Raw genomic sequence first — 115,343 nt, 5'->3', positions numbered from 1 at the left:
GTGTGGCGGATGCGTGCGGACCTGAAGAAACTGCCGCTGCGTGCCTCCTGGCTGGGCGCGCCGCTGCTGGTGCTGGGCATGTTTGTTTACTGGGCCGGATACAAAGTGGATACGGGTTATCCCGGATTCATGGCCGTGCAGCTCGTCAGCCTCGGCCTCATCCTCATGCTGGGCGGCGTGCACTGGCTGAAGTGGCTCATTTTTCCCTGGATGTTCCTGGTCTTCATGTGGCCTATGATCCCGCTGGAGACGCGGCTGGCCTTTCCTCTGCGCATCCTGACGGCGAAGGCCTCCTCCGGTTTTTTGAACCTGGTGGGCATGGATGTGATCCGCGACGGCACCGGTCTGCACTCCGCTGCGGATGCCGCCCGTGGACTGGAGCAGGGCGCTCTCTTCAAGCTGGATGTGGAGGAGCCGTGCAGCGGCATCCGCTCGCTGTTCTCTCTGATGATGATCAGCGCGCTGTATGGCTGGCTGTCGCTGAAGGCCTGGCTGCCACGTGCCATCCTGTTTGCCAGTGCCATTCCGCTGGCGGTCTTGGGGAATTTTGTCCGCATGATCCTGCTCACGCTCGGCAGCCGGTGGTTCGGTGTGGACTTCGCCGTGGGGCGGAACATTGACGGGCAGCAGGAAATGAGCGCCTTTCACACCCTGGCCGGTTTTGCCGTCTTCGGCGTGGCCCTGGCAGGCATGTTTGTCATCGCCACCCTGCTGGAGAAATGGCAGGCCCGGCGCGCCCGCGCCTCCGGTCCTGTGGAGGCGGGCCCGACTGTGCAGCCGAAGAGCCCGTGGCTGCCCCTGACGGTGGCCATGCTCATCTGCGGCGGCGGCCTGGCCTTCTGCGCCCTGACGGACACCACCTACCGCGTGGGAGAGCCACCCGTGGTCCTGGACCTGCCGGAGCGGCTGGGCGACTATGACAGCCAGGACATGCCCATGATGGCCAAGGAGCGCCAGGTGCTGAACGAGGGCGTGGAGATCGGTCGCCGTTTTTATTTCACCAAGGACCGCGCCGTGCTCGCCTCCCTGGTGCTCAGCGGTGCGGAAAAACGCTCCCTGCATGAGCCGCAGGTCTGTCTCCCCGGCCAGGGCTGGGTCATCACCAGCAAGACTCTCGTGGAGGTGGAATGCGGCCTCCCCACTCCGGTGGAGGCCACTCTGCTGCGCATGCACCGGGATGTGCAGAACGCCAGCGGCCAGGTCACCCGCACCCGCGCCCTGAACATCTACTGGTATCTTGGCTCTGCCGGTGTGACCGCCGCCTCCTTTGACGGGCATGTGGCCAAGTCCTACCGCGATGCCCTCCTGAACGACCGCGACCACCGCTGGGCACTCGTCTCCTTCTTTGGCCCCATGAAAGAACAGCCTTTGGGCATGGAAGATCCCTATGCTGAGCTTAGTGTCCTGGAAGACATGAAGACCTTCATCCGCGTATTCCTCCCGCCCCAGCTCACCACGCGGGCAGGGGAGTGAAGCGGGCTGGATGACCTGCCGGATCCTGGCGCTGCCGACAGGCGAGCCTGCCTCCTGACCAGCGTCAGGTCTAATTCCGGTCTGGACGCCAGCGCGCTCCGGGCGACAATCCTGTGAACATGAAAATGGTCTTCTTCTCTTTTGCCCTGCTGTTCTTTTCACTTTCAGCGCAGGCCGTGGCTGAGACTAGGCTTCATATCTTCAACAAGGGGTCAGACTCCATAGAGATATTCTGGATTGCCCCCGACGGGCACCGCGCTTCAAATGGCAAGGTCGCGCCGGGCAAGGATCACATGATCTTGACCACCATCGGACACCGCTTTGTCATTGTGGATGGAGCCAAGGAAACTGAGGTCGTCAGCAGCGTCGCACTCCAGACTTTTCACTATCATCCGGCCTCTAAAAATTCAGCGGGACCAGACACGCATGAGGAGCGCCTCCTCGCAGGCTGGAGAGTGCAGGTGAATACGAAACTGATCGAACAGGACGCGCCCGCGCTCGAAAAGGCGCTCCAGCTGTTGCGAGACCAGCTGGACAAGATCGTGCGCGTGGTTCCACCCAAAGCAGTGACTGAACTGCAGAAGGTCGTTCTGTGGATGAACCCCGAGTATCCGGGTGTGGCACCCAAGGCTGAATTTCATCCTGACGCCCGCTGGCTGGCCGACAACGGCCGCGATGCCGCAATGGCCCAGGGAGTGGAGTTGACCAATGTGCGGATCTTCGAGGCGGAGACACGCCGGATGCCCAACTTTGCCCTGCATGAGCTGGCTCATGCCTACCACTTCCGCGTACTGCCGATGGGCTTTGGCAATCGGGAGGTCAAAAGCGCCTATCAACAAGCTAAAGCCAGCGGCAAGTATGAGCGGGTGGAGGTCAGGGATAGCGAAGGGCGCAGCAACATGAAGCGCGCGTATGCGTTGGTGAATCCGCAGGAATACTTCGCTGAAACCACGGAAGCGTACTTTTCGCGCAACGACATGTTTCCTTTTAACCGGGCGGAGCTGGAGAAGCACGACCCCGAGGTGTTTTCCCTTCTTGCCAGGTTGTGGGGAACGTAGGCTGAATCATCAGCCAGCCCGCAACCAAGCGGGCCAGAGGATCACCCACATGCAGTCGGCACTCTGGAGCAGGTCCATCAAGGCGGCGGTCTCCGCCAGACAGTGGAGATGCCTTTGCCGGGCTGAGCAGCCTGGAGGAAATGAAAACCTTTATCCGCGAATTCCTCCCTCCCCAGCTCACCGCGCGGACAGGGGAGTGAAGCGGGCTTTGCAGGCGGCCTACCCTCGGTAATGACAGCGTTATTGTCTGTCGGCCACCTTCTTTGGCCATGACTCCAGGGCCATTTCCAACGTCTGGTAAGCCGCCACCTCCTTTCCCTGGCTGAGCTGAGTCATGGCCTGCTTGATCAAAACACGAGGATCCTTTCTTCCCGGACTGCGTTTGCCCGGTGTGTCTTTTGCCTGTGTCTATGCTTTTGGCTTCGGCTTCGCCTTGGCCTTGGGCGTTGCTTTCACCTTATCGGCTTGCTTCGGTTCCTGGGCTTTCTCACCGGGTTTAGGCACCGGCTTTTTGACGAGCCTTAATTTCTGCCTTGCCGGGCGTGGGGGCGCAGGTGCTTCGGGCTCGGCGGCCTCTTCCTGGTGCAAAAGGTCATAGTTGATGCCCACCACCCTTTTGCCTGCAAAACCGCGCAGGGTTTTGGGAAAAATAAGCAGTGCCCGTTGACCTTCCTCTGACAGCCCCACTAAACTGCTTTCCGAAAGGTTATCTGAATCTCTTGTGACTGGTGCCACGTCACACAAACCAGGGCTACGACTTTGTTGGAATGCCCTGGTTATCCACGTAATGTCATCGCCCTGTCAAATCGCCAATGACCTCCCTGCCTTCGCTGTTCCTCATCGCCAGCCTTGTTGCCAGCCCGCTCTTGGGCGGCCCTGCAGACTGGGCGGCGGTCGAACCCGTCCTGGCGGAGCGCTGCTATTCCTGCCATGGCGGCGAGAAAACCAAGGGCGGCGTGGATCTCCAAAAATTCGCCGCAGATCCTGATCTGGAAGTGGAGTTTGACCTGTGGGGCAAGGTCCTGGACACCATCGAGGCAGGAGACATGCCGCCGAAAAAAGCCACCCCGCTAAATGACACGGAGAGGAAGTACATCACCGGCTGGGTGCGGCATTCCCTGGATGCGCTGGCCGAGGCCCGCTCCGGCGACCCAGGGCCGGTCACCATGCGCAGGCTCACCAATGCCGAATACGACAACAGCCTGCGTGATCTCACCGGCCAGGACCTGCGCCTGGCCGGGGAGTTCCAGCCCGATGGCGGCGGTGGCGAAGGGTTCGCCAACACGGGTGATACACTTTTGTTAATCCGTCCCAGCTTGACAAATACCTCACTGCCGCACGCAAGGTCGCGGATCACGCCACCATCCTTCCCGGCACCGGCATCGCCTTTCATCCCACGCGCATCGGCCTGCGCGGCTCGGACCAGATCCAGGCCCATGCCCAGCAGGCGCTATACATCTGGTATCAGCAGAAGGCCGCGCCGCATCTGCCCAAGGACTTTGAGCCCATGCGCCAGGCGGATTACATGCTCGCCTGCTGGAAGCACCGCCATCACCAGATCCCGCGCGAGCAGCTCGCCAAGGACATGGGCCTCAGCGTCCACTTCCTCTTTAACTGGTGGCGTCACCTGAACAACACCGAGCCCAAATCACGCTTCCTGGATCTCACCCGCGTCGCCTGGCGCGAGCTGCCTGCGGATGAAAAAACCGCCATCGAGCGCATCAAGGTCATCGAGGCTGGCCTGCTCTCCTGGAATGATCCCAAGCGCCCTGGCGAAGGCGTCCAGCGCTGGCAGCAGGACAGCGACGGCGTCATTCCCTATCCCATGCGGGCGGATGTGCACGGCAAGTCCCACGTGCATCTCTGCTTCGGCGATGTCGCGGATGGGAACAAAGGCGACATCGCCCTCATCAACCACATCGAAGTCACCGTCGGCGGCCAGAAGCACAGCTACTTCGATTGGACTAACCAAAAGCTTGGAGAGCTGAAAGCGCAGGCCGCCACCACTCCGCCACCGCCAGATTTGAGCACCCTCCATGCCCGCATCCAGGAGCTGGAAAGCGTCCGCGCCGGGTATGGACAACACCCTCAGCCGGGACGGGAAATAGAGCCGCACGTGCTCGCCTTTGCCGCTCCCACCGTCTGCACCCTGCCACTGCCTGAAGGCGCGGAATCCATCGTCGTGGACACCCGCCTGGATATGGAAAACCCTGAGGTGGAGGAAGCCACCATCCAGTGGACCCTCACCACGGATGTGCCGCGCGATGTCACCCGCGTGATGCCCGGTGTGCTGACCATCTGGAAACGCGGCTCCCAGGCCGCCCAGCGCACCATGGGCGAATTCAATTCCCTGGGGCAGGCCTTTGCCGATGTCTCTGAGCGCAGGCTGCAAATCGTCGCTGAAAACATGCACCGCCAGACACCCGGCATCGGCGTCTATTACTTTGACGATGACCAGCTCGGCCAGCTCTTGGGGGAGCAGGACCGGCAGCATCTCGCCGCGCTGAGGACGGACTGGCACCTCGTCGCCACAACAGATCTCAATCCCGGCCAGCAGGCCCAATACGACGCTGCACTGCTGCAGCATGTGCAGGACTTTGCCGCCCGCGCCTGGCGCCGCCCTCTGGAAGACAGCGAGAAGGAAAAGCTCGCCCAGCTTTACTCCGGCTGCCGCGCCCAGGAGATGGACCGCGAGTCCGCCGCCCGTGAGATCCTCGTGCGCGTGCTCGTCTCCCCGTACTTCCTTTTCAAAGCCGAAACCCTGCCCGCCCAGACGGACAGCCAGGCCGCCGAGATCGCCCTTTCCGCACACGAAGTCGCCTCCCGTCTCAGCTACTTTCTCTGGTCCTCCATTCCTGATGCAGAGCTGCTCGCCACCGCCGCCGATGGCAGTCTTTTGCAGCCGGAAGTCCTGGAAGCCCAGGCCACACGTCTGCTCAAAAGCCCCAAGTCAGCCGCCCTGGCGCGCGAGTTTGCCGGCCAGTGGCTGAAGTTCAGCGGCTTCGAAAAACACGATGCTGTGGATGCCGAAAAGTTTCCCCAGTTCACGCCCGAACTCCGCGCGGACATGCAGGCGGAGGTGGTGGAATTTTTCACCCGCATCGTGCGTGAGGACCGGCCCGTTACCGACATCATCGCCGCAGACTACAGCTTCCTAAATGAGCGCCTGGCCGGCCACTATGGCATCCCGGACATTCGGGGAAACGAACTGCGTGAGGTGAAGGTCGCCTCCCATCATCGCGGCGGCCTCCTGGGCATGGGCGCCATCCTCACCCGCACCTCCCGCTCCCACCGCACCAGCCCCGTTTTGCGGGGCGATTACCTTTATCAGATCGTGCTGGGTTTCTCCTCGCCCCCGCCTCCGCCGGACATTCCGGAGCTGAAGGAGACCACCCACCCGGCCTCCCTGCGCGAGGCCCTCATGCAGCATCGCGCCGATGCCGCCTGCGCCGTCTGCCATGACCGCATTGACCCTCTCGGCTTCGCTTTGGAAACCTTTGACCCCATCGGCCGTCATCGCAGCAGCGACGATACCGGCGCACGCATTGATGACAGCGGCGAGCTCAAGGACGGCACCCGCATCCAGGGCCTTGCCGGACTGCGCGATTACCTGCGGCAAAACCAGGCCCAGCTTGACCACCAGTTCAGCCGCAAGCTCCTGGGTTACGCCCTTGGCCGCCAGGTCCTGCCGAGTGACAAACGCCTGCTCGCCGACATCCAGTCAGCGCTTCAGCAAAAGGGCAGCCGCTTCTCCGCCGCCGTGCTGAAAATCATCTCCAGCCGCCAGTTCCTCCATCGCCGCAATGAACCCGTCGTGGCGGACCGCTGATTTCGAGCCTGTGAAAAAGGCTGGTCATGTCCCGAGGCCGCCGCTGCTCATGGATCACGCCGTGCAGGCTGGGGCGTCACAGCGGTTTTGAGCAGCGCCCAGGATTTTCCCAGCTCCGTGGTGATGTGCTGCCAGTCTTCGGCGGTCATGAGTCCATTCCGGCGCTGGTCGCGGTAGTCCATCATCTCAGCGCGCAGCAGGCAGGCGGGGCGGACGCGCTCCAGGGGCGCATCGTACGCCCTGGCGGTGAGGCGGGCGATGGTCTCGCCATACTGCTGCCAGGTGGCGTTTTCCCGGCGCTGCACCCACCACTCCAGCTCCATGGGGGCCAGATCCTCCGGTTGCCAGGCGGCACCGGTGGCTTTTTGGATGATCCGGTAATATTCCGTTAATGGCGGAATGCCCACGGCGAAGGCCTGCGCACGCGGCTGGGTGGGCTGCGTCCGGCGGGCGGCCTGGGCGGCGTGCCACGCCATGCGCAGACTGTCCCAGGGTGAGAACCCATACTGGCCGTGGGAGGCGAGGAAAAGCGCACCCGCCATGCGCGCATAACTTTTGTCATAATAATGCCGCCACATGTCGGACTCCAGCCTGCCCATGCGAGCCGGATCGAAGTCCTCCATGTTCGCCTGGCGCGGAATGAAAAACCAGAGGCCAAAAAGCAGGCAGCAAGCCAGGAGAAAGCGGCGGAGTTTGGACAGTCGTTTAAACATCAGCGGGTATATACCAGGAGCCAGTCCAGATTGGCCAGACTGCCGTGCAGAAAACGCTGCGGCAAACCGGCCTCAGCTTGATCCCCCGTTCAGCCGCAAGCTCTCAATGCAGCCAGGATCAGCCTGCTGGGGAAAGACTGTGTTTGGAAGCCCGTTGCCAGAGCATGAGACGCAGCTTGCTGCTGGAAAACAGACCCCCCTTCGCCTCGCGAAGCGAGGCGAAAGGTCTTTCATGTCTTTCTCTTTCATGTCTTTTTCCTTCTAGCCTTTCTCCTTATGTTGGTGGTGGACTTGGTGGTGGGCTTGGTGCCGGACTTGGGGGTTGGGTTGGCTGCGTGGGATGCGACCAGGCCCTCAGAGCGCCTTTTGAGTGACGGTTCCACCCGCGAAATGACCGTTTTCCCAGCCAAATTCCTAAAAAAGGCCTCACGCAACGCCCAAACCGGTCGTTTCAGTGGCTTCCTGGGCAGCATTTTCCTCCGCTGAGCCTCTTGTAGAGTGGAATGAGCGCTCCTTCAAGACCCTCTACATGGCCTTCTACAAGACACCCTTCAGGTCCTCCTCAAAGGGTTGGCGCACAGGCTTTTTGGAGGCATGCAAGAGGGCTGGCTCCAGAGTTTCACGGCTTCGATATGCTGTGCTTCTGCACTCGCTATGCATTGCTTATGCATTGCTTGAAGAGTGCCTGGCCTGTGAAACGCCACGACCTATCTGTCAAAAACCTTGCCCTCGTTTTCAGATCGTCGTGAATCAACGATTCTTGAGGGTGGTGCCGGTGGTCGGACTCGAACCGACACTCCTTTCGGAACAAGATTTTGAGTCTAGCGCGTCTACCATTTCACCACACCGGCGTGTGCTGTCTTGCAAAGGAACGCTTAGAATGGCGAATCTCCGGCGGATTGCAAGGCTTTTGGCGGGCCAAGAATTTCGCGGAACAAAACCGCCTGCTTGAGGGAGGCCGGATTGTGCAGTTTTTCGCGCAGGCCGCGAAAGTCGGGTCCGGCTTCATGGAGGCTGGGCCGCAGGGTGCGGGGCGGAGGAGGCGTGGCAAAGAAGACGGGCGGCGTGACGCTGGCCGGGCTGCTCCTGACGGAGCCGGAGGGGAAGGCATCCGCAGGTACTGGCGGCGGCACGGGCACCGGGTGCACCTCGGCCCGCACGGTGGCGGGATGCGGGCGGCGGGCCGGGGCCGGGCGCTCCTGTTCCCGCTGCTGCTGGGGCAGGGGAGGCGGGCCGTCGGGCTGCTGGGCTTTTCGGGCTTCTTCTTTGAACTGCTCAAACACGTCCCGGACAGTGGACCAGGGGTCATGCGCGGGTGTGGGGGCCTGCGGGGCGGGCCGCTGCGGCCGCCCACGGCCTTGGCCCTGGCCCTGCTGGGACTGCTCCACCTGCCTGCGCCAGGCTTCCTCCCGGGCCGCGCGTTCCTCCGGGCTGAGCGGCGCTTCGTTCCGGCGGTTTTTGTCTTCCAGGTTCTGTTTGATGAGCCCCCACAGCCACTGCACAAACCCTGCGCCCATGGCAATGACGATGATGGCGATCTGGATGGGATCTAGCTCGGCGAGGATCATAAGAAGAGTGTGGCATCATTCCAGCGGCCGCGCCACCACGATTCCCGCATGGCTTTTGAAGTCGGCCAGGTAGGCGGACACGGACTTGTCCACCAGCACGCGCTTATGCGTCTGAGAGGCGTGCATGAAACGGCACACGCCGTCCGCCGTGCGCACCGCCAGGCCCACATGGCTGCAATACACATGCGGCTTGCGGGTGACGATGCCGATGATGTCGCCGTTTTGGAGGCGCGGCTCGGCGGCCTGCACGGCCTCCTTGGGCAGAAAATAGAACGGGTGTTTTTGCAGTTCCGCCTCGATCTCCGCCATGCCCTGGCGCAGGCCAGGGTTGTTTTTCAGGTAGCGGTAGCTCTTCCACAGCACCGTCATTTCATCAATGCGCCGCCCTTCCAGCGGCATCGTCCGCCCCAGGCTGGCGGTGATGTTTTTTAAATGACCACGCTTTTGGTTATCCCGGAACCACTCGTCCAGGTAGTGGATGCGGTCCAGGTAACCGCCGTTGCAGACGCCGCCGCGATAGCGCGTCGTCTCGATCTGCCGCAGCAGATCCGCCGGCATGTAGCGCGCCTGCTTCCGGGCCAGCATGCGCGCCAGGCCCAGGGCGATCTCGAAAAACGTCCAGCAGTCCTGCCCGTCAAAATTCACACTGGGAGATTCGATGCGGTCATGGATCTCCAGGGTGAACCCGACATAAGGCGTGCCCTCCATGGCCAGCGCCGCGCGGGTCATCCGCTCACCGATGGGCAGCCGCTGCCAGTCCTCCCGCAGCGCCCGGTCCACGATGCGGTCAAATTTGCCCGGGTTGATGAAAGTCAGGTTCTGCGGCAGGTGCTCACCCGCCGCCAGAAGGCCCGGCAGGGAGCTGGCAGCCAGGGCCTGGAGGAGGGTGCGGCGGTTCATGACGTTAGATTAAGCTGGATGGGCCGGTCTGTCGAACCTCTGGAATTTTTGATCGTGAATGCCGGGATAGAAAAGGTCACAGTTCCATTCAGATCATCTGCCCTCTCTGCCCCTCCGCCCCTCTGCGGCCCAACCCGCACCACCCAGCCCGTCCTAGGCCACCCAGCTTTACCGCAGAGAGGCAGTGGAAGCAGAGAATGAAAGGGGGCGGGAGTGAGGCGCCTCTTATTCAAAGAGGGCAGGAAGATTCCTTGAACCATGCAGGATCCTCAGCACTTCGATTTCATCCTCCAGCTCGCGATAAAAAAGAAGATAGTTTGGATACTGGTTCGACGGAAGGAATCGAATGCCGGCGAAGCGCACCGCACTGAACCGGGGGCGAATGCCCAAGCCTGGCTGATGGGCAAGGCTCTCGGCCGTATCCAGAATATCCCACCTCACAGCTTCCGCTGCGACCGAGTTGTCTTGAGCAATGTAGTGGGTGATTTCGTCCAGATCTTCAATCGCCACAGGATTGAATACAACCGTCTTCATGCGGGCCTGTTCCGCAGTTCAGCGACGGGTACCCGTCTGCCCTGGTGACTCAGCGCTTCATCCAGGAGAGCTTCCAGGGCGTGGGTTGCACGCCTCCCAAACACGGTCTGCACAGCAGCCTCCAAGGCCGAGTCAACAGAGGCGAAATGGCCGCTGGCGACTTGCTCACGGAGAAGCTCCTCTGCTGGGGCTGTTAGGGTGGCATTCATTTAGAGCAAGGTATCTACGCAAGTGGTGAAGGCAAAGGAAACATGCGTGAGGGTCTTGGGCCACCCAGCTTTACCGCAGAGGGGCAGGGAGGCAGTGAAGGCAGCGAAAGAATTGGTGGGCAGTCAGGAGGAGGCCAGTTTGGGGTGCAGGCGGGCTGGGGTGTCTCGCCCTTGCAGGGCTCTATGTGGGGAGGATCGGATGCGCTTGGACTCAGGGCGATGCCCCTGGGCTTTGTTGTTTCGCCCCGTTGGGGCTGGGGGAAAGCGGGGTTACTGCCGGATGAATGGTTCAATCTCTCAAGAGTCGCTGACTGACTCCGTTTCCTTCAGTAATGATAGATACCTTTATCGAAAAAAATCTTTCCATTAACTAAATCTAAATTAGCTTTTTTTAATATAGTAACGATCAGCAGGTGTCTGCGTTTATAATTACACGGACAATCTCTAGGATCAGGGACCTTAATCAGCCGATTATTTACCTGGCGATAATACCAACCATTGTCTATCTGCATACTTGTTATTTGAGTGCCGCTTTGTTGGACAGACATTCCACTGATGCAAATATCCCCGTTTTCAAACAATTGAAGATGCGCACCCTTTATGTACAGTGGACTGTCGTGGAACGGGGGGAGTCTCAATAAGTCGCTGCACTCTACAATCAGCTTTCCTCCACCACCCAGCAGCGATAATAATCCGCTAATATCATCGTCTATGTCAATAGTTGTATGGTAAAGTAAAAATCCAGACGCATGTACTATTATATCTGCAATTTCATCAGGCTCCTTAAAAATCATTTCACCGCTGTAGTAAGCCACATTTGAACTATTTATCTTTGTGAATCTGAAGTCATACTCTGGGATTTGCAGAGCTCTTCTATATACTGCTATTCGGCTCGAATCTGTGGATGGTAGCGGCGTAAATGGAACCGACAAAAGAATTTTATAAATGACATCTTTATCCCGACCTGGAAACAAGTTGTCTAAGGCATGTTGTTTTGAAATGCTTTTCAAAACCTCCAAATCAACTTTTAAAACATCTAAAATAGTCTCCGGAGGAAGCTCATCACATGGCCCGATTAATAGACCTTTTTGACAAGAATAGCGGGGTTTAAAGTCGTTGGGCTCGATAAGGCACAAATCTATAACGCCCACCCCGCATTTGTTGAGTGCATTTTTCGAGATAACATAAATATAGCCATCTTTTACGCTTGGCACATAATGAGCTTTATTAACAATGGACAGCACACCGACCTCATTACAGTCCTCTTCTAAATTAACAAAATTTTTACTTTCATATACATTGCATGCAAACCATGCAGCCACGCTGATATCCTTTGTAACATCAATATAAAATGACCGCCACCCGTAGTGTTGCAATAGTGCTTGAATCCATTCCATTGCAATATCTTCAGTATCTTCTACACAATTTAGACTGTGCAAAGCTTCCCCACAGTAGTGAAGCCATCTCTGCATAGAGGGAGGATGACACCCGTTACGTTTGAAGGATGTTGTAATTGATGTTGTATTATCCTTGGTGTAATGTTTCACCTGACCTCGATAAATTACATCATCTCCCCACAAATTTAATGCTTGCGAAAATTCTCTTTCACTTTGAATCGATTTCATTAGAAAAAAGGATGTCAAGCATGAACTGCGGTGCAGGGGGCTATGACTGGTTTAAGAAAGATGTAGTCACTTTGGATTAGACATTCACCGCTTTGTCCCAGCCGAAATCGGTGAGGCGGTGCCAGGCTTTTAGCAGATGCTCTTCTTTCAGTGTCCGGTTCTTGCGGGTGTTCCAGGACTGGACGGCCCTGACGGCCACATCGGCATCGGTCCTTGCGGCGGGCTGGTGGGTCATGACCCAGTGGACTGAACTTAGCAGTTCCAGGCCGTAGCCATCTTCATAACCTTCGATCAGGGTGGTGACGCAGTTCATCCGTTGCACCGTATCGGAGTCGGCGGCCAGGAAGGCTTCGGCCTGCTCCACCGCTCCTGGCAGCAGCTCGATGGGTTTGGTGGGCGTGTCCCTGCCGTCGCCATAGCCCTGGGTGTAGTGTTTCTCCATGCGGATCAGCACCTGCCGCAGGTTGGTGGCATAGGGGCCGTAGGTCTGGGCGGTGTATTTGAGCCGGAGCGGCTGCCCGGCGGCCTGGAGGAAGTAGAGCAGTTTGTGAATCTCCAGCAGGCTGACAAAGGGATCCAGCAGGCCCTTTAAATAGCGGTCCATCAGTGCGATCAGCGCGGCCTGTCCGATGGTCATCTTGGGCCGCTCCGTGCGGTTTGGCATGGCCTCGGCGGCAGGTGCAGCGCCTGGCGCAAAGACCAAGGCCTTGACTTCAGGCACCTGGGAAAGAGCTGCCTCAATGCGCGGGCGCACGTCATTCCAGTCCAGTCCGCCCAGGCCGCAGCCCAGAGGCGGCAGGGCGATGGACCGGATGCCGTTTGCACGGATCACGCGCACCAGATCCTGAAGGCCTTTGTCCACATCCGTGATCTTGCTTCTGGCGCGCCAGTGGCCTTTGGTCGGAAAGTTGATGATCCAGCGGGGGCCGCCCACCAGTCCGCCGAGATCCACCACATGCATCTTGCCAAGCTCCACCTCGCCTGCGGCACAGGCGCGTTCATACTCGCGGTACATGGTGGGAAACGCCTGTTTGAACTGGAGGGCGATGCCTTTGCCCATCACGCCCTGGGTATTCACTGTGTTCACCAGTGCTTCAGCGCGGGCTTCTAGCAAATTGCCTTGGGTGAACTCGATCATGATGGTTTTTTTAATAGTACCAGCCGGGCTGGACACTGACCAGCGGCTTGTGGGCCTGATTGTGAAGCAAATCGCGGACCTGTCCAGCCACGACTGCATTGTGGCAGCCAATCGCCTGAATGCCCGTCCAGGGAAAGCTGTCCGCCACCAGAAACTCCGCCGTTTTTTGATGAGTTCGGCCCCGCCAGTCATTCGTGCGGATGGCGGACCAGTCCAGATCCGCAAGTGCCTCAAGTGAGGCATGGAATGAGGTGTAAAATGCGCCTGCGTTGCCGTCACTCACCGCCCAGGGACGGCCTAAACGAATTCCTGCTGCCACATGGCTGACGAGATGAACCACCGTGCGTTGGCACCCTTCCGGGCGGCCGGTGTTGCCACGGTTCAGGGTGTAAAGCATTGGCGAGCGCGGGCAGAAATAAAATGGTACAAACTCTCCGACAAAACGGTTATGGCAGCATGGCACCCGGATCTCCTTCATCCGCCTTTCCTTGATGTGTGTATAACCAATTACCGTGCCTGGCTGCTTTTGCGCCAGGCGTGCATCCGAAAACAAACCTCCCGCTGCCAGAATGCTGGCCAGATTCTCCACATCGGTAATGTGGTAGATGGCCGTTTGCTCTGGACGCAGACTCATAAGGGCAGTGAGTGAAGAGCCTACTTTAAACATTGAGGGCGGGAGTCGCCAGTTCGATCTGATTGAAAGGGGAGTTTTGGTGATTCAGGGCAGGGTTCCAGCATCAAGGGTTCAATTTTGCCATGGTAAAAGCTGGGAGACGCGCTAAAGACATCGCCCCATTCTTTGACTGACCATGCAACCTGCTCCTGAACACACTGAATCCGAACTGCTCCAATTTCGCCGCCACAAGCTGGAGGAGCTGCAGAAACGGGGGATTGCGGCGTTTGGGGGGAAGTTTGAGGTGTCGCATGATCCGGGGACGCTGAAGGCGAATTTCACGGAGGGGTTGGAGGTCCGCATCGCGGGGCGCATTCTGTCGCGCCGGCAGATGGGGAAGGCGACGTTCTTCGATGTGGGGGACATTTCGGGCCGCATTCAGTGCTACCTGAGCAAGAATGATGTGGGCGAGGAGGTCTATGATCTTTTTGTCCACCAGATTGATATTGGCGATTTTGTGGCCATTGCGGGCCTGAGCTTTGTGACGAAGAAGGGGGAGAATTCCGTCCATGTGAAGACGCTGGCGCCGATGGGCAAGGCGCTGCGGCCGCTGCCGGACAAGTGGCACGGGATCGCGGACCGGGAGATCAAGTACCGCCAGCGGTATCTGGACCTGATTTCGAATGACCGGAGCCGGGAGATCTTTGTGACGCGCAGCAAGATGGTGGCGGAGATCCGCAACTTTCTGCATGGGCGCGATTTCATGGAAGTGGAGACGCCGATGATGCAGGACGTTCCCGGCGGGGCGGCGGCGCGGCCGTTTGAGACGTATTTCAATGCGCTGGACCAGAAGATGTATTTGCGCATCGCGCCGGAGCTTTATTTGAAAAGGCTGCTGGTAGGCGGCTTCACGCGGGTGTTCGAGCTGAACCGGAATTTCCGCAATGAGGGGGTGAGCCGGCGGCACAATCCGGAGTTCACGATGCTGGAGGCGTATTGGGCTTTCTCGGACTTTGAGCAGATGGCGGATCTGGTGGAAAGCCTGATCTGCCATCTGGCGGAGAAGTTCTGCGGCGGGCTGCGCATCAAGCGGAACCGGTCCACGGAGATCCGGGCCATTTTGTTCATGATTCCGCGTCTGGTCCAGGAGCATCATCTGACGCTGACGCCGGAAGCGGCGACGGAATTCCAGGCGGTGGTAGCAGCGGCGCACAAGGCGCTGAATGAGCTGGATCACCACAATGCGACGGCGGTGGCGCAGGGCACGCGGGAGGAGCTGCGGCGCTTCCTGGGGCTGTGCGAGGGCGGCTTTAATGAGGGGCAGCGGGGCTTCTTTGCGGGCATGATGGCGAAGCTGGAGACGCTGTGCGAGGACGCGTTCATTGACCTGAGCCGGCCGTGGAAAAGGACGCCCTATCGGGACCTCGTCAAAGGGGCCGCCGGGGAGGACTGGTTCACGCTGGACAAGGACGCCAAGGTGGCGCGTGCGCAGGGTCTGGGCGTGCATGAGATCCATGCGGGCGATGAACACTATGAGCTGGACCAGAAGGTCTTTGAAAAGCTGGTGGAAGAGAAGAGTTTCAACCCTCTCTTCGTCACCCATGTGCCGAAGGAACTGGTGCCGCTGGCCAAGCAGAACACGGCGGATGAGTCCGTGGTGGATGTGTATGAACTGGTCATCAATGGCCAGGAGATCAGTCCTGGGTATTCCGAGCTGAACGATCCCATCGTGCAGCGCGAGCGCCTGGAGCATCAGGCGGGCGAGGAGATCCAGAAGATTGACGAGGAATTTATCACCGCGCTGGAGCACGGCATGCCGCCTGCGGGTGGCATTGGCATCGGCATTGACCGGCTGATCATGATGCTGACGGGCGCGGAGAGCATCCGCGATGTCGTCCTTTTCCCACAGCTGAAGCGGAAAGCGGACTAATATTATACTTCTTTGCTGGCGTAGCGTTGCATTTTGCTCCACTGACAGAGTGTGTTTCACGATCTGTCAGTAGGCGGGAAGGCGAGCTTTCCTGAGACGCGATGGAGCCTCGTCCTGGCTGCCAGCGGCGATGATGTGACGCGGCGTCGGGAGGCGATGGCGGAGCTGTGCCGGCAGTATTGGTATCCGCTGTATGCCTATGTGCGGCGGCGGGGCTCCTCGCCGGAGGATGCGCAGGACATCACCCAGGGGTTCTTTGAGCATTTGCTGGAGCGGCAGGTGATCGAGCGGCTGGGCGGGGCGGACAAGGGCAAGCTACGGTCCTATCTGCTGACGGCGATCCAGAACTGGATGACGAAGCAGTATCGCAAAAATTCCGCGCAGAAGAGAGGTGGGGGGACGGTCTTTTCCATGGACTCGCTGACGGCGGAGGAGCGGTACAAACTGGAGCCGACGCATGTGGACACGCCGGAGCGGCTGTATGAGCGGCGGTGGGCGCTGATGGTGCTGGACCAGGCCATCGCCCGGCTGCGGGCGGACTATGAATCGGCGGGGAAGGGGGAGCTGGCGGCGGTGCTCATCCCGATGCTGAGCCGTGGGGAGGCGAAGGTGCCGATGGCGCAGCTTGCCGCCCAGGCGGAGGTGACGGAGGGCCATGCGCGCGTGCTGCTGTATCGCATCCGCAAACACTTCCGCTCCGCCCTGTGCGAGGTGATCTCCCAGACGGTAAACGGGGAGGCGGAGGTGGCGGAGGAGCTGCGGCACCTGCAGGCCATTTTGATGAAATGACGGCCCGCTGTAACGAATGAACCCGGATGGGATGATGCCATGGATGCGATGATGGACGATATTCCCACCAAACCGATGCCCCGGCCCGTTTCCTGCCCGGACTGCGGGCGGCCCATGCCGCTGGAGGGGCCGGTGTGGCTGTGCCCGGCGTGCCTGGCGGCGAATTTTTTTGGCAGTGAAGGGGCAGAGCCCCTGAGCATGGATGAGCCCATGCGGGAGGAGGGGGAGATGGTGGGGCGATACCGGCTGATCGAGCCGATTGGCGAGGGCGGTTTTGGCATTGTCTATCGGGCGGAGCAGACACTGCCGTTTCAGCGGCAGGTGGCGCTGAAGCTGATCAAACCGGGGCTGGACAGCCGGATGGTGGTGGCGCGGTTTGAGGCGGAGCGGCAGGCGCTGTCCATGCTGGACCACCCGAACATCGCCCGGGCGCTGGATGCGGGGACGACGGAGGACGGGCGGCCTTTTTTTGTGATGGAGCTGGTGGACGGCCTGCCGGTGAACCTGTTCTGCACGAAGCACCGGCTGAAGCTGGATGAACGGCTGCATTTGTTTTTGGACATCTGCGCGGGCATGGAGCATGCGCATGCCAAAGGGGTGATCCACCGGGATCTGAAACCGTCCAATGTGATGGTGGCGGCAGGGCAGGACGGGGGGCCGCCAAAGGTCACCATCATTGACTTTGGCATCGCCAAGGCACTGTGGCAGGAACTGACGCCGCACACGCTCTATACGCATCCCCGGCAGATGCTGGGCACGCCGGAATACATGAGCCCGGAGCAGGCGCTGCATGGCGGGCTGAACATTGATACGCGGGCGGATGTGTATTCCCTGGGAGCGCTGCTGTATGAGATGATCACCGGGCATGCGCCGCTGAGCGGGGCGCAGCTGGCGCAGGTAGGGCTGGATGAATGGGTGAAGGCCATCCGGGATCACAATCCCATGCGGCCTTCCCGCCGCCTGGCGACGCTGGGGGCGGATGCGCAGGAACTGCAACTGCTCACGGCGCGCACGGAAAATGAGCTGGACTGGGTGGTGCTGAAGGCGCTGGCCAAGGAGCGCGAAAGGCGGTATCAGACCGTGCGGGAGTTTGGTGAGGATGTGCGGCGCTTTTTGTTAGACGAGGCCGTCAGTGCCCGCCCGCCGAGCCTGGGCTACCTTACACGCAAGTTTGTGCGGCGGCATCGCGGGCAGGTGCTGGCGGCGGCGGTGGCGCTGGCAGTGCTGATTGTGGGTTCCCTGGTCAGTTTTGGCATGGCGATGCGGGCCGAGAAGGCGGAAAAAAGGACCCGCCAGGTATTCAGCGAGTCGGACACGGCGGCCTCACAGGAAAAGGCGAATAACAAAAAGTATGGTGAGGCGGTGGCGCTCCTGTGCCGGGCGCTGCGCACCGATCCGCAAAACCAGGAGGCGATGTTCCGGCTGATGGTGCTCCTTTCCGAGGCCCCTGCGGGGGTGATGGAGAACCCTGCGCTGAGGCACAATGAATCGGTCTGGCAGGGGGGCTTTGTGCCACCGGAGGGACGGCAGATCCTGACGGCCTCTGTCCGAAACGGAACCTTAAAACTGTGGGATTGGAAGCGGGGGAGCGCGGAGACGGTGCGAAATTTTGTCCAGCCGGATGCGCTGTCCGCCTTTGCCCTCTCTGCGGATGGGCAGTGGGTGGCCTCTGCCAGCTCCTCGGATGGCGGCAGCCAGGTGAGTGTTTGGGGGGTCAAGAACGGGAAGCTGCGGGGCAGACCGCTGCTGATGCCGACGGTGTCTGGAAGCAGGCCACCGCTAAATTTTCAGGTGACGGCGATGGGTTTTTCACCTGACGGGGACCTGCTTTATACGGCTAGCACGGACAGGATGATCCGGGCCTGGCAGGTGTCCAAATCCGCCTTGCTGTGGGAGGTGCGATGTCCTGCCGTTCCTGCCAGCGTAGCCGTTTCTTCGGATGAGACGCGTATCGCGGTGGGGTTTGAGGATACGCGCATGGGGCTGTACGATGCGCGGACCGGGGAGATGGTTTTTGAAGCGCCGGTACAGCGCCATGCTCCTACTGGCGGAGTGGTTTTTACTCCAGATGGCAAAAAGGTGATGGTGACGGGTGGAGATACTTTTTCCCCGGTGTTTGATTCCCAGACCGGGCAGCGGCATGGCAATCTGGAGCACCATGACAGGCTGTATGCGCTGGCGCTCAGTCCTGATGGAGAACGCGTAGCGACGGGCGGCCGGGACGGGTACGTGCGGCTGCGGACCCTGAAGGGTGGCTTCATCCACGCGGAGCGCATGCCGGATATCGTGCGGGCTCTGGCTTTCTCCGCAGATGGGGAAATGCTGGCGGTGGGGACGCAGGAGCCCAATGCCACCGTGTCACTGCTGGATGGCCGCACGGGGGCCACATTGGGCGCGCCTTTGCAAATGCACCGGGTGGTCACCGGACTGTCCTTCCATCCGGATGGAGAGCATCTGTTGGTGACGTGCCATTCGGAAAATGTGGCGGTCATTGACATCCGTTCGCGTAAGCTGCTGCCGAAGGTGGTGCGGTGTGGGGAGCCGTTGCTGCATGGCGGGCTGCGGGCAGATGGGAAGGGCGTTTACGCCTTGACGGAGTCGGGCCGGCTGCTGCGCCTGGACTGGCAGGGGCGGGCGGAAGCACCCTTGGTGCAAGCTGGGGGGGCGCCTGCGACGTACGAGATTGCAGAAACCGCCGGCGCCTATGCGGTAATGACGCGGGGAACCAGGATCTGGGTGGCAGACCTGGATGCCTGGAAGCTGAATTATGAGCGGACACTGCCCAGCTCCGTGACCCGGCTGGCGGTCCGTCCTGAATGCGGGGAGGTACTGATCCTGGATGGCGCACGCCGGAACCTGAGCGTGCTTTCCCTGAAAACGGGGGAGGTGAAGCATGAGCTCAAACCCGATGCGGGGATCGTGACGGCCATCGCCTTCAGCCAGGATGGCCGGATCGTGGTGACGGGGCATGAAGGCGGGATGCTGATGTTTTATGATTTGGAGAAAGGGACGGAGCGGAAAGTGCAGTCACGCAGCCGGTCAGACGTTCTGAATCTCAGCCTGGATGCTGCGGGGACACGGGCGGTGTCCGGCTCACAGGATGCGTTGATGTATGTCTGGGATGTGGCGACCGGGGAGGAGCAGCCCAAGGCCCGCATGCGCACCCCCCGGCATAGTGACAGCGCCATGGCCGGCGGGATAAAAACGGTGTATGCCCGGGACGGGGAGAGCTTTTTTAGCTACAATTCACGGGATCTGCGGGTGCGCAGTTTTAGCGCGGATACGGGACAGCTCGACGGGCCGTATTTGACACATGTCAGCCCGGTCAGCCACATTGCGGAATCGCCGGAAGGAAAGCTGCTGCTGACTGCAGAGGTGGAGGGCCGGATCTCCCTCTGGCATCTGGATAAATCTCTGCCTGCTACTTGTGGTTATACTCTGGATTCCGCCATCGTCAATGTGGGGTTCGGAAAGGATGGACGGCACGCGCTGGCGGTACAAAAGAAGGGGGAGATCCACGTCTGGAATCTGCCGCCGACGGATGGCCACCCGTTGCCAGACTGCTTTCTGCGTTTTGCAGAAGGTTTTGGCGGATGGCGGCTGACTTCGGAAAACGTTTTGCAGATGATGAGCTATGAGGTGTTTGACGATGCCCGCAGCGAGGTGCTGGCACTGCCTGATGATGACCAGGACTTACAACGGGCCTGGATGAAGTGGCTGGCCAGCGATCCGGATGAACGGGCGCAGTGGCCGGAATAATTTTATCCGACAAGTTGTAACGAATGGGAGGCAATGCGGTGAACTGAGACAGCAAGTCCTTTTCCCCCATGACTGTCTCCTCTTCTCTATCTCCCCGCTGGGTTCTGCTGTGGCTGCTGGTCCTGGGCCTGGCACCGGCATTAAAGGCGCAGACGATCAACAGCCGGGCGGTTGTGGACCGGGGGGCGGAGGCAAGCTCTACCCACCTCATCGCGGCGGATGCGGTGGATGGGGTGGCGGAGACGAACCGCCATTATGTGCGCTGCTCCAGCAATGTGACTTTTCCTTCCGCTGGCACTTATCGGCTGCGCTATCAGTTGCTGAACCAGACAGGGGAGACGGTGGCGGATGCTTATAAGGCATTGGGTACATTGGTGGCGGGGGCGACGGTGGCGGATACGACGGACATCACCGCGTTTGCTGAGCGGATCAGTCCGTATGAGCGCACGCGGATGAAGATGGAGGTGTCGCGACGCGAGGCGACAGGTTCTCCGCCGCCGTTTGACTTCATCTGGCTGCCGCAGACGAGCAGTACGGAGGCGACGGGGCGGACGTATTACCATTATCCCAGCACCAGCCCGGGGGATGTGGCGCGGAATGTCATCGCCGAGATGACCGGCTCCACGCTGGCGGTGCGGCGGTATCTGGTGGATACGGTGACCGGGGCTGAATACGTGCATGCGGCGGGCTCCTTCCGCCTGCGGCGGTATGATGCCTGGGACAGCGTGGTCAATCCGGCCACGAACATTGCGGTGAAGCTGAAGATGGAGCTGCGGCGCGCTTCGGATGATGCGATTGTGCAGGTGCGGGATGTGGAAGGGAATGCGGTGAACTTTGTGGAAAAGAGTTCCTCGGTTTCCATCAGCCCCTGGGTGGTGCAAGACGGCATCAAGGTGCCCACTTCTGTCGCCAGCTCGGATTTGAATTTGTTAGACCTGCGGTTAGACCCGGCGGGGTGGCTGGACTTTGAGGAGGAGTATTATGTGCGGCTGGAGGTCAGTCATGAGGAGACATCAGGCCAGGCCTTTGTGACGGGGAATGCATCGCAGACGCTGGCTGGAAGGTTTTACCACTTCAATGGCAACCTGGCTTTTGGTGCCATCACCACGCAGTTCAGCGCGCTGAACGGGGGCATCACGACGGTGAATACGACGGACCCGCGTTTCAATGTACCTGTGGCGGTGGATGGCGGGAATCTGCAAGGGAATGCGGCCTATAGCTTTGGCACCGGCGGCAATCTGACGGTGATTTTGAAGCCGGGGGGACTGGCGGATTATCTGGGTGGGGCTATCGCGGTAAACGGTCCTGGGGTGGACATCGCGGTGATGAATGCGGTGCAGTTTCAGCGTAGCGGGCTGATGCTGAGCCAGGCCGGACTAAGCGGTAGCGTCAGCACCTGGATGCCCACCGGCAGCGGGTATGGCACAACGCTGAACGGGAACCGGTTGAGCAATCGCCTGGGCCCGCAGGCCAATGTGAACCTGGACCAGAGCTTGCAACCAACCGGGACGGTTACCTTTTCGGGTGAACCGAAGTTCTTTGTCAGCGAGGAGTCCAAGCCGGTGAAGATCGAGGCGGCGAGCATCACCTGGAATCCGTCGCTGGCGCGGTTCACCCTGGCGGCGACGGGGGTGCATGCGGTGCGTAAACCGCTGATGGATGCGCTGGCGGCGGTGTCCGGCCTAACCAATGAGATGAAAGTCAAGCCCAGTAACGACGGCTACTGGAATGAGGTGGCGACGGTGAATGCAACGCCTTACCTGGGCGTGACGCCGCTGGGCGCGGCGGAGCTGTATGCCACGTTCACGCTGGTGGCTGGGCGCTCTTTTACATCGCATTTTCCCCAGGGGACGAATGTGTCCTGGACGACCAGTAACCTGGAGGTGAATGCGGATCTTTTGAACCCGGCCACCAGTGTGCTGGAAGGGGTGAATGCGGTGTCCGTGCGGTATGGCCGGCACTGTGATGACGTGGTGGGTACGTGTCCGGGGGGAGGGGAGAGCTTTCGAGATTATGAACTCACTCTGGATAACAGCCGGTTGTTTTTCACTTTGGACGGCGGGCTGCATGGCGTGGGGAATACGGTGGACTCGCACAAGATAAGCTGGGGGGTGCTCAATGATGCGGCACCGCCTGCGCATGAGGCGCTGTTTCAATTCTCGCGCGGGCATTTCCTGATGAGCGGGCATTTTTTAAAGAGCAACCTGCTGGCCTTCTCCTCGGGCGAGGCACCGGGGCTCATCCTCCTGCGCGGGGTGAATCCGGCCGATCTGACGCAGACGGAGCCGCCCAAAACGCCTGCCTACGAGACGGGTGCGGGCGACTATGCGGGCATCAACTTACGGGCCACCGTGCCGGATGCGGGCCGTTTGTTCCGCAGCCGTCTTGGCGGCAACCTGAGCGATGCGTATGTGCTGTCGGAGAATTCGAAATTCTATCTGCGCTACAGTGGTGTCAGCGGTGTGCAGCAGGCTCTGGACGGACTGGACTCTGCCACCGGTATGCTGCTGGGCTATCCGGTGATGTTTGATACCTTTGGCCTGAGCTGGCGGAGCAATGAGGGCGGACCATCGCGTACGGACGGCTCCCTGCTGGTGCCGCAGCCTGCGGACTTTACGCTGGCTTTTGACAATCTTGAATTTAACTGCCTGGGCGCGCCGACCATCGGCGGGATCTCCGAGGGCGCGGAAAGCCAGGAGCTGCTGTATTGGAATGCTCCGTTCCAGGCGCTGGGTTTTGAGTTTAAAAGGGCCGGCATCTGCGATCTGACCGGGGGCAAGCTGCTGGTGGCCATGCGCCTGTCGGCGAAGAATGTGGCCCAGCCTTTGATCGGCAATGTGGGATTCGACACGGACGGGCAGATCATCCGCCCGGCGGATAATCTGATGGGCATCACGTCAGAGCTGCCGCTGCCCGCACGCATGCAGGTGGAAGGCCCGAAACTGAATGAGAATGCACCAGCGGAGATGTACACCTTTACGCCCACGAAGATGGCGTACCTGAACCATGAGGCGGCGGATACGCGCCCGCCGGGTGATGAGCGCACGGGTTTCTGGAATCTGGTGGGGAAGATGGATGTGCCTTTCTTTGAAGACCTGCGGGTGCATGCGCATACGAGTGCGAATCCGGCTGAGCCGCTGGCGACGCTGCACATGATGGGCGGCTGGGGGCAGATGTTTGATGAGCCGGGCTTTGAGGCGGCGCATGATGGCTTCACAGGCGGCAGTCCGACGGCCTACCGCAGCAGCGCAGCGCATCGGGTGCGTGCACGGCAGTTGTGGCTGGGGCTGGTTGATTTTGACTACCCGCTGCAGTGGAGCAGTGCGCGGCGGACCTTCAGGTCTCCGCAGGCGGAAAGTTTGGATCTGATGGTGCTGGAGGCCAGGCACCGGGTGGACTACCTGAGCGCGAAGCAGGCGGAGATCTCCTTTGGTGTGGAATACAACGGGCTGCCGCGCATCAGCATCAGCAATGCGCTGACGAATCTGGTGGATGAGAATGTGGGCGTGGCCAACAGCATTGTGGAGGCTGCCGGGGATGAGGTGCTGGCGGGTATTGAAGGTGGCGTGGACGGTTTTGCGGACCTGCTGGCCGACCGGATTGACGGGCTGGTGGGGGAGGCGGTGGATGGCGTCATTGAGCCGGGACTGAATACATTTTTTGCGAATGTCAAAACGGCTGCGGGCGATGCGATCAATACCCAGGGTGATGTGCGCCTGGCGGTGAAAGCGGTGGTGGATGCGTATCTGCGGCCCAGTGGCGGCGGTGGTGGTGGCATGGGGGCGGCGGCTGCCGGTGGGGCGGGCGGCGGTGGTGGCATGGGGGCGGCGGCTGCCGGTGGGGCGGGCGGCGGTGGTGTGCAGCAGGCGGCCTTGGTGCCGATGGTGCCGCTGGACATCCAGCTCCAGTCGCTGGTGGGGCATGCCGAAGCGCCGGAGGGGCTGGTGCCGGTCATGGATCTGCGGCTGGGCGGTATCGAGAACTCCTTTTACGCCTTTGCCGGGGATGCCGGGGATATGGATAATCCGCTGCCGGATGCCGGTATTCTGGGTCGCAATGCATTCGGAAACCGCGTCGTGCTGGACAATCTGGTGCAGAACCTGGTGGGGGATCTGGCGCCGCAGTATGCCGGGCTGATTGCCAGTGCGCCGAGGTTCAGTTTCATCAGTGATGCGGAAGGGGCGCTGTCGCAGATTCAGGGCTCGTTTGGCCAGATCCAGGAGGCGATTGCCAAGCTCCGTGCGCAGCTCGACATCAATGCACAGGATCGTTCTTTTCTCAATCACCTGACGGATCTGCAAGCGCAGCTCGACATTGATTTGCAGGGTATCCTGCTGAATGCCGTGGCGGATGCGGTGCAGGCGTATCTGGATGAGGTGCTGGACGAGGCGGCGAGCACGATCCCGACGGAGGCGGCGATGAATGCCTACCTGGACCGGCTGCAGGATGACATCCGCGACCGGGTGCGGCGGGAACTGATGACGCGGCTGATGGAGACGCCGGCCATCCGGGGCGTGCAGGAGGCGGTAAAGGTGCGGCTGCAGGTGGTGAACCTGGCCTACCGCGAGGCGGTGGATGCGGCCTTTGAGGAGGTGAACCAGATCATCCGGCGGGCGCTGGCGGGGGCGCTTTCCGGCCTGGATGATACGATCAATGAACATACCAGCGCGATGGGCAAGATCCTGAAAACGGGCCGGGTGACGGGCCATGTCCACATCCAGGAAGATGCCATCCGTGAACTGCGGCTGGATGCCCTGCTACAGATGGGCATCCCGGATGACAACCCGATGCGTTTCGACGGCTTTGTGCGCATCCAGCAGCAGGACAGCGTGGGGCCGGCCAGCAGCATTGAGGGTGCGCCGGAACCTGTTTCCGCCTGTGAACTGACGGTGGGCGCGCGGGATGTGGCGCTGGAATGGCTGAGCCCTGGGGTGCGCGCGAATGTGGAGGTGGATGTGGGCTTTTACATCCCGGATGCCATTCCTGTGCCGATCAGCATCGGCGGCAGTTTTGAAACGGTGGGCACCATGGGCTTCGGCGGCGCGGAGATCACCAATGTGAAAGGCACGATGAAGGTGGGCCTGGCGGTGGCCGCAGGGAATACCCTGGTGGCGGGGGAAAACTATGTGGGCCTGGCCGGGGGCGTGCGGCTTTCCAGCACCTCGCTCGAAGGGGCGTTTTTCATCGGGCGTGCCTTCAATACGGACCCGATTCTGTTTCTCAATCCCCAGTTAGGCGACCTGCTGGGCACGGGCGGTTTCACGGGTGGTTATGTGTTTGGTGCGGGGCGCATTCCCATTGTGGACTTTGGCTGTCTGCTGAATCTTTCCGCCGGGGTGGGCGCGGGTGTCTTTTATGCAGCAGAGGGGCCGACCTGGGGCGGGCAGATGAAGATGAGCGCCAGTGGCGAGGCGCTGTGCGTGATCAGTGTGCGCGGGGATGTGGACCTCATCGGCCTGAAGCGCGGGGAGGATTTCCGGTTCTCCGGCCAGGGCCGCATCAAGGGCAAGGTGGGGGCCTGCCCCTTCTGCAAACGGTTCAGCAAAACGGTGCGCTTCACCTACCAGGGTGGCTCCTGGGATGCGGACTACTGATTGAGGCGGCCCTTTTAACTTTTTTCCTAACATGAAGTCTGTTCTTTTTACTTTCGCTCTGGGGCTGCTGCTGACGCTGCCCCACAGGCTGTCGGCGCAGTCAGAGGTGCCGGATGAGGTGGGGTTTATCTCCACCGTGGGCACGACGGTGCAGGTGGAGGGGGAGCACTGGGCCTACCTGCTGTGGCAGTCGTCTGAGGACAGCCTGGCAGAGGGGCGCAGCTTTGCGCTGTATCGGCGGGACTCGGCCTTTGGCAATTTTCAGCGGCTTTCCGTGACGCGGGATCATGGGGATGAGCGGACTATCCAGGGCATGGTTCCCCGGGCGGTCAAGCTGGGCCAGGATGTGGAGGCGCTGAGCAACAGCCTGCGGCTCATTTTCCAGGACCTGGTGCCGGACCCCTCCCTGTCTGTAGCGGCGCGGCTTTCCGCCGTGGTGCGGGGGACGCGGGGAAATGCGGAGCAGCGCAGCTCGCTGGCCTTTGTGGCGCGCAGCCATCCGCTGGTGGCCATGGCGCTGGGGCAGGCGCTGCCGGACCGGCTGCCGGGGCCGGGGGAATACAAGTATGAGCTGCGGGAATACGATGTGGCGGCGGCGCAGGACATGCGCGTGCTGGGCCGGGTGACAGTGAATACGGCGGCCGGCGTGAGCCTGCCCGCCCCCGGCCAGCCGTATGTGATGGTGCTGCCGGATGAGCGGGTGAAGGAGGGCCACCTGTCCGTGCACCTGCGCTGGGGTACGCCGAATCCGCTGCGTGAGCTGGCGCTGAAGCATTCCGGCTTCCGCATCTACCGGGTGGACCGGGAGTATGCGGAGAATGCCGCCCGCAAGTGGCAGAATACACCGCCTGCTGCTCAGGTGCTGCTGACGGCGGCCTTCACGGCCCCGGACAGGGTGCGGCAGGTGAATTCAGCGCCCATCTATCCTGAGCAGCAACTGGACACCGGAGCCGGGGCGAATGGGGCGGATAATCCAGACGACAGCACGACTTATTTCTTCACGGATGACAATGACCGCTTCGATACCGGCGGTGAGCCGCTGGCCAATGGTGCGCAGTTTTATTACTTCGTGACGGCGCTGGACATCCTGGGCCGGGATGGCCAGGTCTCCCCAGGACGGCTGACGACGATCTGTGACCGGATGTCTCCGGTGGCTCCAAACCGGGCACAGGTGACACCTGAGGTCACATATGTGGGAGGGCAGGACATCCAGCAGTTTAAGGTGAGCTGGCCGGCGACGACGGATGCGGACAGCAGCATTAAGGAATACCATTTATACCGCTGGACCAGCCTGGAGGAGATGCAGAACAAAGCGCATACACCGCTGACAAACCGCATTGCCGTTTTGGCTTTTGATCCGGTGAAGAGTACCTACGACTTCGTGGATACCACGCCGGGTGCGCCGCGTTTTCCGCCGCTGCAAGGCCAGCCGGATGTCTCCGGGATGCCATTTATCTACACAGTGCGGGCGCTGGATACGGGAGCCTGCGGCAGCAACTTCTCACCGCACAGTGCGCCCTCCCGCGGCACGCTGCGGGATCCGCAGGGCCCGGCGGCACCGCTGACCCAGCTTAACATCCAGTGCCATGATCCGGTGGTGCAATACACCTCCGGCTCGCTCCAGACGGAGGCAGGGCTGCAAGATAATGCCTTTCACTTTGCCCTGATGTGCGATACGCCCCATGCGGAGACGTTTGACTGGGCGGAGTTCCGCTTTGATTCCAGCCCGGTGATCATCGCCGCTCCGGTGGGCCGGGTGTATTTTGGTGAGCGGGGGGCGGAGTCCCAACTGGCCTCCCTGCTGTTGAGCCGGGAGAGCTGGCCGGGAACATTGTACTGCCGCGCGGCGCTGAAAGGCGGCCGGGTGAGCGCGTGGGCTCAGGCGAACATCAACCCGCCTGCGAAGGCCCTGAACCAGCGCTATCAAATCATCTTCACGGCGGATCTGGTCACGCAGACGGTGCCGGTGGGCGGTGCTTGCGGCAGCACGCACCTGCGGGAGGTGCCGGGCACGGATGAGGTGGCGGCACTGTGCATGGGCATCGTTTCTGCGCCTGGCTCTGCCGAACTGAAAATCTACCGCCAGGTGGATGGCGGGCCGATGACGCTGGTCTCCGTGCAGGAGCTGGAGCAGTCCGGCACGCTGGTGGAGTGGTGCGACATGGACCTGCCTATCGGCAATGCGGATACGAATTACTATGCGCAGACCTTTGATGAAGATGGCAATCCCAGCCCACTGACGCGGGTGGGGCCGACGGTGCGGACCAGCTCGGCGAGGTCCATGCCGGTGCCGATGATGCTGCCGCCGGAATACCTGAATGGCAACAAGGTGCGGCTGAAGTGGACCTGCTCTCCCTACGGGATCGAGCGGTTTGAGCTGTGGATCGCCCGGCAGCAGGGGGCACCGATGGCGGCCTGGACGGGCAGCCTGCTCAGCGAAAATCTGAGCCAGACACGTCCCACTCGAAATGGGGCGTCACCGGGGCAGGACTTCGGCATTTATCAAACGGGTCTCGTGGGCGGTCTGCCGACCCAGCAGGACGGGGCCGTCTATTATGTAGACATCCCGGTGGGGCTGAATACGCAGTATTACGCCTTTGTGCGGGCGGTGGACCGGGGGACGTATTCGGGCGGACGTGTGACGGGGAACTTTTCCAACATGGAGATTTTTCAATGGTCCGCTTCGGAGGTGACTCCTGGGGAGAATGTGCCCTGGCCGGCACGTGCGCTGCCACCGGCGGCGCAAGCGATGGCTTTTCACCCTCGCGTGGAGGCGGTGTATCTGGAAAACCTGGTAGGTAATGACGACTGGGAGGGCGTGGGCGTGCGCATCGGGGAGTTTGACTACTTTGGGGCCAACAGTGCGCTGATCAAAGTGGGTGCCATGGGGGCGAACGACCTGCCTCAGTATTCGCTGAAGTCTCACCTGGACCCGAAGACCCTGCTTTACCATCGGAGGGCACCGGTGGTGGATGGGGAGCTGGGCAATGAGCTGCTGCCCTGTGTGCTCTACCGCATCCAGGTCACGTCCGCCGTGGCCAATGCCATCATCTCCGGGGATACCAGCCAGGTTTCCCCGATGCTGGACCTCATTGCCCATATTAAAACCACGGCTGGCGGGGAAAACATCACGGTGGTCCATGATCCGTTCATCTGCGTGAAGAGCAGCGGCATCGTGGGCGGCATCCATGGCGAGATTTTTCTGCTCGACCGCCAGCCAGTGATCGCGGGTGCCTCCTATGCCTACCTGCTGGTCCGCTTCGCCAAAAATGGTGAAATCGAAGAGGTACTGTCCACCAACACTGTTCAAATCCCATGAAGAAGCGTCTCTTCCCAGTTCTGTTGTTTGCCTGTGTGACCGGCCTGGCCGCCGGGGCGGAGTTTGTTCATGAAACCGACAGCCTGCTGACAGCCTCCGCTGATGTGGACGGAGATGGCGATGCGGATGCGGTGATCGTGGACCGGGTGACCGGCGTGGTGACGATCGGCATCCGCCAGGCGGATGGCAGCCTGGCGTTTCGCGCACCGCTGGCATCGGGCATTCCGGGCGTGACCGGGATGGCGGTGGGGCGGCTGCAGAAGAATACGCGGGATACCCTGGCGCTGACCTCGCCCTTGGCCAACCGAGTGCAGGTGATGTCGGCGGTGGCGGAGGATATGCTGCCCTATCAAACGGAGTATCCGGTGGCTGGCACGCGCTTCATTGCCCCGAATGGAGGCGGCGGAGCGGAAGAAAATCTGCTGCTGGCGGCCCAGTTCGACGGGGAGCAGACGGTGCGGCTGCGGGTGATGACGAATGGCGGAGGCGGTGAATTTACCACAGCAGGGAACAGCACGATGCAGGGCGGTCAGCTTCAAGGCTGGAATCCGGTGCGGCTGGCCCGGGCAGGGGAGACCCGGCTGGCCTATGTGGAGAATGGTTTCACGGCGTCCCTGCGTGTGGCGGTCCTGAATGGGAACGAATTCGCGGAGCCGGTGACGGCCACAGGCCTGCCTGCTGGCTGCCGGATGCTGTATGGGCACTTCGATTCGGAGCAGAGCGATTTCCTTTTTTATCAGCCGGGAAAAGCGGGCATCGAGGTGCTGCGGGTGCTGCCGACGGAGAAGGACTTTACCGCTTCCGGCTTTGATGCTGGCCGGGAGATCGCCCAGATGCTGCGGCTGCCAGGGGAAGAGACGGACCAGGTGATGATGATTTTCGCCGATGGCACGGCGGCGGTGTATGACTACACGCAGGCCGGGGGCTTCACCCTGGCGGACAGCCTGGATCTGAGTGGCGAGCCCGGTGCGGCACAGTCGGCGGTGGCGCTGGCGGATGGTTCCTTTGCCCTGCTGACGGGCCTGGATGCAGATGGACGGCCCACGGCGCACCGGCTGTTTTCTAAAAATGGGGATGGCAGATACGTCCCGCATTCCGGCGGCAGCCTGCCGAAGCTGGGCGGCGGCCAGGCGGCGTTTGGGAATGTGTTCTTTTTCAGCGCCACGCCGTTCCTGAATGAGAATGCCCGTCTGGTGGGGCAATGGAGTGTGGGGGACTGGTCTTCGGCAATGATCTTTGGCGCGACTCCGCGTGCGGACGGGGAGTCCTTTGTCAGCAGCATTTTGGGCCTCGGCAGCCGGTTCACCCGGGAATTTACCCCGGTGCCCAGTGGCGCGGTGGCAGGGCTGGCCAACCAGTATCGGGATGACATCTCGCTGGCGCGGCTGAATGCCTCCCCCCGCGTGCTGGGGGATCTCTCCGCCGGGGTGACGGTGCAGCCGGCGGGCGGGCTTTTCAAAGAAGCCGTTCAGGTCAGCCTGGTGGCGGCGGGGCAGGTTCAGGGAATTTATTACCGGAGGTCCGCATCCGGCACGTTTACGCTCTACAGCAATCCTTTTTACCTCTATCAAAACAGCGTCGTGGAAGCCTATGCCCTGATGGCTGACGGAAAACGCACCCCGGTGACGCAGGCGACGTTCAGCTTTTCCCAAGCGCCGGAAAAACAGGATACGGACGGGGATGGAGTGCCGGATTTTGTGGAGCTGGAGCTCGAGCTGGACCCTGATGGCGGTGCGGATACGGACGGGGATGGTTTCAGTGATCTGGACGAGCTGCTGGCAGGGACCTCCCCCAGTCTTAAGGGCCAGTTTCCTGAAGGGGACGAAAGCCGTCCGGAGACGACGGACAAGGTGAATCTGGCCATCCAGCCGAGGCCCTGGGATGGCCCTGCCAACAGTGAAGTTTTCGCCCGGATCGGGCTGCCTGTGGAATGCCACGAGGTGGACGGCGCACTGCTGGGGGAGGGCCGCGTGTCCAAACCGGCCGATGAGCCCTTCGCCGCCTTTCCGTGCCAGCCGGTAGAGGCGCAACAGCGGCTGCTGGTGGTGAGCACGCCGCTGCATTATCAACTCCGCAGCGATGAAGGGGAGCAGCGGCGCGGCCGGGAGCTGGTGGGCCTGGTGGCCGTGCCGGATGCCGTGCCTGTGGAGATACCCTTTGAATACGGGGTTGGCAGCCAGGCGGACCGGACGGCGTCCTGGATCCAGGCAGCCCAGGCGGCTTATGCAGCGGTGGGACCTGCGGTGCTGATCAAATCCATCGGCGTGGATGAAACACTGGCCTTCCTGCTGCTGGAGGCACGGGTGGGGGAGCTGCTGCAATTTCGCGGAATCGGCGGCTCTACGGATTTCAGCCTGACGCCCTTCCGTGAGCATGAGGGGCGGGACCCTTTTCAACCGGGCACGGTCAGCAGCGCGCAGCTTTTGAGCCTGGAACAGGGGGTGGGCGATCCGCAATTCTCCGATGCGGTGAAATTGCGCGAGCTGCTGGCGCATTATGAATCCGTGGTGAGGAATACGAAAAATGATCCCACCATTGAGCTTTTGAAGCAGCTCGCGCGGGAAATTTACCAGATCAGCAGCATGCAGCATGACGAAGTGCCCGGAGGGCTGAAACCGCCGCTCGATGCGCTGCGCCAGTTCATCCGCTTCATTTCCCTGGATGCCGAGTATGTATCCCGCATCAGCTTGAAGCAGGAGGAGCTATTTGAGCTTTATCAGCTCATCTACCCTCTGCGTCACGAAGCCCCAGTGCGGCCGTATGTGAGGCTGACCCTGAAAATCCCGGAGAATGCCCCTGCCGACGGGCAGACCTATGCGGAATCCCTTTCCGGCGCATTGACCTATGTACTGCGGGATAAGCGCGGGCAGCCTTTTGAAATGCCCGGGCACTTCCGGCAGATCCCTGGCAGCCAGTTTAGCATCATCGCTTACGATGATCTGCCACCGGAGACCGGAGGACATCCGCTGGAGGTGTTTTCCCTGACCCTGACCACCATTCCGCTGGCGAGCGTGACGGATACCGACGGCAACCTGCTCTCCGATGAATGGGAGCTGCTCTATTTTGGCAGCACCGGGCAGGACGCGTTTTCATCGCCGGATGGCAGTGGCTACAGCCTTTTGCAACAGTTTTTGGCAGGCACAGACCCCACCGATGCCAGCAGCGTGCCCACAGGCGCTCCCGGCACCTTTAGCTTTGGCGGCGTGGCGCAGCGGAGGGAAGGGGATGGCAGTTTTGTCATTGATTTCCAATGGTCCAGCAGCTTTGGCGATGCCTTTGAATTCGTTGTTCAGGAGACCACCGACATGGTGGGATTCAGCCCCCGTGCCGCCACTTTTCACCACCTCGGCGGGGATCAATACCAGGCTGTTGTGCCCGCCACGGGGGCCGGGCGCGTCTTCTACCGCGTCGGCGTGAGACTGCCGTGAGCCACAGTTGAAAGGTGAGGAATTTGCAAACAACGTGCTGAAACCCGCTTTGCATTGGGCTGGAATTCGGCAGAGTTAACCTCTGTGAGCAAACATCATCATCACCATCATGAAGGCTGCGTGCGGCCCGAGCCGGAAAAGCTGCTCAAAGAGGCCGTGGAGCGCGCCCGCGCCTCCGGCCTGCGCCGCACCAAGGCGCTGGAGGACGTGCTTTCCATCCTCATCGCCGCCTGCCAGCCGCTCACCCTGGCAGACATCGCCGAATCCAAGGATCTGGACAGCGGCGCCGACAAAGCCACCGTCTATCGTCTGCTCATGAAGCTGGAGGAGCGTGCGCTGATCCGCCGCCTCGGCCTCCATGACCGCTCCGCCTATTACACGATGATCCTGCCGGACGAGCACAGCGACTACCTGATCTGCAATGACTGCGGCCGCATCGAAAAGCTGGACATCGCCTGCCCGGTGGAGGCGCTGGAAAAGCAGATCGCCAAAAAGTCCGGTTTCAAGAAGCTCTATCATGAGCTCGAGTTCTTTGGCCAGTGCCCGGATTGTGCGGCGAAGTGAGCGGTGGTACACAACACCTTCATCCATAAGGCATAACCAAAGGTTCATTGGCAGGAATAACCAATGATCCGACAAGCGGAAAGGGCCGGGAATGAAAGTGGAAAGCTTCGGATAAGTTAGGTAAAAACTTGTGAAAAACTTCACAAAGAAGCAAAAAACATCTTGCACGGAGAGGGAACTCCGCCAAGGTGCCCGCTCCCCGGCCCAAGCGCTCCTAGTGAGTGCTGGCTAATGATTCACGAGAGTGAGTCTTTGCTATCGGAGCAGTGAACCGGAAAAACACTGTGCTAAACCCTCTCGAGGGTGGTGGCACTGTCTTCTTCTGATTCCATGCCCTTTTAGGTCATCAAGGAACGGAACCCAATTTCAGACCATGCCCACCATCAATCAACTCGTCAGACACGGCCGCAAAGATAAAGCGGTGAAGTCGAAGTCGCCTGCGCTTGAAAGCTGCCCGCAGCGTCGCGGCGTTTGCCTTCAGGTCATGACCCGCACGCCCAAGAAGCCAAACTCGGCTTTGCGTAAGGTCGCCAAAGTTCGTCTGACGAACGGTTTTGAAGTCATTGCCTACATCGGCGGTGAAGGCCACAACCTCCAGGAGCACAGCATCGTGCTGGTCCGTGGCGGTCGTGTGAAGGATTTGCCGGGTGTGCGTTATCACATCGTTCGCGGAACTCTTGACTGCCTTGGGGTGGACAAGCGCCGCCGTGGCCGTTCCAAGTATGGTGCCAAGCGTCCGAAGAAGGGTGCTGCTGCTGCCGCTCCTGCCAAGGGTAAGAAGTAAGCCTTTGCTGAATCAATCATCCCGTTAAGCCCACCACGATCCCTTTACCGTTATGGCCCGCAGAAAAAGAGTTTACGACAAGCCAGTTCACAAAGACTCCCGCTATGATAGCGAGCTTGTGGCTCACCTCATTGCCCGCGTGATGCAGAGCGGCAAGAAGTCCCTTGCTGAGCGCATTGTTTATGCTGCCATCGAGCAGTTGAACGAAAAGACTGACTCGATCGATCCTCTGGATCTCTTCAATCGCGCCATCGAAAACTCGAAGCCGAAGGTTGAAGTCAAGGCTCGCCGTGTCGGTGGTGCGACTTATCAGGTGCCTCTGGAAGTGAGTTCGGGCCGCTCCGAGTCCCTCGCCATGCGCTGGATCGTTGGTTATGCCCGTGGCCGCAAAGGCGTCCCGATGCACCGCGCGCTCGCTAATGAATTGAAAGAGGCCTCCACAGGCCAGGGTTCCGCCGTCCGCAAGCGTGACGACGTGCACAAGCAGGCTCAGGCCAACCGTGCGTTCGCCCACTTCCGCTTCTAATTCCGGCGGTTTCCTCTCCATCCACGCTGTACCGTCCCCCTCTTCATTTTTTTGTTCCATGTCGAATCCTAATTCACCTGACCGCGAATACCCTCTGGAGCGCACCCGCAATATCGGGATCTGTGCTCACATTGACGCGGGCAAGACCACGCTGACTGAGCGTATTCTCTTCTATACGGGCATGATTCACCGCATTGGTGAAGTGCATGACGGCGCTGCGACGACCGACTGGATGGAGCAGGAAAAAGAGCGCGGCATTACGATCACCTCCGCCGCTGTGACGGCCCGCTGGAAGCAGCTCAAGGAAGAGGGCATCTTCAAGCTCCGTGAGCTGGAAGACATGCGGGTGAACATCATTGACACTCCTGGGCACGTGGACTTCACGGCTGAAGTGGAACGTTCCCTCCGCGTTCTTGACGGTGCAATCTTCGTTCTTTGCGGTGTGGCCGGCGTTCAGCCTCAGTCTGAAACCGTCTATCGCCAAGCTGAAAAGTATTCCGTCCCGCGTATCGCCTTCGTTAACAAAATGGACCGCACGGGTGCCAACTTTGAAAACGTGGTCAAAGACGTTCGTGAAAAGCTGGGTGCCAATGCCTGGCCGATCCTGATTCCAATCGGTGCTGAAGACAATCTGTCCGGACAGATTGACGTGGTGAACCAGAAGGCCATCATTTACAATGACGATGACCGCTTCGGTTCCACCTACACTGTCCGCGAGCTTCAGGGCGACGAGATCCAGAAAGCTAAGGATGCTTACGAGGGTTTGCTTGACCAGGTTTGCAGCCACGATGAAGAAATTGGCATGCTGTTCCTCGAAGAGCAGCCGATCTCCATCAAGCAGCTCAAGGAAGGTCTTCGCCGCTGCGTGATCGCCAACAAGATCATCCCGATGGCTGGCGGTTCTGCCTTCAAGAACAAAGGTGTCCAGTATCTGATTGACGCCGTCATTGATTACCTCCCAGGACCTCTGGACATTGAGCCTCAGAAAGGCCACGTCATTGACGAACCTGAAAACGAAATCGAAGCCATCCCGGATGACAACGGCAAGTTCATTGCCTTGGGCTTCAAGCTCTGGTCTGACAAATTCGGCCGTCTGGTTTTCTTCCGCGTGTATTCCGGTTGTGTCCGTAAGGGTGACACCATCTACAATCCCCGCACCCGCAAGTCTGAGCGTGTGGGCCGCCTCATCCAGATCCAGGCCAGCGTCCATAAGGACATTGACTGCTGTTACTCTGGCGATATCGCAGCCCTGGTGGGTGTGAAAGATGTCCGCACCGGTGACACCTTCTGCGATCAGAGCCTGGAAGTGCTCCTTGAGCCTCCGACCTTCCCTGAGCCCGTGATCTCCATGGCTGTTGAGCCGAAGACCAAGGGTGACCAGGAAAAAATGGGCAATGCCCTCCAGCGTCTCTCTGAAGAAGATCCGACCTTCTTCGTCAAGACGGATGAAGAGACCGGCCAGACCATCATTGCCGGCATGGGTGAGCTTCACCTTGAAATTCTCTGCGACCGCCTCAAGCGCGAGCACAAAGTGGAAACCAACACCGGCAAGCCACAGATCGCCTACCGTGAGACCCTCACGCAGGAAGCTGATGGCGACGGTAAGCTGGTCAAGCAGTCCGGTGGCCGCGGTCAGTATGGTCACGTGGTGATCAAGGTCCGCCCCGGTGAAAAAGGCTCTGGTATCGTGGTCGAAAACAAGACCGTCGGCGGAAGCATCCCGAAAGAATTCATCAACCCGTCCAAGGCTGGTTGTATCGAAGCCGCCCTGAATGGCATCATCGCCGGCTACCCGGTGATTGATATGCACATTGATCTGGTGGACGGTTCGAGCCACGACGTTGACTCCAACGAAAACGCTTTCAAGATGGCCGCCATCTTCGCTGTGAAGGACGCCCTGAAGAAAGCCAAGTGCATCCTTCTTGAGCCGATCATGGCTGTCGAAGCCTCCACGCCTGAAGATTATCAGGGCGACATTATGGGTGACCTTAACCGTCGCCGTGGCAAGATCCAGGGCATGGATACACGTGGCACCACCGCCATCATCCGCTGCGAAGTGCCTCTGGCTGAGATGTTCGGTTATTCCACCACCATCCGCACTCTTTCCTCCGGTCGCGCCAGCTACTCCATGCAGCCTTCCCACTTCGAGCAGGTTCCCCAGCAGATCGTTGAGCAGATCGTCGAGCAGCGCGGCGGCAAGTAACAAGCCCTTTTTAAGACAACACTTCACGGACACACGCCATGAGCAATCAGAGAATCAGAATCCGCCTCCGCGCTTACGACTACCGCGTGCTTGACAAAAGCACTGCTGACATCGTCGAAACAGCGAAGCGCACGGGTGCCAAAGTGGCTGGCCCGATCCCCCTTCCGACCCGCATCGAGAAGTTCACCGTGAACCGTTCCCCGCACGTGGACAAGAAGTCCATGGACCAGTTCGAAATCCGCACTCACAAGCGCCTGCTTGATATTGTGGACCCCACCTCCCGCACCGTGGACGAGCTGAAGAAGCTCAATCTCCCCTCCGGCGTGGACATCACGATTAAAATCTAATCTCCACCCTCGAACGACTCCCCAGGAGGTAAATCACTATGTCTTTAGGATTGATTGGCAAAAAACTCGGCATGACGAAAGTCTATACCGACAAGGGCGAAGCCATCGCCGTCACAGTTGTGGACGTCAGCGGCAACGCGATGATCCAGGTGAAACAGAAAGCCGGCAAAGACGGCTATAGCGCAGTCCAGATCGGTTATGACGACCAGAAGGAAAGCCGCATGACCAAACCGGTGCTCGGCCACTTCAAGAAGCATGGCGTGTCCGCCAAGCGCATCATCAAGGAATTCCGCGTGGCTTCCGATGACCTTCTCCCTGCTGCAGATGCCAAGATTGACGCCAGCCTTTTCAGCGCCGGCCAGTGGGTGGACGTGATCGGCACGACCAAGGGCAAAGGCTTCCAGGGCGTTGTGAAACGCTGGAACTTCGCCGGCCAGCCGCAGACCCACGGTTCCATGATGCACCGCCGTCCAGGTTCCATCGGTTGCCGCCTCACTCCAGGCCTGGTTTGGAAAAACCAGAAGATGCCCGGCCATGACGGTGTTGACCGCGTGACCACGCAGAATTTGAAAGTTATCCAGAGCCGCCCTGAAGACGGTGTGCTCCTCATCAGCGGTGCCATCCCTGGCAATAAAGGCAGCATCGTCGTGGTGCGCCCTGCCAAGAAAAAGCCTGCTCCAGCAGCCCAGTAATCCCGGAGGAATTGAATCATGTCAGCAACCGTCCTTTCCAAAGAAAGCGCCACGCAGGCCAGCCTGAACCTCGTTGAGGGTCATCAGGGCAAGCAGGCACTTAACGACGTCCTCGTCGCCTACCGCGCCAACCGCCGCCAGGGTAACGCCCACACCAAGTCCCGTGCAGAAGTTTCCGGCTCCGGCTCGAAGCTCTGGAATCAGAAGGGCACCGGTAACGCCCGTATGGGAAGCAAGCGCTCCCCGATCTGGTCCGGTGGTGGTGTCGTCTTCGGCCCGAAGACACGCGACTGGTCCAAAAAGACCACCAAAAACGTTCGCAAGCTCGCCTTCCGCACCGCTTTGACCGCCCGCATCGTTGATGGAGGCATCTCCACCATCCCAAGCTTCGCCATCAGCGATGGCAAGACCAAAAGTTTCGTGAGCGCTGTTGAAGCTCTCTCCACCGCTAAGAAGACTCTGATCGTCGGCTCCTTCGACGAACTGACCTTCCGTTCCGCACGCAACGTGCAGACCGTCCAGCTCATTTCCGCCGAAGAGGTCAACGCTGAACACCTGCTGCTTTACCCGCAGGTCCTCGTGATCGCTGACGCCCTGCCAATCCTTGCCCGGAGGACTGCTGTCTAATATGAAAGATCCGCAATCGATCATCCAAACGATCCGTCTCACTGAGAAAGCCACGATGCTTGGCGAAACGAACAACGAATACGTGTTCGTCGTCCATCCAAAGGCCAACAAGCTTGAGATCAAGCAGGCCGTGGAAAAGCATTTCGGCAAGAAAGTGACCGGTGTCCGCACCGCCAACTATGCAGGCAAAGCCCGTCGCGAACGTCGTGCTGACTCTGGCCGCACCAACCACTGGAAAAAAGCCATCGTGCGTCTGAAAGACGGCGAGACGCTGGATCTCGTGTAATTTTCAAATTTCGGTAACCCTTTTCAACAGAAAGACGCAGAGCCATGGCGCTGAAAACTTTCAAGCCCAATACCCCCTCAAACCGCTACAAGGAGTGGAACTCCTTTGAGGAGATCACCAAGGACAGCCCGCAGCGCAGCCTCACGGTCGCCCTTCGCAAGTCCGGTGGCCGCAACAACACCGGCCGTATCACAACCCGCCACATTGGTGGTGGTCATGAGCGCCGCTACCGCCTGATTGATTTCAAGCGCGTCCGCCGTGATGAAGCCGCCAAGGTGATCGCCATCGAGTACGATCCCAACCGCTCCGCCCGTATCGCCCTTGTGGAATACAAAGACGGTCAGCGCGCTTACATCCTGGCCCCGAACAACCTGGGCGTCGGCGCCAGCGTGATGGCCGGTGAAAAAGCCGCTCCTGACGTGGGCAATGCACTTCCTCTCCGGAAGATCCCCCTGGGAACGCAGATCCACAACATCGAGCTGACCGCAGGCCGTGGGGGTGTCGCCGCCCGTGCCGCCGGCCAGGCCGCCATCCTCTCCAACCGTGAAGGTGAATACGCCCTGGTGCGCATGCCCTCCGGTGAGGTCCGCAAGATTCACTCCGAGTGCTACGCAACCATTGGCCAGGTGGGCAACACCGAGCACATGAACGTGGTTTCCGGCAAGGCTGGCCGCACACGCTGGCAGGGCACCCGCCCGACTGTCCGCGGCATGTGTATGAACCCGATCGACCACCCGAACGGTGGTGGTGAAGGCCGCTCGAAGTCCGGTGGTGGTCGTCAGCACCTGCTCAGCCCCTGGGGCCATGCGAAGGGCGAGAAGACCCGCAACAAGAAGAAGGCGACGAACAAGCTCATTGTTCAGACCCGTCACGCCAAGAAGTAACCTGTTTTCCGAATCCTGATTCAATAGCCCTATGGCACGCTCACTCAAAAAAGGCCCGTTCGTCCAGCAAGCCCTGCTCGACAAAGTGGACAAGCTCAACGACGCTGGACAGAAGCGCCCGATTAAAACCTGGGCCCGCAGTTCAATGATCACCCCTGACCTTGTCGGTCACACCTTCCTGGTGCACAACGGCAAGGACTTCGTGAGCGTTTACGTCACGGAAAACATGGTCGGTCACCGTCTCGGCGAATTCGCCCTGACCCGTCTGTTCAAGGGCCACGGCGCTCACACCGTCAAGGCCGCCAAGTAATTTGGCCCAGCGCACTGTTTATCACCTCACCTTAATGATCTCCCGCCTCCACCACCGTTTTAACCCGTGCGCTACGCTGCTTCTGGCAGTGGTGGTGATGCTGGGCGGTGCACAGGCGCAGTCCTTTGAGGTGCAGGAGCTGAACATGACGCTGCAGGTGGCCGCCCAGAAGATCCAGGCTCTGGAATCTCAGCTTGCGGCTGCCAAGGACAAAAATGATGCGCTGACGCAGAGTGCTGCGGCAGCCAACCAGGAAGCGACTGAGCTGAAGGACCGTTACGAAAGACTTCGCGGTCTTTTGGAAGGCCTGGGCATCGCCGCCCTGGAAAACTCAACTGGGGAGACGCAGGAGCGCCTCCTCGCTTCCCTCAGCGATCTCCGCATCGCTGAAACATCCCGCCAGAAGCTGGCGGAAGGGCTGATGGAGCTGGCAGAAGCCTCCCTCCAGTTTGCCAACACGGTGCAGACACCTGATGCCGCCGCCAGCGATCGCCTGTCCAAGGCCATCGCCGCTGCCGAGCAGGTTCTCACCGCCGCCGCAGCCCCAGAGGCTGAACTGGCAGGAGCTGAAACCGCCAGCCTTATGGATGCGCGGGTTGTCAGTCTCAAACAGGATCTCGGCATCGCCGTCCTGTCCGTGGGGTCCCGTGACGGCGTCAAGCCGGGGATGCCCTTTGAAATTTACCGCGAGGACAAACCCATCGCGAAAATCCTCGTCACTGAAGTGCGCAGCTCTGTCAGCGGTGCAGTGGTTCAGGAGTTAGCAAACGCAACTGATCCGGTGAAGGTCGGAGACAGAGGCAAAGTGGATATCAACAGATCATTCTAAGGTTATGGAAGTGCGTTCAATCTATAAATACGCCCGAATCTCGTCGCAGAAGGCGCGTCAAGTTACACGGGCAATCACCGGTATGCCGGTGTCACAGGCTCTCAGCGTCCTCGACTTCACTCCGAAGAAGGCCGCTTTCCTGGTGGGAAAAGTGCTGCGTTCGGCTGTGGCCAATGCAGAAAACAATCACGAACTGGATGCCGAGGAACTCGTCGTCCGCAGTGCCGTCGCCACTCCAGGGCCTGCCCTGAAGCGCATCACGCCACGTGCTCGCGGTTCTGCATCACCCATCAAAAAGCGCATGACGCACATCACCGTCATCCTGGGTGCCAAGCCGGAAGAGGCTGAAAAGCCCGTCCGCAAAAACCGGTCTCCAAAGGCCAAGGCCGCCACCGCTGCCGCCGAATAATTTCACTCAGCCACCACACACTGATTTATGGGACAGAAAGTTAATCCAATCGGCTTCCGCCTCGCAGTCACCAAAGACTGGCGCTCCAAGTGGTATGCTCCGGAGAAAGAATACGCCGATGCTCTGCATAGCGACCTTGCCATCCGCAAGTACCTCAAGGACAAGCTCATGCAGGCCGCCTTGTCGAAGATCATCATCGAGCGCGCCTGGAACCAGGTCCGCGTGACCCTCCACACCGCCCGTCCGGGTCTGGTGATCGGCCGTAAAGGCCAGGAGATCGAAGTGATGAGCCAGAAAGTCTCCGAAATGTGCGGTGGCAAGCAGGTCAAGATTGACATCTTTGAGATCAAGCAGCCTGAGCTTGATGCCCAGCTCATTGCTGAAAGCGTCGCCGTCCAGCTGGAGCGCCGTATTTCCTTCCGCCGCGCCATGAAGCGGGCTGTCCAGACCGCCATGGAAATGGGCGGCGAAGGCATCCGTATCCGCGTCGCCGGCCGTCTCGGCGGTGCCGACATCGCCCGTGCTGAGCAGTATCGTCAGGGCAAAGTGCCTCTCCAGACCCTGCGTATCCCGATTGATTACGGCTTCACCGAAGCCCGCACCGTTTACGGCATCATCGGCGTGAAAGTCTGGATGAACCGTGGCAATGCCCCTGAAAACACCACTCCGCGTAACGACCGCCGTCGTGAGCGTGGCGACCGCAACAGCGGCCCTGGTGGTGGTGGCGGTGGTGCCGGCGGCATCGGACGTCGCGGTGGTGAGCGCTCCGGCCCGCCACGTTATCAGCAGGGTGGACAGTCCTCCTACCAGCAGTCCTCCGCTCCGGCTCCTGCCGCAGCCCCTGCCGAGGCAGCCCCTGCAGCCCAGTAATCTATACCCAAGCAACCTTTCCTTCAGGAATCCTACCCGGACTTGACTTATGGCCCTTCTTCCCAGTCGTGTAAAACATCGCAAGACCCAGCGCGGCAGCCGCTCTGGCACCGCCTCCCGTGGCAACAAACTCGACTTCGGTGAGTTTGGCCTTCAGACCCTGGACCGTGGGTGGATCAAAAACAACCAGATCGAGGCCTGCCGTGTCGCGATCAACCGTTACCTCAAGCGTAAGGGTAAGGTTTTCATCCGCATCTTCCCTCACAAGCCTGTGACCGCCCGCCCGCCAGAAACCCGAATGGGTAAAGGCAAAGGCTCCCCGGAATTCTGGGTGGCGGTGGTTCTCCCTGGTCACATGCTTTTCGAAGTCTCCGGCGTCAATGAAGCGACCGCCCGTGAAGCCTGCCGCCTGGCAGCCAACAAACTCGGCCTCCGCACACGTTTTGTGACGCGCGGTGCCTCCATCTAATTCCCCGCCCCAGACCATCATGAAGATCAAAGAACTCCGTGAACTCTCCGTAGATGAGCTCAACGCACGCCGCCGTGAGTTGCGCCAGGAGATGCTGAACCTGCGCATGCAGCAGCAGAGCGGCCAGCTCGAAAACCCGTCCCGCATCAAGGTGCTGCGTCGTGAAGTGGCCCGGATTGAGACCATCATCACCGACCGCACCCATGCCGCCGCCGCCAAGGCTGCCTGAGGCAACCCAATCCATATTGACCCCTTTTCAAAATCATGAGTGAGGCTACAACAGCAGAAGCGCCATCCGCAGAAGCGCAACCCGTCAAGGCTCCCGTCCGCAAGGAACGCGTGGGCGTGGTGGTTTCCGACAAGATGAACAAGACCATCGTGGTCGAAGTGGAGCGCCGCGTGCCGCACCCACGGTTCAAAAAGATCATCCGCAAGACTTCCAAGTTCTATGCCCATGATGAAAACGAGCAGGCCAAGGTGGGAGACAAGGTCCTCATCTCGGAGTGCCGCCCCCTCAGCAAGCTGAAGCGCTGGAACCTGGTCGAAGTGCAGAAGCACTAAACCGCCCGGTCACGTTAGATTCTCAACCCATTCATCTGAGGAAGAAAAGTTATGTTGCAAATGGAGTCATCAATCCCGGTAGCCGACAATACCGGTGCCCGCGTCGCCAAAATGATCGGCGTGCTCGGCAAGAAGAACACCCGTTTCGCCTACGTCGGTGATATTATCACCGCCCACGTTCGTGAATCCACCCCGACCGCCAGCGTCAAGAAGGGCGAAGTCGTCCGCGCCGTCGTCGTCCGCACAGCGCACCCAATCCGCCGCAATGACGGCTCGATCCTGCGCTTTGACCGGAATGCCATCGTCATCATTGACAAAGACAACAATCCTAAAGGAACCCGCATCTTCGGTCCTGTAGCCCGTGAGCTGCGCGACAAGAATTTCATGAAGATCGTCTCCCTTGCCCCTGAAGTGCTATGAGCCAGATCAAGACCCACGTCAAAAAAGGCGACACTGTCGTCGTCACCTCCGGCGCCCATAAAGGTGCGCAGGGCACCATCATCGAAGTGCAGACCGCCAAAAACCGCGTCCTTATCGAAGGCGTGCGCATGATCAAGAAGGCGGTCAAGCCAACCCAGGAACGTCCGGGTGGCGGCATCATCGAGCAGGAAGGCCCGATTCATATCTCCAACGTCAAACTTGCTGAAGAGAAAACAAAAGCAAAAACGACGAAGAAGAAAGTTGCGAAGAAGAAGTAGTCAACGAATATGCTCACCCCCTTTGTTTCGCGCCCCGTCTTCGCGGGGCCTGCAAAGGAAAGGAAGCTCAGCCAAATCTGATCCATGGAACCCCTGCTGCAAAAGCTCTATAAAGATACTGTCCGCGACGCGCTGAAGACTCAGCTCGAACTCGGTAACGTCCATCAAGTCCCGAAGCTTGAGAAGATCGTCCTCAACTGCTCGGTCGGCTCTCAAGGTGAGCGCAAGCAGGCCATTGAAGACGCCGTCAACGAAGTGACCCTGATCACCGGCCAAAAGCCCGTCGTCACTCTTTCCAAGAAGGCCATCGCCAACTTCAAACTCCGCCAGGGTGAGCCTGTCGGTGTGAAGGTCACCCTTCGTGGCACCCGCATGTATGACTTCCTCATGCGCCTGGTGAAGACCGCCATTCCCCGCATTCGTGACTTCCGCGGTGTCGCCCCGAAAGCCTTTGACGGCCGTGGCAACTACACCCTCGGCATCAACGACCAGTCCATTTTCCCTGAGATCGAGCTCGACAAGGTCAAGCGCACTCTCGGCTTCGACATCACATTCGTGACCTCGACCAACAACGATGACCATGCGCGTGAATTGTTGCGCGCCCTCGGTATGCCCTTCCGTGGCAAGACCGCCGTGAACAAGGCTGGTGAGTCCGTTGAAGCCGCCGCTTAATTCTAACAGCCGATATTCCGCGTCCCATGACTGACCCGATTTCCGATTTTCTTACCCGCATCCGTAATGCCTCCGCCGCAGGCCTGCAGGAAGTGTTCATCCCCTTCTCCAAAATGAAGGCTGAGCTCTCCCGCATCCTTCAGGAAGAAGGCTACATCTGGAGCTACGAGGTGGACACCACAGATGCCCACCCACGCCTGAAACTGAAGCTCAAGTACCAGGGCCGTTCCCCGGTCCTTCGCAGCCTGACCCGCATCAGCAAGCCCGGCCTGCGCAAATACGTTGGTGCCACCGAGATCCCTCGCGTGCTCGGCGGCCTTGGCATTTCCATCCTGTCCACCTCACGCGGCATCATGACTGGTGCCCGTGCGAAGAAAGCCAAAGTGGGCGGCGAACTCCTGGCACAAATCTGGTAACACGAGGAATACATTATGTCACGAGTCGGTAAACAACCCATTTCTCTCCCAGACAAGGTCACCGTCAAGATTGGCGAAGACCGCAGTGTCCTGGTCGAAGGCCCCAAGGGCAAACTCACCTGGACTCTTCCGGTGGGCGTCTCCGTCGCCAATGAAGGCAAGGAACTCTCCGTCACCCGTTCCAGTGAGGACCGCCGGGTCCGTGCCATGCACGGCACCTCCCAGCGCCTGATCAGCAACATGATCGAAGGCGTCAGCAAAGGCTACATCCGCAACCTTGAGATCCACGGCGTCGGTTTCCGCGCAGCGGTGAAGGGCAACGTGATTGACCTGAACCTGGGCCAGTCCCACCCACGTCTCCATCCGATCCCCGAAGGTGTGAAAGTCACCGTCGCGGACAACACCAAGATCGCGATTGAAGGCATTGACAAGCAGGTCGTCGGGCAGCTCGCCGCTGATATCCGCGCCTATTACCCGCCGGAGCCTTACAAGGCCAAGGGGGTCCGTTATGCAGGCGAGCAAATCCGCCGCAAGGCCGGCAAGAGTGTGAAGTAATTGGAGGAAAGTCATCATGGCAGCGAAGAACCGCAAACTCACCCGCTCGCGTATCCACGCGCGCATCCGCAAGACTCTCAGTGGCACCTCTCAGCGTCCACGTCTGGCAGTTTATTTTTCAAACTCCAACGTGTATGCCCAGCTCATTGACGATGTGGCAGGCAAGACCATCGTGTCCGCCTCCACCAAGGAAAAAGGCTTTGGCGAAAGCCGTGCCAACAGTGCTACCGCCGCGAAGGTGGGCCAGGCTGTTGCCGAGCGCGCCCTGGCCGCCAATGTCACAGCCGTGGTTTTCGACCGTGGCGGCTTCACCTATCACGGCAAAGTGAAAGCACTGGCCGACGCCGCCCGCGAAAAGGGTCTGAAATTCTAATCCCGACGAATCCCACTTATGGCAGCAGCTACACTCAGTCCCGCAGGCGAATCCTCTGATTCCCGCCCTGATACCATCGAAAAAGTGGTGCACATCAACCGATGCGCCAAGGTCGTGAAAGGCGGTCGTCGTTTCAGCTTTTCCGCTCTCGTCGTCGCCGGCGACCAGCAGGGCAAAGTCGGTTGCGGTTTCGGCAAGGCCAACGAGGTCGCTGACGCGATCAAGAAAGCCACGGAAGCCTCCCGCAAAAACATGAACCGCGTGCACCTTAACAACAACACCATCCCTCATGAGGTGATCGGTGAGCACGGTGGCGGTTGCATCATGCTCAAGCCCGCCACGCCGGGTACGGGCATCATCGCCGGTGGTGGCGCACGTGCCGTGCTGGAAGCAGCCGGTGTCCGTGACGTCATCGGCAAGTCCCTGGGTTCCAGCAATCACGCCAACGTCGTGAAGGCCACCCTGGCTGCCCTCGGCGCCCTGCGCCCACGTGACGAAATCTTCCGCGCCCGCGGCAAAGAGATCAAAGAGAAGAAGGCTCTGTAATTGAGCACTTCGATTGGTTTTAAGTTCCAGTTTCAATTTTCAGTTTTTCATTTTTATGCAACTTCATGATGTCCAACCTCGCCCAGGGGCGAAAAAGCGCCGCAAGCGTATCGGCTGCGGTGAAAGCTCCGGTCACGGCAAGACCTCCTGTAAAGGACACAAAGGTCAGAAGGCCCGCGCAGGTGCCGGTATCCGCCCTGGTTTCGAAGGCGGCCAGATGCCCCTTCACCGCCGCCTTCCGAAGAAGGGCTTCAGCAACGTGCAGTTCCGCGACGTCTATGAAGTGGTCAACGTGGGCGCCCTGAACGCTTTTGAAGACGGCACCGTCGTCAACGAAGCTTTCCTGCGTGAGCACAATATCGTGAACCGCAACTGCGATGCCATCAAGATCCTCGGCAATGGCGAACTGACCCGCAAGCTGACTGTTGAAGTCAAGAACGTCAGTGCCTCTGCCCGCGAGAAGATTGAGAAGGCCGGTGGCACCATCGCCGCCTGAGATTAAGATCGAACTCAACCCGTCAGCGGGCCGGTCACCGACCAACCGAAAAGGTTGTCAGTTGGCCAGGCCCGCTTTCTCATACTCCCCTGACACATGATTTCTGCCTTCGCCAACAGCTTCAAAATTCCTGACCTACGCTCGCGCATCCTTTTCACTCTGGCGATGATCGTCATTGTGCGCATCGGTGCTTCCATCACCCTGCCTGGTGTGGACGTGACCGTGCTGGATGAATGGATCAAGAACCGCACGGCTGATGCCGGCTCCGGAGCTGCCCAGGTTGCTGCTTTGCTGAACGTCTTCAGTGGTGGAGGATTGCAGAACTGTGCGATTTTCGCCCTGGGCATCATGCCTTACATTTCGGCATCCATCATGATGCAGCTGCTCACGGCAGTGGTGCCGAAGCTGAGCAAGCTGGCCCGTGAAGACGGCGGACGGCAGAAGATCACCCAATACACCCGCTTGGCCACCATCGCGCTTTGCGTGTTTCAGGGTTACCTTCTGGCACAGTCGCTGGAGAATCCCGGCCAGAACATCTTCCTCGGTGGTTTGCAGGACACGATTGATCGCCTGGGGCGGCCATTGGTACCTGACTTTAACATGGGGTTTGTTTTTACCACGGTCATCACCATCACGGCTGGTACGATGCTGATGATGTGGCTGGGTGAAATGATCACTGAGCGCGGCATCGGCAACGGTGTCTCCCTGCTGATCTGTGTGAACATCGTCTCTGATCTCCCTGGTGCCATGGTGCAGGTCTGGCAGACCTACGTCGGCAATGTGGACGGTGACATGAGCAAGCCGGCCACGCTGGTGTTGCTGTTAGCCTTCATGATTTTGGTCATCGCAGGGGTCATCGCCCTTACCCAGGCCACCCGGCGGATTGTCATCCAGTATGCCAAGCGCGTGGTCGGCCGGAAGGTTTATGGCGGCCAGACGCAGTATCTGCCCCTGAAGATCAATTATTCCGGTGTGATGCCGATCATCTTTGCCCAGGCCATCCTGCTGTTCCCTTCCTCCATTATCTCCTCCATGTTCCCGGATGTGGGCTGGGTACAGCGCTTCTCCCAGGCCATCGCCTCCGGCTGGGTTTATTATGCCATCTCCGGTGCCTTGATTTTCTTCTTCAGCTATTTCTGGGTGGCCACTATGTTCCAGCCCACGCAGATCTCGGAAGACCTCAAGAAGAGCGGTGGTTACATCCCTGGCATCCGCCCTGGCAAGCCGACGGCTGATTTCCTGGACTTCACGATGAGCCGCCTCACTTTCGCTGGTGCCATTTTCCTGACCTTCCTTTTCATCATGCCAGGTCTGGTCAGTGCCGGCCTGGGTATTGCGCCACAGACTGCCCAGTTCTTCGGCGGCACCAGCCTGCTGATTCTTGTCGGTGTCGTCCTTGACGTCATGCGCCAGATTGAAACGCACCTCCTGCAGAGCCATTATGACGGCTTCCTGAAGAAGGGCCGCATCCGTGGCCGTTTCGACCGCATGCAGCAGAGCGGCAATGTGGCCAATCCGGCCACCGTGGTCATGCTCTGGTCCGGGATCGCCGTCATCACCCTGGTGGGTGTGGCCTGGCTGATCTACAACAAGGGCATGTAATCCGGAGCACATGGGTTTACTCAGCAGCAACAAGATCTTCACCCGCCACGGTGCCCAACAGCAGGGCATCCGCGAGGCCTGCCAGATGGCCCGCGACATCCTGCTGAAAACGGCCGCCCTGGCCCAGGTGGGCATCACTACCGGCGAGGTGGACCGCGCCGCTGCGGCAGAAATGAAAGCCCGGGGCTGCAAAAGCGCCTTCTTGGGCTATCGCAAATTTCCCGGCCACATCTGCATCTCCATCAATGAAGAAGTCGTCCACGGCATCGGCGGCCCCCGCGTGATCCAGGACGGCGACATTGTGAAAATTGATGTCGGGATTGAATACAATGGCTGGATCGGTGACAACGCCCTGACGGTGCCCGTCGGCAATGTGGCCAAAGAAACCCTGCACCTGCTGGCGGCCACGGAGGAATCCCTCCACGTCGCCATCCGCCACGCCCGCGATGGCTGGATGCTGGGTGATCTGTGCGCCTCCGTGGAGGAGCATGTCATCCAGTACGGTTACACTGTGGTGCGTGAATTCGTCGGCCACGGGGTGGGGCGCAAGCTTCATGAAGAGCCGCAGATCCCGAACTATGGCCGCAAAGGTGACCGCCCCCGGCTGAAGTCTGGCATGACGCTGGCCATTGAGCCCATGATCAATCTGGGCACCGCCAAAACGCGTGTGCTCTCTGACAACTGGACTGCCATCACCCAGGACCGTAAGCCCAGTGCTCACTTTGAGCATGTGGTGCTGGTGACCGAGAAAGAGCCCGAAGTACTGACGCTGCGCAAGCGCATGTTCCCCAAAGGTGTCGAGGACCTGACCCCGCTACCGGTGAGTGCTTTGTTTTAGGTCGAGCAATCCGCGATTGCCGGTCACATGGGCGCTTGCCCTGTGTCAATCGTCGCGCCGGGCCGTAGGCCGGATGTGTTCGGCGTCATACGGATCGCTGCCCTGGATTCCTTCGCCGAACTATCCGGCCGTCTTTGAGTGTGCGGATGACCCACCGCATTCGTTTTCGGCAAAGACGGACGTTGGGAAAAGGGCACCGCCAAAGAAGCCGGATAGTTCTGCGGGCGACCGCCTTTGGGACCGCGAACTCACCTTCGCAGAACACATCCAGCCCACAGAGTGGCACATCAAACGTTTTGCCTTCCTTTAACAAGGGGTGGAACATACTGCGCTTGCCCATGCTAACGCCTGCCATGAACCCCTCTGCTGAAGCGGCTGCCGCTGTTGACACCGCTGTCGCTGACTTAGCTGCAGTGCCCAAGCCCTGGTGCCTGTATGTGCTGCGCTGCCGGGATGGCAGCCTCTACTGCGGCATCACCAATGACCTGCCCCGGCGGCTGGACATGCACCGGGAGGGGAAGGGGGCCAAATACACACGCGGGCGCGGCCCGCTATGGCTCATCGGCTCCTGGTGCCATGCGGACATGTCCGCCGCGCTGAAGGCAGAGCGGGTCTTCAAGGCGCTGGGCCGTGCCCAAAAAGAAAAATGGCTGGAGGCGAACCTCCAGCCATCTTAAATCACTGGGTGACGTGCAGCTTACTTCACGTGACCGGAGATGAGCTTGGTCATCTCAAACATGGTCACCTGTTCTTTGCCACCGAAAACCTTCTTCAAGGCTTCGTCCGCATTGATCAGGGTCTTCTTGTTCTGGTCCTGCAGGCCTTTGGCCTTGATGTAGTCCCAGACTTTTTTGGTCAGTTCGCCGCGGGAAAGGGGGGTGGAGCCAACGACAGCAGCCAGGACTTCATCCGGCTGGACGGGTTTCATCAGGGCTGGGTTGGGTTTGCGTGGTGTGGTAGATGCTGTTTTAGCCATTTCCCCTTTTCGCAGAGTACGCCGAATAAGTCAACACCCCTGATGCAGGGGATTTCACCTGGGGCGGGCAGGGGACAGAAGTGCAAAAATCCGGGTGATTCCGTGAGGAATCCGCGCCACATGCGTTAGGAATGTGTTGAGAGCCGTGATTGCCGCTCTGTGATGATTTCCATTATGACCTCCCTTTTCACCCCTCCTGCCGGTTTGATGCTGATGCTGGCAGCCTGGTTTGCATCCACCGGATTGCAGGCTCAGGCACCGCGTCCGGAGATCATCTCCCCTCAGGTGAAAAGCGCCGTGGACAAGGGACTGGCCTGGCTCTTGAAACAGCAGCAGCCCGCCGGGTACTTCTCTGAGCAGAAAACGGACAAGGTGCCCCGGCGTGGCGACATCCCCAGCCACACGGCGGCCATGACGGCGCTCACCCTCATGGGCCTGGCCTCTGTGGGCCACCTGCCCGGCGATCCCACACCGGAGGGCATGGCTGCCCAGCGGGCGCTGAAGTTCATCGTGGACAATGTGGAGCCGGATGAGAACGGCTACCTGGGCCGCAGTGACCGCAGCCGCATGTATGGCCACGGCATCATGACCCTCATGCTAACGGAGATGCTCGGCATGTCCCCGGATGAGGAGACGGATAAGAAGGTGCGCTCCATGACGGAGAACGCCATCAAGCTCATCGTCCGCGCGCAGAGCGTGCCCAAGAGCGATGCCAACAAAGGCGGCTGGCGCTATGAGCCGCAAAGCAGCGACAGCGACATCAGCGTCAGCGTCTGGCAGCTCATGTCCCTGCGAGCGGCAAAGAACAGCGGCATTGAGGTACCCAAGGAAGCCATTGATAACGCCATCGCCTATATCAAGCGCAGTTACCGGGCCGAGCGCGACAGCAATGGCAAATTGAAGCAGCTGGAGGCCGCCTTCAGTTATGAACCCTACGGCGGCCGTCAGACCTTCTCCACCACCGCTGCCGGTCTTCTGTCCCTGCAGGTGGCGGGCATCTACGATGCCCCGGAGGTGCTTGGCTCCTCCAACTGGCTGCTGAAATTTCCGCCTGAGCTCAATGAACCCTGGTTTTACTACGGCTGCTATTATTATGCTCAGGGCATGTATCAGCGCGGCGGCGACCACGCCGCCACCGCCCGCCAAAAGACCGAGCAGATGCTGGTCAGCGCCCAGGACCCATCCGGGGCATGGTATCCGCGGAATGGCAATGAAAAGAGCGCCGGCCCTGTCTATGCCACCGCGCTGTCCCTGCTGAGCCTCAGCGTGTATCACCACTTTCTGCCGATTTATCAGAAGTAAAGAAAGTGGTCCGCACCTAGCGTAGCGCCGCGAAGTGAATCCTCATGCGGAAAGCCGCCTCGAAGCTCCAAGACTTCCGGGCCGTGCAAATCGGTGTCGAAGCTCTTTCCCAGCAGAAGGTGAGGTTGTGACGGCTATTTTGATGACTCATGCCTTCGGCAAATGCTTCACCTACTTGGCCGCTGCGTCTTCCGCGATTTGGCGATCTGCGGCGGAGAGTTTGTTCAATGGGTAATCGAAGGTGCTGCCATCGGGGCGTTTGAAGTGTCCGATGCCGTTGCTCACGGAGACGAGGGCGGCCAGGATTTTGCGTGCGTTGGGATCTGCTGAACTCCAGTCGCGATTGGCGACGAGGATACTTCCGCTCTTTGCTGGAATGGCGCCGCTGGCGGTGAGGTCAATACGAACGAGCGCCACTGAAGTCGCTGGCAGGTTTTTGAGGATGACTGTTGCTCCGTCGGTGACGGAGACATCGAGCGTCCCTATTGTCTGTGCATCGGCGGTGCCGCTGCCGGACCAGGTTTCGCCAGTGGCCTTTGTTGCGCTGCCGCTTTTCAAAAGAATCGGCAGTTCGGCCTTGGCTTGGCCGGGATTGCAATACCAGAGCCAAACGGTGTCGCCCACGCGGGTGGCCTGGGCGAGTTCGGCTGCGGGTTTGTTGTCCTTGGCTTCATATTGGCCGGAGGTCTTGATGCAGGCTCCTCCGAGCAGGCTGACGATGGCTTTGCGGCGGATGAGGTTGGCAAACTTGTCGTCCTCATGTGCCCGTGCCCACCAGCCGTAGCCTTGCACGCCCATTTGGTTTGTCTTGAACAGAATGGCGAGTCCATCCCTGACCTTGGTGATGTTTTCCGCCGGGTCATCACTCTCGCGCATGTGCAGTTCCGTGTGCCACAGCGGACGGTCTGGCGCGACCTTTGCCAGCTTGACCCAGTCATCAATGCTGCCGCTGTTCAAATCGGGATAGTAGTGGCTGCCCCATATGTGCGCGTAGTCGAGGCCGCGACTGCTCTTCGTGGCCTCTGCATAGCGAATGGATGTCGGCACGCCGAAGCCCTCGGCTCCTACGAACTGGAACGAAAGGAACTTCGCATCGAGTCCGCGCTTCCCGAGTTCCTCCATCAGCACCTTGGCGGTCTCGACGTAACGTTTCGCGGTCAGCGCCTCATTGACCTCGTTGTTCAGGCCCAGGAAATCGAGCGCAATGTCCTTTTTGCTCAACCAAACAATGTAGTCCGCCACCAGGCGTCCAAACTTCTTTGGGTCCGGGCATTTGACTTTGGCATTGAAGATCGTGCCGTCCTCGTCGGATGCGACCCACGCTGGAAAGGTCTCTTCCTTTTTCAGCTTGAGACTGGCAAAGATTTTCACGCCTGGATTCACCTTGCGGATGTTCTCGATGCTGATCAACATCGGGCCATAGAGGCTCTCGTCCACGCTGCCATCCTCACGATGAGCATACGCCTCCATAGAGATGCGGACCATGTTAGCCGGGGTGTCGCCATAGAGCTTCTGAGCGCGTTCAGGAGTGTTCGCCACATCCTTCCACCCCTTCAAATCCCAAGCGAAGTAGCGCACCGTGGCACCAGTGGGCTGAGCAGGATCAATTTCGATCTGAGAGAAGGCGGTCGAAGCTGTGAGGGCGAATGTCGTGGCGAGGAGGACAGGGAATGAGTTGGTGTGCATGTTCATGAATAGTGTCCCGGCTGGCGGTGGGTCTGTGACGGGTTCCCATGACTTCGGTCATGGTTCGATGATGAAAAGGTCGTTGCTGCCGTCCGGCTTCTTCATCAAGGCGGCGGGCGTGTCGTGCAGCAGAGCGAGGAGCTCATCGTCACTCATGGTTTGAATCGCGATGAGCTTTGATTCTACCTCCACGATAGAACGTTTCCGACGAGAGCAATCATGGGCACGGGTCCGATGTGACGGCTGTCTTTTGAGTCGGCGCGGTTGTCTCCTAGCACATAGCAGTGGTGGTCAGGGATGGTGATCGGGGGGAGGTTGGTTTTGTCGAGATGGACGCCGACGGCTTCTTTGATGGCCATCCCGTTGAGGTGGACGATGCCTTCTTTGATCTCCAGGACATCCCCTGGCAGGGCGATGACTCGCTTAACCCAAGTTTGCCGACGATTCGCGGGGTTGAGGAAGGCGACGAGGTCGTTGTGTTCGGGCTGGCGGTCACGGTAGCTGTCTTTGCGGACAAAGATTCTGTCACCTTCGTCAAATGTAGGGCTCATCGAGCTGCCGGTCATGGTGAAGATGTGGAGAAAGTTTTCGCGAACGGAGAAGCCGAGGCCGGTGATGATGGGCATTGTGAGGAAGATGAGGGCGACATAGACGGAAATACGGTTGTAATCTTTGAGGCGATAGTCTTCGCGGCTGGCGAGCGCCATTCGGCGGGCATCCCATGTGGAGTAGGCGGTGGGGATCACTGAGAGAATGGCGACGGTGATGAGAATATTCTTCGGGGGGACGGACTGCGCCGCGAGAAAGACGAGGGCAACGACGAGGAGAGCCGTAAGTGCGCAGAGGTGAAGAAGTCCGCGACCAAGGGCACCGCAGTAAACCTGTCCGAGACCGGGGAGAAAGAGTGACAGGTTGATGGCTGTGGATGGCTTCCGTTTGCTGACGGGGCCAAGGGCCAGTTCGTTTGAAGGAAGGGTGTGCATTGTCCTGGATATTTGTTTTCGTTGTTAGAATGCGAGGCGAAGAATGAGGCTGATTTTCCCGATGCCTGCGATGAAACAGGCGGAAGCAAGGAGCCAGGGGGGGGGGGCAGTTCTGGCTGAAGCATGGGGAGCGGGTTGGGATGCTCTATGGATCTCCCTCATGACAGAGGGGGCTAGGTGCGCGGATGGATCTCGCTTTCGCGCTGCAATCCAGAGGTCGAGTTCGTGATCGGGATCAGATGACATGGTCATGGTTCAGGGGTGGGTGAGGCTGGCTTTGAGGAACTCACGGGCGCGGCTAACGCGGGACTTGATGGTGCCGACGGTGGTGGATTCGAGTTGGGCGGCTTCGGCGTAGGAAAGGTCTTCGAGGGCGACGAGAGTGAAGGCACGTTTTTGTTTTCCGGGGAGCTGATGGAGGGCTTGATCGAGGGTTCTCATGCGGTCTCGGTCTTCGGTTTCGGGTGTGTCGGCGTATTGTTCGGGAAGTTCAGCCAAGAGAGCCGGGCTCTTTTTCTGGAGGGCGTTGAGCGAGCGGCTGCGGGCGATCATAAACAGCCAGGTGGAGAACCGGCTTCGTGCGGGATCGAAATCCTTGAGGCGCCGAAACGCTTCCACGAAGACGATCTGCGCGAGGTCTTCGGCGTGGCGTCTTTCGTCATTTAAAAGTGTGGCAATCATACGGAGCAGGCGATCCTGGTAATGAAGAACGAGATGCTCAAACGCCTCGATTTCCCCGTCCACAATGCGTCGGATGATTTGGAGTTCGTCGGCTTCGTTCATTCGTTGTCCTATGATGAATACCGGCGGGGGATGAAAAGGTTCCATTTTTGCCATAAATGAAGCCTGCGCGTAGTTGACAACGATGTTTGCAGCAGATTTTGGCCAAAAGGTCCTGCGATCTATCGATTCGGAGGGCGATTTCTTCCCACGGCATTGATCCTCTAATTTTCCCATAGGCCAGGGGTTAAGTAATGATTATTTCACCTTGCGCATCCCCGCTTGACCGAGCGCCGCTGCCGCGTTCCAATGGGAGGTGCCGGACTTCCGGCGTATTTGAATTCAACCCACTCTTACCACCATGGCACTCTCCGTCGGTTCTACCGCCCCTGATTTTACCCTGACCACCCTCGGCGCCAATGGCCCGGAGCTGTTCAAGCTTTCCGAGCACATCGGCACCTCCAGCATCCTGCTGCTGTTTGTCCCCATGGCCTTCACGGGCGTCTGCTCCACGGAGCTTTGCGACCTGTCCAAGAACATCAATGCCTACAATTCCCTGAACGCGAAAGTCGTCGGCATCAGCGGTGACAATCCGTTTGCGCAGAAGGCCTGGGCGGAAAAAGAAAGCATCACCCTGCAGCTCCTGAGCGATTACGACCACAAGGTGACGGAGGCCTACGGCATCGCCTACGAGAGCTTCCTGCCAGCCAAGAACCTCATCATGGGTGGCGTGCCCAAGCGCTCCGCCTTCATCATTGACAAGGCCGGAATCATCCAGTACGCCGAAGTCCTGGAAAGCCCCGGGGACCTGCCGGACTTCACCGCCATCCAGGCGAAGCTGAAGGAACTGGCGTAATCATCAGCAGTCAGATTTCACGAAGAGGGAGCCTTCCGGGGTTCCCTCTTTTTTTGTTGTGTGAGCCTGTCAGTGTGCACTCAAAGTGCGGTTCAAATCACTCACCCCCGGCAAGGAGAAGTGCCAGATGAAAGTACACGCGTTTTTCTTTCCTCATACGATCCAGATACGTTCTTTGCCGATGCGGGCGGCCTGTCCAGGGCTCGCTAGAGCCGCTGCTTTGTGAATAATCCGAGGTCCGGTTCCGTCTCATCTCAACCCTTTCCCCCGGAAACTTATGAAAACGAAAAACACTCTGAAGTCCTTCATCTGCAGCCTTTGCCTTCTGCCCCTGGCCGGACTTGCCGCCAGCATTACACCCATGCCGGGTGGCGGCAGCTTCAGTGCGGGTGCGGCTGCTGCCAGCCTAGCCTTTGCCGGCGCAGGCTCCGGCATTGATCAAAACGTGCACACCGTCGGCTGGCCTCCCTTCCGCCGCCCGATGAATCCCGTCTCCATCCGGCCTCTGCCCAACGGCGGCGTCCAGGCCACCCTGCGCGGTGGCTGCTACGTCATCTGTGACGCTTATGGCCGCGTCCTCAAAGAAAATTCCTGCAGCAAGGCCGAGCTCATCATCGCCACCCGCGCCGCCCGGGATTACCTCTCCCGCCGCCGGTGGTAAGAGGCAGTTTTCAGTCAGCCATGAAAGGCTGACTGAATCGAAGACTGAAAACTGAAGACTGTTTACTGGATCTTTCCCGCCAGATACTCCACGCAGATCTTCGACCAGCTCTCCAGGCTGTCCTTTTCTGCCACCAGTTCATCCAGGGTCACGAAGCGCAGGTCCTGGATCGCTTCTTCGTTGGACTTCACATCCGCCGTGCCGAGCTCAAACACATGCACCACGCCCAGGTGTACGCTGCCCACCTCGCTGGAGTCATCGTTGATCAGGCCGATCACCGTCTGCGTATGCGCCCCGCCCAGTTGCAGTTCCTCCGCGATTTCACGCTCGATGCTGTTGTAGTACATCGCCTCGCCCATTTCATCCTGGTTCTGGTCAATGGGGTTGATGTGCCCGCCGATGCCGATGCTCCGCTTGGCCACGAGCCGCTTCTCCCCCGAGCTGCCGCCGCGTGTGTAGCTCAGGTACCGGTCCTCATGTTTGAAGATGGAATAGGGGATGAGCTGCTTGTGCGTCGGGTCCGCCTCCGCCTGGGGCCGCTCCATGAAAAAGTTGGCTCCGTGCGCCAGCATCGCCTCGAGATAGCGGTCCACCTCCGGTTGAAAGCCCTGAAAGCTGCCGAGAGAATCAAAAAGTGCGCGGGGGATGACAAGAACGTGTTCCATGATGAAAAGTGACCCCGAGTGTGGCCCGCCCAGCTTCCCGGTCAATTCCGCAATCCAAAAACCCGTCCATGGAGCGGGACCTGCCAGGCCCGGCAGCCGTTCTGTTTGCCAGGCCTCGGTTTAGGCTTGTCCCTGCCCGCTGTCTTTGAAATAACATGTCCATGAACCGCCCTCCTCGCTGGCTCTTTTTGGTGCCCGGCCTCATCGCCATTGTCTGGCTGGGCTGGTGGCTCTTCGGCCAGTCGGCTGAAAAGCAGGTTCGTTCCGCCCAGGGGAAATTCCTCGTCGCCGTGGAAAAACGCAATTGGAAAAAGGTACAGTCCTTCCTCGCCGACGACTACTCGGATTCCTACGGCCTGAATCGTGAAACGGCCCCCGGCACGGCGGCTGAAGTGCTGAAAGGCTTCCTCTTTCTCACGCTCGAGACCAGCGTCCTCCCTTTCCAGCCCAGTCCTTCACCTCCGGCAGCACAGGTGCAGGTCCGCATCCGGATGGATGGTCGTGGCCTCGGCCTCAGCCCCATTGTCATGGACCGGGTCAATGCGTTGCAGCAGCCCTGGCTCTTTCACTGGCGCAAGGACGGCCCCTGGCATTGGGACTGGAAGCTCACCCGCATCCACCATCCTGAACTGCAGGTGCAATCGTTTCAGTAACCGGGAACCTGCTTATTTGGAATTCAGTTTAAACTTGGCGGCATGAGCCTCCGCCGCGCCGGATAAATTCATCGGATGCTCGCCAAAGGTGGAGGGGCCCGTGGTGGCTCCGCCCAGGATCAAATATCCGGGCCTCCAGACCAGGGAATAGGCATTGTCGCCTTTGATGCCGCCATTCGGATACACCCATTCCAGCTTGCCTGCGGAGTCGAAAGCTGCCGTGTAGATGTCCGTGGCTCCCTGGGAGACCAGCTTTTGTCCGGCCATCAGGGCGGTGGCAGAAAACTCCCCGGTCACAAAGGCCCGCCCGGTGCCGTCCGTGGCCACGCCCAGGCAATAATCCACGCCCGGACCCTGGACCACCCGGCACCATTGCGGCTTCCCTTCTGGGGAAAAATGAGCCAGAAAACCGTCGCTGTCTTTCGCACCCGTCGTTGCGAAAACCTCGATGCCAAAGGCGAGCTTCTCTTTGAACATGCCCGCTCCCCAGACGCGCCCCTGGGCATCCACGGTGATTTCATGAAAGCCCGCGCTTGGGGCTCCGGGAATGACAGAAGCCCAGACGGCCTCACCGTCCGGAGCGGTCTTCATCACCCAGGCGGCCTGCCCGGTGGGGGAGCCGAGTGCCACTTGGCCCGCCTGGCCCGCACCGCTGCCACTGCCGCCCACATAGATGTTGTCCTGCCCGTCCACGGCGATGCCATGACCGCTGCCGGAGAATTTACCAGAAGTGGTTTTGACCCACATCAAGGAACCCTGCGCATCATACTTGGCCCACCAGACGGCCCTGGATTTGCTGCCTGCATTGACCACCACGTCGCCAAACTTGCTCTCACCCACCAGGGCACCGGAGACCACGATATGGCCCTTGCTGTCCAGGGCGATGCCGTGCCCGTAGTCATAACCCGCACCACCGGCCGTGCGGATCCAGAGCAGGTCACCGTCCGGTCCGTACTTGGCCACAAAAATGTCATAATCACCGGCATTGGGCAGCACCTGGCCCAGGGCTTTGGCGTCTGTGCTTTGGTAATGGCCGGTTACGTAGGCATTGCCGGTGGGATCGGTCACCACGCCGTAACCGCGATCCACCAGGCTGCCTCCCAGGCTGCGCACCCACAGGAATTTGCCTTCGGGGGAAACCTTGGCCAGGAAGAAATCGGAAGTACCCAGAGCTTCCCGCTTCAGCTCGCCGAAGCTGCCCTCGCCGGTGGTCTCGCCAGCCAGGAAAACATTGCCCTCAGCATCCACATTGACGGCGCGGGTCTTGTCGTTTTTGACGCCTCCTCCGGCAGCCACCCATTCAAAGGCGGGTTCTGCTGCCTGCAAGGAGACAGCCAGGAACAAGGGAAGGGTGCAGCGGAGAAATGTCATGGGCGGATCATACGCAGACACCTGGCCGCCTTGTTACGACCAAGATGCGTATGAATGTGATGCCGCTCAAAACGGCCTCATTTCCCAACACGCCACAGGTGGCTTTCCGTGCGGATCAGGAAATCATTCTCCACCACGGCATAGGAGGCCAGGGAGCGCTCTTTCATGTCGTTCTTGGCCAGGATGCGAAAGCTCTTCCCCGGCTGCACCACCACGCCCAGGCCTTTTTCATCCTGGAGGTACAGCCTGCCGTCGGCATGCAGGATGGAGGCGCTGATGGGGCCGGTGCAGCGCTCCTGATAATGCACCGTGCCGGTCTTCACATCGGCACAGGTCAGCACGCCATTGTCCGCCACAAAGTACAGTTCATCTCCCACCACGACCATGCTGGGATTGTGCGGGACAAATTTCTCAATCTTCCAGGCGATGTGGGTATCCGTGACATCGCCCTTCCCGTCGGCGCGGATGGCCAGGGCGACAGGTTTGCCATAACCGGTGGTGACGTAGATCATGCCATGCGCATAAAGTGGGCGCGGTACGACGGAGTAGCCCTGGTCATAACGCGCCTTCCAGATTTCCTTGCCGGTCTGCGGGTCCAGCGCATTCACCACACCGCTGCCGGCGCTGATGAGCTGGCGCTGGCCGTTGACCTCGATCATCAGCGGCGTGCTGAAGGAGAACTTGTTCTTCGCCTCGCTGACGCGGGCAAATTTCCACACCTGCTTGCCGGTGGTCTTGTCCAGAGCGATGACGGACGGGTTCACATCGGCATCGGCATTGAAGATAAACAGCCCGCCTTCGATGACAGGGCTGCCGCCGTTGCCATGCACCGGATTGTACGCAAAGGCCTGCGTCTTCCACACCACGCTGCCGTCGGCGGCATTCAGGCAGGCGCTGCCCTGGTGGCCAAAGTGGACATACAGCTTGCCGTCCTCGTGCACGGGCGTGGGGCTGGCGTGGCTGTTCTTTTTGTGCACCTGGGGCGCATCTTTCGGCTGCACAAACACCTCCACATCCCACACCACTTTTCCATCGGCGGCCTGGAGGCAAAGGGTGCGCAGACTGCGATCCACTTCCGGTTTGTCCGTGCCGCCCGCAGCCACGGCGGAGGTCAGATAAATGCGGTCGCCCACCACCACCGGCGATGACCAGCCGATGCCCGGCACCGGAGCTTTCCACAGGATGTTCTTTTTGAAGTCCGGGTTCCACTCCGTGGGCAGGCCGGTGACGGCGGTCTGGCCCTGGCTGGAAGGTCCGCGAAATTCCGGCCAGTCTTCAGCCGATGCAAAGGTGGTAATGGCGAGGAGGGGAAACAAAAGGCGCATGGTGAAAAAAGGGATCAGCAGAAGGACGAACCGTGGCGCATAAACTTATCCAGAATTCACAAGGCGTCTGTTTTTCCAGCAAAAGCCAGACTCATTTTACTTCCCGGCTTGCCAAAATTCCGCAAATCCATTTGGATCATCGCAATGCTGAAGGCGGATCAAATTTTAGCTCGCTCCGATTGAAAAGACACTCAGCTCCGATGATTCTCGTCGGCATCGAAATTGATTAACACCATGACTGCTGCCGTTTGCCTGGAATGTGGACACATGAAAACCGGGGCGTGGACGACCTGCCCTGGTTGCCGCTATCTGCCGCAGAGCCTGGAGGACCGGGCGCGCCACCTTATCATCACGGATCATTACCTGAAGCCTGAAAAGCTGGAAGCTGTCTCGCGTGAGATTCAGGCGGGCAGGAAACCGCAGTTCTTGCCGGAGCAGGTCCAGGCGGTCATGGCCGAAATGGAACGCATCGAAAGCCATCCTGGAGTGCAGCAGCGACGGTTGATTCTCAAGCTCACCCCGTTTGTGTTTTTCGGCGGTCTTGTGATGTTGTTTGCGGTGGTCATCTGGCTGCTCATGCGCTCCTAGCGGCGGGCATTAGACGAAGAGTGTTTGCAGCCTGCCCGCACTGCACCGTAGTCTATGGGCCATGAACCGTGATGCCTCTCCAGCCCCCACCGAGACCCTGCATGGGCTGGTGGAGCGGGTGGTGTATCACACGGAGGAGACGGGTTATTGCATCCTGAAGGTCCTCCCCCAGGGGCGGCGCGAGGCGGTGAGCCTGATCGGCAAATCTCCGCGTGTGGTAGCGGGGGAGCAGTTTGAAGCCGTGGGCCGCTGGGAGGCCACGCGTGACTATGGGCAGCAGTTTAAAGCGGAGAAGCTGAAGCTGACGCGGCCGGACTCCCGCGAGGGCATCGAGAAGTATCTGGGCAGCGGGTTGATTGAAGGCATCGGCCCGGCGTATGCGAAGCGGCTGGTGAAGAAATTCGGCAAGGACATCTTCGAGATCATCGAGAACGAGTCGGCCAAGCTGGAGGGTGTGGAGGGCATCGGCAAAAAGCGGCGGCAGGAGATCCGCGAGTCGTGGATGAAGCAGAAGTCCGTGCACAACATCATGCTGTTTCTGCACCAGAACGGCATCAGCTCCTCGCGGGCGCTGCGCATCCACAAGACCTATGGGGATGAAGCGCTTTCGGTGCTGACGACGAACCCTTACCGGCTGGCGCAGGACATCCACGGCATCGGGTTTAAAACGGCGGACGGTATCGCGCATCAGATGGGTGTGGCGAAGGATGCGCCGGAGCGATTGCGGGCGGGGATCTTGCATGTGCTGGAGACGGCGGCCAGCAGCGGCCATTGCTGCGCGCCGGAGCGTTATGTGCTGGAGCAGACGGTGCAGCTTTTAGGCTGTGCGGAGGAACTGGTGCCAACGGAGGTGGAGGCGCTCATCGCGAGCACTTTGCTGGAGCGGCATGCGCTGCATGGAGCGGACTTTTTATACCTGCCGCATCTGCGCGCGGCGGAGCAGAGCATCGCCAGATCCATCCGCGAGCTCACCCGCCAGCCCGCGTCTTATCCGCCGATGGATGTGGACAAGCTGATGGCGCAGGCGGCGCTGGATACGGGCAAGGTGCTTGCGGATAGCCAGCAGCGGGCGGTCAAAGAGGCATTGAAAAATCGCTGTCTCATCATCACCGGCGGGCCCGGCGTGGGCAAAACGACCATTCTGCGGACGATCCTGGCCATCCTGGGTAAGCAGCAGGTGAAGCGGGTGCTGGCCGCGCCCACAGGCCGGGCGGCGAAGCGGCTGAACGAAAGCACGGGGCTGGAGGCGAAGACGTTGCATCGTTTGTTAGAATACCAGGGCACCGGCACCTGGGGAAGGCATCGGGGCAAGCCGCTGACGGGAGATCTTTTCGTGGTGGATGAATGCTCCATGCTGGATGCACCGCTGATGGCGCAGTTCCTCTCTGCGCTGCCGGAGGGCGCACATCTGCTGCTGGTGGGGGATGCGGACCAGCTTCCCTCCGTGGGGCCGGGCATGGTGCTGAATGACCTCATCGCCAGCGGCCAGGTGCCGTGCGTGCAGCTCACCGAGATCTTCCGCCAGGCTGCGACCAGCCGCATCATCACCAGTGCCCATGAGATGAACCGGGGCCGCGTTCCGGACCTGAAACCGCAGCGCGATGGCGATTTCTTTTTCCTGGAAACACAGTCACCGGAGGAAACCCGCGACCTTATCGTGCAACTGGCGCATCAACGGCTGCCGGCGAAGTACAAGTTTGATCCCATCCAGGACATCCAGGTGCTGACACCGATGAACCGTCACATCCTGGGCACCCGCAGCCTGAATGAGGCGCTGCAAGCTGCGCTGAATCCGCCCAGTGAGCTGAAGTATGAACTGGAGCGTTTTCAGACCACCTACCGCGTGGGCGACAAGGTCATCCAGACGCAAAACAACTATGACAAGGAAGTCTTCAATGGCGACATTGGCCACATTGTCAGCATCGAGACGGAGCCGCTGAAACTCTACGTGCGCTTTGAAAGCGAGCGCCTGATTGAATACGAACCGGGGGAGCTGGATGAGCTACAACTGGCCTACGCGCTGACCATTCATAAAAGCCAGGGCAGCGAATTTCCCTGTGTGATCATTCCGGTGAGCACCCAGCATTACGTTTTGCTGGAGCGCAGCCTCATTTACACGGCCATCACCCGGGCGCGAAAGCTGGTGGTGCTAGTCGGAGATCCGCGTGCGCTCAGCCTGGCGGTGGGCAGGCAGGAAAGCCGGAAAAGGTGGACGGGACTGACGGTCGCAATGGAATCATTCAGCGGCAGTCATCGGGCTGGCTTAAAAATCGCCGCCATTTAATATGTAGGACAAAAAGAGAAGTTACTTTTTGAATGCAACAAAAAGTACTTGGCACTTCACAATGCAGGCATGTTAAATCGCAACCATGACTCGTGAAAGGTATGCGTCATGTCAGAACAGATGCCCGGGCTGGCCCACTATCGTGCTTTGCACGATGCTGGCTGGCGGGTCCTGTTCTATGACGATGGGGCAGGTAACGGAAGACTATGCGCCCGCGACGCTCAAGCGGCTGCCGCTGGAGCAGCTCATGGATCTGGAAATCACCTCCGTCTCCCGGCGGCCGGAATCCATGCTCAAGGCGGCCAGTGCCATTGATGTCATTACGGATGAGGACATTCGCCGGTACGGGGCCACGAATCTGCCGGACACTCTGCGGCTGGCCACCGGGCTGCATGTGGCGCAGGTGACGGGGTCCAACTGGGCCATTACCTCCCGAGGTTTCAATTCGACGACGGCCAACAAGATGCAGGTGCTGATGGATGGCCGCAGCCTTTACACGCCGCTGTATGCCGGGGTGTTTTGGGACGTGCAACATACCTTCCTGCCGGACATCGAGCAGATCGAAGTCATCCGGGGCCCTGGGGCCACCCTGTGGGGGGCCAATGCGGTCAATGGCGTCATCAACATCCGCTCCAAACACGCCCGCGACACCCAGGGCTGGATGATGCAGGGCGGAACTGGCAATGAGGACCGGGGATTCGGCGGGGTGCGCTATGGCGGGAAGATCGGCGACAGCACCTATTACCGCGCCTATGTGACCACGCTAAACCGGGACAGCCTGAGCCAGGAGTTCAGCGGAACGGATTTGGAAGACGAATACAGTCTGACCAAGGGCGGTTTCAGGCTGGATTCGGCAATCTCCGATACAGATGAACTGACCTTCCAGGGGGATCTTTACACCGGGCGCTTCGGAGCCGGACTGGCGGATGACGTTGAGGTCGGCGGCGGCAATCTGATGCTCCGCTGGACGCGACATATTTCTTCTGAGGAAAGCCTTTCTATCCAGGCTTATTATGACCACACGCATCGGGAGCTTCCTGGCGTGTTGGGGGAGACCCGCAAAACTTATGACCTGGAGTTCCAGCACAATTTTAAGCTCAGTCCGCGTCAGGATTTCGTCTGGGGACTCAATCTGCGGTCCTCGCATGATGACATCACCGACCAAGGTCCCGGATCGGCTTTTATACCGGCCAGTGAGGTGCTTTATCTATACAGCGGCTTTTTACAGGATGAAATCCACCTGATGCCGGATGTGCTGACGCTGACTTTGGGGTCCAAGTTTGAATACAACACCTTCAGCGGTTTTGAATACCAGCCCAGCATCCGCTTTGCCTTTACCCCCACGAACACGCAGACTTTTTGGGGGGCGGTTTCACGGGCGGTGCGTACGCCGTCACGTATTGACCAGGATTATCTCATCCCCAATCCGGATTTCGCCACGCCTTTATTGCTCAGCAATCGTGATTTTGAATCTGAAGTGACGATTGCCTACGAACTCGGTTACCGCGCTAAATGGCGTTCTAATCTCACCACTGACCTGGCACTCTTCTATAATGATCACGATAATGTACGAAGCCTGGAGCCAGTAGGCGCGGCCGCGTTTCCTATTATTTTAGCCAACGGTGTCGAGGGGGAGTCTTATGGAGCCGAACTGGATGTGAAGTGGCAGCCTGCTGCTTGGTGGCGGATCAACGTGGGCTATACGCTGATGCAAACGTATCTGCGTCGCAGTCCCGGCAGCAGGGACGCCAATGGGGGTGCCGGGGAGCGCAATGATCCTAACCACATCCTCGTGGCCCGCTCCTCCATGGACCTGCCGGGGAACCTGGAACTGGATGTCACCTTCCGGCATGTGGACGAGCTGGCCCAGGCGACACTGTCCGATACACCGTCCTATTCCACCTTTGACCTGCGGCTGGGCTGGCAGGCGACGAAGGACCTGGAGCTGGCCATCGTGGGGCGGAATCTGCTGGACGAAGCGCATCCGGAATTTCGGCGGGTCCCGACCCGTGAAGTGGGTCGCAGTGTTTATCTCATGGCCACATGGACCTTTTAACCCGTAAAACCGCCCAACGAGGATGGACTGCAGCAGTGCTGGCGCTGCTGCTCCTGCTGCTGCCGGGCGTGCCCAAGGTCACGGCCGAGGCCCAGATCAACAACCGGGAATACTCGCTGAAAGCGGTGTTCTTGTACAATTTCTGCCAGTTCATTGACTGGCCGCCCCAGTCTTTCACGACTGACAAGACCCCCTTTGTCATCGGCGTGCTGGGCAGCAACCCTTTCGGCTCGCTCCTGAGCGAGACCGTTGAGGGAGAGATGGTGCGCGGACGCGGCATCCGTCTGGAATACTACAAGAGCCCTGCGGAAGCACGAAACTGCCACCTCCTGTTCATCAGCGACGCGGAGCTGGCGCGCCATCCCGGCGTCTTCACCACTCTTAACGGCCACAGCGTCGTGACCGTCGGCGAAAGTGACACTTTTTTAGACAAAGGCGGCATGATCGCCCTGACCTCGGAGCAAAATAAGATCCGGGTGCGCATATTTCTACAGCCAGTCAGCGCGGCCAAAGTGGAAATTAGCTCCAAATTGCTTCGCATAGCCGATATAAGACGCTGACACATGATTGCCCTCCGCAATGCACCCATCAAACGCAAGTTGATGGTGGTCCTTCTTTTGACCACCAGTCTCGCGCTTGTCCTGATGGGTGGGGCGGTGATGGCCTACGAGGCGCTGACTTTCAGCTCGGCCCTGACAAACAATACCAGTGTGCTGGCCAGGGTGATCGGCTCCATCAGCACCAGCTCCCTGGCTTTTGCAGACCAGGAGGATGCCACGGAGGTGCTCAGCGTGCTTTCTGCCGAGCCGCAGATCACCGCTGCGGCCATCTATGACAGCCAGGGAAAACTGTTTGCCCAGTATCCCAGCATGGCGGGCCTGCGGGCCATACCCGCCGAGCCCGGGGCGGATGGCAGCGCCTTTGGTGCGGCCCACCTCATCATGTTCCAGCCCATTATGGAAAAGAACAAGCGCCTGGGCACCATCTACCTGCGGGCCGACCTCAGCGAGATGTATTCCCGGCTGTTCGCCTATGGCGGCCTGGTGCTCATTGCCTGCGTGGGGGCCATCATCGGCTCCCTGGCGGTCTCCACCACCCTGCAGCGGCTCATCACCCGGCCCATCGGCCTGCTGGCCAAAACGGCCCGTGCGGTCTCCGAGCGGCAGGATTATTCCGTCCGCGCCACGCAGTACGGCAGTGATGAAATCGGCGAGCTGACAGATGCCTTCAATCAGATGCTCACGCGCATTGATGAGGCCAGCTCCGCCCTGGCGGACAGTGAGGAGCGCCTGCGGCTGGCCCTGGAAGGATCTGAAACGGGTACCTGGGACTGGAATCTGGCCACCAACCAGATGACCTGGGATGACTACATGTTTCCGCTTTATGGCATTCAAAAAACGGACTGGGACGGCTCGCCCCAGGGTTTTTTCTCGTTGATCCATGGAGATGACCGTTTTGAAGTGGAGCGGCAGTTTAAACAGGCCATCGTCAGCCAGAAAGACATCCACGTGGCCTTCCGCATTTGCGGTCCCAATGAAGAAATCCGGCACATGGCCAGCCGCGGCCGCGTCTTCCAGGATCTGCACGGGAAGCCGGTCCGCATGAGCGGCGTCAGCATGGACGTCACCCAGGCCAAGCAGACGGAGGTGGCCCTGCAAAATGCCAAAAACAACGCCGAGGCGGCCAACCGTGCCAAAGATGAGTTTCTGGCCATCCTCAGTCATGAACTGCGCACGCCGCTCTCCCCCGTGCTGGCCACGCTGGCCCTGCTGGAGGAGGACAAAACCACGCCTGCAGCCCTGCAGCCGGACTTGGAAATGATCCGCCGCAATGTGGAGGTGGAGGCGCGGATCATTGATGATCTGCTGGATGTCACCCGCATCGCCCGGGGCAAGCTGGAACTGCATTCGCAGACGGTGGACCTGCGACCGCTGCTGATCCATGCGGTGAACAATTACCTGCGTGACCCTGCCGCAGCGAAAGGCGTGAGGGTGAACCTGGAGAATGAACCTGACTTTCCGTGGATCCATGCGGATGCCGCCCGAATCACCCAGGTGCTGTGGAACCTGCTGCAAAACGCCTGCAAATTCACCCCGGAAAATGGCAGCATCACCATCCGCGCTTACAATGAGAAACCGGCCGCTGACCCGGCCGCCCAGCCGCACCTGGTCATCCAGGTGACCGATACGGGCATCGGCATTGATCCGGAAATCCTGCCACGCATTTTTGATGCCTTTGAGCAGGGGGAGCGCTCCCGCACACGCCGCTTCGGCGGTCTGGGGCTGGGCCTGGCCATCAGCCGGGCCATCATTGGCATGCACGGCGGCACCCTCACCGCCAGCAGTGGCGGAAAGGATCTCGGCGCCACCTTTACCATCCGCCTGCCCACCCAGGCAGAGCCCTCCACCCGCAGTTTGCTCCCACCGGTCAAGCCTGACCAACAGCCCGCGCCCCAGGCGTCCACGCGCATCCTTCTGGTGGAAGACCATGAGGACAGCGCCCAGCAGATGGCGCGTCTGCTCAGGCGTGCCGGTCATCAGGTCACCTGCGCCACCACCCTTGCAGAAGGGCTGGAAAAAGGCCTGGCGGGCGGCTTCGATCTCCTGATCAGCGATCTCGGCCTGCCGGATGGCAGCGGGCATGAACTCATGGAGCAGCTCGCCGCCCGGCGTCCGCTGCCAGCCATCGCCCTCAGCGGCTACGGCATGGAGGAAGACATTAAAAAAAGCCTGGTGGCAGGCTTCGCACGCCATCTGACCAAACCCGTCAACTGGCCGGAACTGAAAGCGGCGATCCAGACGCTCACCCAGACGGACGAAGTCTGAGAGAGTTTTTCCTCCCCGCCACCCCAAGGAATTTTCTCATTTTTGCGGAAACGCACTTCAATCCCAAGATTAAGCGTGCAGCCGCGTTTTATTCCACGAAGGGAGCAGAAGGCTGTCCTTGAGTTTCCCGCAATTTCCCCCATTGTTCCACTGCTATGAAAGGCATCCTCGTTCTCATTCTCGCCGCTGCTGTTGGTTATGCGGCCTATCAATATGTGTATCCGCAGATTGCAGATGCAATGAAGTTTGAGAAGCACAAGCCCCAGGAGGAAGTCGTGGAAGCACCCAAGCCGGAGCCTAAAAAGGAAGTGGCAGTCGTGGCCCCGCCGAAGCCGGTGATGGAAGAGCCTAAACCGGTCATGGAGGCACCCAAGCCCGCACCGATGGTGGAGGCTCCGGCCCCGGCGCCTGTCATGCCCAAGGAAGGGGAGTTCGTGCCGCCTGTCTTTGATCCGATTGATGTGGCCACTCAAAACTGGACCAACATTCCCAAGAGCGCCTTTCCACGCCAGGTCATCCTGAAAAAGGACCTCAACCTGCAAATGAAGATCGGCAATTCCACCGCTTCCACCCAGGTGAAGGCAGGCGGCTCCATCTTCGCCGTCGGCCAGGAGGGAAATGAAATCCTCGTCTCCCCCACCGACACCTCCCCCATGCGCGGCAAAGTGGGTATGGACGACACCAACCTGAAGGAAGTCCTCACGGAAATCTATGACAAATGGAAGGTCGCCCGCGTGGAGACTCTCCGCCGTGCGCATGAATTTAAACTCGCCGCCGCTGAGCGCGCCAAGAACGCACCGCCACCGACGAAAGGCGCCACCGCCAGCGTCAGCGCCAGCAATGACAAGCCTGCCCGCGACAAAGACGGCACCTATCCTCTGCTGCTGGCCAGCATGAACTCCGGTCAGGTCACCGAGATCAAACCCGAAGCCATCAAGGAATGGGGCGAGCCCCAAAATACGGACGGCGTGTGGACCGTCATCGTGAAATACGAAACGCAGACCATGTTCGGCAAATTTGACACCGAAGCCCAAGCCCAGATCAAGAACGGCCGTGTCGAAAAATGGATCTACACCGGCTCCGGCGAAGAAGTGCCCTGATGCGGGGATTGGGAGAGCTTCGTGCGATCAAAGATTCTGCCCTGCGTGCAGCGACGGTGCTCCGGACGGCGGATAAGCACATGACAGAAACATCCATTTTTAGTTTTTAACATTAGTGTCTTAGTGAGCATTAATGGTTTTAAAAAGATCTTTCCAATTAACACCAATACCCGGCAATAAACACGAACAGTCCTGGGTCTCCGGCCATCACCGCCACTCATGCCTCGGATAGCGTCCTCTTAGCTGCGTGCGCACGGCTGGGTAACCTTCCTTCCAAAAGCGGCCAATGTCACCGGTGGTCTGGATGGGGCGCTGGGCGGGGGAGAGGAGGTGAACAGTCACCGTCACGCGGCCGCCGGCCACCTTCGGATTCTCGTTCACATCATACATCTGCTGCAGCACCACGCTGACGCTGGGCGGCTGCTTTTCATCATAGACGATGCGGGCGGTCTTGCCGTTTTTCAGGTTCAGCCGCTCAGGGGCATAGCGGTCCAGCAGATCCCGCTGCGCATGACTCAGCCACTGGTGCAGGGCCGGGAAGACATCCTTGTCCTTGAGCTGGCGGTAGGCGGTGGCGCCGTGGCACACCTGCTCGATGATGATGCGGCGGTCCTCCTCTGTGATGGGCGGGATCTCGAGGTCAGGCATCCATTTGGCCAGGCAGTTCACCCGGGTGATCCACTGCTCCACACGCTCGTTCCACAGCGTCAGCGTCAGCCGTCCGGCGATGACCTCATCTGCCAGCAGAGTGGCGGCGGTATTGTGATCCGGCTCGCCCTTTTCACGACTGCTCAGCACCAGGCTGCGAAAGCGCACCTCCTCCAGGTTCATCACCCGGCGGTTCACCGCATCATACTGCGCCCGCTTGCCCACGGTGAAGTCATCCGGGAACATCTCACGCAGCCAGTCCTCCTCCACTTTGGTCACGAGGTTGAGCTGCACCGTCAGCGCCTTTCCCTGCACCTCCGTGATCTCCGCCGCCACAAGCAGGCGCGGCGGTTTGATGTGGGCATCCTTGGCCAGGTTTCCACTGTAGCCACCGGCTACGCGGTAGATGCGGCTGCCGCCGCTGGTCTCCACACCCAGGTGGTCGCTGAAGGCGGCTAACAAAGTTTTCGCCAAAGATTCTGCCTCGGCCACCTCGTCATTGATGACCAGGCCGGCCCGCTGGGCCAGGCGTAAAAACTGGTCATAGCTGCGTGCGGCCTCGCGCGAGGCCATCGCGTGGACATTCAGGGGAATGCAGGCCTGCGGATCGAAGTTCATGGCCTCCGCGCGGATGAAGGCACGCAGCAGCGCCTGAAACTCCGTCAGGTCGCCCGGCTCCCAAAAGTCCTCGTTTTTATGCGAGGCATTGTTCTTGCCCACCATCAGGATGTCCCGCCCCTGGGCGATGGCCGCGCAGAGGGCAGCCTCCCTTACACAGCCGTTTTCAGAGGCGGCTAACAACATGCGTGAAAAACGCGGGTGTGTGGGAAAGGCGGACATTTTCAGTCCTGTGGGGGTCAGCCGCCCCTGCGAAATGGCTCCCAGGTCATGCAGCAGACCCTCCGCCCGTGCCAGGGCTGCCTCCGCCGGTTTCTCAAACCATTCAATCTCCAGCCTGGCCTTGGCCGAGGCCACATGCAGGGCCAGGAGCGCCTCGCCTAACTCCAAGCGTTGAATTTCCGGGGCTTCGCTTTCCGCGCGATGAATGTGCTCCCGCTCAGGCCATAGCCGCAGCGCGATGCCAGGGCCCAGACGACCTGCACGCCCCGCCCGCTGCTCGGCACTCGCGCGGCTGATCTTCTGAATGGTCAGCGTATTGATGCCACGGCGCGGATCATAACTGGCGATGCGTGCCAGCCCTGCATCCACCACGGCGCGCACGCCTTCGATGGTGAGGGAGGTTTCCGCCACGTTGGTGCTGACGATGATCTTCGGCTGCTCCCCGGGCGTTACCGCCGCATCCTGGTCCTGCGGGGAAAGTTCACCATGGAGCGCCACAATGCGGCGGCCTTTGGCAAAACTGCGACCCTGCATCGTCATCATCGTCTTGCGGATCTCAAACGCACCGGGCATGAAAACCAGGATGTCGCCGCTGCTTCCCAGCTCGGCAGCGAGAGCTTCGCAGGCGCGTGCGGCCTGCTCCCAAACGGGCTCCAGCTCATTCGTCCGTACGTTTTTGTTAGGTGACTGATAACGCACCGTCACCGGGAAGGTGCGGCCTTTGGATTCCAGCAGCTCCACCGGCTGCATGAATTCCGTCAGCGGCCCCGGGGTCAGTGTGGCGGACATGACAATGATCTTCAGGTCCGGCCGGCGCGCCCGTTGCAGGGCGATGGCCCAAGCCAGCACCAGATCACCATCCAGATGCCGTTCGTGAAATTCATCAATGACGATGCAGCCCACCTTGGACAGTTCCGGGTCCTCCATCAGCAGCCGCAGCATCACGCCTTCGGTCACATAGATGAGCCGCGTGTCACGGGAGGTCACATTATCAAACCGCACCTGATAGCCCACCTCGCCGCCCAGCCGGGCATTGCGCTCCCGCGCCACCCGCTGTGCCAGCATGCGCGCGGCGATGCGGCGCGGCTGGAGCACGATGCAGCGCTGGCCTTCCTTGAGAATGCCCGCATCCAGGACAAACTGCGGCACCTGCGTGGACTTGCCTGAACCCGTCGGGGCCTTGATCAGCAGGTTCGGAACCTTCGGGTCATGCAGGCACGAAACGACGGCATCACGGATTTCAAAAATAGGCAGGGCAGGGGCGGACATGGGGCACGTACGGAGCGAAACAAAAAGCGATGAGAAGACATTAAACGATCTGCAGGTCTGCCGCCGCCGTCTTTAAAACACCCTCAGCCGAGGACTGCTTTACATACGCCAGCCCCACAAAAACCTCTTTGACGGGATGCCAGGCGGCACTGGTGATGCGACCCACTTCCTTGCCTTCTTCATTCACGATGACCTCACCCACAGCCAGGCTAGTTTCACTGCTCCAGGCGATGAGCTGGCGCGGCATCTTGCCCGTGGTTTTGATGCGTGAAAGGATCTCCTGGCCGATGTAGCAACCCTTGGTATAGCTCATCGCCGTGTCTTCCAAACCGGCCTCCTGGGGGAAGGTGTCCGCATTCAGCTCATGGGGAAAGGCAGGCACCTTTTGCAGGATGCGCAGTGTCTCTGCCTCTTCAGCGGAAAGAGTGCTCAGCGAGGAAACATCCGTGCCCGCTGGCAGCCACACATCCGTGCCCGGCAGACCAAAGCGCAGGTCATTCGCCAGCGCATGTCCGCCCTCCGGCGGCTGCTGGCTGCCCAGCAGGTGCCAGAGCTGCCAGTCATCCGTCACATCCTCCAGCACTGCATCATCCGCGATGATGTACTTCTCCAGCCTCAGGCCCAGGCTTTCGCGCAGGCTGGCATCGGCATCCAGCAGCAGGCTTTCCCCATCCGGCGCGGCATGAATAAAAATGTCCGCTTCAATCTTGCCCTTCAAATTGGTCACACAGGCATACAGCGCCGCATTGTCTTTGGCCATGCGTACATCATTGGTCACCTGGCCGTTCAGGTAGCGGATGCGGTCACCACCGGACAGCCGCCATTTGGCCCGGCTGGAAAGGTTCACGCAGGCCCCGATGGTGGTCACAGTATTGTAAAGATTAGCAATCATGGTTAGGCAGAAATTTTGCCGATGATGGAGAAATCCTGGTCGCCTTGCCCAGCTTCCACACCGCTGCGCATCGCCTCCGTCGTGCAGTCCAGCGCGGGTGTAGGCAGGCTGGCCTGGGCCGCCAGATCCCGCGCGAAGTCCGCATCCTTCAGCATGTTGCGCAGGGAAAAATGCGCCTCAAAATCCTCCTTGATGATGGTCGGCAGCTTCATGCCGATGAGGGGGGAATAGTTCGCATTGTTTTCCAGCGCCGTCAGCAGATGGGGCAGGGGAATGCCCTGGCTGTGGGTGATGGCCGCCGCTTCCGCCACCGCCTTCACCGTGACAGCCGTGACCAGGTTGGTGACGATCTTCAGCACCATCGCATCGCCCACCTCACCCAGCGGCAGGATCTTGGTGGAGGAGACTTCCAGGATGGGGCGCACCCGCTCCAGCACCTCCGCAGAGCCGCCAACGTAATACACCAGCTTCGCATTCTGCGCCGCCATCTTGCTGCCGGTAAAAGGCGCATCCAGAAAGGCGGCTCCGCTCTGCTGGCAGAGGGCGGCCGCCTCCAGCGTCGCCTCCTTGCTCACGGTCGCGTGGTTGATGACCACATGCTCCGCAGTCAGTGCTGGCTGCATGTCGCGCACCGCCTGAATCAGCGCTTCCCCATCACGCACAAAGATCTGGATCACCTTCGCCACGCTAGCCACGGCCTGCGGGCTGGGCTGCGCCCCAGCCACCTCGCGGGCCGTGTGGCTCCAGACATGCACGTCGTGCCCTGCCTGGCGCAGGTTTTCAGCCACGCGGCTGCCGATGATGCCCAGTCCGAGAATGCCGATGGAAGTAGGTTGGCTCATAATGTGACCCCGATGCTGCGCCCGGATTCGGCGGACTGCAAGTAGGAGTGACTGAATCACTCTCGCCTGGCTTAACGGTCAGCCATTGAAACGTCCAGTATCTTTACGTGGCGGTCAGCGAAGTCCTCCCAATAACGGATTGCATAGCGGCCACAGATGTGGACATCAAGTGCCCGGCCCGTACCATCGGGTTCTTTGAAATCAGAATACTGAGAGGGCCAGGAATTGATTTGCACAAAACTGTCTCTCAACTTTTTTCGATCTTTGGAGGGCAGTCTCTCGAGAAATATTAACACCTCGTAAGCGATGAGAAGACAGTATTCGTTCATGAATCCAGCATCGCAAGTTTTGCATCAAGCTGGTCAAGCGTCAGCCATTTTTCGGGCGTCTGGTCATCAATCCTCCGGGCCATTTCCTGGCGGTGTCCGGGCATCTGCTCATCACGAAGACTCACCAGGTATCCGATCAGCTTGCGCTGGCTTTCGGTATCCAGTTGGGCGGCTTCATGCATCAAGGTGGTGAGGCTCATGATGCATGCAAGTTAGCCCAATTTGGAGTGCTGGCAAGTCTCCAAAAACCTGCTCACCCCAGCGCCACAGCCAGTGTCTCGCTGTTGCCGGGTTTGGCGGGCAGCGCTTCCAGAATCTTGTGGGCACCGGTTTCCGGATGGCTGATGCGGACGCTGTATTTCCCCTCGCTGAAGACATGCGGCTGGAACTCGGAGGTGGCGAGGCGCAAGGCATAGACGAGGCTGCCCTCGGCATCCAAAACTTCGACCAGGGGTTTTTCAGCCCCGGTGATGGTGAGCTTGGGCAGGTGGGCGGCGGGCTTGCGGCCGTACTGCTCAAGCTGGCGGCTGAGGACGGGCCAGGTGTCAAACTGGGCGGCACCGGGCTGGCCGAAGTCGATGCCAAAGGGCCAGCACTCGCAGAGGATGGTGCGATCCTTTTTGTTAAACCGAACCATGCCAAAGCCGGAGGCCTTGTCTGTGCAGTTGCCCATGGCATCCTTGCGCGGCTCCAGTACGCCGTTTTTCACAGCGAGCACGGTCATGGGATGGCCGAAGTGGTCGGTGAAGTCTCCGGTGAGGCCCTGTCCGGGCTTGCTGGCATGCACCTGTTCATTGGGCTCCCACCAGCGCTGGTAGCCCACATTGACGGCAGGCCCGGCAAAGCCGACCCCGGCATCGCGGTGCTCATCAATGCCGTAATGAACCAAGCCGGGCAGATGCTGGTCCCCGGCGATGTGGTAGGCGAAGGATTTGCGGATGGCCTTCAGGGCGGCATTGCGGGCGGTCTGCGGCCAGCCGTTCTGGTCATAGTCAATGCGCAGCACTTCGCGCTCGCCGCCGTGGGTGGTGGCCATGCCGGTGAAGATGGTCTGGGAAAGCACGGCCTTCATTTCCGCGTCCTTCCAGTCGTGTGCCCACTCTTCCAGAAACTGGAGCTGTCTGGCCCCGAGCAGCTCCAGGCCGGGGAGGTCGGCGGATTTGGGATCGAACGCCGGATTGATGACGTGGTCGGCGCGGCTGTCGGTGGGAGGCACATTGCCCTCCGGTGCGGATTTGAACTGGCGGTCGGCCAGGATGGCAAAGCTGATGCCGCCATAAGTCATGGCTCCGTAATAGTTGGTTATACCCTGCTGGCTGGGATCCGGGTCATAGGCGGCAGGATGGTGCGCGGTCTGGGTGCGGTGGACGACATTGACCCATTCCGGATTCATCTGGTAGCCGCCGGCCTCCTGGCTCTGGGTCTGGGGGGCACCATTTCTTCCCCACAGATTTCCCTGATACACATCATGGTCATCCGGCAGGGAGACGCTGGGGCGGTCGCGGGTCAGATCGCGCCAGGTCCAGCCATGGAAGTACCACTTGCGCAGGTAGTCCAGAATGGCGGGTTGCAGGGGCTCACGCTGCACGCCGTAACCGGCGGTGCTTTCATAAAACTGGTCGCCGACAAAGGCCATGAAGTCCGGGTTTAGCTTCGCCACGCTGTCCACATACGGCGCATTCGGGAAAGCCGTGTGGATGTTGCAGGAGATGTCGGCGATGCTGAAGACCTCCTGCGAAACAGGATTGGCGCGGATGGTGCCTGGGTAATGATGCACGGTCTGGCCGCTTTTGGACTTCAAGGTATAAGCCAGGCGGTAAGGGACGTCCTGGTCATCCTGCCAGCCGGGAATTTCAAAGGTGGCCGTGCGGGCCTGGGGATGGATGGGGGCAGTGGCCACCGCTTTCCAGTCTGCACCGGAAGCCTTGGTCTCAATCACCACCTCCTGCACATCATCAGCGCCCAGCGGCGGCATCTGCGCGCTCATTTTCATCACCCGATGGCTGAGCGTGTAATGATTGAAGAGGATGGGGCCAAAACGGTGGTCTTCATTCGCGACGACCTTGCTGCCCTTCACCGTCCAGTGGCTGAACCAAAACTGGCCGAGGCCCGGTCCTGGGCCACCGCCCTTTTTCTTCGCAGCAGCACGCGGCCCGGTCTCCGGGCCGAAGTTGCAGCCGATGGCCAGGTTGCCAATGAGCTGGAGCGGGCGGACGTCGTTGCGCTTCAGTTCGCCCAGCATCTTGCCTCCTGCGGCATCGCGCACGGTGAGGGTGAGGGCGTAGTTTGCCCCCGCAGGCTGCACTTGCAGCTCCAGCTCCACGGCCTCGGCTTCACCCAAAGCCACGGCCTCTTTTTCAGCCTGGCGGGAGTCGCCAAAGAACAGGCCGCCTGCGGCGGTGAAGCCGACGTCCCAGCCGCTGCTGAAGGCGAGGTTGTTGCGGTAATCGCGCAGCTCCGGGTGGTCCCGCAAAGTGCCAAGGATGCCGATTTTAAAACCCGCGCTGCCCTTGCCATCACCAGCCAGTGACCCACCGCCCACGCGGCCGATGCGGACCTTCATGTGCAGATCACCGCTGTGGTCGCCAAGCTGGCGGGTCAGCACATGAACATTGCGGTTGGCCTTGGCCTCGATGCATTCGGCGCGGCCATCCTTCACCTGCCAGTCCTGCATGGGATTGGCCCAATAGTCCGCGCCCAGCCACACACGGTCCAGATCATTCTCCCAGCGGCTGGCGAACTCCGGTGCAGGCGCGGGTGAGGCTTGCTGGCCTTTCAGGTGAGGTGCGATCAAGGCCCCGGCGGTGAGTGTGGCGGAATCGGCGAGCAGTTTTCTGCGGGTCAGGGTCGTGGAGGGCATGGCGCTTGAAAACGTGGCTGAAGGGCTGCTCTTTCACTTTCAAAACCACCTCCAGGCAACTCAACGGAAGAGCTGTCGGGTATACTGCGTTTGTCCTTTTTGCCTTATTCGATTCATGAAGTTGCTTCCCCTGTGCCTCCTCCTCGCCCTCACTTTTTCTTCTGCATCCGCCCGCTCTTTAAAGGTGGATCCTGTGACGGGGGATGACACCCAGGATGGCGTGGCTGCGGCGGTGAAGACCATCGCCCGCGCGGTCAGTCTGGCGCAGCCTGGGGATACGGTGGACCTGGCCCCGGCCACGTATTATGAATCGGTGAACCTGGGCAGCAAACACGGCCTGCCCGGCCAGCCCATCACGGTGGATGGGCATGGGGCCGTCATTGATGGCAGCGACCCGATCATTGCGGCCGAATGGGAAGCTCTGGGCGGCGGCCTGTTCCGCAAAACAGGAGTGATGCCGGGCACCAACCGTAGCTACCTGGGCCGCTGGTACTTCCTGTGGAACGGCCGCATGAACCGCATGGGCCGCACCTCCAAAGGCCCCAGCGCCACGTTCAAAAAGGTGGATGAACTGCTGGCGGATGAATGGACCTATGTGGAGGCGGAGGATGCTTTTTACCTGAAGCTGCCCGAGGGCCAGAAGCTTGATGAGGCTAGCATCCGCTGTCCCATTCGCGCCAATGGTGTGAGCCTGAGCCGCACGGGGGCGCATCTGGTCATTCGCAACCTGACGTGCACGCATGTGTATAATGACGGCTTCAACGTCCATGGCGACCAGGTGGATACGGTGTTTGAAAACATCGCCGCCATTGATTGTGGCGACGATGGCTTCAGCGCCCATGAGACGGGGGAATGCCGCATAGACGGCTTCACCAGCATGGGCAATTCCACTGGGCTTTGTGACATCGGCTCCAGCGTGACCCATTACAAGAATGTCTTCATCAGCGGCTGCCATGGGCATGACATCTTCTTCATCGGGGATACGGCGCACAGCATGGAGAATGTACTTGTGGAAAGCAGCGCGGCCTCCGCTGTCACCATCGGCCAGGGGACCCTCAGGCCGGAGCTGGCCCCCTGTGTGGTGACCTTTAAAAACGTGCTCTGCCGCCGCGCGCCAGGCCTGCCGGGGGCGCTGAAGGTGAATGCCAACAGCCAGCTGGATGTGCAGCAATGCACCTTCATCGGCCTGCAGACGCAGGTGCTGGGAACGGGCAGGCTTGGCCTAACGGAAAGTGTGATTTGTGATGTGGATTCGCCCCTGCCCGGAGCGGATGCTGCGGGGCTGGAGAAGCTGAGGCGGTAGCCTGGCTACACCCGGCGCAGCTTGTACGGGTAGGCTTTGTCAGCATTCCATTGGCAGCCGTAGAGGTCGCCGACGTCATCCACGCAGACGTCGTGTACATTGCGGAAGACAGGCTGGTCCTGAAGGAGCAGCTTCACCTGGTCGCCCTCGTATTCGGGCGCATGGCCACCAGGGGCGGAGATGACGCGGTTGTCCTTGTCCAGGATGATGATGAACCCCCGGTCACGCCACATGCGGTAGTCGCCCGGTTTCATGCCAAAGCAGACGCCGGAGAGGAGCAGATCACCCGCGATGACGGGCCGGCTCATGAAAGCGCCGGGAAGATAAACGGAGCGTACGTATTCTCCCTGGAGGGTGAACCAGTGGAACTCATTGCGCACGCGCTCCGTGCAGAGCACCAGCGGCTCCGGGCCACGGTGGTCAATGGTGACGCCATGGGCCTGCATGAACTTGCCGGGGTTCATGGCCTGGGTGCTGACACCGCCAAACTTGCGGATGAACTTCCCCTGCGCATCGAACTGGAGGATGAACTGGGAGCCGTAGCCGTCCGCCACAAAGACATCGCCATTCGGACCGGCGGCGGCCTCGGTGGGGGCATACTTCATGGCTTCATCATAGGCCCCGCAGTCGCGGGCATGGGGCAGGGTCAGCAGCACTTCGCCTTGCAGGGTGGTCTTCACCACACGGGCACCGCCGGAGTCGCATAACCAAAGGGATTCCTTGCCGTCGCGTGCGTCCAGGGTCAGCCCGTGACCGGCTTTCATCTTGAGGGTCCAGGCATCCAGCACCTGGCCGTCTTTGCTGAAGATGAGGATGTTGTTGCGGGCCTCATTGGTGATCATGATGAGGCGCTGCTGGGAGTCCATTGCCATCTCATGGCAGTCCTTCACCGGGTGGGTCTCCCGCCTGGCCTTGCACCATTCCAGGTCCACCTGATAACGGTGGGTGCCATGGCCGATGATGCTGCCTTGGAGGGAGGTCTTGCTCTGTGACCTAACAAAAGGTGCGGTAAAAGTGGTGGCGGCTGCAGCCAGGAGGGTTCGGCGGTTCATGGTCGGTCAGGTAAAACTGTGCGGGCGGTGAGGAACTATCGGCAAAGCTGCGGTAATCACTTCCTCACGATGACCTGGCCGTTTTCATAGTGCAGCAAATGACCGGAGAGTCCGCGCAGTGTCTGCTTGGAAAGCGCCAGCTCAATGCTGCCGATGGTGTGGCGTGTGTGGGCGGGCACGGTATGCAGGGAGATCCAGTCCAGCTGCCACCAAGCGCTGCCCGCCTGGCTGCCCTCCCGGCAGCGGAGGTAGTCCAGAGCCAGCAGCTCCCCTGGATGCGCCGGTCCTTCCTCCTCCTGCCTGGACTGAAGGAAGTCGGCAAAGCTTTGGGAATAGTAGAAGCCGCAGGGATGGCGATGAAGCTGCATGGCTCGTCCAATGAAGCGGGTCAGTCTTTGTCCGGCAGCACATCCACGGCCACTTTCAACCGCTGCTCACCGGCCCCGGTGGTGACGCCGCGCAGGGGGCTGACATCAGCGAAGTCGCGCCCCCAGGCGACGGTGATGTGCCGCTCGGAGGGCAGCACATCGTTGGTGGGATCGGCATCCATCCAGCCGCAGACCTCACCGCAATAGACGGAAACCCAGGCGTGGGAGGCATCCGCCCCGACCAGTTTTACCACACCGGGGGGAGGCACGGTCTCCAGATAACCGCTGACGTAACGGGCGGGCAGGCCCAGGGAGCGCAGGCAGGCGATCATGACCTGGGCGAAGTCCTGGCAGACGCCCCGGCGCTGCTTGAGCACCTTTTCCACCGGAGTGGCGGCATCAGTGGCCTTGGGGTCGAAAACGAAATCCCGGTGGATGCGGCGGTTCAGGTCGCAGACGCCTTGGAGGATGGGGCGGCCGGGGAGAAAGGACGGGCGGGCATAGTCCGCATAGGGTACGCCGACCGGAATCAGTGTGGAGGCAAACGTCAGCTCACCGGCAGGCGTGGCGGGATTATAAACATCGCTGCGGCAGGAGTCGCGGATGGTTTCCCAAGGCGGAGTGGAGGCGGGGTCAAAGGGCTGCGCACGGATGACTTCCACGAGGCTGCGGGCGATGACTTCCAGCTTTTGATGGGAGCCTTCGATCTCGAAATAGACGTTGGTGTTGCCAAAGTAATCTGACCTTTCGGCGCGTTCTATGGGCGATGGAAAGATGGTCAGCTCATGCCACGGACACTCCTGAAAGGGCAGGGTGCGAGGCTCCAGCCGGGCCATGTAGTGGCCCACCGTGACCGGGCTCTCGTATTTGTACGTGGTGCGATGGATGATGTTGTAACGCACAGGAAAAAGGGGCGGTTGTCGGCAGTGGGTTGCGCCAGCCTGGGCTATTCAGTACGGCGGATGGCGTGGCTGAAGTAGTGCTCGGTGATCAGGTCGGACAGCCTTTCAAGACCGTCCGTGAGGGTGTCGCAAAGGGTGGTGACGGTGGCGGGAAGCTGGGTGCTGCTGCGGGCGAGTGAGACGAGGTTCAGCGAGCCGAGGGTGGAAAGGAGCACATCCGTCTGCTGCTTTTCCCGCATGCCGCCATCGGGGCTGCGGTCAATGGGGAGCTGGGTGGCCTGACGGCCCAGAACCATGAGCTGGTGGGCCACGGAGCGCGGGTTGCTGTCATTGAGCAGCAGCAGGTCCAGCACCGGGGCCAGGACGGGGCGGGCGAAGTGGAGCCGCCGGTAGGTCATGGCGCTGTCGCAGATTTCCAGCAACGGAGTGAGGATGCTGTCATCGTGCTCTGTCTGGGCCAGGGTGCCTTTCAGCAGTGTCAGGATGATGGTTGCACGCTCCAGCCGGCGGCCGATCTCCAGGAAGCGCCAGCCGTGGCCGCGGGTCATGTTTTCATGCTGCATGCCGCTGATCGCGGCCAGGTCCAGCACCAGGGTGTCCAGGCAGCTTTGAGCGGCGGAAAAACTGAAGGGGCCGGCCGGGGCGCGGGCATCCCGGTCAATGCGATTAAACAGACGCCACATGTCATCCGAGAGACGGTCGCGGGCTGCGGAGGCATTGAATCGCAGACGGCTGAGCAGGCCGGGCACGCTGCCTTCGCGCTTGGGGTCCTGCATGATGGCCTGCAGATGCTCGCGCAGGCTGGTGGCCTCTTTGGGTACCAGACCAATGTCCACCATCAGGGACAGGCAGCTCTGAGCCTCGTGGCTTTCCACCTGGCCGCGCTCGCTGGTGAGCCGCTGCATGAGCACACGGGTGGTGCGCACGGTGAGCTCCAGCCGCTCGGCATAACGGCCTAACCAAAAGAGATGATCAGCCGCACGGCTGGGCACGCCGCTGGGCGGGCGGGCGGGGCGGATGACCAGAGGCTGCTGGTTCATGTGGCCGTAGCGGGTGTCCTCCGTGCCGTCTCCCAGCACCCACGTGTCCTTGCTGATGCCGCCGCTGCGCATGGTGACCAGCCAGCGCTGTGCCTCCGGGCTGACGCGGGACAGGCCGCCGGGCATGGTGGCAAAATGGTCTCCCTGGGCGATGGCGAAGGCGCGCCAGACGAGGGAGCGCGGCTCCATGCGGGTGCCCGTCCAGGTGGGGGTGGTGGAAAGGCTCAGCACCTCCTGCGCGACGAAGGCATGCGGCGTGGCGCGGATGTTGTCCAGCAGGCGGGCCTTGGCCTCCTTGTCCAGGTCCCGGATGAAGACGGGATCTCGCGCACCTCTCACAAAGGCGGGCTTGATGACCCAGCGGTCAGGATCCGCCAGCACCATGCCCAGCTCCCGCTTCTGACCGCACCACCAGGTGGGCACGCAGGGGAGCTTTAATTCTTCCCCCAGGAGATGGCGGCACAGGCCGGGCATGAAGGGATGCAGCGCAGGCGTTTCAATGAGTCCGGTGCCCAGGCCATTGGCCAGGGCGAGGTTGCCGCTGCGCCAGGCCTCCATGAGACCCGGGGTGCCGAGCAGCGAGCCGGAGTTCAGCTCCAGCGGATCGCAGAAAACATCATCCACATGCCGCACCATCACTTCCAGGCGGCGCAGGCCTTCCAACGTTTTGAGCTGGGCATGGCGGTCGCGCACGGTCAGGTCCGCGCCTTCCACCAGGGGAAAGCCGAGGTAACGGGCCTGGAAGGCATGCTCAAAGTAGGTCTCATTGTACGGGCCGGGTGTCAGCATCAGGATGCCGGCATCGCCATGGCGGTGCTTGGGGGCCAGGGAGCGCAGCATCTCCCGCTTCATCTCGAAGTAGTTGGCCAGGCGGCGGACGCGGGAGGCATTGAACTCCTCCGCATATACATTGGACATGACGATGCGGTTTTCCAGCGTGTAACCCTGGCCGCTGGGCGCCTGGGCGCGGTCCGCCAGCACCCGCCAAAAGCCGCCCGCATCCCGCACCAGGTCACAACCGAGCGAAAAGATGAATTTCCCCCCCGGAGGATTCACGCCCATGACGGGCCGCAAAAAACCGGGATTGGCATGGACGATGCCCGGCGGCAGAAGGCCGTCGCGGACGAGGTGCTGCGGGCCATAAAGGTCCATCAGGATGGCATTGAGGAGGCGGCCTCGCTGGTCCAGTCCCTCCTGCACCTGCCGCCAGTCCTGCTCCGCCACGATGAAGGGCAGCAGGTCCAGCATCCAGGGGCGGCTGGCCCCCTGGGCATCGTCATAAATGTTATAAGTAGCTCCATGATCCACCAGCAGGCGCTGGATGGTCTCGGCGCGTTGTTTGAAGTCGGCCTCGGAGCACTGGGCCAGAAAACTGCCAAAGGTCTTCCAATGCGCCCGCAGCCCGCCGTTGGGCAGGACCATTTCATCAAACACACCCGGCACCGGCCGGTAGTTCAGCAGGCAGGCCTCCAGGGCAGGGGCCGGCCCCGCCGACGATGGGGACGGAAGGGGCTCACTGGGGACGGACGATGGGTGGGGCATTAGGCGGGTTATTCCTTCATCGCCACGCTGGCGGGATCAAGCAAGGAAACAGATTCAGTGCCAAAGGGGTGGGATTTATGATTTATGATTGATGACTGATGATTTGGGGCGGGGGAGGGGGAATGGGGGCACACTGGCGAAAAGATTAAAAATGTGATAGGATTTGGGATCTAAATTGCTGGCTTGAACTGCTGGGGCGGTTTTGACAGCATGCGGCCATGAAAAGGTTGATTCTGAGTTTCGTTCTGCTGGGGGCCAGTGCCTGGGCTGAGGCGGTGAAGGATCGTGAGGGGGCTGTGCGCGCGGACCGGGCGGCGATGGAAAATGACAAACGGTGGGCGTACAATGATATTGAGAGCGGCTTCAAGCAGGCGCAGTTGACGGGGAAACCGCTGTTGGTGGTGCTGAGGTGTGTGCCCTGCCTGGCCTGCATGGGCCTGGACAGTGCGGTGCTGATGCAGGGAGGGGAGCTGGAGCCGCTGCTGGACCAGTTCATTTGTGTGCGGGTGATCAATGCGAACGCGCTGGATTTGACCCGGTTTCAATTCGACTTCGATCTTTCTTTTTCCACGCTGTTTTTCAACGGGGACGGCACCGTCTATGGGCGCTATGGGTCGTGGACGCACCAGAAGAATTCGGCTGATGCAACGGTCAAAGGTTATCAAAAGGCCCTGGAGGCAGCCTTGGAAATCCATGCTGAGTACCCGGCGAACAAGGCGCAACTGGCCGGCAAGCAGGGCGGGCCCTTGCCCTTTGTGAACCCGACGGACATGCCGAATCTGGCGGGGCGCTATCAACGGGAATTGGACTGGGATGGCAAGGTGGTGGGCAGTTGCATCCATTGTCACATGATCGGGGATTCCCTGCGGGTTTCCTACCGGGAGCAAAAACAGCCTTTGCCGACCGAATGGATATACCCGATGCCCGCCCCGCAGACGGTGGGGCTGACTCTTGCAGCGGATGAAGTGGCCCGGGTTTTGGAAGTTAAGGAGGGGAGTGCGGCGGCGGCGGCAGGCTTGCAGCCAGGGGATGTTCTTATGAGCCTCGCGGGGCAGCGTCTGGTCTCGACGGCGGATGTGAGCTGGATCCTGCACCGGACGCCGGAAGCTGCGACTGAGCTGGATGTCCTGGTTGGGCGTGGAGGTCAAAAAGTGCCGGTGAAACTGGCTCTGGCGGAGGGATGGAAGCTAGAGACGGACAACTCAGCGCGCGTTTCGGCCTGGTCCATGCGGGCCATGGCTCTTGGCGGCCTGATCCTGGTGGACCTCACGGATGCGGAACGCCAAACCCGTGGTCTGAGTACCCAGGGGATGGCTCTGTGGGTGAAAGGGATGGGGATGCATGGCCGTCATGGGGCGGCAAAAAAAGCCGGATTTCAAAAGGAGGATGTCATCGTGGAGCTGGATGGCCTGACGAACCGGCATACTGAAAGCCGTGTGATGGGACATTTGCTCAAAAATAAAATGGCCGGAGAAGAAGTCTCTGTGCGGGTTTTACGCGGAGACCAGTCCAAGACGTTGATGCTGCCGATGCAGTGAAAGCCAGAATGGCGATCATGGACCGGCAAGGGAACTGGATCAGGGATGACTTTTTCTCTTCGGGGGAGAAAGGGAAGTTTTTCAGCCGGCATGGGCGCAGACGGCGGACGGGGGGCGAAGAAAATTCAACTGCCGGTTTTCCCTGCCGCTGAAGGCGGAGGCCCCGGCTCCAAAACCTAACCTTACTGAATGATGAAAAACATTGCTATCCTCGCCACCATCGCCTTTGCCTTTCTCGGATCTCTCCACGCCGGAGACAAGAAAACGGAGGGGGCGGAAATCGCCAAAACCGATGTGGTGGAATCTGGAACCTATCAGGGAAAGGCCCACAAGGTGGATCCCGGTGAAAAGGAAATTTATGTCAAAACCGCTGACGGCAAGATCCTGGAGCTTTATCTGAAAAAGGACACGGAACTGACCCAGGACGGCAAAAAGGTGGAATTCGACGCCCTGAAGGAAGGCCAGAACCTGGAAGTGCAGGTCGAGAAAATGGGCAAGAAACTGAAGCCCGTCTCGGTGAAGATCACGGAATAAGCCTCTCCGTCCATCCGGCGCGGTGCCCTCTGGGGTGCTGCGCCGTTTTTTTGACTTATGGCCGGGGTCAGGCAGTTGTTTTACCTTCAGGCAGCGGCCCATCGTAGGGCTCGACATGGGTGACGATGTCGTTGACCTGGGGCACCTGGCTGTGGAGGGCGTCTTTGACGGCGTGGGCGATGGAGTGGCCTTCTTCGACCGTTTTGACCGGGCTGACCTCAATGTGGATGTCCATGAAATAGCCGAGGCCCATTTTTTTCATGCGCAGCTTTTCCACGCCCAGGACTTCCGGCACGGCGGCGGCGACCTGGCGGACTTTCAGGAGCAGCTCCGGCGGGGGCGCGCCGTCCAGGTTTTCATGCAGGGCAGTCTTTAAGAGTAGATAGCCGTTGATGCCGATAACAGCGCAGCCGATGAGGGCGCCGACATCATCCGCCTTTTCAAAACCGGGGCCGCCAATGAGCGCGACAAGAATCCCACCAAAGGCTGCGGCGGAGGTGATTGCATCCGACCGGTGGTGCCAGGCATCCCCCTTCAACGAGGTGCTCAGGGTCTCCTCGCTCTTTTCCAGGGCGTAGCGGGAAAGCAGTTCTTTGGTGATGATAACGACGATGAGGACGGGCAGGGTGAACCAGGCGGGGGCCTCATGGCGGGTGAAGATGTTCTGCACGCTCTGGATGACGATGACCACCCCCGCGCCCAGCAGGGAGACGGCGGAAAAGAGGGCACCGAGCTGCTCCGCCTTTCCCTGGCCATAGTGGTAGCGGTCACTGGGAGGACGGCTGGCGATGCGGAGAGAGCACCAGACGACGAGGGAAGAAAAAAGGTCGTTCAACGACTCAATGCCATCCGCAATGAGGGCATAGGAATTGCCCACCACACCGGTGATGATCTTCACCGCCGCCAGGCAGGCATTGATGAAGATGCTCTTGACGACGGTGCTGGAAGCAATGGCGTTTTTGTCGGTCATGAAGGGCCTGCAAGGCTACGCGGCTGGCCGGGAGGCTCAATCTGGAAGTGCTCGGGAGTGCATTTCGCGTTTTCCGGCTAATGATTTAAGGCCGGTCTAAGAGTGTTAGGGCGCCTTGGGGAGGGGGCTGACAGAACAGTTCTGCGCGAGCATTCAGCCAACGGAACGCGTGCCCTCTATCGTTGAGCTAACCGCCACCTCACTTCCTCGTCCGCCCATCCTGGCGTGCGGTGGCGAGGGCGGCGCTCAGCTCCTTGACGATTTTCGGATGTTCGGCGGAGATGTTCCGGGTTTCGCCGGGGTCTTGGGTCAGATCGTAGAGCTGCGTATCCGTCTGGCCGTCGGCGGCTTTGCCTTCAATGAACTTCCAGGGACCTGAGCGGAGGGCGAGGGCATTGTCGCGAGTGTCTCCCTGGATAATGGTGTAGCGGCGGACGGGGGTAGAAAGGGCGGGATTGAGGAGCGCGGGCAGGAGATTGAAGGAGTCCTCCCCGGCATCCTGGGGCAGCTCCGCTCCGACGATGGCGGCGGTGGTGGCCAGAAGATCAGTGTGACAGAGAGTCTGGGCGGAAGTGCTGGCCGCCGGGATGTGGCCGGGCCAGCGGGCGATGAAGGGGATGCGGTGGCCGCCTTCAAAGGGAGTGCCTTTGCCATCGTGCCAGGGGCCATTGGTCATGTGGCCGAGCGCACGGGCATCGCGCTTGGCGGAGCGGGCCTTTTCGCGCACGCCACCGGCTTCGCTGGCCAGGTTGAGCTTTGTTTTCTGCGTGCCTTTGAAGTCATTGGGTGTGCTGCCGTTGTCGCTGCTGAAGATGACGAGCGTACTTTTAGTTAGGCCGAGTTCCTCTAAAGCCGCCAGGACCTCACCGACATGCGCGTCCAGTTCCTGGATGTGGTCGCCAAAAAGGCCGGCCTGGCTGCTGCCGCGAAAGGTGGCCGCGGGGGTGACATGGGTGTGGGGCGCGCAGGGAGTAAAGTAGAGGAAGAAGGGGCGGTCCTTGTTCTCGCGGATGAAGCCAGTGGCCTTGGCCGTGAGGGTGGTGTCCACCTGGTCTTCCACGCGGAATTCAGCGATGCCTTCGGGAAAGTCTTTGCCTTTGACCACCTGAAAAGGCACACCGGGCTGACGGCCCACGAGGTCGTGATTTTCAATGAAGGCGCGGTAGTGGTCGTTGTGGTTCTGTGGCACGCCGAAGTGGTAGTCAAAACCCACCTCCAGCGGGCCGGTGATGGGCAGCTTGTTCCAGTCCTTGCTGTAGCCCAGATGCCATTTGCCAATGGCGGCGGAGCGGTAGCCCTGGGTCTTGAGCAGGGAGGCAATGTTCAGGCGGTCTTTTTCCAAGGCGTAGTCATTCCCCTTTTTGTGCAGGCGCCACGGGGAGCGGCCGGAGAGCAGGCCGTATCGTGATGGGGAGCAGACGGATGCGGCGGAGTGCGCATCGGTGAAGCGCATGCCTTCAGCCGCCAGGCGGTCAATGTTCGGCGTCTGGATCTGCGTGGCCCCATAGCAGCTGAGGTCGCCGTAACCCAGGTCATCCGCCAGGATGATGACAACGTTGGGTTTCTCCTGGGCAAAAAGTGCAGAGCTGAGCGCGATGAGTACGGCAAGGAAACGAAAAAGACGGCGCATGATGAGGACATGAACGCGCGGAAGGGGGGCCGTATCGCAGCTTTTGGCCTGCGATTTTTTTGATGCCAGTATTCTTCATGATGAGAATGTTGAAATCTTGTTCTTCCTGATGCTTTGCCCCAGGCGTTTCCAATAGGTATAAAATAAGCCTAATTCGTTTTTGAGGTTTTTTGAATCCGATGCCGATGCGGCATCGGACAAACCAGGTGCGCAGAGAATGGGGTTTTTTCTTCTCCCGGTGACAACCGGTTCTTTGTGCGCCCGCGAACAAACATACCCTTATGAAACAAAAAAGACACATTCTCTTACCCCACGGGACAACGCCCTCTGCCGGATTGCTGCGGGCTGCTTCTGGAGGGCGGGTCCGCGCCTGCCTGCTGGCCTGTTTTTCCGCCCTGGCCCTGCCCGCCCTGGCTCAGGTCCCGGCGACTCCGGCCTATGTGCTGACGCCCGCCGGCGAGCTGGCCACAATCACCCTGGATGCACCGGGCACGCCAGGCGCCCCGACAGTGCTGACGGGTGTGGAGGCGGGGGATACGCTGGTGGCCATGGATGTGCGGCCGCAAAACCAGGCGCTGTATGCGCTGGGGGTGAATGCGACGGCGGATACAGTCCAACTGTACCGTCTCTCCCCACAGACCGGACAGGCGGTGCCACTGGGAAGCCCCGACAGCCTGAGCGACGGGCTGCAGACGGTGGACCTCCCGGACACGACCTGGGACATTGACTTCAATCCGGCGGTGGACCGCGTGCGCGTGATGTCCCAGACCGGGCTGAACTTCCGCATGAACCCAAACAACGGTGCGCTGGTGGATGGTGATCCGCTGGTGCTGGGAACCAACCCGGACGGCGCTGCCAATGACGGCACGACGACGGTGAGCGGTACAGCCTACACCAACAGCACGCCTAACAATGGCGGCATCACCACCCAGTACACGCTGGATTCGGTCACAGACTCTCTTTACATCCAGAACCCGCCTAACAATGGCAACCAGACGATGGGGATTCAGCTGACCCTGAACGGCAATCCGCTGGATTTCGCCTCTGTGAGCGGTTTTGACATCGCTCCTGGAGTGGCCACAGCAGCCTCCAACACCGCAGTGACTGCCGGTGTGGGCTACGCGGTTCTGACCGTGGGGGGCACGGGCGGCCTTTACCAGATAGATCTGACGACGGCGGCCGTTACGCTGGTGGGCGCACTGGAGGCACGCAGCCTGGCCATCAATGCCGGCACGGGTGGCGCCCTCGGCCTGGATGAGATCGGGCTGACCCTGGTCCGCTTCAATCCGCTGACCCCGGAGGAAACCACGACCGCAGCGGTGACCGGCGTGACCGCCGGTGAGACCCTGGTGGCAGTGGATTACCGGCCCGCGACGGGCCAGCTTTATGCCCTGGGCATCAACCCGGAGACGGATACCGGCAGCATCTATCTGGTGGACCCGCAACTGGCCACCGTCACGGTCGTCGGCATTCCCGGCTCCATTGCCTATGTGGATGAAGAGGGTGATCCGGTGGACTTTCCGCCTGTCAGCGCCGGCTATGACATTGATTTCAACCCCACGGTGGACCGCATGCGGATCGTCACCGGCACAGGCCTGAACATGCGCGCCAACCAGATCACCGGAACGCCGGTGGACGGCAACCAGGGCGGTGCGGCAGACAGCGTGGCTGGCATCAACACGGACGGCTCCGCCAATGGCGGCACCACGACGATCTCCGCGACGGCCTATACCAACAGCTTCAACGGCACAGCGGTGACCACCCAGTACACGCTGGATGCGACGACCAACAGCCTCTACATTCAGAACCCGCCTAACGTCGGCACGCAGACAGCAGGCGTCCCAGTGACCCTGGCAGGCGGCGCAGCACTGGACTTTGCCGTTCCTGTTGGATTCGACATCCTTAGTGATGTGGTGGTTGCCAACTCAAGCGATCCCGCCACGGGCGTGGGTTATTTCACAGCCACGGATGCAGGCGGGACGCAGCTTTACCGTCTGGACCTGACGTCAGGCGTGGCCACCAGCCTGGGCACGGTCAGTGTGCCGCTATCCAGCCTGGCCATGTCTTCCATCTCCAGCGCTCCGCTGGTGACGATGCCGACGGTGGCTGATATCGGCCCCGCCAGCGCCACCCTGGGCGGCACAGTGACGGAAGATGGCGGCAGCGCCATCACCGAGCGCGGTGTGGTGTACGCCATTACGGCGGACAATGCCACTCCGGAAATTGACGGGGAAGAGGTGACCAAAGTGATCGCCGCAGGCACCACCACCGGCACCTTTACCACCAATGTTACCGGTCTGGAGACAGATGAGCCTTACACCTTCCGCGCCTATGCCATCAATGCCGCCGGTGTCAGCTATTCTGACGTGGCATCGTTTACGCCAGTTCTGTTTGTGACAGAACCCGTCCTGCCCGATGCGGTGGTGAGCCAGGAGTATGCCGTGAACCTGAATCTGCCTGAAGGCACGACGGCCACGGTGAAGGGCCTGCCCCCCGGACTGAAACTGGACCGCGCCACCGGCGTGCTCAGCGGCCGCATCAGCAGCCCGGGCGTGTACCAGATCAGCGTCACGGTGAAGGCCGGCGGCGGCATCTCCTCCAGCTACATCACCACGCTGACCGTGCAGGCGCTGCCTAATTCCGCCGTCGGCACCTATGTCGGCTACATTCAGCCTAACAATGCATTGAACAGCAACCTGGGCGGTCGTGTGGATGTGAAGACCACCACCAAGGGCAGTTTCACCGTCAAGATGATCCGCAACGGCAAGACCGTCAGCGGCAAAGGTTTCCTGACGACCTCCGTCGGCACTACACCGCTTTTGAATGTACTGCTGAAAGACGGCACCGTGGTGAACCTGACCCTGGAGTCCGATGACACCCTGGACGGCCAGATCAGCATCAGCGCGGATGTGGCGCCCGTCACCGGCTGGCGCAAGGTTTATGACCGTGTGCTCACACCGGCCAGCCAGGAAATGGGCTACTACACCGTGGCGCTGGAGGCGGGCTCCGCCGACCCGCAGGTACCCCAGGGTCACGGCTTCGCCGCCATTACCATCGGCCTGGACGGCAGCACCAAGGTGGTGGGCAAGGCGGCTGACGGCAGCACGCTGACCACCACCGCCTTCCTGGGCACCGACGGTGAGATCCTGGTCTATGCGCCCCTGGCCAAAAAGCAGGGCAGCATCTCCGGTATGCTGGAGCAGACCAATGGTGCGTCCGGCGACATTGCCGAAAACAGCATCGAAGGCATCCTCTCGCTGACCAAGCCTGCCACCACCGGCCGGCTGTATCCCGCCGCGCTGACCCTCATCCCCCTGAATGTGGAAGGCAAATACATGGCGCGTGCTGCCAAAGGCATCGTCCTTGGCCTGCCGGCCGCGACCCCTCCCTCAAGCCTCATCTTCACTGGTGGTGGCATTGAACTCGCCGCGCTGAACCCCAGCCTGGTGAACTCCGTCCGCTTCCCGCGGCCCACCCTGAAGCCGGTGGTTCCCGCCCTCGGCAGCGAGGCCAACCCGGCCCGCACCACGCTCGCCTTCAAGCCCGCCACCGGCGCCCTGACCGGCAGCTTCAAGCTGGTGGACGGCAGCCTGAAACGCACCGTGAAGTTCCAGGCCATGCTGGTCCGGAGTGACGATGGCACCACCGCCAAAGGCTACTTCCTGCTGCCGCAGATTCCCGTCGAAGGCCAGACTGCCAAGACCTCACCGATCCTTTCCGGTCGCGTGGAACTGCTGCCTGAGCTGCTGACCTTCTAAACCCGGCCAAGGGTAAATATTTCAAGGAGCAATCCTTGTTAGCCCCCCAGCGCCCCCAGCGTGCCTGCCGAATCTCGGCCACGCCGGGGGCGTTTTGACGTACTGCGGGCACTCCTGCCCGTAACCGCAGGCCGGAACATCTGCCTCGGCACGACAAAACATTCGTCAATCCAAAAGCGTGCCTGATTGAAGCTCTCATCTGTTCCGCCCGCCGCATCCTCGCCCAGCGCCTGGACCGCCAGCGCCGCTGGAGGATCGAGGACTGTTCATTGCCCTGCCTCTGTAAACTTCCGCGCTTGGCAAAAGCCAGCCCGTGGCTAAACTTCTCCCATGAACTTCGATTCCGTACACCCTGGCCTCCGCCCGATGGTGGACGCCATCCACCGGGACCAGATCATGCGCGCCCGCAAAATGACGCCAGAGGAACGCTTCGCCGAAGCCATGGACCTCATGGACTTTTCCTATGAGGTCATGGAAAGCGGCGTCCGCCATGACCACCCCGATGCCACGGATGAAGAAGTGACCCAGATACTGAGGAAAAAGCTCTCCCGCCTCCGCCACATGGACGACCGGGGCATCTTCTTTCCACCGCGCAAAGTCCTATGAATCAGACCAAGTGCGTCAATCTGATCTTGGACTGCGTCGAAAGCACCGGGATCAAATACATGGTAGGCGGTTCCATTGCCTCCATGAACTATGGCATTCCACGGGCGACCAAGGACTTCGACCTCGTGATTGATGTTCATGAACCGGAATTCACTTCTTTCCTGAAGGCCGTGGATCCCTTTTTTACCTTGGACCCGCAAATCTATTTGGAGAGCCTGACGGGCACCAAGCGCTTCATTCTCCAGCACCGAACCACGGCTTTCGAAGTGGAGCTTTTCATCAAAAGCCAGGACCCTCACCATCTGTCCATGTGGGACCGCAAGACTCAGAGACGGCTTGTCTTTTCCAAGCGGGAGGCGTGGACACCCACTGCCGAGGACATGATCATTCAAAAACTCCGCTGGCAACGTGACCGGGATAAAATGGACGTCCGCGAGATGATTGGCGTCCAGTCCCCCAACCTCGACTGGCCCTACATCGAGAACTGGTGCGACCAGCACGGCACCCGCGCCCTCCTTGAAGAGATCCGCGCCAGCATTCCGCCGATGGACTGACCCCGGGTCCAGTTGGGTAAGCACTCCTGCCTCTTCATCAAAACCTGGTTCAAGACCTTCATCTCTCCCCGCTCCGTGCTCATGCCCAGCTCCTGAGCCGGCAGGGCTGGCGAACGGGTCGAAATCCCACCCTCACTCACCCCCCTTCAATCCACATACACAAACTCATTCGCATTCATCACCGCCAGGCAGTAGTCCGCCACCGCCGCCTCAAAGCTGCCGGTCAGCATCGTTTGTTCGCGGATGAAATCCTGGCCCAGGGCCACCTCCACATCCCTCGGCTTCCGTGAAAAGCACCTCTCCGTCACCCAGGTGAGGATCGCTGCGGCATCGGAGCCGTGTTTTGCCACGGCCTGACGCGCCAGGGTGGCGGCCATCTCCAGACTGAACTCGGAATTCATCAGCAGCAGGGCCTGCGGAGCCGTGGTGGACTGCTGGCGGCGTGAGCAGCTGGCCAGCGCATCCGGACGGTCGAACAGCTCAAAAATGGGCTGCCGCGCATTGCGCCGGGCGAAGACGTAGATGCTGCGGCGGCGCTGCTCGGACGCCGCCGAAACCACCGGGGCCTGCTTTTTCAGCAGCGTGCCGCTGACCTCCCGTGGCAGCGGCAGGTGCACACCCGGGCCGCCCGCTTTGAAATGAAGCTGGCCGGTTACGCTGAGCATCGCATCCCGCAGCACCTCCCCGCTCACACGCCGGCGCGGCATGGCAGCATACAGGTCCACCGCCGCCGCGTCCATGCCGGGTGGCTGCGTGGCCTGCTGATAGGTATCGGACATGAGGATGAGCTTGTGCAGCCGCTTTAAACTCCAGCCCTGACGCGGCAGCTCGGCGGCCAGCCAGTCCAGCAGCTCCGGGTGCGTGGGCTCTTCGCTTTGCAGCCCCAGGTCGCCCGGCGTGGGAGCAATGGGGCGGCCAAAGTGCTGCTGCCAGAGGCGGTTCACCGTGGCCCGCAGAAAGAGCCCGTTGTCCGCGCGGGTGATCCACCGGGCCAGTCCGGTGCGGTCCGCCGCCGTCATCTCCAGGCCGCCGCCGATGCGTGGAAAGCCCGGCCGGATCTCCGGCCCAGGCCGCCGGAAGTCTCCGCGCACATAGACCACGCTGGCAGGCACGCCCTCCGTAAATTCACGCACCGACGGCCCAAGCTGCCGGTCGGATTTGGGCACGACCGCCTGGTTAAAAAAGGCGCGCAGCCGGTAAAAGTCCGCCTGGCTCACCGGATCATACGCATGATCATGGCACTGTGCGCAACCGATGGTTAGGCCAAGAAAGGCGGACCCCACCGTGCTGGTGATCTCGTTCAGCACCACGTGGCGGCGTTCGTCCTGGTTGTTCAGATCTGGCATGTCCGGGCCGGAAAACAGAAAGCCTGTGGCCGCCACCTCCCCCTCCGGCAGCAGGTCCCCGGCGATCTGCTGGCGCACGAAGTCATCGAACGGCTGGTCCTGGTTCAGCGCGGCGATGACCCAGTCCCGGTACTGCCACGCGCGGTTGCGCTCGCGGTCATGCTCAAAGCCGTCCGTTTCCGCAAAGCGGGCGATGTCCAGCCACCACTGCGCCCAGTGCTCGCCATAGCGCGGACTGGCCAGCAGCCGGTCCACCAGGGCATTCAATGCTGCGGCAGGCGCGGTTTTAAATTCCACCTCAAACACCGCCACCTCCTCAGGCGCAGGCGGCAGGCCGATGAGGTCAAAGGTGATCCTGCGGATCAGCGTCGCCGCATCCGCTTGGGGCGATGGTTTCAGCCCCGCCGCTGCCAGCCGCGCCCGGATCAGCGCATCCAGATTTTGGCCTGCCTGATCATTCTTTTGGTTAGGCGCATCCGACAGCGGTTTGAAGGCCCAGTGCTGCCGGTCCTTCTCCGCGATGGGCGGCTCATCCTTGACCGGATCACTGGAAGCCCGGATGGCGCGGCCCTGTGCGGACGTGACCGCCAGGCATAACAACGAAAGCCAGTGGAGCGCCTTCATCACGGTCAGGTAAGGATGCCTTTCACCACATGACCGGCCACATCCGTCAGCCGCTCGTCACGGCCATTGTGGCGGTAGGTCAGGCTTTCGTGATCCATGCCCAGGAGATGCAAAATCGTGGCATGCAGGTCATGCACATGCACCTTGTCATGCACCGCCCGCAGGCCGATGTCATCCGTGGCTCCGTGCACATGGCCATGCTTCACACCGGCACCAAAAAGCACGGTCGAGTAACCCCACGGATTGTGGTCGCGGCCCACGCCTTTTTCGCTCATCGGCATGCGGCCAAACTCGCCGCCCCAAATGACCAGCGTGTCCTCCAGCAGGCCGCGCTGCTTGAGATCGCGGATCAGGCCGGCCACCGGTTTGTCGGTCCGGGCGGCGTAGTCGGTGTGATTTTTCAGCACGTCCTCATGCGCATCCCAGCCATTGGTATCGCCGGAATAAAGCTGCACAAATCGCACGCCGCGCTCGATCATCCGCCGCGCCAGCAGGCAGCGTGTGCCAAACTCCCGCGTCACGGGCTGGTCCAGGCCGTAGAGGTTTTTCGTCGCCTCGGATTCCTGGGACAGGTCCACTGTATCCGGGGCCGCTGTTTGCATCCGGAAAGCCAGTTCATAAGAGCGGATGCGCGCATCCAGATGCGTGTCCTCCCCGCGCCGTTCCTGGTGCAGGGCATTGAAGCGGTTCACCAGGTCCAGCGTCGCCCGCTGCCGGGCCGGGCTGCGGTCATGGGCCGGGTTCAGATGCAAAATCGGGTTCTCACCTGGCCGCATCGTTGTGCCCTGATACGTGGCCGGAAGGAAGCCGTTGCCCCACGCCGGCGGCCCGCCCTTGAGCCCGCCGCCAGGATCCGGCATCACCACAAAGGACGGCATGTTCTGATTGTCCGACCCCAGGCCATACGCCACCCAGCTCCCCAGGCTCGGCTTGCCCATCAGGATGGAGCCCGTATTCATCTGGTACACGCTCTGCGGATGGTTCACGCTGTCCCCGTGGCAGCTTCGGATCACACACATCTCATCCGCCAGCTCCGCCATGTGCGGCAGGAAATCGCTGATCTCGATGCCGCTCCTCCCGCGTGGCCGGAACGGTTTCACCGGCCCCAGCAGCGGATTTTGCGCCACCTTCCGCCGCGTCTCCACCGGGCCAAAACTCTCCGGCAGCGGCCTGCCCGCATGGCGGATCAGCTCCGGCTTGGGATCAAACAAATCCACATGGCTGGGCCCGCCGTGCATGAACAGCCAGATCACCCGCTTCGCCTTCGCCGGAAAATGCGACCGCTGCCCGCCCGTGCTCGCGCCCATCGCCTCCGCTCCCAGCAGATGCGAAAACGCGACGCTGGACAAGCCCACGCCCGCCCCGCCGATGAACCGGCGTCGCGACAGTACTGGATGGAAATCAGCGCTCATCTCTGCTGCGGACATAGACGCCGCCAGCAAAGAGGTTCTAACCAAAGTTGAGACAATAGGGAAACCTATTTTTCAGAGGCGTTCGTCGAGGTCTCGCCTCCGCTGCGGGCGATGATGAGTTCGATGGAAGCGCGGCTGCCTTCCATAAAGGTACCATGGGCAGCTTCATCCAGCTTGGCCTGGATTTTCGGCGGCGTATCAGCTTCGGTTTCCATGCAAAAAAAGTGATGTCAGATCCCCGAATGTCAAGACGTTGCCCCCTCACTTCAGCAGCCCGCTGTCCTGCAGCCATTCCGTGAACCTTTCCGGCCAGCGGCCGGCGGCGGTGGTCGAATCGGGTTTGTAGCCGAAGCCATGGCCGGCATTGCTGTAAATGTGCAGCTCCGCCTTCACTCCGGCAGCCTTGTATTTCAGATACAGCGTGGCCATGCCTTCGGCGATGTCCGGGCGGTCGCCGTAACCACAGGCGATGAACAGCGGCGGCATGCCCTTTTCCGCTGAGAACAGGCCGGAGGTGCCCGGATAAATCAGCGCCTGGAAATCCGGCCGGCTGCTGGCCTGCTCGATGACCTCCGTCGCTTCGGCATTGCCCGGATCATTCTTCATCGCCGCAAACGCTGCCAGCTCGCCGCCTGCGGAAAAGCCCAGCACGCCGATGCGCTCTGGATTGATTCCCCAGTCCTTGGCCCGCGTCCGCACCGTACGGATGGCCCGGCGCATGTCCGCCATCGCGTGGTCCTGGATGGTATAGGTGCTGCCCTTTTCGCGGGCCAGCCGGTACTTCAGCACAAAGGCCGCGATGCCGCGCGCCTGGAACCACTCCGCCAGCGCATACCCTTCATGCCCCAGGCACAGCTTCGAATGCCCGCCGCCCGGCGCAATGATCACCGCCACGCCCGTGCCGTCCTTGGCCGGAATAAAAGGCGTGATGGACGGGCTGTGGACATTCACCACATTCTTCCCCTCCGTCCGCTCCGCCTCCGCCATCCTCCCCTCCGATCCCGGTGCCCCTTTTTCCCAAAGCGGCAGCGCCTCCGGCATCTCGGCCTCCAGGGCGCAGGTGGTCAAAAGGACGGACAAAAGGAAAGGGAAGCGCAGGTTCATTGGGAAAAGGTCAAAGGGTCAGTTGCTCCTCCATCCTCCCGCCGATTCTCTGCCGCGCAAGGCTGCCTTCCTTCTCAGCCGTGCTTTTTGATGACCTGGATGAACTCCGGCAGGTAGGTCTGGGCTTTCTTGTCGCCGACACCGCGGATCTTTAATCCGGCCTCAATGCTGGTGGGCTTCAGGCGGGTCAGGAACTCGAGGGTCTGATTGCTGAAGATGACGTACGGCGGCACGCCTTCGGCCATGGCCAGGACATTGCGGTGGCGCTTCAGTTTTTCAAAAAGCGCGTCGTCAAACCCGAGCTCGCGGGTGGAGATCTCCGCCGGGGTGAGCTTCGTGCCGGGCTTCAGCGGCGTGCTGGATTTTGGCGCGGTGGCGGGCCACATCATGCGGACATTGGCTCCGCGTTTCATAACGTCCGCACCTTTCACCGTCAGGGTGACCATTGGGTAGTCACCCGTGCTGGTTTCGATGAGGCCTTGCCGCTCCATCTCCGCAAACAGCGGGTGCAGCCCATGCGTGCCGATGTGCTTCAGCAGGCCGTAGGTGCTGAGCTGGTCCAGTCCGGCATCCACGATCTCCTTGGACTTGCTGCCCACCAGCATCTGGATGATGCGGCCTTTGCCAAAGCGGCCCTCCCAAGTGCCATCCGCCCGGCGCGTGGACATACGGGCGATGCCGCTCAGCGCCTGGCGCAGCAGCGTCACCTCCGCCGCATCCCCTTCCCTGGCCACCTGCACCCCGCTGCGTCGGCACACATCGCAGGTGCCGCAGGGCTGGCTTTCCGTCTCGCCAAAGTAGGCCAAAATCTGCTCCTGGCGGCAGCGGTGCTCGTCATAGCAGAGGTCCACCATGGCCTTCAGCTTGGAGCGATCTCGGCGCTCCTTTTCACGCAGCGCGGTGACGTCAAATTTCAGGCTGCGCGTCAGCACCTGCGGCTGCAGGAGCCGGGTGCCGCGGATGCGCTTGCCAGGGATGTCGTAGCGCTCGATGTAGCCCGCGCGGCCCAGATGGCTGAGCGCGGAGCCCACGGCCATGCTGTTCTTCAGCCCGGCGCGGTCCGTCAGGTCATCGATGCTCAGCTCCACCTCATGCTGCTCATTGGCGGCATTCAGCAGGGCCTGGTAGATGCTCTGGATGGTCTCGATGGTGGGGTTGTTCCCATCAATGAAAAAGTCCTGCGTCTTGGTATCGGCAAAGTTAAAAAACAGCTCGCAGTGGGACGGCTCGCCATCGCGCCCGGCTCGGCCCGCCTCCTGATAATAGGCCTCCACGCTGCCGGGAATGTCATAGTGGATGACAAAGCGCACATCCGACCGGTCAATGCCCATGCCAAAGGCATTCGTGGCCACGGCGATGTCGTACTTTTTGGAGATGAACTTGTTCTGCCGGTCCTCCCGCTCCTTGTCATCCAGGCCGCCGTGATACTGGATGGCGCGGATGCCGAATTCGCGCAGGGCATCGCCCACCTCCTCCACGCGCTTGCGGGTGGAGCAGTAAATGATGCCCTTTTTATAGTCCTCGACGATCTTTTTCAGCCGCGTGTACTTATCATCGCCCTTCTTCGTGTGGGTGATGTGCAGGCTCAGGTTGGGCCGCTCAAAACCCTGGATGGTAATGAACGGGTCCCGCAGGTCCAGTACGCGGGCGATGTCCTCCCGCACCTCCGGCGTGGCCGTGGCGGTGAGGGCCACCACCTGCGGACGGCCCAGGGCGGTCAGCGCCTCGCCTAACCGAAAGTAATCCGGGCGGAAATCATGCCCCCACTGCGACAGGCAGTGCGCCTCATCCACCGCAAACAGGGCGATCTCCACCTGCTGCATCGCGCTCAGGAACAGGCGGCTGCGGAAGCGCTCCGGCGCCACATAGACCAGCCGGTACTCCCCCCGCCGCAGCGCCGCGATGCGCTCCTGCTGCTCCGCCAGCGACAGCGTGCTGTTGATGACTGTGGCCGGGATGCCGCGCCGCTCCAGCGCATCCACCTGGTCCTTCATCAGCGCGATGAGCGGGCTGACGACGAGCGTCACCCCCTCCATCACCATGGCCGGGAGCTGGTAGCACAGGGATTTGCCGCCGCCCGTGGGCATGATGACCAGCGTGTCCCGCCCGCTCAGCACATTCGCCATCACCGTTTCCTGCCCGTCCAGAAACTCGCGAAAGCCAAAATACTTCCGCAACGCCTCGCGGGCGTCGTGGATGGGCGTGGAGCTGGCGATGGAGTCGGGTTCGGTCACGTGGCAGCCCTTTCCTTGCCAGGGAGAGCGGTTTTGTCCATCGGATCGAGAAAAATTAAGTAAGACAAAGAAATGCCCGCGTTCGTACGTTGTTGCAGTGTCCTGCCGTCAGGCATGGCATCGTCACGATAACTAGCATAACCTCATTCATGAAAACTCTGTTCTCCATCCTCGCCCTGAGCGCCATGGCCAGCTTCGCTGCCGCCGCTCCCGTCAATACCGAATGCCCGGTGAAAGAAGGCAAGCCTGTGAAGGCTGAGCTGACCGCCAAGCACGGTGGCAAAGAATACGCCTTCTGCTGCAAAGGCTGCCTTGGCAAATTCAAGGCCGACCCTGAGAAGTATATCAAGAAGTAATTGAGCCTCGGGAAATCCTTATTCCCAATTTCCCCCAGCGGAGCCGGCCACCCGGCTCCGTTTTTTGTGGGTGCGCCTGGCTAGGGTTGAGACTCGTGCCGCTCAGGCGGGGACATGAGTCTTGTCTTTGTTACAGAATCTGAGGTCCTGAGCCCAAAGGCAGTTTACTCCTATCTCTTCCACATCCGAAGAGAAGGCAGTGCAGAAGCACTGGATCAATCCAATCAGAAAAGGAACAAAATGTAGTGACACGCCCAGGGCTACCAAATCGCAGCCCTGGATCTGCAATCGGTCATTCAATCAATGGTGAACCGTGCAGCCGGTGCCGACGCTCTGGAAAAAGTCTGTTCCCTTGTCATCCACCAAAATGAAGGCCGGGAAGTCCTGCACTTCAATTTTCCAGATGGCCTCCATGCCCAATTCAGGGAATTCCACCACCTCGACCTTTTTGATGTTCTCCTTGGCCAGGATGGCCGCCGGGCCGCCAATGCTGCCCAGGTAAAAGCCGCCGTGTTTTTTACAGGCATCCGTGACCTGCTGGCCGCGGTTGCCTTTGGCGATCATCACCATGCTGCCGCCCTGGGACTGGAACAGGTCCACGTAGCTGTCCATGCGACCGGCCGTCGTCGGGCCGAAGCTGCCGCTGGGCATGCCTGCCGGGGTCTTGGCAGGACCGGCATAATACACCGGATGCTCCTTGAAGTATTCGGGCAGCGGCTCACCGGCATCCAGGCGCTCCTTCAGCTTGGCGTGGGCAATGTCACGGGCCACCACAATGGGGCCGTTGAGGAGAAGCCGGGTGGTGACCGGGTGTTTGCTCAGTTCGGCACGGATGGCGGCCATGGGCTGGTTTAGGTCAATGCGCACCGCGTTTGTATCCTTCCGGTGCCGCAGCTCTTCCGGGATGTATTGAAGCGGATTCATCTCCAGCTTTTCAATGAAGACCCCGTCGCGGGTGATCTTGGCCTTGGCCTGGCGGTCGGCCGAGCAGGAGACGCCGATGCCGATGGGCAGGGAGGCCCCATGCCGTGGCAGGCGGATGACGCGGACATCCAGGGCGAAGTATTTGCCGCCAAACTGCGCGCCGATGCCGCAGGTGCGAGCTGCCTCCAGCATCTGTGCTTCCAGCTCCACATCACGGAAGGCGCGGCCATGCTCGTTGCCTGTGGTGGGGAGGTTGTCGTAATACTTGGTGGAGGCCAGTTTCACATGCTTCATCGTCGCCTCGGCGGAGGTGCCGCCGATGACAAAACTGAGGTGATACGGTGGGCAGGCCGCTGTGCCCAGGGATAGCATTTTCTCCGTGAGGAAAGGGACGATGCTCTTCGGATTCAGCACCGCGCGAGTCTCCTGGTAGAGATAGGACTTGTTTGCCGAGCCGCCGCCTTTGGAGATGAAGAGGAACTTATACGCCTCACCCTCCGTCGCATACAGGTCGAACTGGGCGGGCAGGTTTGTGCCGGTATTCTTCTCCGTGAACATGTCCAGCGCCGCATTCTGGGAATAGCGCAGATTGTTCTCGGTGTAGGCCTCATACACGCCTTTGGACAGGGCGGCTTCATCGCTGCTGCCAGTCCAGACCTGCTGGCCCTTTTTCCCCATGATGATGGCGGTGCCTGTGTCCTGGCAGAAGGGCAGGAGACCGGCAGAGGAGACATCCGCATTTTTCAACAGAGTCAGCGCCACCATGCGGTCATTCTCGCTGGCTTCCGGATCGTCCAGGATGGCGGCCACCTGTTTCAAGTGCTTGGGCCGGAGGAAAAAATTGATGTCATGAAACGCCTGGCTGGCCAGCAGCGTCAGCGCCTGTGGCTCCACGCAAAGCACCTCTTTGCCATTGAATTCCTTGACGCTGACGTGGTCCTTCGTCAGCAGCCGGTATTCAGTGTCATCCTGACCGAGTTCAAACAGTTCCTGATAATGAAAAGGGGGCGTGGGCATGGGTGGAAGCCCACTGTGAAAAGCAACGGCGCGGCGGCAACGGGGAATCATTCACCCCGAATCAATTCCTCATCAGTTAGCCCCAATTCACGTCCACCAGTTGAACCACTGGTTCATCCAGCCCAGGGCGGCGGCGAGGGTGGCGACGACGACGGCGAACTCGATGACGAGAGCCATGCGGCGGCGGCTGGCGGCCTTGCGCATGTGCAGGGGGATGCGCTGGGGGGAGCGGAGGGACTTTTTGGAAAAGAGAGGCTCGGGCGCGGGTAGCACGTCCTTGGTGGCCAGGCGGCGGCGGCGCATGGCGCTGGGGGCGGCGACGATGGCGCACTCCAGGGTATGGATCTCCTCCTGCAGGCTACGGGAGCGGCTGCGCAACTGGTTGAGCCGGGCAGGCTGGATCTCCTGGGCGGCGGTTTGAACGGTTTTCGGACGACGGGAGGCGACGCGTTTGTTCATAGGGACGGGAGGGTGCTAAAACATCAGCTTGGCCAGAATGACGGCGATCAGGACGGTGACCATGAGCGGCAGCGTGAAGGCAAAGCCGCGACGGGTCCAGGTGATGAGGTCATCCTTGCCGGACAGGGACTGGGAGAAGCGGCCGGTGACGCTGTATTCGCCTTCACCGCCAGCTTCGTCCAGGTCCTGGCGGTGGTGGGCGCTCTCCACGGCGCGGTGGGAGGTGACGCGACGGATGCCTTTTTCAAAGCTGGTCTCGGCCTCGATGAGGGCGGAGATGGCCTTGTCCAGTTCCTGGTCGAGCTGGTTGCGGTGCCAGCGCTCGGGATAGAACACTTTCAGTTCTTCCAGACGGTCGTGAAATTCCTGCTGGGTGGCGGCGAGGTCCTCGGCGCGGCGGCGGGCTTCCTCCAGGTCATCGGTGATGACCCGCAGGCTGCGATCCAGCTTTTCGGTGATGTCTTTGCGTCCTGCGATGAAGCGCTCCTGCTTTTGCTTGAGGTTTTCCAGGATCTTGCGCTGGTGCTCCAGCTCTTCCTGTTCTGCGCGCAGGCGGGTGAGGCGGTGCTGGGCCTCGCGGACCTGCTGATCCATGTCTTCCATGGGAGACTCCTCCGCATGACCGACGGAGAATTCGGGGGCTTCGTCGAAGCGTAGGATGTTGTTATCCTCAGCGGCGGGAACCGTAGCGAGAGCGGGAGAGCGGCGGGCCATGGCTGTCATGAGTTTTATTTCAGACTCAGTAATATTACAGCTCTTTTAAATAATCTAGACTTTTCGTGCGTTTTTTTGCCAGCCAATAGGGTAATCCTCCGAACAGTAACGAGAGAAACAGGACGAAACCCAGAGCGGAGAGATCCTGGATCAAAGCAGAACGAGGTGAAGGGAAAGCTCCTGCTGCCTGGGCCTTCCAGCGCATCGCCTCCGGCAGGGCGAGGGCGGTGGCACTGAACAAAATGTACAAAAAACTGCTGATGAGACAAAGCGTGCCGCCGAAACCGGAAATGATGCGCGCCGGGTTCGGTTCGCGAAAGTTCGGCAACAGGGCCCCCAGGGACAGCGCCAGGGCGTTCAGCCCGTAGCTGAGCATCATCACCGCTGCGCAGAAAAAGACCGTTCGCTGCCAGGGCAGGGAAAGGGACAGGCTGGAGGTGAATACCAGGGCCGTGGTGAGCAGTCCCATGACGCCGGCGCTGAGGCGCAGTTTCAAGCTCAGCACCCGCTCCAGGGAAAGCGGGGAAAGCCCAAGGATCCACAGCCGCTGCCCCTCCAGGCTGAACTGCGGAAAGATGAACCGGGTGGTCAGGGTGGAAAGGGCTAGGCAGCAGACCAGCAGGTTCAGGTGGCTGATGACGATGATCCAAAAAGGGCTTTGCAGATCGTAGCCCATTTGCCGCAAGTTGGAGGTGTACATCAGCAGCAGGCCAAAAATGAGCAGGCTCTGCCCCCACTGCGTCGGCTCCCGAAGGAAGGTACGGACATCCTTGACGATGGCGGCGTGCTCAGCGCGCTCCAGACCCCAGATGCGCTGCATCCAGGTGCGCCGGGCCGCCTTTTCAGGGTGGAGGTACCAGGCTTCCTTGGCCGCCTGAGGCTGGGTTAGCGGCACGGCAGCCATCACCCGGTCCCAGGCCGGGTAGAAAAAACGGCCGCCCAGGCGCGCGGTAACGGTCAGGGCAAACAGCGCATTGGCCAGCAGCGCGAAATTAAAAAAGGCGGCTTGTTCATACAAACCCCGCCCCGAGGCCAGGATGACCTCCGCCACCCAGGAACTGGGCAGCAGCGGGTGCATGCAGATCTCCGTATGCTGCAGCACTCCGTGCAGGCTGGAGACGAGGTCACTGCCGCCCTGGCCGTCCAGCCTAGGCTCGCGAGCAGAGAAAAAGCGCAGGAGAGTGCTGCCCAGAATCCACAGGCCTAGCAGCGCCGCCATTTTCCACCACCAGCGCTGCGCATGCCGCACCAGGAAGAGCAGGGCCCAGGAGGACAGGTTGGCCGAGATGGTCACCAGGCATAAAAGCGCCGGGGCTCCCAGCAGGTAAAACGCCGGCCCCACATGGTAAAGCCCTCCCAGCGCCGCCAGGATGGGCGCGCTCAGCACCAGCAGCCCCCAGCTCGCCAGGGCCATGCCCTCCAGCGTCTTCCACAGCACCAGGCTGCGGTAGGGCAGGGGCAGGGCCACCTGCCAGTCCATGTCTTTGCGGCGGAACATCCCCATGCCCGTGATGGTGGCATTGGAGAGCACCAGCATGACAAAGAAGAAAAAGAACAGCAGGTAGATGAGCCGCTCCAGCAGCAGCGGGCCGAAGAGCGGCATCCGGTTCACAAACTCCAGTCCCCGCGCCACCAGCACATACGCCGCCACACAATACAGCCCCAGAAAGCCTCCGATGGTGAGGATGAGCAGCCGGTTGGATGCCAGCCCATGAGAGATCCTATGCCGAAGCATCTGCCCGTGAATGCGGGCCAGCAGGAGGGTGGCGGAGGCTGAAGACATGTAAAAACAGGCACCTGAATGACAATCGGCCACAATATGACAGAAGATCGCGGCTCCCCGCTGGAATTTTTTTCTGATGTTTACAAAGGTGGAGTCTGTGAAGACAGCACATCCATTCCATCTGGCGGCTGCGATTTGACACTTGGCATCCATCATGCGAGGAGGGACCCGCCACGATCTAATAATGAAGTACCTCACCGTCGTCCGTCATGCCAAATCCAGCTGGACCCAGTCCGGGCTGGCGGATCATGACCGTCCGCTGAATGAGCGCGGACTGGTGGCGGCACCGGCGATGGCGTCTTTTCTGCACCGCACGTATTTTGGCGGGGGGGAGAATGAGGCTTTGATTCCACCGCCGGAGCGGCTGGTGACGAGTACGGCGGCGCGGGCGCTGGCCACGGCCAGGATCATGCAGGAGGTGGCGAGCATGCCGCTGGAATCGCTGATCCTGGATTCATCCCTGTATTTGGCGGAGGCACCGCGCATCCTGAATGTGGTGCGGCAACTGGATGAGGAATGGAAGCATGTGATGCTTTTTGGCCACAATCCGGGCCTCCATGACTTTGCCGAGCGCATCCTGGCGAGGGCGCATGTGCCTAAAATGCCCACCTGCACGGCGGTGCTGCTGGCACTGCCCCATGCTTACTGGGGGCTGACCGACTGGGGGGAGGCGCAACTCATCGGCTACGTGACGCCCAAGGCTCTGGAGCGTCGTTTCCCAGAGCTTTATGCCGGGATCTCCCGCGCTGACGGGGAGGACTGACTTTTTCGCGAAACGAGGCTCAGGCCTTCTGCAAATAGGCGAAAACAAACACACCCAGCAGTAGGAAAGCGACGGCGACAAGGATTCCAGTGATCATGAGGCCCTAAAATGCCATGATCCGTCTGCATGACAAATGAAATTTCTCCTTGCGAAGTGTGCGGTTTGAGGCAACTTCGCGGCCCCTATGGCAAAAACAGCTTGGCTTGAGCGCGAGAAGCGCAAACAGAAGACCGTCCAAAAGTACGCAAAACTCCGTGCGGAGTTGAAGGCGAATGGTGATCACCAGGGCCTGGCCCTGCTGCCCCGTGATGCCAGCCCGACCCGCCTGACCAACCGCTGCCGCGTTTCCGGACGCCGTCGCGCTTATCTGCGTCGTTTCCAGATGTCCCGTCTGACCTTCCGTGAGATGGCCCTTGCCGGCCTGATTCCCGGAGTCACCAAGTCCAGCTGGTAAGCGCCCGTCGCTTGTCCAGGGAAAGTCTCTCTGGACCTGCTCTGGGGAGACGTGGATAATCCATTTATGCCCACGTATTCCTACATCGCGGAGAATCCTGAGGAGGGCTGTCCCTCCTGTCGGCGTGGCTTTGACCTGCGCCGCCCCATGGATCGTGCTCCGCTGACCCACTGCCCGCTCTGCCGGAATCCGGTGAAAAAGCTCATCAGCGGGTTTTCCACACCCAAATACACCAAGCCCGTGTCCACATCGGACGCTAAAAAAGCGGGCTTTACCATCTTGGAAAAGCGCTGTGATGGCAGCTATGAACGGCTCTGATCTTGCTGTTGCCTCCCTTGTCAGCGCTCCCCCATGAACCCTTTTTTTCACTCTCTCCACCTTTTCGCCATGGGCGGAGGGTCCCATGAGGTGATCCATGAATGGAACCTGACGGCGGGTGAGGTGGTGTGGTCGGCGGTGCTGGTGATGTTTTTCGTGCTGCTGAATGCTTTCTTTGTGGCGGCGGAGTTTGCCATTGTGAAAGTGCGCAGCACCCAGCTGGATGAGCTGGTGGAAGAAGGCAATGTCAGCGCCAAGGTGGCCCGGAAGGCGCTGAAAAACCTGGATGGCTATCTTTCAGCGACTCAACTAGGCATTACCCTGGCCAGTATCGCCCTGGGTATGGTGGGGGAGCCGTATGTGGCCCGCGTGATCCAGCCGCTGATGTGGATGATGGGCGTGAAGAATGATGCGGTCATCTCCTCTGTCTCCATTGGTATCGGTTTCGGTGTTGTGACTTTTCTGCACGTGGTGCTGGGTGAACTGACCCCGAAGTCCCTGGCCATCCGCCGTTCACTGGCCACGGCGCTGGTGATCAGTGCGCCGCTGCATTTTTTCTATGTGATGTTCAAGCCAGCCATCTGGGTGCTCAACGGGGCGGCCAACTGGCTTCTCAAGGTGCTTTTCCGCCTGGAGCCAGCCTCGGAAAGTGAGCTGGCGCACTCGGAAGAGGAGCTGCGGCACATCGTGGCGGAGAGCCAGAAATCCGAAGTCACCGAGACGGAAAAGGACATTCTTTTGAATGCGCTGGCGCTGAATGACCGCTGCGTGCGGGATGTGATGACGCCGCGGAACCAGGTCATCTCCCTGGATGCGGATGACTCCTTTGAGGCCAATTTGAAGGTGGCGGTGGACAGCAAGCACACCCGCTATCCGCTGGTGGAAGGGCATCTGGATCACAGCATCGGACTCATCCACATTAAGGATCTCCTGGCGCTGATCGGCAAACCGAGCGCCGACCTGCGCAAGATCCGCCGGGATCTGCCGATGGTGCCGGAGATGATGCCTATTGACAAGCTGCTGCGCTTTTTCCTGGACAAGCATGTGCACATCGCCCTGGCGGTGGATGAGTACGGCGGCACGGTGGGTGTCGTCACCCTGGACAATGTGATGGAGGAGATCGTGGGGGACATCCAGGACGAATTTGACCAGGAAAACAGCGAGTTCCGGCGGGTGAATGACGATGAATTTATCGTGGAGGGGATGCTGAACCTCTATGAGCTGACGGATCAGGCGGGGCTGGAGATCGAGAGTGAGGACGTGACGACCATCGGTGGTTATGTGACGCATCTGCTCGGCCATCTGCCCAAGGTGGGGGAGCAGGTCATCATTGAGGACTACGAAGTGACGACGACGAAGGCTGACTTGCGCCGTGTTCTTCAACTGCACTTCAAGCGCATCCAAAAGGATGAAGAAGGTGCGGGAGGAGAGGCTGCGGACAAGGACGATGAGTAGCGCTTTCAGTTGCAAGCAGGCATGGGCATCGCTAAACGCTGGGGCATGAATCTTTCGTCTCCACGCCTGGGTCTGCTTGTCGTTGTTTCCGGCCCTTCGGGCACGGGCAAGACGACGCTATGCCGGAAGGTATGTGACGGGGAAACGGCGGTGTTTTCCGTCTCCTGCACCACGCGCGCTCCCCGGCCCGGTGAGGTGGATGGGAAAGACTATTTTTTCCTTTCTGAGGAGGACTTTCTGGCACGGGTGGACCGTGGGGAATTCTTCGAATATGCCCGCGTGCACAACCGCTGGTATGGCACGCTGAAGAGCTATGTTTATGACTACCTGCGCCAGGGTGTGGATGTCTTCATGGACATTGACGTGCAGGGGGCCATCCAGGTGCGCGGGTGTGAGGACGAGCTGGTCACGCGCTGCCTGACGGACCTCTTTGTGATGCCGCCCAGCCTGGAAGAACTGCGCCAGCGCCTGAGCGGCCGCAATACGGAAAGCGCGGAGGCTTTTGAACTGCGCATGCTCAATGCCGAAGCGGAGCTCCAGCACTGGCGCGACTACCGCTACTGCCTGGTCAGCGATACCCGCGAGAGTGATGAGGAGCGCTTCCGGGCGCTGCTGGTGGGGGAGAAGCTGCGTTCGAGTTTGGTGATTTGAAGACTGCGGGCTGCATTAGGCTGCCGGGTATTCAATGAGGGCCTTGATGACCTTGCGGCGGGCGATTTCATCGAAGGCTTCCACAATTTTATCCAGCGGAAAACGGTGGGTGATGAAATCGGCGGAGGTCAGTTTTCCTTCGCGGATCCAATGGCAGAGCTGGGGCTGGCTTTCCTTTTCATACTTCCGGGTAGGCCATTGGTGGACGAAGAGGTTGAAGTTAAAATCCGCCTTCGATTTGTCTATGTGCAGGACCGGATGGCTGAGCACGCCGTAGATGCAGTGGGAACCACCACGACGCAGCAAGGGCAGTCCCTGCTGGAGGATGTCCGGGTGGCCGACGGCATCAATGACGGCATCCAGCTTCTTGCTGCGCTCGATCTTCTCGCCCGGTGCAAAGACTGCATCAGCTCCAAAGGCGAGCGCCTTGGCCTGCTTGTCGGCATGCCGGTCCACAATGCCGATCCAGCCGAGACCGAAGAGGCGGCCCAGTTTGACAAAACTCAGTCCGACGGGACCTGCGCCGTAGATCAGCACGTCATCACCCGGTTGCAGGTGGAAGTCGCGGAAGGCGCCCAGTACCTCACGCCAGGTGCAGAGCAGGACGGCCTCCTCCGGCGGGATGTCCGCATCCACCTTCGTCTGGATCTCATAGACCTCGAACCAGCCGTGGGACTCATCTGCCACGCCATCGGCCACCATGGCCTCGTGGTCATTGGCCAGGGTGTATTCACCAAAGCCGCCCCAACCGGAGTCCACGCCTTCCATCTGGAGGTCAAAATTCAGCCCGCTCACAGCGCGATCACCGATGGCAAAGTGGCGCACTTTTTCACCCACGGTGACGACGGTACCCACGCTCTCATGACCCAGCGCAAAGGGGAACTTGTCCTCCATGCCAGGGAAGTTGCCATGCAGCAGCTCGCTGTCTGTACGGTTGCACACACAGGCGCATTCAGTTTTGACCAGAGCCTGATAAGGACCAGGCGAGGGCAGGGGAGTATCGAGGATTTCGATCTGGCCAGGATGCAAAGCGATGACGGATTTCATGTAAAATGATGATTATTTTTGATTATAATGATGCAAAAGGAAGTTTATCTGGCCGTCGAAAGATGCTATCGAGCAATTGTCATGAGAATCACAGTCGAAATTGCGGACGAAATCATCACGGCTGCCATGGAGTTAACGGGAGAAAAAAACAAAAGCCCCGCCATTGCCAAGGCCGTGGAGAATTATGTCAAACGGATGCGGGCCAAGGAATTCGGCAGGCGGTTGCGGGAGGGATATTATGACTATCCCATGACCAATGAGGAGCTGGAATCTTTGGAAAAAATCTGATTGGCCATGGTACTCGTTGATTCCTCCATTTGGATTGAGGCCTCCAGGCGCACAGGCAGCCTGGAGGTCAAAGTGGCCGTTGAAGGATTGCTGGCAGAAAATGAAGCAGGCCTGTGCTCTCCAGTAATGCTGGAAGTCTTGGGAGGGGCACGCCAAGAAGAGCGTAAGATGCTCAATGCCGACTTTTCCTGCCTTCCTTATGTGAGGGTAACTGAGGCGGACTACATCGCCGCCGTCCGCAACTCCTGGAAACTTCGGGATGCAGGCATCACGGCCCCGGCCAATGATGTGCTCATCGCCACCATCGCCCAGCGCATGGAATGCCGGGTGTATGCGCAGGACAAGCACTTCGAGGCGATGGCTCCAGTGTTGGGAATCACTTTGTATGAGGCGGGGTATGGAGGCAGCTTTCGGCAAGAGGGCGGTTAATAGAAGGATTTCCAAATTTAGAAGCGTTTCTACATTTGGAAATGAAAAGATGGCGTGTAATCCGGATTCCAAAATGGGGCGGATATTCTTCGTGCTGGTTTGCCATGGCGTGAATATGATGCGGGCAAATTCTTATGAACCCGATCCAAAGTCAGCCTGAGATCCAGGCCCTGTGGGAGAAGCTGGAAAGGTTCCAGTTCCATCCCAACCCGGTGGTGCTGGATTTTGCCACCCGTCTGGCCCGTGAAAATGGCTGGAGCCACGCCTTTGCAGCAAGGGTGATTATTGAATACAGGCGCTTTTTGCTGCTGACCCAGCGCGCCGGGCATCCGGTGACGCCGTCTGAGGAAGTGGACCAGGCCTGGCACCTGCATATGGTGTACACTCGTTCCTACTGGGAAACATTGTGCCGGGATATCCTGGGGCGGCCTCTCCATCATGAGCCCACCGCCGGCGGACCAGATGAAGGGGCAAAGTTTCACCGGCAGTATGAACGCACCTTGGAAAGCTATGCGCGCCTGTTTGGACAGAGCGCACCCGCGGATATCTGGCCACCGGCGGAAAAGCGTTTTCAGCCGATGACCAGCCGTTGGGTGGACGTTTCCCGCCACTGGCTGCTGCCAAAGCCGGCATGGCTGAAATGGCCCCGGCCTGCGACGGTGCAGACCGCCGCGATGATGGCTTTAGGCGCGATTTTTCTGGCCGCCTGCCAGCCTGTGCTGGAGGTCATGGACAAGCGCGGTGCCGATTTTTTGAAATGGTATTCGGTGAGTTTTGCCCTGGCCGTGATCGCTTCATTCGCGTGGCCGCGCATGGCACGTACAGGTGCGGGCAGGCGAACTTCATCCGTGACGGACCGTTTTGACATTGCTTTTCTGGGGGGCGGCGTGGACCGTGTGGTGGATGCGGCCCTGGCAGCGCTTTACTGCCGAAAACGGGTAAAGGTGGATGCTAGTACAAACCCTGCTAAAATGTGGTCTGAACCTCCATCCTCAGAGCAGGAGGAACTGCATGATGTCGAAGCGCGGGTACTGCAAGCCGTGCCGGCGAGCATAAGTATCAGCCCGGCCCAAGTGCGCAAAACCGCCCGCCTGATGCTTCATTCCATGCATGGCCGGCTGGCCCGTGAAGGACTGCTGGAAAGTGCCTCCAGTTTCCGGCGATTGCGCTGGATGGCGGCCCTCCCTGTTCTGGTGGTTATGCTCCTGGGAGTCGCAAAGGTGTTTGTGGGAATCTCGCGGGATCGCCCGATTGCCTTTTTGATCGCCTTCCTGATCATTTCTCTCGTGTTTTTGCTATGGAGGGTAACACGACTATCCCACCGTACGACGGACGGTGAGCTGCTATGGAAGAAGCTCAGGAAAAAGCCGCCAGTGACGGCTGCCCAGTTCGAAAGGAATGGCCTGATGGGGGATCCGGCCCAGGTGGCCATGCTGGTCGCGATGGGTGGCTATGCAGCACTCCATCTGCCAGCCTACAGCACGCTGCACTCAGCTTTGCATCGCCGGGACAATTCAGTTACCTGGTATCATGGTTGCGGTAGCGGCTGCAGCAGCGGGTCTGGCTGTGGAAGTGCAGGCAGTTCCGGTTGTGGCAGCAGCGGTTGCGGTGGTTGCGGCGGCGGGGGAGATTGAAATGGTAAAAAAGTCAGAATGATAGATTTCCAAATGTAGAATCGTTTCTACATTTGGAAATGAAACGCACACTCGACGAGAACACTGCCATCCTGCTCGACGACAATTCTGCCGCTCCGGGCACGGAGCGGACGCTTGCCATCCTGGAGCTGCTGGGACGGCATCGCATGGGGCTGAGTCTCACGGAGATCGCCCGGGATCTGGAGCTGCCGGTGAATTCGGTCTTTCGCATCGCGGGCACTTTGCATGCGCGGGGCTACTTGCAGCGGCGGGAGGATGACAAGCGTTTCGTTTTGACGAACAAACTTTTCGATCTGTCCCGACCACAAGTTCGCGAGAAAAGCCTGGTGGTGTGTGCGTTGGAGTCGCTGAAATGGCTGAGGGACGAGACAGGGGAGACCGTGCAGCTGCTCGTGGGGGTGAATCATAAAATGACCCTGGTGGAGCAGTGCATCTCCACACAGCCGATCAAGGTCAGCAGCACGGTGGGCCTGCAAGTGCCGATGTATTCCTGCGCTCCGGGGAAGGCGGTGCTGGCGCATCTGCCCAAAGCGGAGCTGGAAGCGTTTTTCAGTGCCGTGACACTGAAGCAATTCACCCCGACGACGCTGGCCACACGCGAAGCTCTGGAGGCAGATCTGGTGAAGATACGCAAACGCGGTTATTCCCTGGACCTGTCCGAAGGCCTGGAAGGCATCCAGTGTGTGGGCGCGGCGGTGATGGATGAATATCGTTATCCTGTGGCTGCCATCACCGTGATGGCACCGGCGTATCGCCTGAAGCGTGACCGTTTTGAGAAGGTGGGGCGTATGTGTTTAGAGGCCGCTGAAACCATCACCCGGAGGCTCCTGGCATGAAACGTTTTCCGCCCTTACTCGCGACACTGCTGATGCTGATTGCTTGCAGTGGTTCTGCCGTTGCCGCCACGCCTGAGCAGGTGGAGTTTTTTGAATCCCGCATCCGGCCGGTGCTTGCTCAGGAATGTTATGAATGCCACAGCGAGGCGGGCAAGCAAAAGGGCGGGCTGCTGCTGGACTCTCGCCCAGGCTGGCAGGCTGGCGGAGACAGCGGAGCGGCGATCACGCCGGGCAATTTGACGGCCTCGTTGCTGCTGGCTTCCATCAGGCATGAGCATGAGGACCTCAAGATGCCGAAGAACGGCGCCAAGCTGGATGACTCCGTGATTGCTGATTTTGAAAAGTGGATTGCCGAAGGGGCCTATGATCCACGTGACTCGGCTCCGTCGGCAGAACAACTGGCCAAGGAAACGGACTGGAGCGCCGTGCTGGAGCGGCGCAAGCAGTGGTGGTGTTTTCAACCCGTGAAGGCGGGGAATTTGACAGGCAGGGAGACTGCTCAGGAAGTCGCATCGGAGATTGACCGGCAATGGCTGGCGAAACTTGCGGAGGAGGGCCTGCCCGCCGCAGGGCCGGCCGATGCGGCCACTCTGATCCGCCGAGCCACATTTATCCTTACAGGCCTGCCCCCGACACCGGAGGCGGTGGAAGCTTTTGTTGCGGAATTTGGCAGGAAAGATGGGGTGTATGAAAGTTTGTTAGACCGTCTGCTGGCCAGCCCGGCCTATGGGGAGCGCTGGGCCAGGCACTGGCTGGACTGGGTGCGTTATGCGGAAAGCCATGGCAGCGAGGGCGATACCCGCATCCCTTACGCCTGGAAGTACCGCGATTATGTGATCCGCTCATTCAATGAGGATGTGCCCTATCCGCAAAGAGTGCGGGAGGCCATTGCGGGAGATCTTTTGTCAAGGCCACGGATCAAGAATGGGCTCAATGAAAGTGCCCTGGGCATCGGGCAGCTACGCATGGTGTTGCACGGCTTTTCGCCGACGGATTCCCTGGATGAACTGGTGACCTTTACAGACAACCAGATTGATACAGTGACGAAGGCTTTTCAGGCATTGACGGTCTCCTGTGCCCGCTGCCATAACCATAAGTTTGATGCCATCAGCCAGGCGGATTTTTATTCGCTGTATGGCATCTTCACCAGCACGAAACCGGCGATTGTGGATGTCAGCGCTCCAGGCACGGGGGATGCAGAACGTGAAGAATTGACCCGGCTGAAGGCGCAGATCAAGCATGTAATGGCGGATGTCTGGAGCAAGGCGGTGGAGAAGATGCCTGCCAAACCCATGCCGGAAGCGGGAACGATGCCCCCTGCGGCCAAAATCTGGGATCTGCAAAAGGAACCCTGGTTCACCGATGGCAACGGGATCAAACAAGGCGTGACAAAAGCTGGCGAATTCAGTGTCGCATTGGAAGGGCAGGGGATCATTGCGCGCATCCATCCCAGCGGCTATTTCAGTGATCTGATCTCCACGAAAGACCGCGCCGTGATCATCTCACCCCGCTTTAGGAATGAAGGGGGCACCTTGTGGATGCGGACTTCTGGAGCCGGAGGCGCGGTGGCCAGGTATGTGGTGCAGAACTATCCGCGCACGGGGACGGTTCATCGTGCCAAGGAGCTGAAAGCGGACAAGGATGCCGTGCTGGGCTGGCATAAACTGGACCTCGAATACTGGAAAGGGGACGATCTGTTTCTCCAGGTGGCTACCGTAGCGGACATGCCGGTGCAGGCGATTGAGGACGGGCGCTCGTGGTTCGGCATCACGGAGGCCTTTATCACCCTGGGGGAGGAAACACCTCCTGCCGTGCTGACAGGCGGAGATCCGCGTGAGGCCGTGGCGGCATGGCGGGCAAATTCAATGAACGATTCACAGGCAGAGCTCCTGGGGGCCCTGCTGCGCCAGGAGAAACTGCCCAACGATGTGGCTGCGGTCCCGGCGGCTGCGGCGCTGCTGAAGCGCTACCGCGAAGTGGAAGGAAAACTGCCCCAGCCTGCGCGCGCGCCCGGTGTGCTGGAGGCGGACAGTTACGATGCCGCACTTTTTGTTCGCGGAGATCACAAACAGCCTGCGGAGCTGGTGCCAAGGCGCTTTTTGGATGGCATTGATTCTACGCCTTATCAGACCAAAGGCAGCGGACGTCTGGAGCTGGCGGAAAGCCTGACGGATGAAAACAATCCGCTCACTTCACGGGTGATGGTGAACCGCTTGTGGCATCATGTGTTTGGCCGGGGCCTGGTCGGCACGACGGATAATTTCGGCCGCCTGGGTGAGATGCCCTCCCACCCGGAACTGCTGGATGCGCTGGCCGACCATTTTCAAAAGAGCGGCGGCAGTGTGAAGCAGATGATCAAGGCACTCATGCTCACCCAGGCCTTCCGGCTCAGTGACCAGGGCTCTGACCTGGCTTCGCAAAAGGACCCGGAAAACAAATGGCTCAGTCATTGGACCGTGCGCAGGCTGGAGGCGGAGGCCATCCGCGACAGCATCCTTATGCTGTCCGGCAAGCTGGATAACCAGATGTATGGTGATCCTGTGTATGGCAAGGATGGACGACGCAGCATTTATGTGGGCGTCATCCGCAACAGCCTGGAGCCCTTTTTGAGTGCGTTTGACATGCCGGTTCCCTCCAGCACTCGCGGACGGCGTGATGTCACAAACGTGCCTGCCCAGTCCTTGGCGTTGCTGAATGATCCGGTCATCATGGACTGGAGCAGCCACTGGGCGCGGCGTGCACTGTCTGAGCCAGAAGAGGATGCGCGGATCAACCTCATGTTTATGCAGGCCCTGGGCCGTCCGGCGGCTGAAAAGGAGCGTGAAGCCAGCCGGAAATTTGTGGAAAGCTCCGCCAACTATGCCCGGCAGCAGCAGGACGAGGTGGTGGCGATGGAGGCCAAACAGGAGA

At 60.2% G+C, this 115,343-nt stretch carries 100 protein-coding genes and 1 tRNA gene (2 of these 101 running past the window's edge); 64 read left to right on the top strand and 37 right to left on the bottom strand.

The window, feature by feature from the left end; translation table 11 throughout:
* Positions 1–1,473 carry the 3' portion of an exosortase/archaeosortase family protein gene (locus tag WJU23_RS15730; protein WP_346333552.1) on the top strand. It extends 222 nt beyond the left edge of the window, so 1,473 of the gene's 1,695 nt are visible here — the last part of the coding sequence; its start codon lies beyond the left edge, outside the window; it ends in the stop codon at positions 1,471–1,473.
* Positions 1,474–1,592: 119 nt separating this feature from the next.
* Positions 1,593–2,531, top strand: a complete 939-nt coding sequence (locus WJU23_RS15725; RefSeq protein ID WP_346333551.1) for a hypothetical protein — start codon at positions 1,593–1,595, stop codon at positions 2,529–2,531.
* Positions 2,532–2,939: 408 nt separating this feature from the next.
* Here WJU23_RS15725 and WJU23_RS15720 read toward each other — a convergent pair whose 3' ends face one another.
* A complete protein-coding gene (locus WJU23_RS15720; RefSeq protein ID WP_346333550.1) occupies positions 2,940–3,275 on the bottom strand; it encodes a hypothetical protein in 336 nt (111 codons plus the stop codon).
* Between the two features lie 68 nt (positions 3,276–3,343).
* Here WJU23_RS15720 and WJU23_RS15715 point away from each other — a divergent pair, with 68 nt between their 5' ends.
* Both WJU23_RS15715 and WJU23_RS15710 read left to right on the top strand, forming a co-directional pair.
* Positions 3,344–4,162, top strand: a complete 819-nt coding sequence (locus WJU23_RS15715) for a DUF1587 domain-containing protein (protein ID WP_346333549.1) — start codon at positions 3,344–3,346, stop codon at positions 4,160–4,162.
* Positions 4,057–6,360: a DUF1592 domain-containing protein gene (locus WJU23_RS15710; protein ID WP_346333601.1), complete on the top strand. Its 2,304-nt coding sequence runs from the start codon at positions 4,057–4,059 to the stop codon at positions 6,358–6,360. Before WJU23_RS15715 ends, WJU23_RS15710 begins: the two co-directional genes overlap by 106 nt.
* Positions 6,361–6,407: 47 nt before the next feature.
* On the opposite strand, the gene WJU23_RS15705 is transcribed toward WJU23_RS15710, so the two are convergent.
* The 8 genes from WJU23_RS15705 to WJU23_RS15670 form a co-directional block, all read right to left on the bottom strand.
* The gene (locus tag WJU23_RS15705; RefSeq protein WP_346333548.1) at positions 6,408–7,073 is read right to left on the bottom strand and encodes a hypothetical protein; all 666 of its coding nucleotides are present in this window, start codon (positions 7,071–7,073) and stop codon (positions 6,408–6,410) included.
* 767 nt (positions 7,074–7,840) lie between these two features.
* Positions 7,841–7,924 (bottom strand) — tRNA-Leu (locus WJU23_RS15700).
* A gap of 24 nt (positions 7,925–7,948) precedes the next feature.
* Positions 7,949–8,641, bottom strand: coding sequence for a hypothetical protein (locus WJU23_RS15695; RefSeq protein WP_346333547.1), 693 nt, complete (start codon positions 8,639–8,641; stop codon positions 7,949–7,951).
* A 15-nt stretch (positions 8,642–8,656) separates the two neighbouring features.
* Positions 8,657–9,541 (bottom strand): N-acetylmuramoyl-L-alanine amidase-like domain-containing protein, encoded by an 885-nt coding sequence (locus tag WJU23_RS15690; protein ID WP_346333546.1) that lies wholly within the window; start codon positions 9,539–9,541, stop codon positions 8,657–8,659.
* 225 nt (positions 9,542–9,766) lie between these two features.
* Positions 9,767–10,075, bottom strand: a complete 309-nt coding sequence (locus WJU23_RS15685) for a type II toxin-antitoxin system RelE/ParE family toxin (protein WP_346333545.1) — start codon at positions 10,073–10,075, stop codon at positions 9,767–9,769.
* Positions 10,076–10,610: 535 nt separating this feature from the next.
* Positions 10,611–11,909: an FRG domain-containing protein gene (locus tag WJU23_RS15680; protein WP_346333544.1), complete on the bottom strand. Its 1,299-nt coding sequence runs from the start codon at positions 11,907–11,909 to the stop codon at positions 10,611–10,613.
* Positions 11,910–11,985: 76 nt separating this feature from the next.
* Positions 11,986–13,047, bottom strand: coding sequence for a macro domain-containing protein (locus WJU23_RS15675; protein ID WP_346333543.1), 1,062 nt, complete (start codon positions 13,045–13,047; stop codon positions 11,986–11,988).
* 10 nt (positions 13,048–13,057) lie between these two features.
* A complete protein-coding gene (locus tag WJU23_RS15670; RefSeq protein WP_346333542.1) occupies positions 13,058–13,681 on the bottom strand; it encodes a DUF4433 domain-containing protein in 624 nt (207 codons plus the stop codon).
* Positions 13,682–13,856: 175 nt separating this feature from the next.
* Between WJU23_RS15670 and WJU23_RS15665 the strand changes: the two genes are divergently transcribed.
* The 33 genes from WJU23_RS15665 to WJU23_RS15505 all read left to right on the top strand — a co-directional run bounded on the left by WJU23_RS15665 (position 13,857) and on the right by WJU23_RS15505 (position 49,713).
* Complete coding sequence (locus WJU23_RS15665; RefSeq protein WP_346333541.1) at positions 13,857–15,590, top strand: lysine--tRNA ligase; 1,734 nt, start codon at positions 13,857–13,859, stop codon at positions 15,588–15,590.
* Positions 15,591–15,641: 51 nt separating this feature from the next.
* Positions 15,642–16,379, top strand: coding sequence for a sigma-70 family RNA polymerase sigma factor (locus tag WJU23_RS15660; RefSeq protein WP_346333540.1), 738 nt, complete (start codon positions 15,642–15,644; stop codon positions 16,377–16,379).
* Between the two features lie 48 nt (positions 16,380–16,427).
* Positions 16,428–20,138 carry a serine/threonine-protein kinase gene (locus WJU23_RS15655; protein ID WP_346333539.1) on the top strand — a complete coding sequence of 1,237 codons (3,711 nt, stop codon included), beginning with the start codon at positions 16,428–16,430 and terminating at the stop codon, positions 20,136–20,138.
* A gap of 68 nt (positions 20,139–20,206) precedes the next feature.
* Positions 20,207–25,732 (top strand): hypothetical protein, encoded by a 5,526-nt coding sequence (locus tag WJU23_RS15650; protein WP_346333538.1) that lies wholly within the window; start codon positions 20,207–20,209, stop codon positions 25,730–25,732.
* Positions 25,733–25,763: 31 nt separating this feature from the next.
* Entirely contained in the window at positions 25,764–29,051 is a 3,288-nt protein-coding gene (locus WJU23_RS15645) for a hypothetical protein (RefSeq protein ID WP_346333537.1), read from the top strand.
* Entirely contained in the window at positions 29,048–32,479 is a 3,432-nt protein-coding gene (locus WJU23_RS15640; RefSeq protein WP_346333536.1) for a hypothetical protein, read from the top strand. Before WJU23_RS15645 ends, WJU23_RS15640 begins: the two co-directional genes overlap by 4 nt.
* A gap of 84 nt (positions 32,480–32,563) precedes the next feature.
* A complete protein-coding gene (locus WJU23_RS15635) occupies positions 32,564–33,043 on the top strand; it encodes a Fur family transcriptional regulator (protein WP_346333535.1) in 480 nt (159 codons plus the stop codon).
* Between the two features lie 373 nt (positions 33,044–33,416).
* Positions 33,417–33,827 carry a 30S ribosomal protein S12 gene (gene rpsL, locus WJU23_RS15630; protein WP_133797536.1) on the top strand — a complete coding sequence of 137 codons (411 nt, stop codon included), beginning with the start codon at positions 33,417–33,419 and terminating at the stop codon, positions 33,825–33,827.
* 52 nt (positions 33,828–33,879) lie between these two features.
* Complete coding sequence (rpsG, locus tag WJU23_RS15625; protein ID WP_346333534.1) at positions 33,880–34,353, top strand: 30S ribosomal protein S7; 474 nt, start codon at positions 33,880–33,882, stop codon at positions 34,351–34,353.
* A 58-nt stretch (positions 34,354–34,411) separates the two neighbouring features.
* Positions 34,412–36,556 carry an elongation factor G gene (gene fusA / locus WJU23_RS15620; RefSeq protein ID WP_346333533.1) on the top strand — a complete coding sequence of 715 codons (2,145 nt, stop codon included), beginning with the start codon at positions 34,412–34,414 and terminating at the stop codon, positions 36,554–36,556.
* A 38-nt stretch (positions 36,557–36,594) separates the two neighbouring features.
* Positions 36,595–36,903, top strand: a complete 309-nt coding sequence (gene rpsJ / locus WJU23_RS15615) for a 30S ribosomal protein S10 (RefSeq protein WP_133797533.1) — start codon at positions 36,595–36,597, stop codon at positions 36,901–36,903.
* A 38-nt stretch (positions 36,904–36,941) separates the two neighbouring features.
* A complete protein-coding gene (gene rplC, locus WJU23_RS15610) occupies positions 36,942–37,595 on the top strand; it encodes a 50S ribosomal protein L3 (RefSeq protein ID WP_346333532.1) in 654 nt (217 codons plus the stop codon).
* 18 nt (positions 37,596–37,613) lie between these two features.
* Positions 37,614–38,222 (top strand): 50S ribosomal protein L4, encoded by a 609-nt coding sequence (gene rplD, locus WJU23_RS15605; RefSeq protein ID WP_346333531.1) that lies wholly within the window; start codon positions 37,614–37,616, stop codon positions 38,220–38,222.
* Between the two features lies 1 nt (position 38,223).
* Positions 38,224–38,508, top strand: coding sequence for a 50S ribosomal protein L23 (gene rplW, locus WJU23_RS15600; RefSeq protein ID WP_346333530.1), 285 nt, complete (start codon positions 38,224–38,226; stop codon positions 38,506–38,508).
* 44 nt (positions 38,509–38,552) lie between these two features.
* Positions 38,553–39,392: a 50S ribosomal protein L2 gene (rplB, locus tag WJU23_RS15595; protein ID WP_346333529.1), complete on the top strand. Its 840-nt coding sequence runs from the start codon at positions 38,553–38,555 to the stop codon at positions 39,390–39,392.
* A 31-nt stretch (positions 39,393–39,423) separates the two neighbouring features.
* Positions 39,424–39,702, top strand: coding sequence for a 30S ribosomal protein S19 (rpsS, locus tag WJU23_RS15590; RefSeq protein ID WP_346333528.1), 279 nt, complete (start codon positions 39,424–39,426; stop codon positions 39,700–39,702).
* 34 nt (positions 39,703–39,736) lie between these two features.
* The gene (locus WJU23_RS15585; protein ID WP_346333527.1) at positions 39,737–40,531 is read left to right on the top strand and encodes a hypothetical protein; all 795 of its coding nucleotides are present in this window, start codon (positions 39,737–39,739) and stop codon (positions 40,529–40,531) included.
* A 4-nt stretch (positions 40,532–40,535) separates the two neighbouring features.
* Entirely contained in the window at positions 40,536–40,940 is a 405-nt protein-coding gene (gene rplV, locus WJU23_RS15580; protein WP_346333526.1) for a 50S ribosomal protein L22, read from the top strand.
* Positions 40,941–40,967: 27 nt separating this feature from the next.
* A complete protein-coding gene (gene rpsC / locus WJU23_RS15575; RefSeq protein ID WP_346333525.1) occupies positions 40,968–41,810 on the top strand; it encodes a 30S ribosomal protein S3 in 843 nt (280 codons plus the stop codon).
* A 49-nt stretch (positions 41,811–41,859) separates the two neighbouring features.
* Positions 41,860–42,279 (top strand): 50S ribosomal protein L16, encoded by a 420-nt coding sequence (gene rplP, locus WJU23_RS15570; protein ID WP_346333524.1) that lies wholly within the window; start codon positions 41,860–41,862, stop codon positions 42,277–42,279.
* Positions 42,280–42,298: 19 nt separating this feature from the next.
* Positions 42,299–42,508, top strand: coding sequence for a 50S ribosomal protein L29 (rpmC, locus tag WJU23_RS15565; RefSeq protein WP_346333523.1), 210 nt, complete (start codon positions 42,299–42,301; stop codon positions 42,506–42,508).
* A 35-nt stretch (positions 42,509–42,543) separates the two neighbouring features.
* Entirely contained in the window at positions 42,544–42,840 is a 297-nt protein-coding gene (rpsQ, locus tag WJU23_RS15560) for a 30S ribosomal protein S17 (RefSeq protein ID WP_346333522.1), read from the top strand.
* Between the two features lie 51 nt (positions 42,841–42,891).
* A complete protein-coding gene (gene rplN, locus WJU23_RS15555; RefSeq protein ID WP_133797521.1) occupies positions 42,892–43,260 on the top strand; it encodes a 50S ribosomal protein L14 in 369 nt (122 codons plus the stop codon).
* The gene (gene rplX, locus WJU23_RS15550) at positions 43,257–43,538 is read left to right on the top strand and encodes a 50S ribosomal protein L24 (protein ID WP_346333521.1); all 282 of its coding nucleotides are present in this window, start codon (positions 43,257–43,259) and stop codon (positions 43,536–43,538) included. The genes rplN and rplX overlap by 4 nt, the downstream gene beginning before the upstream one ends.
* Before the next feature lie 84 nt (positions 43,539–43,622).
* The gene (gene rplE, locus WJU23_RS15545) at positions 43,623–44,210 is read left to right on the top strand and encodes a 50S ribosomal protein L5 (protein WP_346333520.1); all 588 of its coding nucleotides are present in this window, start codon (positions 43,623–43,625) and stop codon (positions 44,208–44,210) included.
* Positions 44,211–44,236: 26 nt separating this feature from the next.
* Complete coding sequence (rpsH, locus tag WJU23_RS15540; RefSeq protein ID WP_346333519.1) at positions 44,237–44,626, top strand: 30S ribosomal protein S8; 390 nt, start codon at positions 44,237–44,239, stop codon at positions 44,624–44,626.
* Between the two features lie 15 nt (positions 44,627–44,641).
* Positions 44,642–45,181, top strand: coding sequence for a 50S ribosomal protein L6 (gene rplF, locus WJU23_RS15535; RefSeq protein WP_346333518.1), 540 nt, complete (start codon positions 44,642–44,644; stop codon positions 45,179–45,181).
* A 16-nt stretch (positions 45,182–45,197) separates the two neighbouring features.
* Positions 45,198–45,554, top strand: a complete 357-nt coding sequence (gene rplR / locus WJU23_RS15530; protein ID WP_346333517.1) for a 50S ribosomal protein L18 — start codon at positions 45,198–45,200, stop codon at positions 45,552–45,554.
* 18 nt (positions 45,555–45,572) lie between these two features.
* Positions 45,573–46,100: a 30S ribosomal protein S5 gene (gene rpsE / locus WJU23_RS15525; protein WP_133797515.1), complete on the top strand. Its 528-nt coding sequence runs from the start codon at positions 45,573–45,575 to the stop codon at positions 46,098–46,100.
* 55 nt (positions 46,101–46,155) lie between these two features.
* A complete protein-coding gene (gene rplO, locus WJU23_RS15520) occupies positions 46,156–46,596 on the top strand; it encodes a 50S ribosomal protein L15 (RefSeq protein ID WP_346333516.1) in 441 nt (146 codons plus the stop codon).
* Positions 46,597–46,692: 96 nt separating this feature from the next.
* Positions 46,693–48,198 carry a preprotein translocase subunit SecY gene (secY, locus tag WJU23_RS15515; protein WP_346333515.1) on the top strand — a complete coding sequence of 502 codons (1,506 nt, stop codon included), beginning with the start codon at positions 46,693–46,695 and terminating at the stop codon, positions 48,196–48,198.
* A gap of 10 nt (positions 48,199–48,208) precedes the next feature.
* Complete coding sequence (map, locus tag WJU23_RS15510) at positions 48,209–49,036, top strand: type I methionyl aminopeptidase (protein ID WP_346333514.1); 828 nt, start codon at positions 48,209–48,211, stop codon at positions 49,034–49,036.
* Between the two features lie 353 nt (positions 49,037–49,389).
* Complete coding sequence (locus tag WJU23_RS15505) at positions 49,390–49,713, top strand: GIY-YIG nuclease family protein (RefSeq protein ID WP_346333513.1); 324 nt, start codon at positions 49,390–49,392, stop codon at positions 49,711–49,713.
* Positions 49,714–49,733: 20 nt separating this feature from the next.
* Here WJU23_RS15505 and WJU23_RS15500 read toward each other — a convergent pair whose 3' ends face one another.
* Complete coding sequence (locus WJU23_RS15500) at positions 49,734–49,964, bottom strand: SWIB/MDM2 domain-containing protein (RefSeq protein ID WP_346333512.1); 231 nt, start codon at positions 49,962–49,964, stop codon at positions 49,734–49,736.
* 222 nt (positions 49,965–50,186) lie between these two features.
* Between WJU23_RS15500 and WJU23_RS15495 the strand changes: the two genes are divergently transcribed.
* On the top strand, positions 50,187–51,314 hold the full coding sequence (locus WJU23_RS15495) for a prenyltransferase/squalene oxidase repeat-containing protein (RefSeq protein WP_346333511.1): 1,128 nt from the start codon (positions 50,187–50,189) through the stop codon (positions 51,312–51,314).
* A 171-nt stretch (positions 51,315–51,485) separates the two neighbouring features.
* On the opposite strand, the gene WJU23_RS15490 is transcribed toward WJU23_RS15495, so the two are convergent.
* The 3 genes from WJU23_RS15490 to WJU23_RS15480 all read right to left on the bottom strand — a co-directional run bounded on the left by WJU23_RS15490 (position 51,486) and on the right by WJU23_RS15480 (position 54,766).
* On the bottom strand, positions 51,486–53,000 hold the full coding sequence (locus WJU23_RS15490; protein ID WP_346333510.1) for a hypothetical protein: 1,515 nt from the start codon (positions 52,998–53,000) through the stop codon (positions 51,486–51,488).
* Between the two features lie 182 nt (positions 53,001–53,182).
* A complete protein-coding gene (gene lepB / locus WJU23_RS15485; protein WP_346333509.1) occupies positions 53,183–53,983 on the bottom strand; it encodes a signal peptidase I in 801 nt (266 codons plus the stop codon).
* 255 nt (positions 53,984–54,238) lie between these two features.
* Positions 54,239–54,766, bottom strand: coding sequence for a sigma-70 family RNA polymerase sigma factor (locus WJU23_RS15480; protein WP_346333508.1), 528 nt, complete (start codon positions 54,764–54,766; stop codon positions 54,239–54,241).
* A gap of 298 nt (positions 54,767–55,064) precedes the next feature.
* Between WJU23_RS15480 and WJU23_RS15475 the strand changes: the two genes are divergently transcribed.
* Positions 55,065–55,559 (top strand): redoxin domain-containing protein, encoded by a 495-nt coding sequence (locus WJU23_RS15475; protein ID WP_346333507.1) that lies wholly within the window; start codon positions 55,065–55,067, stop codon positions 55,557–55,559.
* A 277-nt stretch (positions 55,560–55,836) separates the two neighbouring features.
* Positions 55,837–56,220 carry a hypothetical protein gene (locus WJU23_RS15470; protein WP_346333506.1) on the top strand — a complete coding sequence of 128 codons (384 nt, stop codon included), beginning with the start codon at positions 55,837–55,839 and terminating at the stop codon, positions 56,218–56,220.
* 62 nt (positions 56,221–56,282) lie between these two features.
* On the opposite strand, the gene WJU23_RS15465 is transcribed toward WJU23_RS15470, so the two are convergent.
* A complete protein-coding gene (locus WJU23_RS15465; RefSeq protein WP_346333505.1) occupies positions 56,283–56,885 on the bottom strand; it encodes a hypothetical protein in 603 nt (200 codons plus the stop codon).
* Positions 56,886–57,046: 161 nt separating this feature from the next.
* Between WJU23_RS15465 and WJU23_RS15460 the strand changes: the two genes are divergently transcribed.
* A complete protein-coding gene (locus tag WJU23_RS15460; protein ID WP_346333504.1) occupies positions 57,047–57,538 on the top strand; it encodes a hypothetical protein in 492 nt (163 codons plus the stop codon).
* A gap of 12 nt (positions 57,539–57,550) precedes the next feature.
* Here WJU23_RS15460 and WJU23_RS15455 read toward each other — a convergent pair whose 3' ends face one another.
* Together WJU23_RS15455 and WJU23_RS15450 are read right to left on the bottom strand one after the other, a co-directional pair.
* A complete protein-coding gene (locus WJU23_RS15455) occupies positions 57,551–58,909 on the bottom strand; it encodes an SBBP repeat-containing protein (RefSeq protein ID WP_346333503.1) in 1,359 nt (452 codons plus the stop codon).
* Positions 58,910–58,986: 77 nt separating this feature from the next.
* Entirely contained in the window at positions 58,987–60,234 is a 1,248-nt protein-coding gene (locus WJU23_RS15450) for a PQQ-binding-like beta-propeller repeat protein (RefSeq protein WP_346333502.1), read from the bottom strand.
* Between the two features lie 234 nt (positions 60,235–60,468).
* Here WJU23_RS15450 and WJU23_RS15445 point away from each other — a divergent pair, with 234 nt between their 5' ends.
* The 6 genes from WJU23_RS15445 to WJU23_RS15420 all read left to right on the top strand — a co-directional run bounded on the left by WJU23_RS15445 (position 60,469) and on the right by WJU23_RS15420 (position 69,087).
* Complete coding sequence (locus WJU23_RS15445; RefSeq protein ID WP_346333501.1) at positions 60,469–60,822, top strand: hypothetical protein; 354 nt, start codon at positions 60,469–60,471, stop codon at positions 60,820–60,822.
* 61 nt (positions 60,823–60,883) lie between these two features.
* Complete coding sequence (locus WJU23_RS15440) at positions 60,884–63,106, top strand: ATP-dependent RecD-like DNA helicase (RefSeq protein WP_346333500.1); 2,223 nt, start codon at positions 60,884–60,886, stop codon at positions 63,104–63,106.
* A gap of 142 nt (positions 63,107–63,248) precedes the next feature.
* Positions 63,249–65,162, top strand: coding sequence for a TonB-dependent receptor (locus tag WJU23_RS15435; protein ID WP_346333499.1), 1,914 nt, complete (start codon positions 63,249–63,251; stop codon positions 65,160–65,162).
* Positions 65,150–65,722 carry a YfiR family protein gene (locus WJU23_RS15430; RefSeq protein WP_346333498.1) on the top strand — a complete coding sequence of 191 codons (573 nt, stop codon included), beginning with the start codon at positions 65,150–65,152 and terminating at the stop codon, positions 65,720–65,722. The genes WJU23_RS15435 and WJU23_RS15430 overlap by 13 nt, the downstream gene beginning before the upstream one ends.
* A gap of 3 nt (positions 65,723–65,725) precedes the next feature.
* Positions 65,726–67,987 carry an ATP-binding protein gene (locus WJU23_RS15425; RefSeq protein ID WP_346333497.1) on the top strand — a complete coding sequence of 754 codons (2,262 nt, stop codon included), beginning with the start codon at positions 65,726–65,728 and terminating at the stop codon, positions 67,985–67,987.
* Positions 67,988–68,142: 155 nt separating this feature from the next.
* Complete coding sequence (locus WJU23_RS15420; RefSeq protein WP_346333496.1) at positions 68,143–69,087, top strand: hypothetical protein; 945 nt, start codon at positions 68,143–68,145, stop codon at positions 69,085–69,087.
* A 207-nt stretch (positions 69,088–69,294) separates the two neighbouring features.
* Here WJU23_RS15420 and hrpB read toward each other — a convergent pair whose 3' ends face one another.
* From hrpB to WJU23_RS15395, 5 genes are all read right to left on the bottom strand, one after another.
* A complete protein-coding gene (hrpB, locus tag WJU23_RS15415) occupies positions 69,295–71,844 on the bottom strand; it encodes an ATP-dependent helicase HrpB (RefSeq protein ID WP_346333495.1) in 2,550 nt (849 codons plus the stop codon).
* Between the two features lie 40 nt (positions 71,845–71,884).
* Positions 71,885–72,736 carry a hypothetical protein gene (locus WJU23_RS15410; RefSeq protein WP_346333494.1) on the bottom strand — a complete coding sequence of 284 codons (852 nt, stop codon included), beginning with the start codon at positions 72,734–72,736 and terminating at the stop codon, positions 71,885–71,887.
* A 2-nt stretch (positions 72,737–72,738) separates the two neighbouring features.
* Positions 72,739–73,578, bottom strand: coding sequence for an NAD(P)-dependent oxidoreductase (locus WJU23_RS15405; RefSeq protein ID WP_346333493.1), 840 nt, complete (start codon positions 73,576–73,578; stop codon positions 72,739–72,741).
* A 325-nt stretch (positions 73,579–73,903) separates the two neighbouring features.
* A complete protein-coding gene (locus WJU23_RS15400) occupies positions 73,904–74,107 on the bottom strand; it encodes a hypothetical protein (protein ID WP_346333492.1) in 204 nt (67 codons plus the stop codon).
* A 53-nt stretch (positions 74,108–74,160) separates the two neighbouring features.
* Positions 74,161–76,767, bottom strand: a complete 2,607-nt coding sequence (locus tag WJU23_RS15395) for an alkaline phosphatase D family protein (protein WP_346333491.1) — start codon at positions 76,765–76,767, stop codon at positions 74,161–74,163.
* Between the two features lie 115 nt (positions 76,768–76,882).
* Between WJU23_RS15395 and WJU23_RS15390 the strand changes: the two genes are divergently transcribed.
* Positions 76,883–78,070 (top strand): hypothetical protein, encoded by a 1,188-nt coding sequence (locus WJU23_RS15390; RefSeq protein ID WP_346333490.1) that lies wholly within the window; start codon positions 76,883–76,885, stop codon positions 78,068–78,070.
* A 5-nt stretch (positions 78,071–78,075) separates the two neighbouring features.
* On the opposite strand, the gene WJU23_RS15385 is transcribed toward WJU23_RS15390, so the two are convergent.
* The 4 genes from WJU23_RS15385 to WJU23_RS15370 are packed head-to-tail and all read right to left on the bottom strand — an operon-like array spanning position 78,076 to position 82,974.
* Positions 78,076–79,122, bottom strand: coding sequence for a 6-bladed beta-propeller (locus WJU23_RS15385; protein ID WP_346333489.1), 1,047 nt, complete (start codon positions 79,120–79,122; stop codon positions 78,076–78,078).
* Positions 79,123–79,178: 56 nt separating this feature from the next.
* Positions 79,179–79,490, bottom strand: coding sequence for a hypothetical protein (locus WJU23_RS15380; protein WP_346333488.1), 312 nt, complete (start codon positions 79,488–79,490; stop codon positions 79,179–79,181).
* 20 nt (positions 79,491–79,510) lie between these two features.
* Entirely contained in the window at positions 79,511–80,392 is an 882-nt protein-coding gene (locus WJU23_RS15375; protein WP_346333487.1) for a transglutaminase family protein, read from the bottom strand.
* A 44-nt stretch (positions 80,393–80,436) separates the two neighbouring features.
* The gene (locus WJU23_RS15370; RefSeq protein ID WP_346333486.1) at positions 80,437–82,974 is read right to left on the bottom strand and encodes a circularly permuted type 2 ATP-grasp protein; all 2,538 of its coding nucleotides are present in this window, start codon (positions 82,972–82,974) and stop codon (positions 80,437–80,439) included.
* A 218-nt stretch (positions 82,975–83,192) separates the two neighbouring features.
* Between WJU23_RS15370 and WJU23_RS15365 the strand changes: the two genes are divergently transcribed.
* Positions 83,193–84,512, top strand: coding sequence for a Trx7/PDZ domain-containing (seleno)protein (locus tag WJU23_RS15365; RefSeq protein ID WP_346333485.1), 1,320 nt, complete (start codon positions 83,193–83,195; stop codon positions 84,510–84,512).
* Between the two features lie 189 nt (positions 84,513–84,701).
* Positions 84,702–85,046, top strand: a complete 345-nt coding sequence (locus tag WJU23_RS15360) for a hypothetical protein (protein ID WP_346333484.1) — start codon at positions 84,702–84,704, stop codon at positions 85,044–85,046.
* A 67-nt stretch (positions 85,047–85,113) separates the two neighbouring features.
* Here WJU23_RS15360 and WJU23_RS15355 read toward each other — a convergent pair whose 3' ends face one another.
* Entirely contained in the window at positions 85,114–86,016 is a 903-nt protein-coding gene (locus WJU23_RS15355) for a cation diffusion facilitator family transporter (protein WP_346333483.1), read from the bottom strand.
* 199 nt (positions 86,017–86,215) lie between these two features.
* The gene (locus WJU23_RS15350; RefSeq protein ID WP_346333482.1) at positions 86,216–87,646 is read right to left on the bottom strand and encodes an arylsulfatase; all 1,431 of its coding nucleotides are present in this window, start codon (positions 87,644–87,646) and stop codon (positions 86,216–86,218) included.
* 281 nt (positions 87,647–87,927) lie between these two features.
* Here WJU23_RS15350 and WJU23_RS15345 point away from each other — a divergent pair, with 281 nt between their 5' ends.
* From WJU23_RS15345 to WJU23_RS15335, 3 genes are all read left to right on the top strand, one after another.
* The gene (locus tag WJU23_RS15345; protein ID WP_346333481.1) at positions 87,928–91,404 is read left to right on the top strand and encodes a DUF4394 domain-containing protein; all 3,477 of its coding nucleotides are present in this window, start codon (positions 87,928–87,930) and stop codon (positions 91,402–91,404) included.
* A 330-nt stretch (positions 91,405–91,734) separates the two neighbouring features.
* A complete protein-coding gene (locus WJU23_RS15340) occupies positions 91,735–92,010 on the top strand; it encodes a hypothetical protein (protein WP_346333480.1) in 276 nt (91 codons plus the stop codon).
* On the top strand, positions 92,007–92,564 hold the full coding sequence (locus tag WJU23_RS15335; RefSeq protein ID WP_346333479.1) for a DUF6036 family nucleotidyltransferase: 558 nt from the start codon (positions 92,007–92,009) through the stop codon (positions 92,562–92,564). Before WJU23_RS15340 ends, WJU23_RS15335 begins: the two co-directional genes overlap by 4 nt.
* A gap of 146 nt (positions 92,565–92,710) precedes the next feature.
* Here the strand turns inward: WJU23_RS15335 and WJU23_RS15330 are convergent, their stop codons facing one another.
* The 5 genes from WJU23_RS15330 to WJU23_RS15310 all read right to left on the bottom strand — a co-directional run bounded on the left by WJU23_RS15330 (position 92,711) and on the right by WJU23_RS15310 (position 99,284).
* The gene (locus WJU23_RS15330) at positions 92,711–94,534 is read right to left on the bottom strand and encodes a DUF1549 and DUF1553 domain-containing protein (protein ID WP_346333600.1); all 1,824 of its coding nucleotides are present in this window, start codon (positions 94,532–94,534) and stop codon (positions 92,711–92,713) included.
* Positions 94,535–94,539: 5 nt separating this feature from the next.
* Positions 94,540–95,946, bottom strand: coding sequence for a DUF1501 domain-containing protein (locus WJU23_RS15325; protein ID WP_346333478.1), 1,407 nt, complete (start codon positions 95,944–95,946; stop codon positions 94,540–94,542).
* A gap of 65 nt (positions 95,947–96,011) precedes the next feature.
* Positions 96,012–96,161 (bottom strand): hypothetical protein, encoded by a 150-nt coding sequence (locus tag WJU23_RS15320; protein ID WP_346333477.1) that lies wholly within the window; start codon positions 96,159–96,161, stop codon positions 96,012–96,014.
* 46 nt (positions 96,162–96,207) lie between these two features.
* Positions 96,208–97,050: an alpha/beta hydrolase gene (locus WJU23_RS15315; protein ID WP_346333476.1), complete on the bottom strand. Its 843-nt coding sequence runs from the start codon at positions 97,048–97,050 to the stop codon at positions 96,208–96,210.
* 74 nt (positions 97,051–97,124) lie between these two features.
* Positions 97,125–99,284 carry a RecQ family ATP-dependent DNA helicase gene (locus WJU23_RS15310; protein ID WP_346333475.1) on the bottom strand — a complete coding sequence of 720 codons (2,160 nt, stop codon included), beginning with the start codon at positions 99,282–99,284 and terminating at the stop codon, positions 97,125–97,127.
* Between the two features lie 149 nt (positions 99,285–99,433).
* Between WJU23_RS15310 and WJU23_RS15305 the strand changes: the two genes are divergently transcribed.
* Complete coding sequence (locus WJU23_RS15305) at positions 99,434–99,640, top strand: YHS domain-containing protein (RefSeq protein WP_346333474.1); 207 nt, start codon at positions 99,434–99,436, stop codon at positions 99,638–99,640.
* Positions 99,641–99,940: 300 nt separating this feature from the next.
* Here WJU23_RS15305 and WJU23_RS15300 read toward each other — a convergent pair whose 3' ends face one another.
* From WJU23_RS15300 to WJU23_RS15285, 4 genes are all read right to left on the bottom strand, one after another.
* Positions 99,941–101,581 carry a fumarate hydratase gene (locus tag WJU23_RS15300; RefSeq protein ID WP_346333473.1) on the bottom strand — a complete coding sequence of 547 codons (1,641 nt, stop codon included), beginning with the start codon at positions 101,579–101,581 and terminating at the stop codon, positions 99,941–99,943.
* Positions 101,582–101,668: 87 nt separating this feature from the next.
* Complete coding sequence (locus WJU23_RS15295; protein WP_346333472.1) at positions 101,669–102,040, bottom strand: hypothetical protein; 372 nt, start codon at positions 102,038–102,040, stop codon at positions 101,669–101,671.
* 15 nt (positions 102,041–102,055) lie between these two features.
* Positions 102,056–102,754, bottom strand: coding sequence for a hypothetical protein (locus tag WJU23_RS15290; protein ID WP_346333471.1), 699 nt, complete (start codon positions 102,752–102,754; stop codon positions 102,056–102,058).
* 34 nt (positions 102,755–102,788) lie between these two features.
* Entirely contained in the window at positions 102,789–104,537 is a 1,749-nt protein-coding gene (locus WJU23_RS15285) for a hypothetical protein (RefSeq protein WP_346333470.1), read from the bottom strand.
* 184 nt (positions 104,538–104,721) lie between these two features.
* Here WJU23_RS15285 and WJU23_RS15280 point away from each other — a divergent pair, with 184 nt between their 5' ends.
* The 5 genes from WJU23_RS15280 (at position 104,722) to gmk (ending at position 108,178) form a co-directional block, all read left to right on the top strand.
* The gene (locus WJU23_RS15280) at positions 104,722–105,300 is read left to right on the top strand and encodes a histidine phosphatase family protein (RefSeq protein ID WP_346333469.1); all 579 of its coding nucleotides are present in this window, start codon (positions 104,722–104,724) and stop codon (positions 105,298–105,300) included.
* Between the two features lie 184 nt (positions 105,301–105,484).
* Positions 105,485–105,754 carry a 30S ribosomal protein S14 gene (gene rpsN / locus WJU23_RS15275; protein ID WP_346333468.1) on the top strand — a complete coding sequence of 90 codons (270 nt, stop codon included), beginning with the start codon at positions 105,485–105,487 and terminating at the stop codon, positions 105,752–105,754.
* A 66-nt stretch (positions 105,755–105,820) separates the two neighbouring features.
* The gene (locus WJU23_RS15270; RefSeq protein WP_346333467.1) at positions 105,821–106,072 is read left to right on the top strand and encodes an FmdB family zinc ribbon protein; all 252 of its coding nucleotides are present in this window, start codon (positions 105,821–105,823) and stop codon (positions 106,070–106,072) included.
* 33 nt (positions 106,073–106,105) lie between these two features.
* Positions 106,106–107,527: a hemolysin family protein gene (locus tag WJU23_RS15265; RefSeq protein ID WP_346333466.1), complete on the top strand. Its 1,422-nt coding sequence runs from the start codon at positions 106,106–106,108 to the stop codon at positions 107,525–107,527.
* 21 nt (positions 107,528–107,548) lie between these two features.
* Positions 107,549–108,178 (top strand): guanylate kinase, encoded by a 630-nt coding sequence (gene gmk, locus WJU23_RS15260; RefSeq protein WP_346333465.1) that lies wholly within the window; start codon positions 107,549–107,551, stop codon positions 108,176–108,178.
* Positions 108,179–108,193: 15 nt separating this feature from the next.
* On the opposite strand, the gene WJU23_RS15255 is transcribed toward gmk, so the two are convergent.
* Entirely contained in the window at positions 108,194–109,225 is a 1,032-nt protein-coding gene (locus WJU23_RS15255; RefSeq protein WP_346333464.1) for an alcohol dehydrogenase catalytic domain-containing protein, read from the bottom strand.
* 81 nt (positions 109,226–109,306) lie between these two features.
* Between WJU23_RS15255 and WJU23_RS15250 the strand changes: the two genes are divergently transcribed.
* The 5 genes from WJU23_RS15250 to WJU23_RS15230 all read left to right on the top strand — a co-directional run.
* Positions 109,307–109,513: a type II toxin-antitoxin system VapB family antitoxin gene (locus WJU23_RS15250; RefSeq protein ID WP_346333463.1), complete on the top strand. Its 207-nt coding sequence runs from the start codon at positions 109,307–109,309 to the stop codon at positions 109,511–109,513.
* Positions 109,514–109,519: 6 nt separating this feature from the next.
* Positions 109,520–109,942, top strand: a complete 423-nt coding sequence (locus tag WJU23_RS15245; RefSeq protein ID WP_346333462.1) for a PIN domain-containing protein — start codon at positions 109,520–109,522, stop codon at positions 109,940–109,942.
* A 134-nt stretch (positions 109,943–110,076) separates the two neighbouring features.
* Complete coding sequence (locus tag WJU23_RS15240) at positions 110,077–111,576, top strand: TIGR04222 domain-containing membrane protein (protein WP_346333461.1); 1,500 nt, start codon at positions 110,077–110,079, stop codon at positions 111,574–111,576.
* A gap of 59 nt (positions 111,577–111,635) precedes the next feature.
* On the top strand, positions 111,636–112,433 hold the full coding sequence (locus tag WJU23_RS15235) for an IclR family transcriptional regulator (protein WP_346333460.1): 798 nt from the start codon (positions 111,636–111,638) through the stop codon (positions 112,431–112,433).
* On the top strand, positions 112,430–115,343 hold the 5' portion of the coding sequence (locus tag WJU23_RS15230) for a DUF1553 domain-containing protein (RefSeq protein ID WP_346333459.1). The gene runs 908 nt beyond the window's last position; only the first 2,914 of its 3,822 coding nucleotides appear in the window; it begins with the start codon at positions 112,430–112,432; the stop codon falls past the right edge of the window. Before WJU23_RS15235 ends, WJU23_RS15230 begins: the two co-directional genes overlap by 4 nt.

The organism is Prosthecobacter sp. SYSU 5D2 (genome assembly GCF_039655865.1).
In the GTDB taxonomy this organism is placed as follows: Bacteria; Verrucomicrobiota; Verrucomicrobiia; order Verrucomicrobiales; family Verrucomicrobiaceae; genus Prosthecobacter.
The sequence above is the reverse complement of the archived record's forward strand: the minus strand, read 5'-3'. Positions and strand labels throughout refer to the sequence as shown.

Excerpts from the sequence above, each read along its gene's own strand:
- WJU23_RS15725 (WP_346333551.1), top strand. The coding sequence starts at position 1,593 with ATGAAAATGGTCTTCTTCTCTTTTGCCCTGCTGTTCTTTTCACTTTCA.
- WJU23_RS15715 (WP_346333549.1), top strand. The coding sequence starts at position 3,344 with ATGACCTCCCTGCCTTCGCTGTTCCTCATCGCCAGCCTTGTTGCCAGC.
- WJU23_RS15710 (WP_346333601.1), top strand. The coding sequence starts at position 4,057 with ATGCTCGCCTGCTGGAAGCACCGCCATCACCAGATCCCGCGCGAGCAG.
- WJU23_RS15705 (WP_346333548.1), bottom strand. The coding sequence starts at position 7,073 with ATGTTTAAACGACTGTCCAAACTCCGCCGCTTTCTCCTGGCTTGCTGC.
- WJU23_RS15695 (WP_346333547.1), bottom strand. The coding sequence starts at position 8,641 with ATGATCCTCGCCGAGCTAGATCCCATCCAGATCGCCATCATCGTCATT.
- WJU23_RS15690 (WP_346333546.1), bottom strand. The coding sequence starts at position 9,541 with ATGAACCGCCGCACCCTCCTCCAGGCCCTGGCTGCCAGCTCCCTGCCG.
- WJU23_RS15685 (WP_346333545.1), bottom strand. The coding sequence starts at position 10,075 with ATGAAGACGGTTGTATTCAATCCTGTGGCGATTGAAGATCTGGACGAA.
- WJU23_RS15680 (WP_346333544.1), bottom strand. The coding sequence starts at position 11,909 with ATGAAATCGATTCAAAGTGAAAGAGAATTTTCGCAAGCATTAAATTTG.
- WJU23_RS15675 (WP_346333543.1), bottom strand. The coding sequence starts at position 13,047 with ATGATCGAGTTCACCCAAGGCAATTTGCTAGAAGCCCGCGCTGAAGCA.
- WJU23_RS15670 (WP_346333542.1), bottom strand. The coding sequence starts at position 13,681 with ATGAGTCTGCGTCCAGAGCAAACGGCCATCTACCACATTACCGATGTG.
- WJU23_RS15665 (WP_346333541.1), top strand. The coding sequence starts at position 13,857 with ATGCAACCTGCTCCTGAACACACTGAATCCGAACTGCTCCAATTTCGC.
- WJU23_RS15655 (WP_346333539.1), top strand. The coding sequence starts at position 16,428 with ATGATGGACGATATTCCCACCAAACCGATGCCCCGGCCCGTTTCCTGC.
- WJU23_RS15650 (WP_346333538.1), top strand. The coding sequence starts at position 20,207 with ATGACTGTCTCCTCTTCTCTATCTCCCCGCTGGGTTCTGCTGTGGCTG.
- WJU23_RS15645 (WP_346333537.1), top strand. The coding sequence starts at position 25,764 with ATGAAGTCTGTTCTTTTTACTTTCGCTCTGGGGCTGCTGCTGACGCTG.
- WJU23_RS15640 (WP_346333536.1), top strand. The coding sequence starts at position 29,048 with ATGAAGAAGCGTCTCTTCCCAGTTCTGTTGTTTGCCTGTGTGACCGGC.
- rpsL (WP_133797536.1), top strand. The coding sequence starts at position 33,417 with ATGCCCACCATCAATCAACTCGTCAGACACGGCCGCAAAGATAAAGCG.
- rpsG (WP_346333534.1), top strand. The coding sequence starts at position 33,880 with ATGGCCCGCAGAAAAAGAGTTTACGACAAGCCAGTTCACAAAGACTCC.
- fusA (WP_346333533.1), top strand. The coding sequence starts at position 34,412 with ATGTCGAATCCTAATTCACCTGACCGCGAATACCCTCTGGAGCGCACC.
- rpsJ (WP_133797533.1), top strand. The coding sequence starts at position 36,595 with ATGAGCAATCAGAGAATCAGAATCCGCCTCCGCGCTTACGACTACCGC.
- rplC (WP_346333532.1), top strand. The coding sequence starts at position 36,942 with ATGTCTTTAGGATTGATTGGCAAAAAACTCGGCATGACGAAAGTCTAT.
- rplD (WP_346333531.1), top strand. The coding sequence starts at position 37,614 with ATGTCAGCAACCGTCCTTTCCAAAGAAAGCGCCACGCAGGCCAGCCTG.
- rplW (WP_346333530.1), top strand. The coding sequence starts at position 38,224 with ATGAAAGATCCGCAATCGATCATCCAAACGATCCGTCTCACTGAGAAA.
- rplB (WP_346333529.1), top strand. The coding sequence starts at position 38,553 with ATGGCGCTGAAAACTTTCAAGCCCAATACCCCCTCAAACCGCTACAAG.
- rpsS (WP_346333528.1), top strand. The coding sequence starts at position 39,424 with ATGGCACGCTCACTCAAAAAAGGCCCGTTCGTCCAGCAAGCCCTGCTC.
- WJU23_RS15585 (WP_346333527.1), top strand. The coding sequence starts at position 39,737 with ATGATCTCCCGCCTCCACCACCGTTTTAACCCGTGCGCTACGCTGCTT.
- rplV (WP_346333526.1), top strand. The coding sequence starts at position 40,536 with ATGGAAGTGCGTTCAATCTATAAATACGCCCGAATCTCGTCGCAGAAG.
- rpsC (WP_346333525.1), top strand. The coding sequence starts at position 40,968 with ATGGGACAGAAAGTTAATCCAATCGGCTTCCGCCTCGCAGTCACCAAA.
- rplP (WP_346333524.1), top strand. The coding sequence starts at position 41,860 with ATGGCCCTTCTTCCCAGTCGTGTAAAACATCGCAAGACCCAGCGCGGC.
- rpmC (WP_346333523.1), top strand. The coding sequence starts at position 42,299 with ATGAAGATCAAAGAACTCCGTGAACTCTCCGTAGATGAGCTCAACGCA.
- rpsQ (WP_346333522.1), top strand. The coding sequence starts at position 42,544 with ATGAGTGAGGCTACAACAGCAGAAGCGCCATCCGCAGAAGCGCAACCC.
- rplN (WP_133797521.1), top strand. The coding sequence starts at position 42,892 with ATGTTGCAAATGGAGTCATCAATCCCGGTAGCCGACAATACCGGTGCC.
- rplX (WP_346333521.1), top strand. The coding sequence starts at position 43,257 with ATGAGCCAGATCAAGACCCACGTCAAAAAAGGCGACACTGTCGTCGTC.
- rplE (WP_346333520.1), top strand. The coding sequence starts at position 43,623 with ATGGAACCCCTGCTGCAAAAGCTCTATAAAGATACTGTCCGCGACGCG.
- rpsH (WP_346333519.1), top strand. The coding sequence starts at position 44,237 with ATGACTGACCCGATTTCCGATTTTCTTACCCGCATCCGTAATGCCTCC.
- rplF (WP_346333518.1), top strand. The coding sequence starts at position 44,642 with ATGTCACGAGTCGGTAAACAACCCATTTCTCTCCCAGACAAGGTCACC.
- rplR (WP_346333517.1), top strand. The coding sequence starts at position 45,198 with ATGGCAGCGAAGAACCGCAAACTCACCCGCTCGCGTATCCACGCGCGC.
- rpsE (WP_133797515.1), top strand. The coding sequence starts at position 45,573 with ATGGCAGCAGCTACACTCAGTCCCGCAGGCGAATCCTCTGATTCCCGC.
- rplO (WP_346333516.1), top strand. The coding sequence starts at position 46,156 with ATGCAACTTCATGATGTCCAACCTCGCCCAGGGGCGAAAAAGCGCCGC.
- secY (WP_346333515.1), top strand. The coding sequence starts at position 46,693 with ATGATTTCTGCCTTCGCCAACAGCTTCAAAATTCCTGACCTACGCTCG.
- map (WP_346333514.1), top strand. The coding sequence starts at position 48,209 with ATGGGTTTACTCAGCAGCAACAAGATCTTCACCCGCCACGGTGCCCAA.
- WJU23_RS15505 (WP_346333513.1), top strand. The coding sequence starts at position 49,390 with ATGAACCCCTCTGCTGAAGCGGCTGCCGCTGTTGACACCGCTGTCGCT.
- WJU23_RS15500 (WP_346333512.1), bottom strand. The coding sequence starts at position 49,964 with ATGAAACCCGTCCAGCCGGATGAAGTCCTGGCTGCTGTCGTTGGCTCC.
- WJU23_RS15495 (WP_346333511.1), top strand. The coding sequence starts at position 50,187 with ATGACCTCCCTTTTCACCCCTCCTGCCGGTTTGATGCTGATGCTGGCA.
- WJU23_RS15490 (WP_346333510.1), bottom strand. The coding sequence starts at position 53,000 with ATGCACACCAACTCATTCCCTGTCCTCCTCGCCACGACATTCGCCCTC.
- lepB (WP_346333509.1), bottom strand. The coding sequence starts at position 53,983 with ATGCACACCCTTCCTTCAAACGAACTGGCCCTTGGCCCCGTCAGCAAA.
- WJU23_RS15480 (WP_346333508.1), bottom strand. The coding sequence starts at position 54,766 with ATGAACGAAGCCGACGAACTCCAAATCATCCGACGCATTGTGGACGGG.
- WJU23_RS15475 (WP_346333507.1), top strand. The coding sequence starts at position 55,065 with ATGGCACTCTCCGTCGGTTCTACCGCCCCTGATTTTACCCTGACCACC.
- WJU23_RS15470 (WP_346333506.1), top strand. The coding sequence starts at position 55,837 with ATGAAAACGAAAAACACTCTGAAGTCCTTCATCTGCAGCCTTTGCCTT.
- WJU23_RS15465 (WP_346333505.1), bottom strand. The coding sequence starts at position 56,885 with ATGGAACACGTTCTTGTCATCCCCCGCGCACTTTTTGATTCTCTCGGC.
- WJU23_RS15460 (WP_346333504.1), top strand. The coding sequence starts at position 57,047 with ATGAACCGCCCTCCTCGCTGGCTCTTTTTGGTGCCCGGCCTCATCGCC.
- WJU23_RS15455 (WP_346333503.1), bottom strand. The coding sequence starts at position 58,909 with ATGACATTTCTCCGCTGCACCCTTCCCTTGTTCCTGGCTGTCTCCTTG.
- WJU23_RS15450 (WP_346333502.1), bottom strand. The coding sequence starts at position 60,234 with ATGCGCCTTTTGTTTCCCCTCCTCGCCATTACCACCTTTGCATCGGCT.
- WJU23_RS15445 (WP_346333501.1), top strand. The coding sequence starts at position 60,469 with ATGACTGCTGCCGTTTGCCTGGAATGTGGACACATGAAAACCGGGGCG.
- WJU23_RS15440 (WP_346333500.1), top strand. The coding sequence starts at position 60,884 with ATGAACCGTGATGCCTCTCCAGCCCCCACCGAGACCCTGCATGGGCTG.
- WJU23_RS15430 (WP_346333498.1), top strand. The coding sequence starts at position 65,150 with ATGGACCTTTTAACCCGTAAAACCGCCCAACGAGGATGGACTGCAGCA.
- WJU23_RS15425 (WP_346333497.1), top strand. The coding sequence starts at position 65,726 with ATGATTGCCCTCCGCAATGCACCCATCAAACGCAAGTTGATGGTGGTC.
- WJU23_RS15420 (WP_346333496.1), top strand. The coding sequence starts at position 68,143 with ATGAAAGGCATCCTCGTTCTCATTCTCGCCGCTGCTGTTGGTTATGCG.
- hrpB (WP_346333495.1), bottom strand. The coding sequence starts at position 71,844 with ATGTCCGCCCCTGCCCTGCCTATTTTTGAAATCCGTGATGCCGTCGTT.
- WJU23_RS15410 (WP_346333494.1), bottom strand. The coding sequence starts at position 72,736 with ATGATTGCTAATCTTTACAATACTGTGACCACCATCGGGGCCTGCGTG.
- WJU23_RS15405 (WP_346333493.1), bottom strand. The coding sequence starts at position 73,578 with ATGAGCCAACCTACTTCCATCGGCATTCTCGGACTGGGCATCATCGGC.
- WJU23_RS15400 (WP_346333492.1), bottom strand. The coding sequence starts at position 74,107 with ATGAGCCTCACCACCTTGATGCATGAAGCCGCCCAACTGGATACCGAA.
- WJU23_RS15395 (WP_346333491.1), bottom strand. The coding sequence starts at position 76,767 with ATGCCCTCCACGACCCTGACCCGCAGAAAACTGCTCGCCGATTCCGCC.
- WJU23_RS15390 (WP_346333490.1), top strand. The coding sequence starts at position 76,883 with ATGAAGTTGCTTCCCCTGTGCCTCCTCCTCGCCCTCACTTTTTCTTCT.
- WJU23_RS15385 (WP_346333489.1), bottom strand. The coding sequence starts at position 79,122 with ATGAACCGCCGAACCCTCCTGGCTGCAGCCGCCACCACTTTTACCGCA.
- WJU23_RS15380 (WP_346333488.1), bottom strand. The coding sequence starts at position 79,490 with ATGCAGCTTCATCGCCATCCCTGCGGCTTCTACTATTCCCAAAGCTTT.
- WJU23_RS15370 (WP_346333486.1), bottom strand. The coding sequence starts at position 82,974 with ATGCCCCACCCATCGTCCGTCCCCAGTGAGCCCCTTCCGTCCCCATCG.
- WJU23_RS15365 (WP_346333485.1), top strand. The coding sequence starts at position 83,193 with ATGAAAAGGTTGATTCTGAGTTTCGTTCTGCTGGGGGCCAGTGCCTGG.
- WJU23_RS15360 (WP_346333484.1), top strand. The coding sequence starts at position 84,702 with ATGATGAAAAACATTGCTATCCTCGCCACCATCGCCTTTGCCTTTCTC.
- WJU23_RS15355 (WP_346333483.1), bottom strand. The coding sequence starts at position 86,016 with ATGACCGACAAAAACGCCATTGCTTCCAGCACCGTCGTCAAGAGCATC.
- WJU23_RS15350 (WP_346333482.1), bottom strand. The coding sequence starts at position 87,646 with ATGCGCCGTCTTTTTCGTTTCCTTGCCGTACTCATCGCGCTCAGCTCT.
- WJU23_RS15345 (WP_346333481.1), top strand. The coding sequence starts at position 87,928 with ATGAAACAAAAAAGACACATTCTCTTACCCCACGGGACAACGCCCTCT.
- WJU23_RS15340 (WP_346333480.1), top strand. The coding sequence starts at position 91,735 with ATGAACTTCGATTCCGTACACCCTGGCCTCCGCCCGATGGTGGACGCC.
- WJU23_RS15335 (WP_346333479.1), top strand. The coding sequence starts at position 92,007 with ATGAATCAGACCAAGTGCGTCAATCTGATCTTGGACTGCGTCGAAAGC.
- WJU23_RS15330 (WP_346333600.1), bottom strand. The coding sequence starts at position 94,534 with ATGAAGGCGCTCCACTGGCTTTCGTTGTTATGCCTGGCGGTCACGTCC.
- WJU23_RS15325 (WP_346333478.1), bottom strand. The coding sequence starts at position 95,946 with ATGAGCGCTGATTTCCATCCAGTACTGTCGCGACGCCGGTTCATCGGC.
- WJU23_RS15320 (WP_346333477.1), bottom strand. The coding sequence starts at position 96,161 with ATGGAAACCGAAGCTGATACGCCGCCGAAAATCCAGGCCAAGCTGGAT.
- WJU23_RS15315 (WP_346333476.1), bottom strand. The coding sequence starts at position 97,050 with ATGAACCTGCGCTTCCCTTTCCTTTTGTCCGTCCTTTTGACCACCTGC.
- WJU23_RS15305 (WP_346333474.1), top strand. The coding sequence starts at position 99,434 with ATGAAAACTCTGTTCTCCATCCTCGCCCTGAGCGCCATGGCCAGCTTC.
- WJU23_RS15300 (WP_346333473.1), bottom strand. The coding sequence starts at position 101,581 with ATGCCCACGCCCCCTTTTCATTATCAGGAACTGTTTGAACTCGGTCAG.
- WJU23_RS15295 (WP_346333472.1), bottom strand. The coding sequence starts at position 102,040 with ATGAACAAACGCGTCGCCTCCCGTCGTCCGAAAACCGTTCAAACCGCC.
- WJU23_RS15290 (WP_346333471.1), bottom strand. The coding sequence starts at position 102,754 with ATGGCCCGCCGCTCTCCCGCTCTCGCTACGGTTCCCGCCGCTGAGGAT.
- WJU23_RS15285 (WP_346333470.1), bottom strand. The coding sequence starts at position 104,537 with ATGTCTTCAGCCTCCGCCACCCTCCTGCTGGCCCGCATTCACGGGCAG.
- WJU23_RS15280 (WP_346333469.1), top strand. The coding sequence starts at position 104,722 with ATGAAGTACCTCACCGTCGTCCGTCATGCCAAATCCAGCTGGACCCAG.
- rpsN (WP_346333468.1), top strand. The coding sequence starts at position 105,485 with ATGGCAAAAACAGCTTGGCTTGAGCGCGAGAAGCGCAAACAGAAGACC.
- WJU23_RS15270 (WP_346333467.1), top strand. The coding sequence starts at position 105,821 with ATGCCCACGTATTCCTACATCGCGGAGAATCCTGAGGAGGGCTGTCCC.
- WJU23_RS15265 (WP_346333466.1), top strand. The coding sequence starts at position 106,106 with ATGAACCCTTTTTTTCACTCTCTCCACCTTTTCGCCATGGGCGGAGGG.
- gmk (WP_346333465.1), top strand. The coding sequence starts at position 107,549 with ATGGGCATCGCTAAACGCTGGGGCATGAATCTTTCGTCTCCACGCCTG.
- WJU23_RS15255 (WP_346333464.1), bottom strand. The coding sequence starts at position 109,225 with ATGAAATCCGTCATCGCTTTGCATCCTGGCCAGATCGAAATCCTCGAT.
- WJU23_RS15250 (WP_346333463.1), top strand. The coding sequence starts at position 109,307 with ATGAGAATCACAGTCGAAATTGCGGACGAAATCATCACGGCTGCCATG.
- WJU23_RS15245 (WP_346333462.1), top strand. The coding sequence starts at position 109,520 with ATGGTACTCGTTGATTCCTCCATTTGGATTGAGGCCTCCAGGCGCACA.
- WJU23_RS15240 (WP_346333461.1), top strand. The coding sequence starts at position 110,077 with ATGAACCCGATCCAAAGTCAGCCTGAGATCCAGGCCCTGTGGGAGAAG.
- WJU23_RS15235 (WP_346333460.1), top strand. The coding sequence starts at position 111,636 with ATGAAACGCACACTCGACGAGAACACTGCCATCCTGCTCGACGACAAT.